The following is a 115,343-nucleotide window of genomic DNA, read 5'->3' as shown; positions in this document are numbered from 1 at the left end:
GTCCCCAACCAGCGCCTCGCTCGCCATCGTCTTCCCCGGCCAGGGTTCGCAGTCCGTCGGCATGCTCGCCGACCTGGCCGCTGCCCACCCCGAAGTCAAAGCCACCTTCGACGAGGCGTCGGAAGGGGCGGGTGTCGATCTCTGGGACATCAGCCAGAACGGCCCCGAAGAAAAACTCAACAGCACCGAGAACACGCAGCCGGCCCTGCTGGCCGCCAGCGTGGCCGTGTGGCGTGTGTACCTGAAGCAGGGCGGCCAGCGGCCGGCCTATCTGTCGGGTCACAGCCTGGGCGAATACAGTGCCCTCGTCGCCGCCGGCGCCATTTCCCTGAAGGATGCCGCCGGCCTCGTCGCCGAGCGCGGCCGCCTCATGCAGGCCGCCGTGCCGGCGGGCGTGGGTGCCATGGCCGCCATCCTTGGCGGTGACGACGCCCAGATCGCCCAGGTCTGCGAAGAAGTCGCCCAGGGCCAGATCGTGGCCCCGGCCAATTTCAATTCCCCCGGACAGCTCGTCATCGCCGGTCATGCCGAGGCCGTGGATCGCGCGCTGGCCCGCCTGGCCGAGCTGGGTGTGAAGAAGGCCGTGAAGCTTGCCGTGTCCGTGCCTTCGCATTCCATGCTCATGCGTGATGCTGCCGACCGCCTTGGCGAAAGGATGGCCGCCATCGAGTGGACGATGCCTTCGATCCCCGTCGTGCAGAATGCCGATGCGAAAGTGCATGCCTCGCTCGACGATATCCGTGGCGCCTTGCAGCGCCAGCTCTACCTGCCGGTGCGCTGGACCGAATGCGTGCAGGCCCTGGTTGCGAACGGCATCACCCAGGCGCTGGAATGCGGTCCGGGCAAGGTGCTCGCGGGCCTTATCAAGCGCATCGACAAGTCGGTCGAGGCGAAGGCGATCGGCGCCCCCGCCGAACTCGACGCCGCCGTGGCTGGCTGACCCCCTTTCATCCGCAAGGAAACTCCCATGACCCATTCCCTCAAGGGTGAAGTCGCCCTGGTCACCGGTGCGAGCCGCGGCATCGGTGCCGCGATCGCCGATCGCCTCGCTGCCCTCGGCGCCACCGTGTATGGCACTGCCACCAGCGAAAGCGGTGCGCAGGCCATCGGCGAGCGTCTTGCTCCGCACGGCGGACACGGGCGCATGCTGAACGTCACCGACGGCGCATCCATCGATGCACTGATCGATGCGATCGGCAAGGAATCCGGCGCCGTATCCATCCTCGTGAACAATGCGGGCATCACCCGCGACCAGCTCCTCATGCGCATGAAGGAAGAGGACTGGAGCGCCATCATGGATACCAACCTCACCTCGGTGTTTCGTGCATCGAAGGCCGTCATGCGCGGCATGATGAAGGCCCGCAAGGGTCGCATCATCAGCATCGCCTCGGTCGTCGGCATCACCGGCAATCCGGGACAGGCCAACTATGCCGCCGCCAAGGCCGGCATCATCGCCTTCTCGAAATCGCTGGCCCGTGAGATTGGTTCGCGCGGCATCACCGTGAACGTGGTGGCGCCCGGCTTCATCGACACCGACATGACCCGTGCCCTGCCCGAAGAGCAGCGCGAGGCGCTCCTGTCGGGTATCGCCCTGGGCCACCTGGGCCAGAGCGAGGACATCGCCGAGGCCGTGGCCTTCCTGGCGTCTCCGGCGGCGAAGTACATCACCGGTGAGACGCTGCACGTCAACGGTGGCATGTACATGCCCTGACGGGCACCCGCCCCACGGGGCGGCATGGGCCGGGGGTGTCGCCACCGGCCCATTTTTGAGAGACAATCGTCATTTCGCGTCCGGTGTCATCTTGGTCCGGGCGTTATCCACGTCACGGCGGCGTGTTGGCGGGCCGATGCCTCAGCCACTACAATGCCGCCGGATTTTCCCCTCGGGAGGTTAAGGCAACATGAGCACCATCGAAGAGCGCGTCAAGAAGATCGTCGTTGAACAGCTGGGCGTCAAGGAAGATGAAGTCACTGCGAACGCCTCGTTCGTGGACGATCTGGGCGCCGACTCGCTCGATACCGTCGAGCTCGTGATGGCCCTCGAAGAAGAATTCGAGTGCGAGATCCCGGACGAAGAAGCCGAGAAGATCACGACGGTCCAGCAGGCTGTCGATTACATCAAGGCTCACGTCAAGGCCTGATCGTACCAATGGTCGTCGATCGGAGGCATGGCCTCCCGTCGATCTCCGAGCGACACGGAAGCTGCGCCATCATGGCGCAGTTTTCGTTTCCGCATTTCGTAACCTGCGCTCGCGTATGGTTGCGCGGAAGCAACAAAGGATGAGAGCACATGAGTAAGCGACGTGTGGTAGTGACCGGCATGGGTATCCTGTCGCCGGTCGGCAACGATCTCGCCACCGCCTGGAAGAATGTCGTCGATGGTGTGAGCGGTATTGCACCCATCCAGCCCCTCGAGGGCGTCGACTGGAGCAAGTACGCCACGAACATCGCTGGCGAAGTTCGCGATTTCGATCCTGTGGAAGCCTATTTCGCAGGCACCGATGCGCCGGACGATGAAAGGCGCTCCATCGCCAAGGACTTCAAGCGGATGGATCCGTTCATCCACTACGGCATCGTCGCGGGCGTGCATGCGTTCCGTCAGTCGGGCCTGAAGGTCACCGACGAAAATGCCGGTCGCATCGGCATTGCAGCCGGCGCTGGTATCGGTGGCCTGCACACCATCGAAGCTACGTCCGTCGAACTGCGCGACAAGGGCCCCCGCAAGGTGTCCCCGTTCTTCGTGCCCAGCTCCATCATCAACATGGTGGCCGGCAACCTGTCGATCTACCTCGGCATGAAGGGCCCGAACATCGCTCTTGTGTCTGCATGCACCACGGCCGCGCACAACATCGGCATGGCCATGCGCCTCATCCAGTACGGCGATGCCGACGCGATGCTGGCAGGCGGTGCGGAATTCGCCACCACGCCGACCGCCATGGCGGGTTTCTGCTCGGCCAAGGCCATGTCCACGCGCAACGACGATCCGACGCACGCCAGCCGTCCGTGGGACACCGACCGCGACGGCTTCCTGCTGTCGAACGGCGCCGGCATGCTGATGCTCGAGGAATACGAATTCGCCAAGGCGCGCGGTGCCAACATCCTTGCCGAGATCGTCGGCTTCGGCATGAGCGGCGACGCGTACCACATCACCGCACCCAGCGGTGATGGCGCCGAACTGGCCATGCGCAACGCGCTGCACGATGCCGGCCTCAAGCCGGAAGACGTGCAGTACGTAAACGCGCACGGCACGTCCACGCCGGTGGGCGACCTTGGCGAAGCCAAGGCCATCCGCAACGTCTTCGGCGAACACGCCACGAAGAAGGGGCAGTTCGCGGTCAGCTCCACCAAGTCGGTGACCGGTCACCTGCTGGGTGCGGCCGGCGGCGTGGAAGCCATCTTCTCGATCCTGGCGCTTCGCGACGGCATCATCCCGCCGACGATGAACCTCGAAAACGTCGATCCGGAAGTCGCGGCGCTGGGCATGGACCTCGTGCCGAACAAGGCGGAAAAGGCCGACCTCCAGGTCGCCATGTCCAACTCCTTCGGTTTCGGCGGCACCAACGGTACGCTCGTCTTCCGTCGCGCCTGACGTTGGCTTTCGTTACGCGAACCCTGGCCGGCCGGCGCGATCTCCTCGCGCCGGCCGCGTCATATCCGAAGCGCTATCCAGCCCTGCTGGCCAGTGCCGTGACCGGTACGCCGCAGGCACGCTTCGACATCCTTTTTGCCGGCGGCGACGCTTCGCTGACGTTGCGCAACGATGGTTCGCTCGTGGATGAGCAGGGCCAGTCCGTCGACGGCAGTTTCCTTGCCGCGCTCGATGGCCGGTGGTCATCGCTGCATCGTCCGCGCGTGGATGACGGCCTGCCATTCCATGGTGGCTGGTTCGTCTATCTCGGTTACGAGGTGGTTGGCCAGATCGAGCCGTCGCTTGCATTGCCACGCAGTCGCGGTGAGGTGCCCGTGGCATGCGCCCTCCGCACACCCGCTGCGGCGATCGTCGATCATGTCGAAGGGCTCACCATCCTGATCGCCGAAGAAGGCGAAGAGGCATGGCTCGACCGGCTTGAGGCCGACATCGCCCAGTCCTTGCCCGACCTGCATCTTCCCTTGCCGGTCGTCGTGGACGAAGACGAGCCCGGACATTTCATCGATGGCGTGCTGCGCATCCACGAACACCTTCGTGCGGGCGACGTTTTCCAGGTAAACCTGTCGCGCCGCTGGGTGGCCCGTTTTGAAGAAGCGCCCAGGCCTGCGGCACTCATGCGCGCATTGCGCAGCGCGAATCCCGCGCCCTTTGCCGGCATGCTGCAACGTCCCGGCTGGGCCATCGTCAGTTCGTCACCGGAGCGTCTCGTGGAATCCCGCGATGGCGTACTCCAGACGCGACCTATTGCCGGTACGCGCCCGCGCCTTCCCGGCGACGATGATGCAGCGCGCATCCGCGAACTCACCGCGCATCCGAAGGAGCGCGCGGAGCACGTCATGCTCATCGACCTGGAGCGCAACGATCTCGGTCGCGTGAGCGTGCCGGGTAGCGTGAAGGTCGATGAACTGATGGTGGTGGAAAGCTACGCACACGTTCATCACATCGTGTCCAATGTGCGCGGTCGCGCGCGCGAAGGCGTGACACCGGGCGACGTCATCGCTGCAACCTTCCCCGGCGGCACCATCACGGGCTGCCCGAAAGTCCGTTGCATGCAGATCATCGGCGACATCGAGAACGAGCCTCGCGGTGCCTATACGGGAGCCTTCGGTTATCTCGACAACAACGGCGACATGGATCTGAACATCCTGATCCGAACGCTCACGGCGGAAGGCAAGACGGTATCCCTTCGCGCCGGTGCGGGCATCGTCACCGACTCGGTGCCAGAAAAAGAACTGGATGAAACCCGCGCCAAGGCGCGCGGCCTGCTGCGCATATTTGGTGTGGCATGACGATGCGTCGTTCGGTGAACTTCATCGACGCGGAGATGGTAAGTGCCACCGATCGCGGCTTCACCTATGGCGATGGCCTGTTCGAGACGGTTCGCGTCCATCATGGAAACGCACCGTTGTGGCACCGGCACCTGTCGCGCCTGCATGACGGGTGCGCACGTCTTCATCTGGCACATCCGGACGAAAAACGCCTGCACGCGGAAGTGATGCGGCTTTGCGACGGGCTCGATGATGCCGTCGTGCGGATCACCCTGAGTCGTGGCCCGGGCGAGCGTGGATACGCCTCGCCTGCCGAGCCCCGGCAGACAATCGTCGTGGCGTCGTCGCCCCTGGTGCTGGATAGGGCGGCGCATGAGCAGGGTATTGCGATCCGCCTTTGCGACACGCGCTACGGCGACCAGCCATTGCTGGCGGGCATGAAGCATCTCAATCGACTGGAGCAGGTGCTGGCGCGGGCCGAATGGTCCGATACGTCGCGCAGCGAAGGTCTGATGCGCGATCTCTTCGGCAATGTGATCAGCGCTACTGCTGCCAATCTGTTCGTCGTGCTGGACGGGCGCTTCGTGACGCCGCCTGTCGATCGCTGCGGCGTGGCTGGCGTAGCCCGGGCCGAAGTCATGGCGTGCCGTCAGGTGCGGGTGGAAGCGGTCTCGCTGGAACAACTGGTCAAGGCCGACGAGGTCTTCCTCACGTCGGCGGTTCGCGGCATCCTTCCCGTTCGGGCATTTGCCGGCCGCACCTGGTCGCCCGGTCCGCTGACCCGCGCCTTGCAGACGCACTGGCGCGGCCTCGGGCTGTCGTTGCCCTGGAATGAAGGATCTGACACGTGATCAAGGTTCGTGGACTCGTCGCCTGGCGGGTCGCCCTGCTGACAGTGCTCATCGCGGCCATCGCCGCCGGTGGCTGGCTCTGGTACGACTGGGCGCGTTTTGCGCGAAGCCCACTGGCCGTGCCCGGGCCGGGGCAGAGCATCGAGGTGGCCCGTGGCATGTCGTTCAAGGACATCGTGGGCGCGCTGCGCGAGCGTGGCATCACCCGCAACTCCGACCTGTACTGGCGCGCACTGGCATTCCAGATGCAGGCCTCGGGGCGACTGCATGCCGGCGAGTACGCGCTGCGTGCAGGCATGACGCCTCGGGATCTCATCGGCGACATGGCCAATGGCAAGGTCTTGCAGCGTTACTTCACCATCGTCGATGGCTGGAGCTTCGCCGACCTGCGTCGCGCGCTGGATGCCGTGCCCACCATCGATCACGACCTCGCTGACGTCGACACCACTGAACTGATGAAGCGCCTCGGCACCGAGGGTGAAGACCCGGAAGGACGCTTCCTGCCCGAAACCTACGCCTACGTGAAAGGCGACAAGGAGTCGGCCATCCTCAAGCGCGCCCGCGCGGCGATGGACAAGTTCCTGGATGGCGCATGGCCGGGCAGGGCGAAGGACCTGCCGCTGGCGTCGCCATACGAGGCGCTGATTCTCGCTTCCATCGTGGAGAAGGAGACGGGCAGGGCGGACGAGCGGCCGCGCATTGCCGGCGTCTTCGTGCGCCGGCTGGAACAGCGCATGCTGCTGCAGACCGATCCGTCGGTGATCTACGGCATGGGCGCCTCGTACACGGGCAACATCCACAAGAGCGACCTCACCACGGACACCCCGTACAATACGTACACCCGGGTCGGCCTGCCGCCGACGCCCATCGCCCTTCCGGGGCGACCGGCAATCCTGGCGGCGCTGCATCCGGCCGATGGCAAGGAGCTTTATTTCGTCGCCCGCGGCGATGGTAGCCACGTGTTCTCCGCTACCCTCGACGAACACAACCGGGCCGTGGCCTGCTACCAGCTGAAGCGATGCAAGTGACCGATACCCTGCGTGGCCGATTCTTTGTCCTCGACGCTGCCGATCCGGCAGGCCTGTCGATGGGAGCCGTCGCGTGATCGCACGTCCGTGGCATGCCGACGCCTGGGCGCGACTCCAGTCGCGCCGGCAGCGGGACGCCCTGCCGCATGCCTTGCTGCTGGCCGGGCCGGCCGGGCTGGGCAAGCGCGAATTCCTGGCCGCCTTCGTGAAGGGGCTGCTCTGCCAGCATCCCACGGAGGACGGTGAAGCCTGTGGCACCTGTCGCAGCTGCCAGCTGATCGCCGCGGGTACCCATCCCGACGTGATCTCCCTCTCCTTCGGCCTGCGCAAGGACGGCGCCACTCGTAGCGAGATCGTGGTCGACCAGATACGCGAGCTGTCCCAGCAGCTGGCCATGGTCAGCCAGTTTGGTGGCTGGCAGGTGGCCACCATCGATCCGGCCGATGCCATGAACGCCGCCGCCGCCAACGCGCTGCTCAAGACGCTGGAAGAACCCACGCCGGCCACCTTGCTGGTGCTGGTGGCCGACGAACCGGCGCGCCTGCCCGCCACGATCCGCAGTCGCTGCCAGCGCATCGACTTCATGGTGCCCACCCGCGAGCAATCCCTGGCCTGGCTGCGCTCGCTGAGCACCCCCGATCCGGTGGTGGCCCTGGACGCGGCCGGTGGCAATCCCGGCATGGCCCGCGCCTGGGCTACCGATGGTGCCCTGAAGCAGCGCACCGAGGTGCGCAACGACCTGAAGGCACTGGCCTCCGGTCGCGGCGATGCGATGGAAGTCATCAAGCGCTGGCAGGCCGCCGATCCGCAGCGCTACCTGTGGTTCGCTGCCCAGGCGGCCACCGACGAACTCCGTTCCCGGGCCTCCGGCTCGGCCGCTCCGCTGGAAAGCCGGCTGGACGACGAGACGCTGGACGCCTGGTACGGCAAGGCCAACCGGGCCCGCGAGGCCCTGCGTGGTCCCTTGCGGACCGACCTGGTCCTGCTCGAACTGATCGCCGCGTGGCGTTGACGTCTCCTTGACGTCGTTCCCGGCGCTATTCGGGCCTGCGCTTTCATGAAGGCCCTACCGTGACACCTGCTCCTGCCATCGATGCGCGGACCCGCCTGCTGGTGGTTGCGCCCCATCCCGATGACGAAACCCTCGGTGCCGGGGCGCTGATCCGGCATGTGCTTGCGCAGGGTGGTTCGGCCGATGTGCTGCTGCTTACCGACGGTGACAACAATCCCTGGCCCCAGCGCTGGGAAGAGCGCCGCGTATTCATCCGGGCGAAGGACAGGGCAAACTGGGGACGTCGCCGTCGGGGCGAGGTATTGGCCGCCATGGCCCGGCTGGGGCTGGGGCAGTCGCAACTGCATGCCCTTGGCTGGCCCGACATGGGGCTTACCGATGCGCTTCGTTTCCGGCACGGGCCGGCCGTCCATGCCGTCCGCGACGTGATCCTCCGGGTGAGGCCCGGCCTGGTGGTCATGCCCGACCTGGCGGACAGTCATCCCGACCATGGCGCAGCCCATGTGCTTGCCCGGCTGGCCCTCTGGGAAGCAGGCAGCCCTGCCCGAGTGCTGACCTACATGGTGCATGGCCGGAGCGATGGGGGGCACCGGATGACGTTCGACGAGCCGGGCGCCAGTGCCGGCAGCCGGGACATCCGCCTTGCGGCCATGCGCGAACACCGCTCCCAGCTCATCCTCAGCGAGCGCCGCATGCTGGCCATGGCCGGACGCCCCGAGTGCTTCGGTCCTGCGAAGCCCGCGACGGGCGGGGCTGCCCTGCGATTGCCGTGGCGCCCCGGCCATCTGGCCCGGATGCGCCTGCGCCTGTTGCTCGCGGACGGGGAGGGTAGCGTGGTCTGGCCCTGGCACAAGGCGCCACTGGCTCATCGGGAGGGCGCCTGGTGGCTGCCGTTGCGTCAGGTGCCCGGCCCTGCCTTCGTCAAGCTGACGGCCGATCTCGCAACTCCATGGATTCACGACCATTATGGCTGGGCGTGTCGCGATGACGCGGCTTCCGGGCTTGTGGCGCGGGAGCCGGCCTAGCTAGGATGCGGGCATTGGAAGGGGACCCCCTGATGAACGCCGCCGCGCCGCGCCAGGGCATCCTGTCGCTCAAGATCAAAGACGTGAACTCGCTGTACATCTCGTACATGCCGTTCCTGAAGAACGGCGGCCTGTTTGCGCCCACCGCCCAGCGTTACAACCTCGGCGACGAGGTGGCCCTGCTGGTCACCCTGATCGACGAGAGCGAGCGCCTGTCGGTCGCTGGCAAGGTGGTCTGGATCACCCCGGTGGGGGCTCAGGGAAATCGCACGGCCGGCGTGGGCATCCAGTTCAACGAGTCGCCCGAGAGCGAGGCGGCCCGGCAGCGGATCGAAGGCCTGCTCGCGGGCTCGCTCAATTCGGAACGTCCGACCCAGACCATGTGAGGCCCGGGCGCCCGGCCTGTCCGGATGTCTGAAGATCGCGATGGGAAGCACTCGCATTTGCACCAATTAGATGCAGGTTTTTCTCCCATTAAGACTTGTCGCCATACCTGCACGCACTGGTACAATAGATCGGTTCCCCAACGTGAGATTGAGGATCTCCGAAGTCGTTGGCGCGCTTGTCGCGTCGGCACGGACCGATCCATTTGGATCGATTCGAAAAAAGCTTCGGCGCCCCTAGCCGGACCGCTCGTCCCCGTCGACGGTCACTGATGCGCCCAGCGAGGCGCGGAGGTACGCAGCATCGTGCTTGCCCAATATTGGCCCGTCCTGTTGTTCATCGCCGTGGCCACCGGTCTCGGTATTGTCCTGATGGTGCTCGGCATGCTCGCCGGCCCCCGTCGTCCGGACGCCGCGAAGCTCTCGCCCTACGAGTGTGGCTTCGAGGCCTTCGAGGACGCGCGCATGAAGTTCGACGTGCGCTACTACCTGATCGCCATCCTCTTCATCATCTTCGACCTCGAAATCGCCTTCCTGTTTCCGTGGGCGGTGGTGTTCGACAAGATCGGCGCCATCGCGCTGATCGAGATGGCGCTGTTCCTCGCGCTGCTCGTGGTCGGTTTCGCTTACGTCTGGAAGAAGGGAGCGCTCGAATGGGAGTGATGACCACCATCGACCGGGTGATGCACAACCCGGCACCGCTCAACCTCGTCGACGACATCATCCGTCCGAACGGCGACGCCCCGCTGCCGCAGCGCGGTTTCGGCGTCACCAGCGTCGATGCGCTGATGAACTGGGCCCGCACGGGTTCCATGTGGCCGATGACCTTCGGCCTGGCCTGCTGCGCGGTGGAAATGATGCACGCCGGTGCGGCGCGCCTCGACCTCGACCGCTTCGGCGTCGTGTTCCGTCCCAGCCCCCGCCAGTCCGACGTGATGATCGTGGCCGGCACGCTGGTCAACAAGATGGCCCCCGCGCTGCGCAAGGTCTACGACCAGATGCCCGAGCCGAAGTGGGTCATCTCGATGGGCTCGTGCGCCAACGGCGGCGGCTACTACCACTATTCCTATTCGGTCGTGCGCGGCTGCGACCGCATCGTTCCGGTCGACATCTACGTGCCGGGTTGCCCGCCGACGGCCGAAGCGCTGATCCACGGCATCCTGCAGTTGCAGGCGAAGATCCGTCGCACCCACACGATCGCGCGCTAACAGGGCTGCCTCATGAGCGTTAACAACGAGACCTCGCTGGTCGAACGCCTCGCCGCGCGTTTTGGCGACATGCTTACCGTGAAGGTCGAGCGCAACGAAGTCACCGCCGAGGTCGCCCCGCGCGACCTCGTGTCCGTAGCCACCGCGCTGCGCGACGAGGCCGGCTTCCGTTTCACCGTCTACATCGACACCTGCGGCATCGACTACCTCAGCTACGGCCAGACCGAGTGGGATACCGACACCGCCCATGGCGAGAGCTTCTCGCGTGGCGTCGAAGGTGAAGCCGTGGGCCGCTTCACGTGGGCGGACCGTCCGCGCCACGTCGAGCAGCCGCGTCGCTTCGCCGCCGTGATCCACCTGCTGTCGATCGAGCTGAACCAGCGCATCCGCGTGCGCGTGTTCTGCGAAGACGACGCGTTCCCGGTGGTGCCGTCGGTCACGTCGATCTGGCCGGGCGCCGACTGGTTCGAGCGCGAAGCATTCGACCTGTACGGCATCATTTTCGAAGGCCACCCGGACCTTCGCCGCATCCTTACCGACTACGGTTTCGTCGGCCACCCGTTCCGCAAGGACTTCCCGCTCATCGGTAACGTCGAAGTCCGCTACGACGCCGAGCAGAAGCGCGTGGTCTACGAACCGGTCTCGATCGAGCCGCGCGTGCTTGTGCCGCGCACGATCCGCAACGATGCCGACCTCGATCAGGCCAGGGCGGAAGCCGCCGACCGCTGGCGGGAGAACTAAGCCGTGGAAGAAATCCGCAATTACACGATGAACTTCGGTCCGCAGCATCCTGCTGCGCACGGCGTGCTGCGCCTCGTGCTGGAAATGGACGGCGAGACCATCGTCCGTGCCGATCCGCACGTGGGCCTGCTGCACCGTGGTACCGAAAAGCTCGCCGAGTCCAAGCCGTTCAACCAGTCGATCGGTTACATGGACCGTCTCGACTACGTTTCGATGATGTGCAACGAGCACGCCTACGTGCGCGCCATCGAAAACCTGCTCGGCATCGAGGCCCCCATCCGTGCGCAGTACATCCGCACGATGTTCGACGAGATCACCCGCATCCTGAACCACCTCATGTGGGTGGGCTCCAATGCGCTCGATCTAGGCGCCATGGCGGTGTTCCTGTACGCCTTCCGTGAGCGCGAAGAGCTCATGGACGTCTACGAGGCGGTGTCGGGTGCGCGCATGCACGCCACCTACTACCGTCCGGGCGGCGTGTACCGCGACCTGCCGGAGCAGATGTCGAAGTATCGCGAGTCGCCGTGGCACAAGGGCAGCGACCTCAAGCGCCTGAACGCCTGGCGCGAAGGTTCGATGCTCGACTACCTCACCGAGTTCACGAACGACTTCCCCAAGCGCGTCGACGAATACGAACTGCTGCTCACCAACAACCGTATCTGGAAGCAGCGTACGGTGGGCATCGGCATCGTCGACCCCGAGAAGGCACAGGCCTGGGGCATGACCGGCGCCATGCTGCGCGGTTCGGGCATCGCATGGGATCTTCGCAAGAAGCAGCCCTACGCGGCCTACGACAAGATGGACTTCGACATCCCCGTCGGCGTCAATGGTGACTGCTACGACCGTTACCTGGTCCGCGTCGAAGAGATGCGCCAGGCCAACCGCATCATCCGCCAGTGCGTGGATTGGCTGAAGGCCAACCCGGGCCCGGTGATGGTGCAGAACTACAAGGTCGCCCCGCCCAGCCGTGTCGAGATGAAAAACGACATGGAAGCGCTGATCCACCACTTCAAGCTCTTCACCGAGGGCTATGGCGTTCCCGCCGGCGAAACCTACGCCGCCGTCGAAGCGCCGAAGGGTGAATTCGGCTGCTACCTCGTTTCCGACGGTGCCAACAAGCCGTTCCGCGTGCACCTGCGCGCGCCGGGCTTCGCGCACCTGTCCTCGATGGATGCTTTCGTACGGGGCCACATGCTCGCCGACGTCGTCGCGATGATCGGCACCTACGATCTCGTCTTCGGCGAAGTCGACCGCTAAGTCGACGGAGTAAAAGAATCATGAAAGCCACCGGTCATTTCGAGCAGGTGAAGGACGTCGATCCTCTCGTCGTGCTCAACGATCACACGCGCGCCCACGTCGATCATTGGGTGTCCAAGTTCCCGCCGGACCGCAAGCGTTCGGCACTGATCCAGTCGCTCATGGCGGCGCAGGAACAGAACCAGGGTTACCTCACGGACGAACTGATCACGGCGGTCGCGAAGTACCTCGACCTGCCGCCGATCTGGGCCTACGAAGTCGCGAGCTTCTACTCGATGTTCGAGACCTCGCCCGTCGGCCGCAACAACGTCGCCATCTGCACCAACATCTCGTGCTGGCTCAACGGCGCCGAAGGCCTCGTTCGCCACTGCGAGAAGAAGCTGGGCATCAAGACCGGCGAAAGCACCGCCGACGGCCGCATCTACCTCAAGCAGGAAGAGGAATGCCTGGCCGCGTGTGCGGGCGGTCCGATGATGGTCGTCAACGGTCATTACCACGAGAAGCTGACGGCCGAAAAGCTCGACGCGATCCTCGACGGTCTGAAGTGAGGTAAGGGCAATGGCTAGCACCACCGGTCCGGTCGGACCCGCTCCCAAGGAACACCAGGTCGTCTATACGACCCTGCATTTCGAGAAGCCCTGGTCGCTCGAAAGCTACGAAAAGGTCGACGGCTGGAAGGCGTGGAAGAAAATCCTCGCCGAGAAGCCCGATCCGGCCGACATCATCGAAGAAATCAAGAAGAGCTCGCTGCGTGGCCGCGGCGGCGCCGGCTTCCCCACCGGCCTGAAGTGGTCGTTCATGCCGCGCAACGCGCCGGGCCAGAAGTACATCCTCTGCAACTCGGACGAATCCGAGCCGGGCACCTGCAAGGACCGCGACATCCTGCGCTTCAACCCGCACTCCGTGCTGGAAGGCCTGGCGATCGCGTGCTACTGCACTGGCTCCACGGTTGCCTACAACTACATGCGTGGCGAGTTCCACCACGAGCCGTTTGAGCACATCGAGGAAGCCCTGAAGGAAGCCTACGCGGCCGGCCTGCTGGGCAAGAACGTCCTCGGCTCCGGCGTGGACGTGGACATCTACAACGCCCTCGGCGCTGGCGCCTACATCTGCGGCGAAGAAACCGCTCTGATGGAATCGCTCGAAGGCAAGAAGGGCCAGCCACGCTTCAAGCCGCCGTTCCCGGCCGGTTTCGGCCTGTACGGCCGCCCGACCACGATCAACAACACCGAAACCTACGCTTCGGTGCCGGCGATCCTGCGTAACGGCGCGGAGTGGTTCCTCAACATCGGCAAGCCCAACAACGGCGGCCCGAAGATCTTCTCGGTCTCCGGCCACGTGAACAACCCGGGCAACTTCGAGATCAAGCTCGGCACCTCGTTCGCCGACCTGCTGGAGATGGCGGGTGGCGTTCGCAACGGCCACACGCTGAAGGCGGTCATCCCGGGCGGCTCCTCGATGAAGGTGCTGCCGGCCGAGAAGATCATGGAATGCACCATGGACTACGACTCGCTGCAGAAGGCGGGTTCGGGTCTGGGTTCGGGCGCCGTGATCGTGATGGACGAGAAGACCTGCATGGTCCGCGCCTGCCACCGCATCTCGCGCTTCTACAAGGCGGAGTCGTGCGGCCAGTGCACCCCGTGCCGCGAAGGCACCGGCTGGATGTACCGCGTGCTGTCGCGCATCGTTGAAGGCAAGGGCACGCAGGATGACCTGCACCGCCTGAAGGCCGTGGCCGGTCAGATCGAAGGCCACACCATCTGTGCCTTCGGTGAAGCGGCCGCCTGGCCGGTGCAGGGCTTCCTGCACCACTTCTGGCACGAATTCGAATACTACGTGGAGCATGGCCGTTCGATCGTCGACGGTCCGGCTGACACGGTCACCACTGGAGTCGCTGCATGAGTGCGCAGCCCGTAGCCAATGCCGCGCCGGATCTCGTCAATGTCGAGATCGATGGCGTTCCGGTGCAGGTAGCCAAGGGGTCGATGATCATCCAGGCGGCCGACGCCGTCGGTATTGCCATCCCGCGCTTCTGCTACCACCGCAAGCTTCCGATCGCCGCCAACTGCCGCATGTGCCTGGTGGAAATCGAGAAGATGCCCAAGCCGGCGCCGGCCTGCGCCACGCCGGTGGGCGAGGGCATGAAGGTCTTCACGCGTTCGGACAAGGCGCTCAAGTCGCAGCGCAACGTGATGGAGTTCCTGCTCATCAACCACCCGCTCGACTGCCCCATCTGCGACCAGGGCGGCGAGTGCGAACTGCAGGACATCTCGCTCGGCTACGGTCGTTCGGTGTCCCGCTACGTCGAGCGCAAGCGCACGGTGGCCGACGAGAACCTCGGCCCCCTGATCGCCACCGAGATGACCCGCTGCATCCAGTGCACGCGCTGCGTCCGCTTCACCAGCGAGATCGCCGGCACGTACGAACTGGGTGGCATGAGCCGCGGTGAAAACCTCGAGATCGGCACCTACATCGGCAAGACGATCGAGAGCGAACTGTCGGGCAACATCATCGACGTCTGCCCGGTCGGCGCGCTCACCAACAAGCCGTTCCAGTTCCAGGCCCGCGCCTGGGAACTGATCGCGCGCCCGTCCGTCGCCTATCACGACGCGCTGGGCTCGAACCTGTGGATGCACACCCGCCGTGGCGAAGTGCTCCGCAACGTGCCGCGCGACAACGAAACCATCAACGAGTGCTGGCTGTCCGACCGTGACCGCTACAGCCACCAGGGCCTCTACGCGGCAGATCGCGTCAAGGCACCGATGGTCAAGCGCAACGGCCAGTGGGCCACCACGACCTGGGACGACGCCCTATCCGTCGCGAAGGAAGCGCTCAAGAGCGTGTCCGGCAGCGACCTCGGCGTGCTGGTTCACGGCGCCACGTCGAACGAGGAGGGCGAACTGCTCGTCCGTCTCGCCCGTGGCCTGGGCAGCGCCCACGTCGATCACCGCCTGCGTCAGCTCGACTTCGCGGACAACGCCTTCGCCAAGCCCTTTGCCTCGACGATCGCCTCGTTCGACAAGGTGAAGTCGGCGCTGCTGGTCGGTTCCGACCTGCGCCACGAAGTGCCGCTGCTCAACCACCGCATCCGCCAGGCGGTGAAGAAGGGCGCCAAGGTGTATGCCGTGAACCCGGCGCACTTCCGCTTCAACTATCCGCTGGCCGGTGAAGCCGTGGCCGCGCCGCATGCACTGGTCGACGAACTGCTGAAGCTGGCCAAGGCCGCCGCCGAAAACGGTGCGGCCCTGCCGGAATCGATCGTCGCTGCCGTCAACGGCGCCGAAACGAACGATGCTTACCGCGACGCCTTCAAGGGCATCGCGGGCGACGGCTCGGTGGTGATCCTCGGCCACGCTGCGGTCACCCATCCGGAAGCTTCCTGGCTGCGTGCCATTGCCCGCTTCATCGCGCAGGCGGCCGGTGCTGCCTTCAACGAGCTGCCGGTCGGTGCCAACGCCATCGGCCTGTCGTCGGTGGGCGTGTTGCCTTCCGCCGGTGGTCTCGATGCCCGCGCCATGCTGGCCCAGCCGCGCAAGGGCTACATCCTCTACAACGTGGAGCCGCCGCACGACTTCGCCGATGGCGCACTCGCGCAGCAGGCGATGCACTCGGCGCAGACCGTGGTGGCGTTCGCCGCCTACGCCAGCGACGCGCTCAAGGATTCGGCGGATGTCATCCTGCCGATCGCCCTGACGCCGGAACTGGACGGCACGCTGATCAACGTCGAAGGCACCGCCCAGGTGGTGGGTGCCGGCGCGAAGGCGCCGGGCGATGCGCGCCAGGGCTGGAAGGTCCTGCGTGCACTGGGCGGCCTGCTCGGTGTCTCCGGTTTCGAGTTCGACGATCTTGCCGGCCTGCGTGATGGCCTGACCGAGCGCGCTACGGAATCCCGTACGCAGGTTGCATCGCGCGCTTCCGGTGTGTCGTTCTCGCGCCTGGCCACCACGCCGATCTACCGCGGCGACGCGGTGCTGCGTCGCGCCGGTGCACTGAACTCGCACCCACTCAACCGCGCCGCCGCTGTCCGCATCAATGCGGAAGAGGCCGGCAAGCTCGGTCTGGCGGAGGGCGGCAACGCCCGCGTCGGCGACACGATCCTGCCGGTGGCCATCGATGCCTCGGTGCCTGCGGGCGCCGCGTGGATCGAAGCCGCGCATTCCGAAACCGCGATGCTGCCCCCGTACGGCGCGGCCATCACCCTGAGCAAGGCGTAAACCATGGCCGATCAACTCTTCGACCACATCTTGCTGCCGGTGCTCTTCATCCTGGCGATCGTGCTGCCGCTCGTTATCGGCGTGGCACTGTACGTCTGGTGGGAGCGCAAGGTGCTGGGCTGGATGCATGTCCGCATGGGACCCAACAAGGTCGGTCCCGCGGGCCTGCTCCAGGCTTTCGCCGACGTCGTGAAGCTGCTTCTGAAGGAAGTGGTGCTCCCGACCAACGCGAACAAGGCGCTCTACTACCTGGCTCCGCTGCTGGCCCTCGTGCCCGCGCTGGCGGCCTGGGCAGTGGTGCCCTTCAGCCCGGGCGTGGTGCTCGCCAACCTCAATGCGGGCGTGCTCTACCTGCTGGCCATGACCTCGATGGGCGTGTACGGCATCATCCTCGCCGGCTGGTCGTCCAACTCGCGTTACGCGATGCTTGGTGCGATGCGTGCGGCGGCGCAGGTAATCTCGTACGAACTGTCGATGGGCATGTCCATCGTCTGCGTGCTGGTGCTCACGGGTAGTCTCAATCTCTCGGCGATCGTCGAAGCACAGGCCGGCAGCGCCCTCAGCTGGTACTGGATTCCGCTGCTGCCGGTCTTCGTCATCTACTTCGTGTCGGGCGTGGCGGAAACCAACCGCGCCCCGTTCGACGTGGCAGAAGGCGAATCCGAAATCGTGGCCGGTTTCCACGTGGAATACTCCGGCTCGCCGTTCGCGCTGTTCTTCCTGGCCGAGTACGCCAACATGATCCTGGTCAGCTTCCTGACCTCGATCCTGTTCATGGGCGGCTGGCTGTCGCCGTTCCCGGAAAGCTGGGGCCTCATCGGCCACGGTGGCTTCCACTGGCTGTTCGCCAAGGTCTTCCTCTTCGCCTTCCTGTTCCTGTGGTTCCGCGCCAGCTTCCCGCGCTACCGCTACGACCAGATCATGCGCCTCGGTTGGAAGGTCTTCATTCCCATCACCATCGTCTGGGTCCTCGTTGCCGGCTGCATGAAGTACTTCGGCTGGGTCCACATCGGAACGGGAGCCTAAAGAGCCATGTCCCGCGTCATTCATTATTTCAAGAGCCTCCTGCTCCTTGAGCTGTTCAAGGGCATGGGCCTGACCATGCGTTACATGGTCAGCCCCAAGTACACGATGCGCTACCCGATGGAGCACATCCCCAAGTCGAACCGCTTTCGTGGCCTGCACGCCCTGCGTCGCTACGCCAACGGCGAAGAGCGCTGCATTGCCTGCAAGCTGTGCGAAGCGGTGTGCCCGGCACTGGCCATCACCATCGACTCGGCCCCGCGCCCGGAAGACGGCCAGCGTCGCACCACGCGCTACGACATCGACCTGTTCAAGTGCATCTTCTGCGGTTTCTGCGAAGAGAGCTGCCCGGTCGACTCCATCGTCGAGACGCACGTGCACGAGTATCACTTCGAACATCGTGGCGAGAACGTGGTGACCAAGGGCCAACTGCTGGCCATCGGTGACCGCTTCGAGCAGGACATCGCTGCCGCCCGCGCGCAGGACGCGGCTTACCGCTGAGCGCCCGGAGACCTATGCGATGAATACCGATCTGCTCCAACTCATCTGTTTCTACCTCTTCGGCGGCGTGGCGGTCATCGCCAGCCTGATGGTCATCTCGGTGCGCAACACGGTCCACGCCGTGCTGTCCCTGGTGCTAACCTTCTTCAGCATGGCCTGCGTCTGGCTGCTGGCCGAAGCGGAGTTCCTTGCCATCGCCCTCGTCGTCGTCTACGTCGGCGCGGTGATGGTGCTGTTCCTGTTCGTGGTCATGATGCTCGACATCAAGCAGGAGAACGTGCGCGAAGGCTTCATCCGGTACCTGCCGGTGGGCATCATCGTGGCGGGCGTCATGCTGGTGGAAATGCTGGCGATGATCGGCGTGAAGGCGATGCATGCCCACACGCTCGGCCCGAACCCGGCCGGCGACTCGAACGTGGCGTGGCTGGGCCGTGCCCTCTACACCGAGTTCCTGCTGCCGTTCGAAATCGCCGCGCTGATCCTCACCGTGGGTATCGTCGCCGCCGTGGCCCTGACCCTGCGTCAGCGCGTGGGCGTGCGTCACCAGTCCGCTTCGCAGCAGGTCATCGTCAAGGCCACCGATCGCGTCCGCGTGGTGAAGGTCGCCTCGACCCAGATGGCCTCGGTCGTACCGGCCCCGGCACCCGCCGAACCGACGCAGGAGAACGCCAAGTGATCACGCTTTCCCATTACATCGTGCTCGGCGCGGTCCTGTTCTGCATCGCCGTCGCGGGCCTGTTCATCAACCGCAAGAACGTGATCGTGCTGCTCATGGCGATCGAGCTGATGCTCCTCGCGGTGAACACCAACTTCGTGGCCTTCTCGCGCTTCTTTGGCGACGTGTCGGGCCAGGTGTTCGTGTTCTTCATCCTCACCGTGGCCGCGGCGGAATCCGCCATCGGCCTGGCGATCCTGGTCCTGCTGTTCCGTAACCGCAGCACGATCAACGTCGCCGAAATCGACAGCATGAAGGGTTGATCCGATGAGTCTCTCGCTTTCAATCCTCCTGACGATCGCACTCGCGCCCCTCGCGGGTTCGATCCTTGCCGGCCTTTTCGGCAAGGTGATCGGCCGGGCAGGGGCGCATACCGCCACCATCCTCGGTGTCGCGATCGCCTGCGGCCTGTCCTTCTACGTGCTCTACCAGCTGGTCTTCGCCGGGGCGCAGAACTTCAACCAGGACATCTACACCTGGTTCGAGATCGGCCGCTTCCACGCGTCGGTCGGCTTCATGATCGACCGTCTCACCGCCATGATGATGGTGGTGGTCACCTTCGTGTCGCTGCTGGTGCATCTGTACACCATCGGCTACATGGCGGAAGACCCGGGCTACCAGCGCTTCTTCAGCTACATCTCGCTCTTCACCTTCTCGATGCTGATGCTCGTCATGAGCAACAACTTCATGCAGCTGTTCTTCGGCTGGGAAGCGGTGGGCCTGGTGTCGTACCTGCTGATCGGCTTCTGGTACAAGCGCCCGACGGCGATCTTCGCCAACCTCAAGGCCTTCCTGGTCAACCGCGTGGGTGACTTCGGTTTCCTGCTGGGTATCTCGGCGATCCTGTTCTTCCTGGGCACGCTCGATTACCAGACCGCCTTCGACCATGCGCCGGAGCTGGTGGGCAAGACCCTGCAGATCACCCAGAACCACGCCTGGGACGCTGCCACCGTGATCGGCATCCTGCTGTTCATCGGTGCCATGGGCAAGTCGGCCCAGGTGCCGCTGCACGTGTGGCTGCCTGATTCGATGGAAGGCCCCACGCCCATCTCGGCGCTGATCCACGCGGCCACCATGGTGACCGCGGGTATCTTCATGGTCGCCCGCATGTCGCCGATCTTCGAGCTGAGCGACACCGCGCTGTCGTTCATCCTGGTCATCGGTTCCACCACGGCACTGTTTACCGGCCTCATCGGCATCGTGCAGAACGACATCAAGCGCGTCATCGCGTACTCCACGCTCTCGCAGCTGGGCTACATGACCGTCGCGCTCGGCGTGTCCGCCTATAGCGGCGCCGTGTTCCACCTGATGACCCACGCCTTCTTCAAGGCGCTGCTGTTCCTCGGCGCCGGCTCGGTCATCATGGGCATGCACCACGAGCAGGACATGCGCTACATGGGCGGCCTGCGCAAGTACATGCCGGTCACCTGGATCACGATGTGGATCGGTTCGCTGGCCCTGGCCGGCACCCCGTTCTTCTCGGGCTTCTACTCGAAGGATGCCATCATCGAGGCGGTGGGCGAGTCCCATCGCTGGGGCGCCAGCTACGCTTACTTCTGCGTGCTGGCCGGCGTGTTCGTCACCTCGTTCTACAGCTTCCGCCTGCTCTACATGACCTTCCATGGCAAGGAGCGCTTCACGGTAGAGCACAAGAAGCATGGCCACGGCCATGACGATCACCACGACGACGACCATGGTCACCACACCCCGGGTGTGCTGGAACATGCGCCGCATGAATCGCCGTGGGTCGTCACCGTTCCGCTGCTGCTGCTGTCGATCCCCTCCATCGTGATCGGCTGGTTCACCGTCAAGCCGATGCTGTACGACCACTGGTTCGGCAAGGCCATCCACGTCGACGAGAAGAACGACGTGCTGGGCGAACTGGCGCACGAGTTCCACGGCGCGCTGGAAGCCGGTATCCACGGCTTCACCGCGGCTCCGTTCTGGATCGCCTTCGCCGGCTTCGCCGTCGCCACGTACATCTACCTGTTCAACCCGAAGGTTGCGGACAAGGCGAAGACGGCCCTCAAGCCGATCTACGAACTGCTCAACCACAAGTACTGGATCGATGAACTCTACTTCGCGGTGTTCGCGAAGGGCGGCGTCAAGCTGGGCCAGGGCCTGTCGAAGGTGGGCGACACCGCCATCATCGACGGCGCCATGGTCAACGGCTCGGCGGGTCTGGTCCGCCGCATCGCCGGTGGCGTGCGCCACCTGCAGTCCGGATTCCTCTTCCATTACGCGTTCGCCATGATCCTCGGCCTCATCCTGCTCCTGGGCGGGTACTGGCTGATCGGGCAATAAGGGAAACGAGCTATATGTCGAATCACTTGCTCAGCCTGTTGATCTGGCTCCCGGTCGTCGGCGCCATCCCGGTGCTGCTGGCCGGCTCCGGTCGCCCAGGCCTCGCCCGCTGGATCTCGCTGCTGGTGGCGGTTGCCACGTTCGCCGCCAGTCTGGCCCTCCTGCCTGCCTACGATGCCGCCACCGGCACGCTTCAGCTCAGCGAATCGCTGAGCTGGATCCCGTCGCTGGGCATCAACTACTCGCTGGCCGTCGATGGCATCTCCGTCGCACTGATCATCCTGACCACCTTCACCCAGATCCTCGTGATCGTGGGTGCCTGGGAAGTCATCCAGAACAAGCCGCACCAGTACATGGCCGCGATGCTGATCCTGGAAGGCCTGATGATCGGCGTGTTCTGCGCGACGGACGCACTGCTGTTCTACGTGTTCTTCGAAGCCATGCTGATCCCGATGTTCATCATCATCGGTATCTGGGGTGGTCCGCGCCGTGTGTACGCGACGCTGAAGTTCTTCATCTACACGTTCTTCGGCTCGATCTTCATGCTGGTCGGCCTGCTGTACCTGTATCACAAGACCGGCGGCAGCTTCGCGCTGGCCGACATGGCCAACGTGCACCTGACGCTCACCGAGCAGAGCTGGCTGTTCTTCGCCTTCCTCATCGCCTTCGCGGTGAAGGTGCCGATGGTGCCGGTGCACACCTGGCTGCCAGACGCCCACGTGGAAGCGCCCACCGGTGGTTCGGTGGTGCTGGCGGCGGTGATGCTGAAGATCGGTGGCTACGGTTTCCTGCGTTTCAGCCTGCCGATCACGCCGGACGCCTCGCACCAGTTTGCCTGGCTGATCATCGTCCTGTCGCTCATCGCGGTGTGCTACATCGGCTACATCGCGCTGGTCCAGCAGGACATGAAGAAGCTGGTGGCCTACTCGTCGATCGCCCACATGGGCTTCGTCACGCTGGGTATCTTCATCGCGTTCATGCTGGTGCGTGAATCGAACAACCCGGATGCGGCCCGCCTGGGCATGCAGGGTGCGATGGTCCAGATGATCTCGCACGGCTTCATTTCCGGCGCGATGTTCAGCTGCATCGGCGTGCTCTACGACCGCCTGCACTCCCGCCAGATCAAGGACTACGGCGGCGTCATCAACGTGATGCCGATCTTCGCCCCGTTCTACGTGCTGTTCGCCATGGCCAACAGCGGCCTGCCGGGCACCAGCGGTTTCGTGGGCGAATTCATGGTGATCCTGGCCGCGTTCTCGGCCAATCCGTGGATCGCGCTGTTCGCTGCCTTCACCCTCATCATCGGCGCCGCCTACACCTTGTGGATGGTCAAGCGCGTGCTGTGGGGCGACATCACCAACCCGCACGTGAAGGAACTCACCGACGTCAACGGTCGTGAAATCTTCATGCTCTCCGCGTTCGCTGCCGGTGTGCTGCTGTTCGGCATCTGGCCGGAGCCGCTGGTCCATCTGATGGATGCGTCGGTCTCTCGCATTGTCGAGCAGCTGGCCATTTCGAAAGTCTGAGCGGGAATTACTCCATGCCTGGTATCAATGACATCGTAACCCTGCTCCCCGAGGTGTACCTCGTGGTCGCAGCCTGCGTACTGCTCCTGCTCGACGCCTTCCTGAAGCCGTCGCAGAAGGACGCGGTGCACTGGCTGTCGGTCCTCGTGCTCCTCGTTGGCGCCTATCTCGTGGTGAGCGGCCAGCCGGCCGGCGGCGCCACCGCCTTCAACGGCATGTTCATCCGTGATGGCGTGTCCGAGGTGCTGAAGCTGTTCTCGCTGCTGGTCACCGCGGTGATCTTCATCTACGCACGCCCCTACCTGAAGGACAGGGCGATTCCGTTCGGTGAGTTCTACACGCTCACGATCTTCGCTTCCGTCGGCATCATGTTCCTGGTGTCGGCCGGCAGCCTGGTCACCGTGTACCTGGGCCTCGAACTGCTGACCCTCTCGTCGTACGCCCTGGTCGCGCTGAACCGCGATTCGAGCCTGTCGTCGGAAGCGGCCATCAAGTACTTCGTGCTGGGTGCACTGGCCTCGGGCATGCTGCTGTACGGCATGTCGATGGTCTACGGCGCCACCCACAGCCTCGACCTGCACACGATCCACGCCGCCATCGTCGGTACGGAATGGAAGACCCTGCTGCTGTTCGGCCTGGTCTTCATGATCGTCGGCATCGGCTTCAAGCTGGGCGCCGCTCCGTTCCACATGTGGATTCCGGATGTCTACCAGGGCTCGCCGACCGCCGTCACCGTGTTCATCGGTTCGGCGCAGAAGCTCGCTGCGTTCGGCATGGCCTACCGCCTGCTGTCCACCGGCATGGGCGACATCGCCGGCGGCACCACGGGTCTTGCTCCGCAGTGGCAGCTGATGCTGGCCGTGCTGGCCGTGATCTCGCTGGCCATCGGTAACCTCGTCGCCCTGGTGCAGACCAACCTCAAGCGCGTGCTGGCTTATTCCACCATCTCGCACATGGGTTACCTGATGCTGGGCCTGGTCAACGCCGGTCCGGAAGGCTACTCGGCCTCGATGTTCTATGCCGTCAGCTACGCGCTCACCAGCGCCGCCGCGTTCGGCATGCTCATCATCCTGTCGCGCGCCGGTTTCGAGTGCGAAGAGGTCGACGACCTCAAGGGTCTGAACCAGCGTTCGCCGTGGTTCGCCTTCATGATGCTGCTGGTGATGTTCTCGCTGGCCGGCGTGCCGCCGCTGTTCGGGTTCTACGGCAAGCTGCTGGTACTGAAGGCCGCGGTGGATGCCGGCATGCTCTGGCTCGCCATCGTCGGTGCCGTGTTCGCGATCATCGGCCTCTACTACTACCTGCGCGTCGTAAAGGTGATGTACTTCGATGCACCGAACGAGGCCGTCGAAGTGCGCGCCACGCCGGACGTTGCATCGCGCTGGGTACTGTCGATCAATGCACTCGCGCTTCTGGTGCTCGGCTTCACCTGGGCACCGCTGTTCGCGTGGTGCCAGAGGGCATTCGCGGGCTGAGCCCGCGCATGTCCGAAGGGATATCGGTACTTTTTTTCACAAAGGTGTAAGAAAGTACTTGCAAGAAATCGGCCACATGGCTATACTTTTTGAATCTGATGCGGGGTGGAGCAGTCTGGCAGCTCGTCGGGCTCATAACCCGAAGGTCGTAGGTTCGAATCCTACCCCCGCTACCATTTTTGAACGGCGCAATCTCTGGATTGCGCCGTTTTTTTATGTCTGCAATCCGCAGGGCTTGTAGGGCATCACCTACAGACACGGGGCTTTCGGCGAGCTACGTTCGATAGGCCAGCGGGTCAGCTCCAGGGGTGACATCACAATCCTTACTACGGGGAGTACAGCGGGGCCGACACGTACGGCAAGTAATGTCATTTCATTCACAGAAGGAATTGCACATGAAGTACGTCACAAGCGCTTTCGCATTCGCACTCATGGTTGCCGGTATCGCAACCTCCACCCCGGCATCGGCGATGCAGCTCTGCTCAGGCTGCGTCGCTGCCTACGAAAAGTGTGTCGCGGCGGGTGGCTCCACTGCTAGTTGCTGGAAGTGTAATAACCCGACGTGTACGCCGTTCGGCGTGAAGGATTCCCTGGGCAGTGCCATCGACAAGCTCTCGTCGAAGAAGTCCAGGCAGATGAATCCGATGGACAAGCGTACGGCCCCGACGCTACTGGATAGCTGAGTCCCGGGCGCTGGACGGGCGGCAAGGGGAATAGGTTCGAATCCCGTTGCCGCCACCGGTTTTGCCGGGTCGCCCCGGGGCCAACCATTGGCACTTTGTCGCGCATCTTCGTCGGTCTAATGTATGGGCTGGTCCACAGGGAGCGGCTCATGAAAACGATCGGAAACCTCATCTGGTTCATCTTTGGCGGTTTGATCATGGGCCTGGGCTGGTGGCTGGCCGGCCTGGTGGCCCTCGTCACTATCGTGGGCATCCCCTGGGCGCGCTCCTGCTTCGTCATCGGCTCGTTCGCCTTCTTCCCGTTCGGCAAGGAGGCCATCGACCGGCGGGAACTCTCGGGGCAGGGCGACATCGGTACGAGTTCGCTCGGCACCCTCGGCAACATTATCTGGTTCGTGTTCGCCGGAATCTGGCTCGCAATCGGGCACGTCTGTTCGGCCGTGGCCTGTTGCGTGACGATCATCGGCATCCCGTTCGGCTGGCAGCATCTGAAACTCGCCGGCATCGCCCTGGCACCCATCGGCAAGACCGTGGTCAGTGTGGATGTGGCGGCGGCGTCGCGACGAATGAATGCCCAGGCCACGGTGACAAGGATGCGAGGCGCCTGACGCTTTCCCAGCGACTGAGCCACCTCGGCACTTATCGGGCGCCGGTCGCCTCTGGTAGCAGGCATGCCGGGTTGCTATACTCGTCGACCGGGGAAGAAGAGAGCGCACTCTTTGACCCCGGCTGGATGCGGGTAAACCCGCTGGCGATGGGGCAGGTAAAGGCCGAACTGTGCTCTTCGCCACCAGTACTAATCAGAAGCGCTGACCACGGTCAGCGCTTTTTTCTTGCCTGTGTTTTATGAAAAGAGGGATCCGCCGGTGCTTCAGGTCATTCTGGGGCCGCCCAGGCGTGGACCATCTGCCATGTCAGCCTTCCATATCCCTGGGCGTGCGACCAACGAGGATGCCGCTCACGGTCGAGCCATCTGTTGAGTTCAGGGTGACGAACCAATGGACGGGCGTCGGCGGAGCGGTTTCGCGCCCCGCAGGTTCAGAGGGGGGCGACCGGGCCAGGGTGCAGAGCATGGCGGAACGGATGCCGGCAGTCGCGGGGCGTGCGCCCTGGCAGGTAAATCCGCGGGCCTGGAGCGTCTTCACAGCGTCGGCAAGCGGCGTCGAGGCAGGAACCCAGTCGTCGAGCTGTTGCCTCGCGTCTTTTGCTGATTGCTGTGGCCTGAAAGTATCGGCAGCAAGGGCTGCGGTCGCGGCGTAACATCCTTGCGCTAAAAAGAAAGCTATAAGGGCAAGCAACGAGGGGCGAGTGGTCCTTGGCACTGGTCAAGCTCCTGGCGGGGCGTCCTGGTCAGATACACCATGATTTCCTGCCAGTGCAACCGGGAGGTGGCAAAGGGCCCGCGCTCTTTCAAGCTCGCGACTCCGCAATCAGGTACTGGCCGGGCGGCACGCCATGGGCTTGGCGGAAGGCCGCGGTGAAAGCGCTGGCACTGCTGTAGCCCAGGTCAAATGCGATGCGGGTGACCGACTGACCTTCGGCCAGCCGGGCAATGGCCGCCAGCAGGCAGGCCTGTTGGCGCCATGCCGCGAAACTCAGGCCGGTGTCTTCACGGAACCTGCGGGTGAACGCGCGGCGACTCATGCCGATTTCCCCGGCGACCTGGTCGATGATCATGGCGATGGATGGTTCAGCGAAGAGACGATGGCAGATTTGCGCAAGTCGCGCGTCCATGGGAAGCGGCACGCGCAGGGGCAAGGTAGGCATGGAAGCCATTTCTGCGATCAGCAAGGACATGATCTTGCCGGCGCGGCTATCCACCTCGTACAGCGCAGGCACATCGATGGCCGCTTCGATAAGTTGCCTGAGCAGCATCGAGACTTCGTAGATCTCGCAATGCCCTGGCATGCCGGCGGCATCCGCGTCGTCTTGCGCAACGAAGATATTGAGCATGGTCACGACGCCCGCCATGGTCATTTCATGCGCTACGCCCGACGGTATCCAGCATGCGCGCCCGGGCGGCACCAGCCATCGCTCGTGGGAGGTCGTCACGCTGATGCTGCCACGGGACGCATAGGCGAACTGGCCGCGTCGATGGGCGTGCATCGCGAAGGTGCTACCGGAAGCATGGTCGTTGGCGGTAGCTACGATGCTTCGCGGAGTATCTTCGTAGGGATCGAGCAGGATGTTACGCATGGCCCGAATTCTATAGTGAAAGGCCTGTTATCGATGGCAGGCCTGGGAGGCTTCGGCCACCATGAGCCACACCTTTCGCATCGGATCGATCATGGCTCCTGCTTTTCATCGTGTCGGCCACGGACCGCACCCCGTGCTCGTATTGAATGGCTGGTTCGGGGATGCCCGTTCCTTCGACGCCATGGAGCCGTGGCTGGCAACGGATCAATTCAGCTACGTGTTCATGGACTATCGAGGGTATGGCAAGCGCAAGGACGAAGCCGGGCAATACACCATCGACGAAATCGCCGGTGATGCCGTTGCACTTGCCGACGCGCTTTCATTGGCCCGCTTCAGCCTGATCGGGCACTCGATGGGAGGCATGGTGATCGAGAAGATCGCGATACGCGCGCCAGGTCGTGTGCGGTCATTGTTGCCCATTGCTCCCGTGCCCTGTGGCGGGGTGCGCTATGACGTCGCCACCCGGGCGTACCTTGAGGCCGCCGTCCACAGTGCAGCTCACCGGCGCAGCATCATCGACCGCAGCACGGGTGGTTGCCTACCCGCGACATGGCTGGACTGGAAGACGGAATACTCGCTGGCTACGTCATCACCAGCGGCTTTTTCAGGCTACTTCAACGCATGGGCCGATACGGATTTTTCCAGCCAGATCGAAGGCGTGCATCCCTTGAACGTGATCATTGGAGAGCGCGATCCCGTCTTCAACGCGGATCTCATGGCGAAAACCTATCTCAAGCGTTACCCGGGCAGCTCACTGTCGATCATGCCGGACGTGGGGCATTACCCCATGAATGAAGCGCCACTTGCACTGGTGTCGCTGATCGAGGCGTTCCTGCGAACGGTATAGGTCGCCCAATAGCCTGACTTCATCGGTGACGATGGCACCATCGTATGACCACAAGTGATGACGCTTCGCTATGCGCCGAACGTCGTCACCACGAAATCGATGAAGCTCCGCAGTTTCGGCGATCGGTGGTTCGGAAGATGTACGACATGCATCGGGCGGCTGGGTAACGTGTCATCGGCGAATAGCTGTACCAGGCGGCCGGCCCGCACATCATGCTGAAGCAGCACGGCGGGCTGCATCACGATGCCAAGACCATGCAGGGCCGCCTGACGCAAGGCCCCGCCGTGATTGACGCGCAGGCGGCCATCGATGGCGACGCGATGTTCTCCTTCGTCATCGGTGATGCGCCACGGCGAAGCGGCCGACCAGCTGAAGGACAGGCACTCGTGGTGACTCAGGTCTTCGGGCTTTGCAGGCGTGCCGTGCCGCGAGAGGTAATCGGGCGATGCGCAGATCATCATCCGGTAGGGAGCCAGGGCGCGCGCGACCAGTCCGGAGTCGGGCAGGGTGCCGATGCGTAACGCGGCGTCGAAGCCTTCGTCCACGAGGTCGGCCGTGCGGTCGGACAGCGAGAGATCGATGCGCACCAGGGGATAGGCGGAAAGATAGGTGGCAAGCGCAGGGACCAGCGCCTCGCTGCCGAACGATACGGGCGCCGTCACCCGCAACGTACCGGTAGGTGCCGCTTGCTGGTTCTGCGCCTGCATATCCGATTCGCCGACCATGCGCAGGATCTCCTGGCAGCGCAGGTAATAGTCCTGTCCGAAGCCGGTAAGGCTCTGCCGGCGTGTGGTGCGGTTGAGCAGCCGGGTGCCGGCACGCGCTTCGAGGGAGCGCAGGTGTTTGCCGGCCATGGTGGGCGAGATGCCGCTCGCCTCTGCGGCTGCCTGGAGGCTGCCCTTGTCGACGGTATGGACGAAGACCTGCATGGCGGCCAGGAGATCCATTGCGCACCCTTGGTTTCTTATGAATGAAATGATTGGCTGATTATCGCCTCATGGCGTTTAATCAAACTAGGCCATCTTTTCAATGAAGGCCTGTCCCATGTCCACCACGCATTTCCCCGCCCGCTTTGCCGGCCGCACCGCTCTCATCACCGGCGGCGGTACCGGCATGGGCCGGGCTGCCGCACTTCGCCTCGGCCTGGAAGGTGCCAACGTCGTCGTCGCCGGGCGTCGTCCGGCCGAACTGGATGCGGTTGTCCAGGAGATACAGTCGGCGGGCGGTACGGCGCTGGCGATTCGTGCGGACGTCACGGATGCCAGCCAGGTCGAGGCCATGGTGGCTCGCACCGTCGAAGCGTTTGGTGCCCTGCACATGGCGTGGAACAACGCAGGCATGCTGGGAGCCTTCGCACCGGTGCACGCGTCAGAGCTGGCCGATGTCGATGCGATCCTCGCCACCAACCTGCGCGGTGTCTACGCCTGCCTTAAACACGAGATCGCCGCGATGCTGTCCGCTGGAACGACGGGTGCCATCGTCAATACATCGTCTTGGACAGCGCATGGCGCCATGCCCGGTGTCGCCGCCTATGCAGCCAGCAAGGCAGGGATCGATGCCATCGCGCGCAGCGTGGCCTTGGAGGTGGGCGAGCAGGGCATCCGTATCAACAACGTCAGCCCCGGCGTCATCGTCACGCCGATGTCGCGCGATGCGCTGGGGAGTGCCGCTGCAATGAAGCCATTCGTCCAGCACGCGGCTTTGCGCCGGGTGGGACAGCCGGAAGACGTAGCCGACGCCGTGCTGTGGCTGCTCTCGGACGAGGCTCGTTTCGTCACCGGCCAGAGCCTGCTCGTGGATGGCGGTTTTACTGTTGGAGGCCTTCGTCCGTGGTTGAACGAAGCCGTATCGGCAGCGATTTGATATGCCCTGGCGGGATATCGAAACAACTCACGGCAAGAGCGTATTTACATGCGAACGTGTCAGCGCCGACGGATGGTCCGAATCATTCCTATAGACGTCCAGACGCGATAATCCGGATGCCTTCGTTTTGCGGGTTTCATCACGTTCGCATGGCATCCATATGAAGGTCGTCATTTGCCGAAAGATTCATGAAAGATTCGGCGCTCTTTGCTCGTCCGGGCACTGGGGAGGGAAGACGTAGAGGCAGGTGTGTCGCGATTTCCTGCGAGGGGACGCAGGGTCGCTTATCACCAGCGGGGCCAGGGAGGATTCCGCACAGCCTGAGCGTCATCGGTGCCAGCGCTTCCGTCATGCGGAAGCAACCACGGGCTAACGAAGGACCACACATGAAGATCGATGCTTTCGCTTTGGGGGTTACCCGCAAGACAGCACTGACGCTTGCCGTCGCGCTGGCGATGTCTTCACTTTCCGCACATGCCGATGACGCGTGGGTCTCCACGAACACGCACGCAGCCATTTCGCCGACGGTGAGCACGCAGGTGCAGGCCGCCAGCACTGCCGCCACGCCGGTGGCATCGGGTTATACGCTCAACGTGACGGGTGCGCCGCATATCGACGGCGCGGCCGTGACGGCGCTGGAAGCGGATCATCCGCTGCACGTCGTGGTGAACCTGAAGCTGCGCAACCAGGATGCCCTGCAGGCTTTCCTCTCTGCCGTGAACACCCCGGGCAATGCGCTGTTCGGGAAGTTCCTGACGCCGGATCAGTTCAAGGCACAGTTCGGTCCGACGCAGGCCCAGGTCGACGCCGTGGTGGCTCACCTGCAGCAGGCCGGCTTCACCAACATCCAGGTTACCCCCAACAACCTGCTCGTTTCCGCCGACGGTAACCCCGGTGCTGCGGCCAACGGCTTCCATACCTCGCTGAAGCGTTTCAGCGCCAACGGCCGCGAGTTCTTCGCCAACGATACGCCGGCCCTCGTGCCGGCCTCGCTGGGTGACTCGGTCAACGCCGTGCTCGGCCTGCAGAACGTGTCGGTGAAACACACGCTGCATCATGTCTACAAGCCCGAGAACGTGACGGTGCCCGGACCGGCATCGAGCACGCGCGCTGCTGCGGCCGTTGCTGCCCATCATCCCCAGGATTTCGCCACGATCTACGGTGGTTCCAGCCTGCCGGCCGCGACCAATACGGCCGTGGGCATCATTACCTGGGGCTCGATCACGCAGACCGTCACCGACCTCAATAGCTTCACGTCGAGCGCAGGCCTTGCAACCGTCAATTCGACGATCAAGAAGGTCGGCAGCGGCACCTTCGCCAACGATACGGATTCCAACGGCGAGTGGTCGCTGGACAGCCAGGACATCATCGGTATTTCCGGTGGCGTGAAGCAGCTGATTTTCTACACCTCGCCCAACGGCGATTCGAACTCGTCGGGCATTACCGATGCCGGTATTACCGCGACCTACAACCAGGCGGTGACCGACAACATCGCGAAGCTCATCAACGTGTCGCTCGGCGAAGATGAAACCGCCGCGCAGCAGAGCGGTACGCAGTCCGCCGATGACGCGATCTTCCAGCAGGCCGTGGCCCAGGGCCAGACCTTCTCGATCGCTGCCGGCGATGCGGGTGTCTACCAGTGGTCGCAGGATCCGCTGTCCGGTGCGCCGGGCTACGTCGCCAACTCGGCTGGCACGGTGAAGATCGACCTCACCCACTACTCGGTCAGCGAGCCGGCCAGTTCGCCTTACGTGATCCAGGTCGGTGGTACGCAGCTGTCCACCAGTGGCACCACGTGGTCGGGCGAAACGGTGTGGAACGAAGGCCTGTCGGCCGTGGCGCCCAGCCAGGGTGACAACAACCAGCGCCTCTGGGCGACCGGTGGCGGCACCAGCCTGTACGAGACCGCGCCGTCGTGGCAGTCGTCGGTATCCAGCTCCACCAAGCGCGTGGGTCCGGATATCTCCTTCGACGCGGCCTCGTCGTCCGGTGCGCTGATCATCGTCAACGGACAGACCGAGCAGGTCGGTGGTACCTCGCTGGCGTCGCCGCTGTTCGTCGGTGCCTTCGCTCGTATCGAATCGGCCGCGAACAACGGCATTGGCTTCCCGGCCTCGAAGTTCTACCAGGCCTTCCCGACGCAGACCTCGCTGCTGCATGACGTGACCTCGGGCAACAACGGCTACCAGGGCCACGGCTACAACGCGACCACGGGCTTCGACGAAGCCACCGGCTTCGGCAGCTTCGACATCGGCAAGCTCAACACCTACGCCCAGGCCAACTGGGTGACCGGCGGCAACACCGGCGGCGGTGGCGGAACCACCGGCAACGTGCTGCAGAATGGCGTGGCAGCCACTGGCCTCGCTGCGGCGAAGAACGGCCAGGTTGCCTACACCGTTGCGGTGCCGGCAGGCGCCACCAACCTGAAGATCGCCATCTCTGGCGGTACCGGCGATGCCGACCTGTACGTGAAGTTCGGTGCGACCCCGACGCTGTCCAGCTATGACTGCCGTCCGTACCTCACGGGCAACAACGAGTCGTGCAGCTTCTCGTCGGCACAGGGCGGCACGTACTACATCCTGCTCAATGGCTACGCCGCGTTCTCGGGCGTCTCGCTGAAAGCTACCTGGACCAACTGACCTTCGTCAGTGGCGATGGACCGCAACGCCCCTCTGCAAGGAGGGGCGTTTTTTCTTTTTTTGCAGGAGCGCGCCTCGCGCGCGACCGATGTTCGCGGCAGGCCCCGGGTCGCTCGCAAGGCGCGCTCCTGCAGTGGCAGCGCGTTACCATTCAGTTTTTCTTGACCGGAGCGACATCGTGCACATCCATGGCAGCTGTCACTGCGGCAACATCGTTTTCGACCTTGCGTGGCCAGGTGAACCACCGGTTCCCACGCGGGCGTGTACCTGTACTTTCTGCCGCAAGCATGGCGCGGCATGGACGGCGAATCCCTCGGCTTCGCTGGATATCCGCTTTCGGGACGCGTCGCGCGTCTCGCGGCATGAATTCGGAACGCGTACGGCGCAGTTCCATGTCTGCCAGGTCTGCGGGGTCGTTCCCGTGTGTACCAGCGATATCGAAGGGCGTCGCTATGCCGTGGTCAACGTCCGCACCTTCGATGGTGAGGTTCCTGTGGCGGATCCCGTGTCGGTCAGTTTCGACGGGGAGGGGGAGGATGACCGGCTGGCCCGCCGCGCGAGGGGCTGGATCGGCACGGTGACCATGGGGGCGTGAGCCGGGCTGCTTGTGTAGGAGCGCGCCTTGCGCGCGACCGGTTGTCGCGAAACCGTGGGTTCACTGCCATACCGGTCGCGCGCAAGGCGCGCTCCTACAGTGCCTCGTCTCAAATTTTGTTGAGACAGGGGCTGTCGGGCCTGCGTCCGGCCCGTCTCCGGGCATCTGGAACCCTTCACGCGGCAGGAGCTTACGAGGCTCGTTCTCCTTGCACGATGGAAGAAAAATGCGATAGAATTCGTGAATCTTAAAGCGCCGTTGACGAATATTCCGGCTTTCGTGTCCGCGGCGTTTCAGGAACTTTCTTTTTACAAGAAAGCCTCCTCGTGAGGCTTTTTTGTTGGGCGCATGGAAGCGTCCTGCGACACACTGTGAGCGCCGTCAGGGCATCGCGGAGGGCGCTGGAGGAGAGTGTCGGGATACATCGGCGACGAAAGGAATGGGCCGCTTGAGCCCTTTTTTTGTTTCTGGCGACCGGAAAACCGCAGGCATCGTGGACAACAACGCACTATCACAGCGCTTCTCCGACATCGTGGCCGAACTGGGCCTCGAAGTCCTGGGTATCGAATTTTCCCCGTCCGACGGGCAGAGCACGCTGCGCGTGTTCCTGGATGTCACGGCAGCCGAACGCGAGCGTCGCGAGGCCGCCGAGATTCCGCCGGAGGTGAACATCGAGGATTGCGAGGCCGCCAGCCGCGAGTTCTCCGCATGGCTCGACGTTGAAGATCCGATCCCCGGCAACTATGTACTGGAAGTCTCCTCTCCCGGCATCGACCGCCCGCTGTTCACGGCGGAGCAGTTCGCCCGGGTGTCCGGCCAGGAAGTAAAGGTGCTGCTGAAGGCCCCCATCGAGGGTCGCCGGCGCCTGAAAGGCAACGTCGTTGAAGTAAACGGCGAGCACATTGTGCTGGAAGGCGAGGCTGGCCGATTCGAATTCGAACATGCGGACGTCGAAAGCGCCCGCGTGGTACCCGACTGGGTGGCCCTCGGCTATGCGCCGCAGCCGAAGCCCAAGCCGGGCACCAAGAAGAAAACCAAATAACGAAACACGAAACGACGGGGTGCCCCAGTGGTGCCCTCATGGGAGTAGCGGCAATGAGCAAAGAAATTTTGCTGGTAGTCGACGCGGTCGCCAACGAGAAGGGCGTGCCGCGCGAAGTCATTTTCGAAGCCATGGAAGCGGCGCTGGCCTCGGCCGCCAAGAAGCGCTACCCCGATGAGGACCCGGACATCCGGGTCGTGATCGACCGCAACACGGGCGATTACGAGACCTTCCGGAGCTGGACGATCATCGCCAATGACGGCGAGATGGAAGACCCGTCCTACGAGATCCGTCTCATGGACGCCGAAGACGAAGCCGAAGGACAGGCGGTGGAAGTCGGTGGTTCGATCGAGCATCAGGTCGAAAACGCCGAATTCGGCCGCATCGCCGCACAGGCCGCCAAGCAGGTCATCGTGCAGCGCGTCCGCGAAGCCGAGCGCCAGCTGGTGGTCGACGCCTTCCAGGATCGCGTCGGCGAGCTAGTCACGGGCATCGTCAAGCGCGTCGAGCGCGGCAACATCTACCTCGACCTGGGCAGCAATGCCGAGGCCTTCATCCCGCGCGACAAGACGATTCCCCGTGAATCTCACCGCGTCGGCGACCGCGTGCGCGGTTACCTCTACGAGGTGAAGTCGGAAGTCCGTGGTCCGCAGCTGTTCGTCTCGCGCAGCGCCCCGGAATTCATGATCGAGCTGTTCAAGCTCGAAGTGCCCGAAGTGGGCCAGGGCCTGGTCGAGATCAAGGGCTGTGCCCGCGATCCGGGCGACCGCGCCAAGATCGCCGTGGTGGCTCACGACAGCCGCACCGATCCCATCGGCGCCTGCATCGGCATGCGCGGTTCGCGCGTGCAGGCCGTGTCCAACGAGCTCAACGGCGAGCGCGTGGACATCATCCTGTGGCACGAGAACCAGGCCCAGTACGTCATCAATGCGATGGCCCCGGCCGAAGTCCAGTCGATCATCATGGATGAAGAAAAGCACTCCATGGATATCGCGGTGGCCGAGGACAAGCTGTCCCAGGCCATCGGCCGCGGCGGCCAGAACGTGCGCCTGGCCAGCAAGCTCACGGCCTGGCAGCTCAATGTGATGACGCAGGACCAGGTCACCGCCAAGAGCGAAGCCGAGCAGCAGGCAGCACTCAGCCTGTTCATGGACAAGCTCGAGGTCGACGAGGAAATCGCCGGCATCCTGGTTTCCGAAGGTTTCTCCTCGGTCGAGGAAATCGCCTACGTGCCCAGCGCCGAGCTGCTCGCGGTCGAGGGCTTCGACGAGGACATCGTGGAAGAACTCCGCGCCCGTGCCCGCGACGCCCTGCTCAACGAAGCGCTGGCCGTGGAAGAAAACGTCGAAGGCCCGTCGCAGGAACTGCTCGATCTCGACGGCATGGACGAGGCCACGGCCTTCGCCCTGGTCGAGCGCAGCGTGAAGACCCTCGACGACCTGGGCGACCTGGCCGTCGACGAACTGATCGATATCGAAGGCATGACCGAGGAGCGCGCCAAGCAGCTGATCATGGCTGCCCGCGCACCGATGATCGCCCGTCTGGAGAAGGGTGGCTAAGCGCGGACCGGAAGCGCCCTGGAAGGGCGCCTCGAGGAGGGCTGAAATGCCCTCCACCAAGGATGGAGGCAGCCGTACGGGTCATCGAACGGCACGTAAGGTGGGTACGCGCGGGAACGGCGGAGAGTAAAGAACGATGTCGGACGTCACAATCAAACAACTGGCACAGGTCCTGGAAATGCCAGTCGAGAAGCTCCTTGGGCAGCTCGACAAGGCCGGGATGAAATTCAACAACGCGGATCAGGTCATCAGCAGCACCGAGAAGGTGAAACTGCTCGGATTCCTGCGCCGCACGCATGGCAAGAGCGACACCGCCGTCGAGGCCGAGGATTCGGCTCCGCGCCAGATCACGCTGAAGCGCCGCACGGTCGGCGAGCTGAAGGTGAACTCCGGTACGGGACGCAGTGCGGGTCCGGCCAAGACGGTCAACGTCGAGGTCCGTGCCAAGCGCACTTACGTCAAGCGCAGCGTCATCGCCGAGGACGCCGCTGTCGACGGCGACCGTGACGACGCCTCGCTGCAGCACGGCGAGTCGCACGACCAGCACGATCACGATGAAGCGCTGCTCCGCCAGGAAGCCGAGCGTCGCCAGGCCGAAGAGGCCGCGGCAGCACGCGAGGCCGCCGAAGCCGAAGCTCGTCGCAAGGAAGAAGAAGCCGCCGAAGCCCGTCGCAGGGCGGAAGCCGAGCAGCAGGCCGCGGCCGAGCGCGCTCGCGCCGATGCCGAGGCACGTGCTGCCGCAGAGGCTGCCGAAGCCGAAGCGCGCGCCAGCACCTCGCCGGCCGGCACCGCATCGGGTGACGATGCGCCGACCCATCAGGTTGCGAAGCTCGATACGCGCTCGCTGGGCATGATCCTTCCCCGTATCCATGAGCCGCGCAAGCGCGAGCGCGTGGTGTCCAAGCCTGCGCCGCCTCCGGCACCCGCTCCGGCCCCCGCACCCGTTGCCGCTGCGCCCGCTCCGGCAGCTGCCCGTCCGGCGGCACCGGCTGCCCGTCCGGCGCCGGGCGCCGCTGCGGCTGCCAGCGATGCGCGCGGCAACGCACGTCCGAAGCACGGTGGTGGCGGTGGTGGCGGTAACGCCGGCAACGGCGGCCGCAACGACCGCGAGTCGGGCGGCAAGCGTTTTGCCGGTGGCGAAATGCACCTGTCGGATGCCGACCGCGCCCGCCGCTCCAGCGGCAAGGGTGGTCGTGGCAAGCCGGGCAGGGGCGGTCGCATCGAACCTAACCGCGGCTCGGCCTCGTCGGGCGGTCCGCACGGCTTCACGCGTCCCACCGCTGCGGTGGTGCGCGAGGTTGTCATCGGCGACAACAACGTCGTGGCCGAGCTGGCACAGAAGATGGCCGTGAAGGGCGCCGAGGTCGTGAAGACGCTCTTCAAGATGGGCGTCATGGCGACCATCAACCAGACGATCGATCACGACACCGCCGCGCTGGTGGTGGAAGAACTCGGTCACACGCCGGTTCGTGCCACCGACAACGACGCGGAAGCGGCGCTGGCCTCGCATACGCAGAACGCGGAGCTGGACGGCGAGAAGATTTCCCGTCCGCCGGTCGTGACCATCATGGGTCACGTCGACCACGGCAAGACCTCGCTGCTCGACTACATCCGTCGTACCAAGGTCGCTTCGGGCGAAGCGGGCGGCATCACGCAGCACATCGGCGCTTACCACGTCGAAACCAGCCGTGGCGTCGTTACCTTCCTCGACACCCCGGGCCACGCGGCGTTCACCGCCATGCGTGCCCGCGGCGCGCAGTCCACGGATATCGTGGTGCTCGTGGTCGCTGCCGACGACGGCGTCATGCCGCAGACGCAGGAAGCCGTGAAGCATGCGCGTGCCGCCAAGGTGCCGCTGATCGTCGCGCTTACCAAGATGGACAAGTCCGACACCAATGTGGACCACGTCAAGCAGGGCCTCGCGAACCTCGAAGTCATCCCGGAAGACTGGGGCGGCGACACGCAGTTCGTGCCCGTCTCGGCCAAGACCGGCATGGGTATCGACGAACTGCTCGACGCCATCTCGATCCAGGCCGAAGTGATGGAGCTGAAGGCGGTTGCCGACGGTCGCGCTTCCGGTGTGGTCATCGAATCCAGCCTCGATCGCGGTCGTGGTCCGGTGGCGACGGTGCTCGTGCAGCAGGGCACGCTGAAGAAGGGCGACTTCGTCGTCTGCGGCGTGGAATACGGCCGCATGCGCGCCCTGATCGACGAAACGGGCAAGCAGGTTGCCGAAGCCGGCCCGTCCATCCCCGTGCAGGTGCTGGGTCTGTCCGGCGTGCCGGAGTCGGGTGACGACTTCGTGGCCGTCGAAGACGAGCGTCTCGCCCGCCAGGTGGCTGCCGAGCGTCAGCAGAAGCGCCGCGAAAACCGCCTGGTCACCAAGTCGAACCGTCTGGAAGACATCATGGCCCAGATGGGCCAGGGCGAAGGCCAGCAGACCCTCAACATCCTGGTCAAGGCCGATGTGCAGGGTTCGGTCGAAGCACTGCGCGACTCGCTCACCCAGATCGGCAACGACATGGTGAAGGTGAACGTCATCGCCTCCGGCGTGGGCGGCATCACCGAGTCGGAAGCCCAGCTGGCAGCGGCCTCGAAGGCGCTGATCATCGGCTTCAACGTCCGTGCCGACGCCTCGGCGCGCAAGGTGATCGATACCTCGGGCCTCGATGTCCGTTACTTCTCGATCATCTACGACGTCATCGACCAGGTGAAGCAGGCAGCGTCCGGTCTGCTCGGCGTGGAAATCCGCGAAGAGATCATCGGTGTTGCCCAGGTCCGCGACGTGTTCCGTTCGTCGAAGTTCGGCGCGGTGGCCGGTTGCATGGTCATCGAGGGCATCGTCAAGCGTTCCAAGCCGATCCGCGTGCTGCGCGACAACGTGGTGGTCTTCCAGGGTGAACTGGAATCGCTGCGCCGCTTCAAGGAGCTGGTGGACGAAGTCCGCAATGGCACCGAGTGCGGTATCGCCGTGAAGCAGTACAACGACGTGAAGGTCGGCGACCAGATCGAGTGCTTCGAGCGCATCGAAGTCGCCCGTACGCTCTAAATCGCAAGCCAACGCCTCCCCGGTACGCCGGGGAGGCTTTTATCGTTTATAGGAGGCGGATATGCCGTCCCGTGATTTCAAACGCACCGACCGCGTCTCCGCCGAACTCCGTCGCGAGATCGGCCTGCTGGTGCATGCCGCCGTGCGTGACCATGGCTTGCCTTCGGTGAGCGTTTCCGACGTGGAAACCACCAAGGATCTCGACGTCGCCACGGTGTGGGTCACCGCGTTGATGCCCGAGAAGTCAGTCGAGGCCGTCAAGGCGCTCAAGGATCTGGCCAAGGAATTCCGTCGCGAGCTCTCGCGCACGATGCGCCTGCGTCGCGTGCCCGAGCTGCGCTTCAAGTACGACGAATCGGTCGACCGCGGCGAACGCATCGAAACCCTGCTACGCGAAAACCCGGTCCCCCCGGCCCCGGCCGAAGACGAATAAAAACATGTAGGAGTGCGCCTTGCGTGCGACCGGTCATCGCGATAACCGTCCCGGTATTCGCCATTCCCGGTCGCGCGCAAGGCGCGCTCCTACAAAAGCTCATGTTTCTGGATTTATGAACCGCCGCACCTTCCGCGACATCCACGGCATCCTGCTGCTCGACAAGCCGCTCGGCCTCAGCTCCAACCAGGCCTTGCAGACGGCGCGCCGTCTCGTGGGCGCCGCCAAGGGCGGCCACACCGGCAGTCTCGACCCGCTGGCTAGCGGCCTGCTGCCGCTGTGCTTTGGCGAGGCCACCAAGATCGCCGGCTGGCTGCTTGGCTCGCGCAAGGCCTACGAGGCTGAAGTGCGACTGGGCGTCACCACCACCACCGCCGATCTCGAAGGCGATGTGGTCGAGACTAAGGCTGTGCCTGAGCTGGACGACGCCACCGTCGAGGCGGCGCTGGCGCCGCTGCGTGGCCATATCGTCCAGATTCCCCCGGCCTACTCGGCGATCAAGCAGGACGGCGTGCCGCTCTACGTCCGCGCCCGGCGCGGCGAGGCCGTGGACGTGCCGGCCCGCGAGGTCGATGTCTACCGCCTTGAGGTACTGGGCAGGGAAGGGGATACGGTTCGTCTCCTCGTGGAGTGCGGTTCGGGCACCTATGTGCGCAGCCTCGCCGTGGATTTCGGCGCGAACCTGGGCTGCGGTGCCCACCTGACCGGCCTTCGCCGGACCTGGGTCGAGCCGTTCATGGCGCCGGCGATGATCACCCTCGACCAGCTTCGGGAGGCCGCTGAAACCGGTCCCGATCCGCTCGATGCCTGCGTGCTGCCCGTCGAGGCGGGGCTGTCACATATTCCCCGGGTGGAACTTGACCCGGCCCAGAGTCGCGTGCTGGGCTTCGGCCAGCCGGTGCCGCTGACCGGCGTGGCCGCCGGGCGCTGCGGCGTCTGGGGTGCCGACGGACGCCTCATGGCACTGGGGGAAGTCGGGGAGAGTGGTATTCTGAAGGTTCTCAGGGGCTTCAATCTGCCCACGGAGTGACTGCACTTGTTGCCGCTACTCCCGGGACGTTACAATTACGTGCTCGTTTAACGGTTTTCATCAAAAGCGAGGCTTGCGCAACTTCATCGGGGGCCGTTGAGGTTGCTCAAGTCTCGCATCCGCTTTTAAGGAATCGATACACATGTCGCTCACTGTCGAACAGACCAGCCAGATCATCAAGGATTTCGGCCGCAAGGAAAACGACACCGGCTCGACCGAAGTCCAGGTCGCCCTGCTGTCCGCCAACATCACCGCGCTGCAGGATCACTTCCAGGCGCACAAGCAGGATCACCACTCGCGTCGTGGCCTGCTGAAGATGGTCAACAAGCGCAAGACGCTTCTTGCCTATCTGAAGAAGAGCGACTTCGCTCGCTATCAAACCCTCATCGAACGCCTCGGCCTGCGTCGCTAATCCAACGAAACAGGACGAGGAGAGATCTCAGTGGCGAAAGTAACCAAGTCATTCCAGTACGGTAGTCACGAAGTCACACTGGAGACGGGCGAAATCGCCCGGCAGGCCTCCGGTGCTGTCATGGTCAGCATGGGCGGCACCGTCGTCCTGGTGAGCGTGGTCGCAGCCCCCAAGGCGCGCGACGGTCAGGACTTCTTCCCCCTCACGGTCGACTACACGGAGAAGTTCTACTCCGCCGGTCGCATCCCGGGTGGCTTCTTCAAGCGCGAAGGCCGCCCGACCGAGAAGGAGACGCTGACCTCGCGTCTCATCGATCGCCCGCTTCGTCCGCTGTTCCCGGAAGAGTTCCGCAACGAAGTGCAGGTCATCGCACAGGTCGTGTCGCTGAACCCGGAAGTCGACGGTGACATCCCGGCGCTGCTTGGCGCCTCGGCTGCCATGGCCCTTGCCGGCGTGCCCTTCAAGGGCCCCATCGGCGCCGCCCGCGTCGGTTACGCCAACGGCCAGTACCTGCTGAACCCGACGGCCACCGAGCTGAAGACCTCCGACCTCGACCTCGTCGTGGCCGGCACGGCCAACGCCGTGCTGATGGTGGAATCCGAAGCCAAGCTGCTCAGCGAAGACGTCATGCTCGGCGCCGTGGTCCACGGCCACCAGCAGATGCAGGCGGCGATCAACGCGATCAACGCCTTCGTCGCCGAAGCTGGTGCCAAGACCTTCAAGTGGGAAGCCCCGGCTCCGAAGACCGCGCTGTACGACGCCGTCAAGGCTGCCGTCGGCAACCGTTTCGCCGAAGCCTTCCAGATCCGCGACAAGCTGGCCCGTCGTGATGTCATCGGCGCGCTGAAGACCGACGTCAAGGCTGCCATCGTCGCCGACGCCGAAGCCAATGGCTGGACCGACGCCGACATCGGCGCCGCCTTCGGTGAAGTCGAATACCGCACCCTGCGTGACGGCGTGCTCGCCACCAAGGTCCGTATCGACGGTCGCCAGCTCGACGACGTCCGCCCGATCTCCGTCCGCGTCGGCGTCCTGCCGCGCACCCACGGTTCGGCGCTGTTCACCCGCGGCGAAACCCAGGCGCTGGTCATCGCCACGCTGGGCACCACCCGTGATTCGCAGATCATCGACGCGCCGGAAGGTGAGTCGAAGGACACCTTCCTGTTCCACTACAACTTCCCTCCGTTCTCGGTGGGTGAGACGGGTCGCTTCGGCGCCCCGAAGCGTCGCGAGATCGGCCACGGCCGTCTCGCCAAGCGTGGTGTGCAGGCCGTCAAGCCGACGATCGAAGAATTCCCGTACGTGGTCCGCGTCGTCTCGGAAATCACCGAGTCGAACGGTTCCTCGTCGATGGCTTCGGTCTGCGGCTCGTCGCTCGCGATGATGGACGCCGGCGTGCCGCTCAAGGCGCCGGTGGCTGGTATCGCCATGGGCCTGGTGAAGGAAGGCAACGACTTCGTCGTGCTCTCCGACATCCTGGGTGACGAAGACCACCTCGGCGACATGGACTTCAAGGTGGCCGGTAGCGCCGATGGCGTGTCCGCGCTGCAGATGGACATCAAGATCGACGGCATCACCGAAGAGATCATGCGCACGGCGCTGGCCCAGGCCAAGCGTGGTCGCCTGCACATCCTCGGCGAGATGGCCAAGGTCATGAGCACGGCCCGCTCGGAAATGTCCGAGTACGCACCGCGCCTGCTCACCATCAAGATCCACCCGGACAAGATCCGCGAAGTCATCGGCAAGGGCGGCGCCACCATCCGCTCGATCACCGAAGAGACCGGCACCACCATCGACATCACCGACGACGGCAACGTCGTGATCGCTTCGGTCAATCGCGAAGCCGCCGAAGCGGCCCGCAAGCGCATCGAGCAGATCGTTTCGGACGTCGAGCCGGGTCGCATCTACGAGGGCAAGGTCGCCAAGCTGATGGACTTCGGCGCGTTCGTCACCATCATGCCGGGCAAGGACGGCCTCGTGCACGTCTCGCAGATCTCCAGCGAGCGCGTCGAGAAGGTCTCCGACAAGCTGAAGGAAGGCGACATCGTCAAGGTCAAGGTCCTCGAAGTCGACAAGCAGGGCCGCATCCGCCTGTCGATGAAGGCCGTCACCGAAGAAGAAGGCGCCGCGGGCTGATTGATCGGTCTGTGGTGTAAAAAGCCCGGCATCGCAAGATGCCGGGCTTTTTTATGCCCGCCATACCCGTCACGGATCCCAGTCGTTGTAGGAGCGCGCCTCGCGCGCGACCGGTTGAAATGGAGAACCGCATCGCCCTGACCGGTCGCGCGCAAGGCGCGCTCCTACAGGTTCAGGCTGACGATGGAGATCGTGAACGAAATGGCCTTGTGCCGGTCGCGCGCAAGGCGCGCTCCTACAAGAGCGGGGCTGGCGAGGTACGATTAGGGTATGTCCGAAAAGACCAATGATTTCATCGACCAGTACCAGGCCCTCGTCCGCGATGGTGTGGAAGCCTGGTCGCGCCAGTTCGATCCCAAGGCCGAGCCGGTGACGCCGCCGTCGCCCGATATCGTCGGCCGCCTGTTCTCCGGGCTGGACGGCTACGGCGACTGGCTCCGTTCCATGATGAACGGCATGGCTCCCCCGTCGCCCTTCGGTGGGGCCGTGCCTCCCTTTGGTCAGCCCGGCGCTGGCGGCGTGCCGCCGTTCGGCCCAACGGGCTCCGCCGGAACACCCTTCGACTTCGGTTTCGGCCCGCCGCCTGGCGCCCGACCGGGCACCGAACGCTTCGACGACTGGGCTCGCGTAGCCCGCGAAGTGTTGTCCCTGCCAGCCTTCGGCATCACCCGCGAACAGCAGGAAGAACAACAGGCCCTGTTGCGCGCCTGGATCGACTACGCCGAACAATACGGCCGCTACCAGACCCTGCTCCAGGGCGTACACGACCGCGCTTCCGAAGCACTGCGTCGCCAGCAGGCGCCGACGGATGCCGAGTCCATGCGCTCGCTGTACGACCGCTGGGTGAATCTCGCGGAAGAAACCTACGCCGAAGCTGCGCTATCGGCGGAATTTCGCGAAGTCTATGCCGCGCTGGTGAACGCCCAGATGCGCCTGAAGCTGCTTCAGCAGCGACAGATCGAGCGTTTCTCCGCGCAGGCAGGCATGCCCACCCGCAAGGAAGTGGACAGCCTCGGCGAGCGTCTTCAGGCCATGCGTCGCGAGCTGCGCCACATGCAGGGTCTGGCTGCGGAAGTCCAGTCGCTGAAGGCGGAAATCGCCACGCTGAAGGGCGCACCGAAGAAAACCACCCGGTCCCGCTCCCGATGACGGACTCGCCGTTCCATATCGATCCGGAGCGCGCCCGTGCCGAAATGGACGCCTTCCGCCGCAAGCTCGAAGCCGGCATGGAAACGCTGCGGCATGTCGGGCCGGTGGAGCTGGGCACGACACCACGCGAAGCCGTCTATCGCGAAGACAAGCTCACTCTCTGGCACTTCAAGGGCGCCGACAAGCCGACCGCGAAGGTGCCGCTGCTGATCTGCTATGCGCTGGTCAACACGCCGTGGATGGTCGACCTGCAGGAAGACCGTTCGATGGTGCGCAACCTGCTGGCGCAGGGCGAAGACGTCTACCTCATCGACTGGGGCTATCCGGATGGCGCCGACCGCTGGCTGACCCTGGAAGACTATATCGATGGTTATCTCGATCGCTGCGTGGACGAAGTGGCCCGTCGCCACGGCGTCGATGCCGTGAACCTGCTCGGCATCTGCCAGGGCGGCGTGTTCTCACTGTGCTACTCGGCACTGCATCCGCAAAAGGTACGCAATCTCGTCACCATGGTGACGCCGGTGGACTTCCATACGCCGGACAACATGCTGTCGCACTGGGCCCGCAACGTCGACATCGATCTTTTCGTCGACACCGTGGGCAATGTGCCTGCCGACCTGATGAACTTCGCGTACCTCACGTTGAAGCCGCTACGCCTGAACCAGCAGAAATACGTCGGGCTGGTCGACATTCTCGACAACCCGAAGGAGCTGGAAAACTTCCTGCGCATGGAAAAGTGGATCTTCGACTCACCCGACCAGGCCGGCGAGACATTCCGTCAGTTCGCGCGCGATTTCTTCCAGAAGAACCTGCTGATGCAGGGTAGGGTGCAGATCGGCAGCCACACGGTGGACCTGCGCAAGGTGACCCAGCCGGTGCTGAACGTCTACGCCGAGCAGGATCACCTGGTGCCACCGGCCGCTTCCACGCCGATGCGCGACGTCATCGGCAGCAAGGATTACACCGCGCTGGCCTTTCCAGGCGGTCATATCGGCATCTATGTGTCCGGGCGCGCGCAGAAACTGGTGCCCCCGGCCATCCACGAATGGCTGGACAAAAGGTAAGGGCAGCATGGTCGTACGTTGGTCCAAACTGGCGATGGTGCTCGCACTTGCAGCCTTCGCCCTGGTCGTCGCTTTCGACAACCTGATCGACTACGGCTCCAACTTCGCCTTCGTGCAGCATGTGCTGTCCATGGACACCACGTTCCCCGGCAATGCGCTGATGAGGCGTGCGATCACCTTGCCGCTGGCCTGGCATGCGGGCTACATCGCGATCATCGCCGGCGAGGCGCTCACGGCCGGCCTGCTGGTGCTCGGTGCCATCGAGCTGTTCCTCGCACGCCACCAGTCGGCCACCATGTTCCAGCGCGCCAAGCGCTTCGTGGTGGCGGGCTGCACCGTGGGCTTCCTCGTGTGGTTTTTCGGCTTCATGGTCGTCGGCGGCGAATGGTTCGCCATGTGGCAGTCGAAGACATGGAACGGCCAGGAAGGCGCCTTCCGTTTCTACATGGCCCTGCTGGGCGTCCTGGTCTTCGTCAACCAGCCCGACCAGGATCAAAACCTCCTGTAGGAGCGCGCCTCGCGCGCGACCGGGCCGTGTCGCCCCACTCACGATTCCAAACCCCCTGTAGGAGCGCGCCTCGCGCGCGACCGGACCGGCGCGCGCCGCTCACGATTCCACTCCCCCTGTAGGAGCGCGCCTTGCGCGCGACCTGACCGCCGCGTCCCGCTCACGATTCCACACCGGTCGCGCGCAAGGCGCGCTCCTACAGGGTAGGTGGAGGCATGCGATAATGGGCTGATGAACAACCACGCCTCCCACGACTCCATTCGCGCCGTGCAGTGGCACGGCGACCGCCTGCGCCTGCTCGACCAGCGCCGCCTCCCCGCCGAGGAACTCTGGTTCGACTGCCTGACCTACGACGACGTCACCCGCGCCATCCGTGACCTCGCCGTGCGCGGCGCGCCGGCCATCGGCATTGCGGCAGCATGGGGCGTGGTGCTCGCAGCGAAAGCGGGCGACGACCTCGTGAAGGCACTTGCCGTCCTGCGTGCCGCACGGCCCACGGCGGTGAACCTGATGTGGGCGCTGGATCGCATGAAGTCGCGCATCGAGGCCGGTGCCGACGCAGACGCGCTGGAGCGTGAGGCGCAGGCCATCCAGGACGAAGACCTTGCTGCCAACCGTCATATGGGCGAACTGGGCGCGGCGCTGATCGAAGCGGGTTCGCACGTCATGACCCACTGCAATACCGGTTCGCTTGCCACCGCGGGCTATGGCACCGCACTGGGCGTGATCCGCGCCGGTGTCGAGGCGGGCCGCATCGAACACGTTTATGCCGGCGAAACGCGCCCCTGGCAGCAGGGTGCCCGCCTCACCATGTGGGAGCTGGTCCGCGACGGCATTCCCGCGAAGCTCATCGCCGATTCCGCCGCCTCGCACCTCATGAAGGACGGCAAGGTGAAGTGGGTCATCGTCGGTGCCGACCGCATTGCCGCCAACGGCGACACGGCCAACAAGATCGGCACCTACCAGCTCGCCATTGCTGCCCGCCATCACGGCGTAAAGTTCATGGTGGTGGCGCCGTCCACCACCGTGGACATGGCCACCGCGAACGGCGACGACATCGAGATCGAACTGCGCGACGCCACCGAACTGCTCTCCGTAGGCGGCACGCGCACGGTCATCGAAGGCGCCGATGCGTGGAACCCCGTGTTCGACGTAACCCCGGCCGAGCTGATCGACGCCATCGTCACCGAGCGCGGCGTGATCCTGAAGCCCGACGAAGAACAGATGCGGATCATGTTCCCGTGACAGCGCTCCGTCGCGAGCTGGCCCTTTTCGCCGTCGGTGGCGTGCTGGGTTTCGCGATCGATGGCGGCATCGCCCAGTCGCTCGTGCGGCTGGCCGACTGGAACGTCTACAGCGCCCGGGTCGTTTCCTTCCTGGCTGCCGCTACCTTCACCTGGTGGTGGAGCCGTCACCAGACCTTCGCGGATCGCGAATCCGGGCGTGACCAGCGCTCGGAATGGCTGCACTGGATGGGCCTGATGCTCGTCGGCGCAGCGATCAACAACGGCACCTACGTGCTTGCGATCTACCTCTTTCCCGTGCTGCACGCATGGCCGATCGTGGCCGTGGCGGCAGGTTCGGTTGCAGGCGCGGCAGCCAACTTCGTGCTCGCCCGCGCGCTGCTTTTCAATGCCCCCAAGACAGAAGTTTAAGTTGCTGATTTTACGGGGTTTTTAGCTGTCTTTTTGACGGCTTCTATGGTATGATCGTTGGGTTGGGTCGACCGCGCCGCGACACCGTGGCTGCATGCGGTCGGCGGGGGCATTTTCACGGATTTTCCAGGAAGCCGATTGATGGCAGAACTCGCCAAAGAAGTCATCCGCGTCAACATCGAAGACGAGATGCGTCAGAGCTATCTCGACTACGCGATGAGCGTCATCGTCGGGCGTGCGCTGCCCGATGTCCGTGACGGCCTGAAGCCGGTGCACCGACGCGTACTGTTCGCGATGAACGAGCTGGGCAATGCCTGGAACAAGCCGTACAAGAAGTCGGCGCGCGTGGTCGGTGACGTCATCGGTAAATACCACCCGCACGGCGATGCCTCGGTCTACGACACCATCGTCCGCATGGCCCAGCCGTTCTCGCTGCGCTACATGCTGGTCGACGGCCAGGGCAACTTTGGTTCGGTAGACGGCGACAACGCCGCGGCCATGCGATACACCGAGGTGCGCATGGCGCGCCTTACGCATGAGCTGCTGGCGGATATCGACAAGGAAACCGTCGATTTCGGCCCCAACTACGACGAAAGCGAAAGCGAGCCGCTGGTGCTTCCCACCCGCGTGCCGAACCTGCTCGTCAACGGTTCGGCCGGTATCGCGGTGGGCATGGCGACGAACATCCCGCCGCACAACATGACCGAGGTCATCAACGCCACGCTGGCGCTCATCGAAGATCCTTCGCTGAGCATCGACGACCTCATGACCCACATCCCGGGTCCGGATTTCCCCACCGCCGGCATCATCAACGGCTCGTCGGGCATCATCGAGGCCTACCGCACCGGTCGTGGCCGCATCCTCGTGCGCGCGCGCACCGAGATCGAAACCGAAGCCAACGGCCGCGAGACGATCCTCGTCCACGAGCTGCCCTACCAGGTGAACAAGGCGCGTCTGATCGAGAAGATCGCCGAGCTGGTGAAGGAAAAGAAACTCGAAGGCATCAGCGAACTGCGCGACGAGTCCGACAAGGACGGCATGCGTGTGGTCATCGAGATCCGCCGCGATGCCATGGCCGACGTGGTGCTCAACAACCTGTTCCAGCAGACCCAGCTGCAGGTCACCTTCGGCATCAACATGGTGGCGCTGCTCGATGGCCAGCCGAAGCTGCTGAACCTCAAGGACATCCTCGAGGCGTTCATCCGCCATCGTCGCGAGGTGGTCACTCGTCGCACCATCTTCGAACTGCGCAAGGCCCGCCAGCGTGCGCATATCCTCGAAGGCCTCACGGTGGCGCTCGCCAACATCGACGAGATGATCGAGCTGATCCGCACGTCGAAGTCGTCGCAGGAAGCGCGCGAGCGCATGGTCGCCCGCAAGTGGGAGCCGGGCCTGGTCCGCTCCCTGCTGGCCGCCTCGGGTGCCGAATCCTCGCGTCCGGAAGACATGGACCCGCGTGACGGCCTCAGCGAGGCCGGCTACCAGCTCTCCGAAGCCCAGGCCACCGAAATCCTGCAGATGCGCCTGCATCGCCTGACCGGCCTGGAGCAGGAAAAACTCTCCGACGAATACCGCGAGATCCTCAAGGTCATCGGCGAGCTCATCGAGATCCTCGAAAATCCTACCCGCCTGCTCGAAGTCATTCGCGAAGAGCTCGAACAGATCCGCACCGACTACGGCGATGTGCGTCGCACCGAGATCCAGCACTCGCAGGAAGACCTCAACGTCCTCGACCTGATCGCGCCGGAAGACGTGGTGGTCACGCTGTCGCACACGGGTTACGTGAAGCGCCAGCCGGCCAGCCTGTATCGTGCGCAGCGTCGTGGCGGCAAGGGCCGTTCGGCTTCGGCACTGAAGGACGAAGATGTCGTGCAGCAGCTTTGGGTGGTGAACACTCACGACACGCTGCTCACCTTCACCAGCACCGGTCGCGTGTACTGGCTCAAGGTGTACCAGATGCCGGAAGCGGGTCCGGGCGCGCGCGGCAAGCCCATCGTCAACCTCCTGCCGCTGGGCGAGGGCGAGAAGGTGCAGGCCTTGCTGCCGGTGCGTGAATACGATCCGGAGCACTTCGTGTTCTTCGCCACCCGCAACGGCACGGTGAAGAAGACGCCGCTCACGGAGTTCGCGTTCCAGCTGCAGAAGGGCAAGGCCGCCATCAACCTCGACGAGGGCGATGCGCTGGTGAATGTCGCCATGACCGACGGCAACAGCGATGTGCTGCTGTTTGCATCCAACGGCAAGTCGGTGCGCTTCGATGAAGACACCGTGCGCTCGATGGGTCGTACGGCCACCGGTGTGCGCGGCATGCGTCTTTCCGACGACGCCGAAGTGGTGTCGCTCATCGTCGCCAGGGGTGAGGGCGATATCCTCACTGCCACCGAGCGTGGCTACGGCAAGCGCACGGTGCTCGACGAGTTCCCGAAGAAGGGCCGCGGCACGCAGGGCGTCATTGCCATCCAGTGCTCCGAGCGCAACGGCAAGCTCGTGGCGGCCACCCAGGTCACCGAAACCCAGCAGCTGATGCTGATTTCCGACCAGGGCACGCTGGTGCGCACCCGCGTATCGGAAGTGGCCCAGGTGGGTCGCAACACGCAGGGCGTCACGCTGATCAAGCTGCCCAAGGACGAAACCCTCATCGGTGTCGTTCGCCTGGAAGCCGAGGAAGAGATCGAGGACGGCGACATCGAAACGCCGGTCGGTGATGTCCCCGCCGACCTGCCGCCGACGGAATCCGGCCCGGTCGATGGCGACACGGAATCCCCGGAAGCCTGATAAAAAACCCGCCGAAAGGCGGGTTTTTTTCATGTAGGAGCGCGCCTCGTGCGCGACCGGTCTGGAACGGTGAACACATCGCTTCGCACCGGTCGCGCGCAAGGCGCGCTCCTACAGGTTGGCGGGTGCCTTGCTCAGGCGTCGACGGCTTCCAGCATGGCCTCGGCCGCGCTCACCCGGAACTCGCCCGGCGCCTCGACGTTCAGCACTTTCACCACGCCATCGACGATATACATGGCAAAGCGCTTCGCACGAATGCCCATGCCGTTCTTCGTGCCATCCAGCTCCAGGCCCAGCGCACGCGTGAAGTCCGCATTGCCATCGGCAAGCAGATGCATGGCCTCGGGAATGCCACGCTCCTTGCCCCATGCATGCATCACGAATGCATCGTTGACCGACAGGCAGTAAACCTTCACGCCGCGCTGGGTGAAGTCATCCATGTGCTGCACATAGCCCGGAAGGTGCTTGTTCGAACACGTGGGCGTGAACGCCCCCGGCACCGCAAACAACACAACCTTGCCCTTGCCGAGTTCCTCGGTGCTGGACACATCCTGCGGGGCGTCTTTGTAGACTTTCATCGTGGCTTCGGGAATGCGGTCACCAACGGCGATGGTCATGACGATGCTCTCGTGGGGGAAACCGCGGAGTGTACGGGAGGGCCGTTAAGCTGAAGCGATGGCAACCGGATCGATAGCCCCCTTGAATCGCCGTCCGTCGCTCATATCTTTCTGCCCAGACGGCCGCGGGGCCGGAAAACTTCTTTGGAGTCAAACAGATGAACCAGCTTCGTCATGTCGCTTTCCGTCGTTCGCCGGCCGTGGGTGCAGACCTTCGTCATGTGTTCGATCACTTCTTCGGCAGCGATGCCGCCGCACCGGTGACCGCTACGGAATCCGCCTGGGCGCCGCGTATCGACATTCGTGAAGAGGCCGGGCGCTTCCTGATCCTGGCCGACGTACCGGGCGTGGACCTCGCCGACATCGAGATCCAGATGGACAAGAACGTGCTCAGCATCAAGGGCGAACGCAAGGCCTATACGAGCGAGACCGAAGGCAAGTACGCTCGCGTGGAGCGCGTGGCTGGCGCCTTCAAGCGCAGCTTCACGCTGCCGGACAGCGCCGATGCCGAAGGCATCACCGCATCGGGTCGCAATGGCGTGCTTGAAATCGCCATTCCGAAGAAGGCCGAAAGCGCGCCGCGTCGCATTGCGATCAACGCCGCGGGCTGATTCGGTCTAAGCTTGCACCCCTGGCCCGCGGTGGATTGGTCCACCGCGGGTCTTTCGTTTTTGGTTTTTCGACACAAGCCCGGGAGAGCCTGTGGAGTTCAAGGATTATTACGAGACCCTCGGGGTCAAGCCCGACGCCAGCGACGCCGACATCAAGGCGGCGTATCGCAAGCTTGCCCGCAAATACCATCCGGACAAGAACAAGGAGCCGGGTGCGGAAGAGAAGTTCAAGGCCATCAACGAGGCCAACGAAGCGCTGAAAGACCCTGAAAAGCGGCGCGCCTACGACCAGTTCCGCGCTGGCGGCTATCGACAGGGCGAGCAGTTCCGTCCGCCGCCGGGATGGGGGCAGGGTGGTGGCTTCGACTTCGGCGACATGGGTGGCCGTGGCAACGGCGATTTCAGCGACTTCTTCGAAAGCCTGTTCGGTGGCGGCGGCCGTGGTCGCGGCCAGCAGCAGACGCAGGCGCGGCGTGGCCGCGACATCCAGGCGAAGATCGAAACCGACTTGCAGACGGCCTACAACGGCGGCAAGACGCGCGTGGTGCTCAACGATTCGTCGGGTGGCGAGCGCGTGCTGGAGGTGAAGATCCCTGCCGGCATCGCTTCGGGACAGACCATCCGTTTGAGCGGCCAGGGTCATCCGGGAGCCGGCGGTGGCCCATCGGGCGACCTGCTGCTGGAAATCGCCATCCGCGACGACGCACGCTTCCGGTTGGAAGGCCGCACGGTGACGCACATCCTGCCGATTTCCCCCTGGGAAGCCGCGCTGGGCGCCACGGTGCCCGTGCCGACGCTGGGCGGGCATGTGGACCTGCGCATTCCGGCAGGCTCGCAGTCAGGCCGCAAGCTGCGCCTGAAGGGCCGTGGCCTGCCGGGTTCGGAGCCGGGCGACCAGATCGTGGTGCTGGAGATCCGCGTGCCGGTGCCGGAGACACATGAGGAACAGGCCGCGTACGCGGAGTTCCAGGATGCGTTCAAGGGCTTCGACCCGCGGCGCTAACCGAGCCGCGCTATGCGCGGATCGCCTATGCGATCGACTGCACGGACGGCCATGCTCTTGTAGGAGCGCGCCTTGCGCGCGACCGGTTTTCGCGAAAAACAACATTTACGCCAACACCGGTCGCGCGCAAGGCGCGCTCCTACAGGGGGTGTCAGCCCGCAAGGCGCATGGCGCCCGGTATCACGCCGGCAGGTGCGCCTTCAGCGCAGCCACCAGCTCTTCCTCGCGGATCGGCTTGGTCACATAGGCCTTGGCGCCCTGGCGCAGGCCCCAGACCTTGTCGGTGTCCTGGTCCTTCGTGGTGACCAGGATGATGGGGATGTGCTTGGTGGTGTCTTCCTTGGCGATGGTGCGGGTCGCCTGGAAACCATTGAGGTTGGGCATGACCACGTCCATCAGGATGAGGTCGGGCAGCTCGCGCTTGGCGACCTCGACGCCTTGCGCGCCGTCTTCCGCCGTGATGGCCTCATGGCCCAGCTTTTCAACGATGCGCTTGATGCCCAGCAACTGCGACGGCGAATCGTCGACGATCAGGATACGAGCCATTCACTTTCCCCCGGGCCTGCTGCCCGATGTGTTCTTGTCTTTGGGCGCCGCGACGAAAACCCGTCACGTGATGCGCTTTCGGCGAGGCCATTCTACCGGCCACGGCCCGGGCCGCAATGTCGAAAATCTCCTAAGGGGCGATCCGCACGACGGTGCGGCCAAACGACCCGCCTGCCAGCATGCCCTCGAAAACGCTCGTAACCTGATCCAGAGCCACTTCCCGGGTGCAGATGGTGTCCAGGTGGCGGGGGCGCCATTCGCCTGCAAGGCGCTGCCAGACGTTCTCACGCACATCGCGGGGGCTCCCGGCCGAGGCGATCCCCAGCAGGCTCACACCGCGCAGGATGAAGGGCAGGACGGTGGTAGCCAGTTCCGGGCCGCCCGCGTTACCGCAAATGGCGGCGTTGCCGTAAGGCGCGATGAGCGGCAGCAGGCCGGCGAGTGTCTTGCCACCGACGTTGTCGAGCAGGCCGCCATAGCGCGCCGAATCAAGTGGCTTGCCACTGAAGGCCAGCGCATGACGATCCAGGCAGGTGGTGGCACCGAGCTGGCGCAGGGTATCGAAGCGATCGTGCTTGCCGCTGATGGCATGCACTTCGTAACCGGCGCGGCTGAAGATATCGATGCCGAGCATGCCGACGCCACCCGTGGCGCCCGTAATGGCGATGGGGCCTTTTGCGGGCGTCTGGCGGTTGTCGGTCATGCGCAGCAGCGCCAGCGCAGCCGTATAGCCTGCCGTGCCGATGATCATGGCTTCGCGCGTGGTCAGCGAACCGGGCAGCGCAACCACGGCGGAGGCGGGCAGGCGCACGTACTCCGCATAGCCGCCATCCAGGGTTTCGGAGATGCCGCAGCCGGTGGCCAGCACCTTGTCGCCTTCGCGAAACGCGGGTGACGTGGATGCTGCCACGACACCCGCCACATCGATGCCACCGTTGAGCGGAAAGCGGCGGAGGATCTTCCCCTTGCCCGTACCGGCCAGCGCATCCTTGTAGTTCACCGACGACCACTGGGCCTGGATGACCACGTCGCCCGGCGTAAGCGCATCGAGCGTCATCGTCTCGATGCCGGCGCGATGGCCGGCGTCGTCGTTATGGATACGGAAGGCGCGGAACGATGGCATGGGAGACCTCACGACTGGCTGTCGATGCTGCTCGGCGTGATCCACTTGGGCGTGTACGTGGACTCGTAGTGCTTCATCCAGTCGAACAAGGCATCCATGCTTTCGCCGAACCACACCTGGTCGCGCTGGATCTTCCGCACGAAGCCTTCGTCCACCATGTGGTCCATGGCGGCGGCGAGGTGGCTGTAGAAGCCGCGTACGTCGAGATAGGCGCAAGGGTAGGTGTGCAGGCCGAGCTGCGCCCAGGTCAGCATCTCGAACATCTCATCCATGGTGCCGAAGCCGCCGGGCAGGGCGACGAAGGCTTCCGAGAGTTCATACATGCGCGTCTTGCGCTGGTGCATGGTCTCGACGACATGGATCTCGGTAAGGCCCGGGTGCGCCACTTCCTTCTCGACCAGCTGGCGCGGGATCACGCCGATGACACGGCCGCCGGCCGCGAGCACGGCATCGGCCACGGTGCCCATCAGGCCGACCTTGCCGCCACCGTAGACCAGGGCGATGCCTTCCTTCGCCAGGCGCGTGCCGAAGGCCGTCGCGACCTCCGTGTACTCCGGATGCGCGCCGCTGCTGGAGCCGCAGTAGACGCAGAGGGATTGGATGTTGCGCATAAACCCACCTCACGATGTTTGTGTAGGAGCGCGCCCTGCGCGCGACTGGTTTTCGCGAGAAACAACATGGACGCGAAAACCAGTCGCGCGCAGGGCGCGCTCCTACAGAAACGCCGCTGCGTACCGTAGAAACGACAAAGCCCGCCCATGCTTGCGCATGGACGGGCTTTTGCCAACAGGGCGATCAGTTGCCCTTGTGGATGGCGCGCTTGTCGACCGCGAGGGCCGCTTCGTGCACCACTTCCGACAGGGCCGGGTGAGCGTGGACGATGCGGGCGAGGTCTTCCGACGAGCCCTTGAACTCCATCGCCACCACGCACTCGTGGATCAGCTCGGAGACGACCGGGCCGACCATGTGCACGCCCAGCAGGCGGTCGGTTTCGGCGTGGGCAATCACCTTCACCAGGCCGATGCCTTCGTTCATCGCCACGGCGCGGCCGTTGACGGAGAACGGGAAGGAGCCGGTCTTGTAGGGGATGCCTTCTTCCTTGAGCTGTTCTTCGGTCTTGCCGACCCAGGAGATTTCCGGCTCGGTGTAGATGACCCAGGGCACGGTGTCGAGGTTGATATGGCCCGGCTTGCCGGCGATGAGCTCGGCCACCATGACGCCTTCCTCGGAACCCTTGTGGGCGAGCATCGGGCCGCGCACGGCGTCGCCCACGGCCCACACACCGTTCACGCCGGTGTAGTTGTGCTCGTCGACCACGATGCGGCCGCGCTCGTCGAGCTTCACGCCGGTGTCGTCGGCCAGCAGGCCGTCGGTGTAGGCGCGGCGGCCCACGGCCACCAGCAGCTTGTCGACCACCAGGCTCTGCTCGGCGCCGTCCTTGTCGGTGTACGACAGGTGCACTTCGTCGCCCTTGACCTCGGCCTTGGTGACCTTGGCGTTGACCTTGATATCCAGGCCCTGCTTGGCGAACTCGCGCGCGGCGGCCTTGGCGATGTCCTGGTCGGCCACCTGGAGGAACTTCGGCAGGGCTTCGAGGATGGTGACCTCGGCGCCGAGGCGCTTCCACACGCTGCCCAGCTCCAGGCCGATGACGCCGGCGCCGATCACGCCCAGGCGCTTCGGCACCTCGGTGAGGTCGAGCGCGCCGGTGTTGTCGATGATGTGCTTGCCATCGAACCTGGCGAACGGCAGCTCGATGGGCACCGAGCCCGAGGCGAGGATGACGTTGGTGGCCGAGATGGTCTGCTTGCTGCCGTCGTTGCCGGTGACTTCGACGTCATTGCCCTTCAGCAGCTTGCCCTTGCCGAAGAACGAGGTGATCTTGTTCGCCTTGAACAGCTGGGCCACGCCGCCCGTGAACTGCTTGACGATTTTGTCCTTGCGGCCGATGAAGGTCGCGATGTCGATCTTCGGGTTCTCGGCGGTGATGCCGTGATCCTTGAAGTTATGCGTGAGGTTGTGGAACTGCTTGGAGGAGTCCAGCAGCGCCTTGGAGGGGATGCAGCCCACGTTGAGGCAGGTGCCGCCCGGCGCGAACTTGCCGTCCTTGCCGACGAAGGCGTCGATGATGGCGGTCTTCAGGCCCAGCTGCGCGGCGCGGATCGCGGCCACATAGCCCGCGGGGCCTGCACCGATGACGATGACGTCGAACTTCTCGCTCATTAGCTTGCTCCGATCAAACGGCGGTAGGGACTACCGCTAAATATGGGGGCGGAACATGAAAACGGGAGTCTTTCGACTCCCGCCTTCACATAGGCCTTCAGGCGGCCATTACAGGCCGAGCAGCATGCGCTGCGGGTTTTCGAGCTGGTTCTTGATGTCGACCAGGAACAGCACGGCGTCGCGGCCGTCGATGATCCGGTGGTCGTACGACAGGGCCAGGTACATCATCGGAGCGGCGATCACCTGGCCGTTCTCGACGATCGGGCGCTCCTTGATCGTGTGCATGCCGAGGATGGCGCTCTGCGGCGGGTTCACGATGGGCGTGGAGAGCAGCGAACCGAAGGTGCCGCCATTGGTGATGGTGAAGGTGCCGCCCTGGAGGTCGTCCAGGCCGAGCTTGCCGTCACGGGCCTTCTTGGCATAACCGAGGATGCCCTTCTCGACGTCGGCGAACGACATGTCCTGCACGTCGCGCAGCACCGGCGTGACCAGGCCCTTGTCGGTGGACACGGCGATCGAGATGTCCTGGTAGCCGTGATAGATGATGTCGCTGCCATCGACCGAGGCGTTGATCACGGGGTAGCGCTTGAGCGCTTCGGTGGCGGCCTTCACGAAGAAGCTCATGAAGCCCAGCTTCACGCCGTTGGCCTTTTCGAACTGCTCGCCCAGGCTCTTGCGCAGCTTCACCACCTCGGCGAGGTTCACTTCGTTGAACGAGGTGAGCATCGCGATGGAGTTCTTCGACTGCATCAGGCGCTCGGCGATGCGGGTGCGGATGCGGGTCATCGGCACGCGCTCTTCCGGACGCGAACCCGGGGTGGGCCTGGCGGCGGGCGCGGCGGCAGCCGGGGCGGAACCACCCTTGGCGGCGTTGACCAGGTCTTCCTTGGTCACGCGGCCGTCGCGGCCGGTGCCGGCGACCTTGGACGGATCGATGTTTTCTTCCACGGCGACGCGACGGCCGGCCGGGGAGAGTTCGTCGACGCCCTTCGGGGCTTCCTTGGAGGCTTCGGCCTTCGGGGCTTCGGCAGCGGCCGGAGCGGCGGCCGGGGCCGGCGCAGCAGCGGCAGCGGCGCCTTCCTCGATCACGGCAATGACCTGGCTGCTGGTGACGGTGGAGCCTTCTTCGAACTTGATTTCCTTCAGCACGCCGTCGACCGGGGAGGGCACTTCGAGGACGACCTTGTCGGTTTCCAGATCGAGGAGGTTTTCGTCGCGCTTGACGGCGTCACCGGCCTTCTTGTGCCAGGTGGCGATGAGCGCGTCGGAGACCGACTCGGGCAGGACCGGTACTTTGACTTCGATGGACATGCTTGTCTTACTCCGCTGCGTGATCGGTGCCGACCGGCGCGACGAGCGCCTGTTCGACGAGCGCCGTCTGTTCGGCGATATGGGTGTTGAGATGGCCCGCTGCCGGCGACGGCGAACGGTTGCGGCCAGCGTACGAGAGGCTCTGCTTCGAGTTGATGCAGGCCTGCAGATGGTGGCGGATCTGGAACCAGGCACCCTGGTTCATGGGTTCTTCCTGGCACCACACCACTTCCTTCGCGGCGGGGTACTTTTCGAGCTCGGCGGTGACTTCCGGACGCGGGAACGGGTAGAGCTGTTCCACGCGCACGATGGCCACGTCGTTGAGGCCACGCTTCTCGGCGTCTTCGAGCAGGTCGTAGTAGACCTTGCCCGAGCACAGCACGACGCGCTTGACCTTCTTGGCCGCCACGTCGCGGTGCTCGCCGATCACCAGCTGGAACTTGCCATTGGCCAGCTCGTCGAGCGTGGACACGGCCAGCTTGTGGCGCAGCAGCGACTTCGGCGTCATCACGATCAGCGGCTTGCGCACCGGGCGCACCTGCTGGCGGCGGATCATGTGGAAGGCCTGGGCCGGCGTGGTGGGCACGCAGACCTGCATGTTGTCGAGCGCGCACAGCTGCAGGAAGCGTTCGAGGCGGGCGGAGGAGTGCTCCGGACCCTGGCCTTCGTAGCCGTGCGGCAGGAAGAGCGAGAGGCCGCAGAGGCGGTCCCACTTGGCTTCGCCGGAGCTGATGAACTGGTCGATCACCACCTGGGCGCCGTTGGCGAAGTCGCCGAACTGGCCTTCCCAGATCGTGAGCTGGTCGGGCGACGTGGTGGCTTCGCCGTATTCGAAGGCCATGACGGCTTCTTCGGACAGCAGCGAGTCGATGACGTCGACGCGCGCGCCCTCGCGGACCTTCTGCAGCGGCATGTAGGTGTCGTCGCTGTTCTGGTCGTGCAGCACCGCGTGGCGATGGAAGAACGTGCCACGGCCGGCATCCTGGCCCACGACGCGCAGGTCGTTGCCTTCGGCGATGAGCGTGCCGTAGGCGAGGTTCTCGGCAAAGCCCCAGTCGCCCGGCAGCTCGCCCGAGGCCATCTTGCGACGGTCGTCGTAGATCTTGGCGACGCGCGCGTGCAGGGTGACGTTGGACGGGATGTCCAGCAGGGTGTCGAGCACCTTGCCCATCACTTCGCGGGACACGCCCGTGTTCACTTCCATCGACAGCTTGTTGCCCTGGAAGCGGGCCCAGTCGACGGCGATGTCACGCTGCGGGTTCGGATCGATGGCGATCAGCGAGGCGCCCTTTTCGAGGCGGCTGCGGTAATCGTCGAGCATCTTCTGGCCGTCGTCGGTACCGATGGTGGAATCCTTGACCAGCGCCTGCGCGTAGAGGTCGCGCGTGGTGGGGCGCTTGCGGATCACCTGGTACATGAGCGGCTGGGTGGCTGCCGGCTCGTCGGCCTCGTTGTGGCCGTGGCGACGGTAGCAGACGAGGTCGATGACGACGTCCTTCTTGAACTGCTTGCGGAATTCGTAGGCCAGGCGGGTGACCTGGATCACGGCTTCCGGATCGTCGCCGTTCACGTGGAAGACCGGCGCGTTGACCATCTTGGCCAGGTCGGTGCAGTACAGCGTGGAACGGGAGTCTTCGCGCTTGGACGTGGTGAAGCCCACCTGGTTGTTGACCACCAGGTGCAGCGTGCCGCCGATGGCGAAGCCACGGGCCTGCGACATCTGCAGGAGCTCCATGTTGACGCCCTGGCCCGCGAAGGCGGCGTCGCCGTGGATCAGCACGGCCAGCGACTTCTCGCGGGCGGTGTCGCGGCGACGGCACTGGCGCGCATGCACCGAGCCGGCCACCACGGGGTTCACGATTTCCAGGTGCGACGGGTTGAAGGCCAGCGCCACGTGCACGCCGCCGTTCGGCGTCTTGACGTCGGCGGAGAAGCCCATGTGGTACTTCACGTCGCCGGTGTGGATCGGGCTGTCGTCGTGCTCGAACTTGCCCTCGAACTCGTTGAAGAGCTGCGCGGGAGCCTTGCCGAGGATGTTGACCAGCACGTTGAGGCGGCCACGGTGGGCCATGCCGATCACGACTTCCTTGACGCCGTTGTCGCCGGCGGCGCGGACGACGTCGTCGACCATCGGGATGAGGCTGTCGCCGCCTTCGAGCGAGAAGCGCTTCTGGCCGACGTACTTGGTGTGCAGGTAGCGCTCGAGGCCTTCGGCCGCGGTGAGCGCTTCGAGAACGCGCACCTTCTCGCTCTTCTGCAGGCCGGGATTACCCGCGGCCTTTTCCAGGCGCGAGTAGATCCACGAGCGCTGCTCGTAGTCGGAGATGTACATGAACTCGGCACCGACGGTGCCGGCGTAGACCTTCTTGAGCGTGGCGAGCAGGTCGCGCAGCTTCACGCGCTTGCCGCCGCCGGCGAAGGTGCCTGCGTCGAACTCGGTGTCGAGGTCGGCGTCGGACAGGCCGTGGAAGGCGAGGCCGAGGTCCGGGGCGTCGAGATCCGGCTTGGTCAGGCCAAGCGGATCGAGCTGGGCGCCGAGGTGGCCGCGCGAGCGGTAAGCGGTGAGCAGGCGGAGCACGCCGGCCTGCTTTCGCGCGTAGGCGTCGTCGACCGGACCGGCCACGGCACCGCCGCTGCCACGGCGCTGTTTCTGCGCGGCCTCGATGCGGGCAATGGCGTCGGAGTGCGGAACATCGCCCGCCTCACGGCCCTTGAAGGACTTGAAATAGGCATCCCATTCGGCCGGGACAGAGCCGGAATCGGCCAGCCAGGCTTCGTAGACTTGCTCTACGTAATCGGCGTTGCCGCCGGCGAGTTGGGAGGATTCGGAAAACTCGCGGATCAGGTTTGCGCTCACGTCACCACCGGCACACGGAGAAGGGCGGGGTGTCGCGGAGGCATGTGGGGACGGCCCCCGCGGCACTAAGAATCCGTTAATTATAGCCCCGCCCTGCTGCGCCGCGCCAACCTATTTGCGGTAATTCGACGAAGGTCAAATACCGAGTGGTCTTATCTCCCACGCCGGCTCGGCCCGCTCCCAGACTTCGTCGAAATACGCCGTCAGGCGAGAGGTCTCACCGGGTCGGGCCAGGTCGCCCTCGGCATCGAAACGGGCGGCCACGCTCCTGAACAGATACGCACTGGCCTCATCGGTGACGAAGGCCGAGGCATAGCGAAGATGAGTTTCGTCGGAGGGGACGCGGATGCTCACGGCGGTGGGCAGTCGCTGGGCGAGGGCGATCAGGCGATGGCCCTCGCGATGGGCGCGATTGGCCTCGTGGGTGATCAGGCGGATGCGGGCGTGCCGGCCGCTGGTGGCGATGCGGCGTAGCCCGGCCAATGCGGCCTCGCTTTCGAACAGGCCGGCATCCACCACCGGCAGGTAGATGCAGACCCGGTAGCGGGCCGCGGCGAGCAGGCTGACATGCGCGGCTTCCAGCCCGGTGCGGTCCAGGGCCAGCAGGCGCGTGTCAGCCTGCCCGGTCACCGGCGACGGCCTTTGCGTACGGCGAGATGGCCGTCATTGATCAGGGCCAGCAGGGTGGTGCGGGCGGCCGCGGAAGGCAGGGCGTCGAAGGCCAGTTCGCGCTCGCCCGACAGGCGTTCGGCCAGATCGACCGGGCATTCGTAGGCATGGCCGCTCACGTAGAGGGTGGCGTCCTTCTTGCCGCGTACCCAGGCGATCCGGGCGTAGGGGTGGCGGACGAGGCCCGAGCCAGCTTCCAGGGCTTTGTCCAGCGCGGCGGCCGTGGTGGCCTTCGGCGGGGCGACGGCATCCTGGGCGTTGCGGTAGCGGGTAATGAAGCGGCCGAACCAGTCGGAGAGCAGGTCGCGGTCGAGGGCGCTGGCGAACGGCACGGCCTGGCGAACCCGGTTGAGGGCGGCCGTATCGATCTCGCCGGCCCGCTTGGCGGGGGCCAGGTCGGGGTCGGTGTAGCGCAGTTCCTCGGGCATGCGCTCGGCGAGAAAGTCAGCGAGGTCGCCGGTCAGCTCCGCCTGCGAGGGTGCGCGCATGCCGACCGAGATGGTCATGCAGTCGCCGATGGCCACGCCGTCGTGGGGCACGCCCGGGGGCAGGTACAGCATGTCGCCCGGTTCCAGCAGCCATTCGTGGGTGGGTTCGAAGGTCTTGAGCTGCTTCAGTTCCACGTCGTCGCGGAAGTCGAGCGGGGCGTCGGGGTCGTCGCTGATCGCCCAGTGACGCTGGCCGACGCCCTGGAGCAGGAAGACGTCGTACTGGTCGACATGCGCGCCCACGCCACCGCCGTCCTCGGCGTAGGAGATCATGATGTCGTCCAGGCGCCAGGAGGGCAGGAAGGCGAAGGTGTCGAGCAGGGCGGCCACGTCGGCGTCCCATTTATCGACGTCCTGCACCAGCAGGGTCCAGTCGCGCTTGGGGGTCTTGCCGAAGGTGGCCTCGTCGAAGGGGCCGTTCTTCACCGTCCAGCGATCGCGCTTCTCGTCATGGACGATGAGGCGGGCAAGCACGCCGTCCTCGCAGGCCAGGCCGGCGAGATCGTTGGGTTCGATCGGGCTTTCGAAGTCGGGGAAGGCGTTGCGGATGAGCAACGGGCGCTTCTGCCAGTAATCGCGCAGGAACTGCGTGGCGCTCATGCCAAGCGGCTGGCTGGCGCTGCCGCGCACTTCGATGGGGAGGGCTTTACGGGAGGGATTCTGGATGGCCATACCCGAATTGTAGCCGCACCCCTGTAGGAGCGCGCCTCGCGCGCGACAGGCCCGGGCGAAATGCCGCGGCTCGCGACACCGGTCGCGCGCAGGCGCGCTCCTACAGGGGTGTCGGTGCCTTGTAGGAGCGCGCCTCGCGCGCGACCGGCCCGGGCGAAATGCGGCGGTTCGCGACAGCGGTCGCGCGCAGGCACGCTCCTACAGGAGTGTCGGTGCCTTGTAGGAGCGCGCCTTGCGCGCGACAGGCCCGGGCGAAATGCGGCGGCTCGCGACGCCGGTCGCGCGCAGGCGCGCTCCTACAGGGTGGCTTGTTCTGCCGTGAGGGGTTCTTCGGGGGGCGTGATCTCCGACTTGCGGCGCACGCCGTGACCGGCTTCCAGCGCGTGCAGGTCGATTTCGCTCACCGGCACCGGGCGGTAATCCTCGCCGAAGGCCACGTCGCCCAGCTTCCAGCCTGACTTGCAGGTCACCGCGCCCCAGAACCGGCGGAAGGCGGCCCAGTGCAGGCCTACCAGGCCCTTGTCGTTGTCGGCATCCACCATGGGATCGCCCACGCCCGTCGGGCGGATCGGCTCGTTGTAAAGCGCCGTGCCGAAAATAACGTCCCAGAGGGAGAACACCTGGCCGAAATTGCAGTTGTGCAGGTTAGGGCGGTCCGGGTCCACCAGCATGTGATGCAGGCGGTGGAACTTCGGCGACACCAGCAGGCGGTCGAACAGTGGCCCGAAGCGCACGCGCACATTGGCATGCGAGAAATTCTGCACCAGCTCGCCCAGAAGCATCAGCCACGCGAACTCCGTGGGCGCCACGCCGATGATGAGGCCCACGCCGGCCAGCACCATCGACTGCAGGAAACCATCCACCAGACTGCCGCGATCGTTCGTCCAGCAGCTCATCTGCCGCGTGCTGTGATGCATGCTGTGCAGCGCCCACCACCACGGCAGCGCATGCTGGAGGCGATGCATCCAGTAATAGACGAGATCGTAGATCGCGTAGTAGACGACGAAGAGGGCCAATGGATGGTCCTTCAGCGCCGGAATCAGGTGCACGATGCCCAGCAACGACTCATCGCCCGGCGTGTTGTCGGCACCGCCGAAATAATTGCTGATCGGCGTGAGCACGAGGTAACTGAACATCGGAAAGATGCCCAGCAACATCATCAACGTGTACTGCCAGTCCACGTTGGTCAGCTTGCGATCGGTCCACTTCTCCGCCGGCGCCAGGGTTTCCAGCGGACGGAACAGGAACGCGATGATGCCGACCTGCAACAGCGAGATGAGGATGGCTTCCGCGATCTCACGCGGATCGCCCGCAAGACCATTGAGGTGCAGCAGGCTGAGGAAGGGGACGATGGCGTGGGCGCTCGTCCAGTCGACCAGATGGGACCATGGCGCGAACATGCGATAAACCTTTGTGTTTCGAAGGGACCCGGCGGGGGGATGCGCGGGTCCAATGGCAACATTTAAGCTTCACGCCTCTTTCGTTGGGCTTTCCGCCATGCGACACACTCCCGGGATCGCCATCGGCGTCCATGTGGGCGACGCCATTTTGCCGGTGATCAAGGAGCTTGCTGCACTGCGTATCGCGGTGTTCCGCGACTGGCCATACCTCTACGAAGGCGACATCGGCTACGAACAAGAATACCTCGCCGCGTACGCCGGTTCACCCCGCAGTGTCTGCGTGGTGGCCCGCAACGAGGCGGGCGAGGCCGTGGGGGCCTCCACGGGCATCCCGCTGGCCGACGATGGCGAGGCCTTCCACCAGCCGTTCCTGGCGCGCGGCATGGCGCTGGACGAGGTTTTCTACTTCGGTGAATCCGTGCTGCTGCCGCCCTGGCGTGGCCGGGGCGTGGGTCATGCGTTCTTCGACGCCCGTGAAGCCCACGCTACCGGCGCAGGGGACTTCCGCTGGACGGCGTTCTGTTCGGTACGCCGTGATCCGGCCGATCCGCGTGCCCCGCAGGGCTATCGCCCCAACGATGCCTTCTGGCGCACGCGCGGCTATGCACCCGTGCCCGGCATGGCCTGCACCCTCTCCTGGAGGGAGCGCGACGACGTGCTCCCTCGTGAACACTCCCTCGATTTCTGGATGCGCGCGATCGATCGCGCCAAGGACCCCGCATGACCACCCGCACCCTCGCCGAATGGCTTTCCTATCAGGAAGGCGTCCACACCGTCGGCATCGATCTCGGCCTCGACCGTGTCAGCGCCGTATGGCGCGCCATGGGCTCGCCACGTCCGGCGCCCGTCGTGATCACGGTGGGCGGCACCAATGGCAAGGGTTCCACGGTGGCCTTGCTGGAAGCGATGCTGCGCGAGGCGGGTTATCGGGTGGGCTGCTATACCTCCCCGCATCTCATTCACTATAACGAGCGCATCCGCCTCGACGGCGAGGACGCATCGGATGAGGCGCTGGTGGCCTCGTTCGAGCGCATCGAAGCCGCGCGCGGCGCCATTGCGCAGACCTATTTCGAATTCGGCACGCTGGCTGCCATCGACCTGATGGCCCGCGCCTCGCTCGATGTGGCGATCCTCGAAGTGGGTCTCGGTGGCCGCCTCGACGCGGTGAACATCATCGATGCCGACATCGCGGTGGTCACCACCATCGATCTCGATCACCAGGACTGGCTCGGTAACGATCGCGACAGTATCGGTCGCGAAAAGGCGGGTATCGCCCGCGCAGGACGTACCGCCATCATCGGCGAAACGAATCCGCCCGATGGTCTTATCGACGCATTGCAAGGCATTGGCGCATCGGTCCAGCGGGCAGGACAGGACTTCTCGACGCACATCCAGGGCGAAGGCTGGCGCTGGACGCATCGCGACGGCAGCGCATTCGACTTGCCGCGCCCGGCACTCGATGCGCCGGTGCAGTTCGCCAACGCCGCTGCCGCCATCGCCACGCTGCATGCGCTGGCCGACCGCCTCACCGTCCCGGCGCAGGCCCTTGCCCGTGCGCTGCGCATCGTGCGCGTGTCGGGCCGCCTGCAACGCATCGGCGAGCGCCCGCTCACCCTGGTGGACGTGGGTCATAACCCGCAGGCCGCGCGTGCGCTGGCTGAGTGGATCGATGCCGAACGGCCGCAGGGCAGGGTGCTCGCCGTCTATGGCGCACTTTCGGATAAGGACACCGGCGGCGTGATCGCCGCGCTCGGCGATCGCGTGGCCCACTGGTACCTCGCCGCACTCGACCGGGACACGCCGCGCGGCCTCAGCGACACGGCCATCGTGGCAAGCCTTGCGGCGACCCTGCCGGGTGCGTCGTCCGACGCCTTCCCAAGCGTTACCGCTGCCTGGAGCGCCGCGCGTTCCGCCGCAGGCGAGGATGACGTGGTGCTGGTGTTCGGCTCGTTCTTCGTGGCGAGCGCCGCCTTGTCGGCCGCGATGTGAACGCCTGCGACCGACAGGGCGTCGAGGGGCTCCATTGACGGTTATAATCGCGCCGATTCGCATTGCGCCGGTCGTATGGAGCTTTCCTTGAAAACACGCCTGTTGGGTGCCGCCGTCCTGATCGCCCTGTTGGTCCTGTTCGTGCCAATGCTTTTTTCCAACGCCCCGCCGAAGGGCGATGCCGAGCAGACGGTGAGCCTGGAGATTCCCCCGGCACCCGATCGTGAATTGCAGGCCCGCACGCTGGACGTCTCGCCCAACGGCACCGGTGCGGTCTCCGCGCCGCAGCCGGTGGCAGCTGCGAACGCGCCGGGCAACACCCCGGCCAATGCGCCGGCACAACCGGTGGCCGCCACGCCATCGGCGACGCGTCCCACGCCGGCCGCCGGTGGCGATCGCCTGGCGTCGGTGAGCATCACCTCGCGCAAGCCGCCCGATGCCCTGCCGGAAGACTTCGCCAACCAGCCGCAGGCGCCCGCCAAGGGCACCACGGCGGCAACGAAGCCCGCCAGGCCGGCCCCGGCCAGTGTTCCGGCCACGCCTGTCGCCACGGCTACGCCGCCCGCATCCGCGCCGGCCCAGGCGCCCGGCACGGCCGGTCGTGGCAGCTTCTCCATCAACCTCAGCGCTTATGCCGACCGTTCCAAGGCCGACGCCCTGGTGCAGGAGGTGCGTGCGCTGGGTTACCCGGTCACGGCCGTGGGCGTGAACCAGGGCGGCAAGGCACTCACGCGCGTGCATGCCGGTCCGTTCGAGACCCATGCCGCCGCCGAGGCGGCCCGCCTGAAGATCGTCGCGGCGGTACCGGGCGTTCCGGCGTCGCTGTCGTCCAAGGCTGAAACCGTCACGGCCGATGCACCGGCCCCCGCCAAGCCGGCCGCGGCGGCACCCGCGCCGGCAGTACCAGCGGCCGCCGCCGTGCCTGCCGCCGCGCCGCGTGCCGGCGGCTTTGCCGTACAGGTGGCCGCCGTCAGCAGCGAGGCTGAGGCCACCCGCCTGCGCGACAAGCTCCGCGCCGCCGGCATCCCGGGCTACACCGACAGCATCGCTTCCAGCAGCGGCGCCAAGCTCTGGCGCGTGCGCGCCGGTCCGCAGACGCAACGCGATGACGCGGTACGCCTCAAGGATCAGATCAAGGCCAAGGTCGGCCTCGACGGTGTCGTGGTGACGGCGCCCTGAGCGCCGGCACCACGATTGACACAGGGAGGGGGCGTTCATGAACTGGGCCGATTACACGATCCTGGCCGTGCTGTTCATCTCGGTCTTGATCGGCCTCGCGCGTGGCCTCATCTCCGAGGTGCTGTCCCTGGTGATCTGGGTGGTGGCCTTCGGGGTGGCCTGGGCGTTCGGCCCCACCCTGGCCGATTATTTCGCGGGCACCATTTCGGTGCCGACAGCCCGCGCCGCCATCGGCTACGGGCTTTGCTTCATCAGTGTGCTGCTGTGTGGCGCGGTCGTCCGGTTCATGATCTCGCGACTCATCTCCAGCACCGGCCTCGGCGGCACGGATCGCCTCTGCGGCATGATTTTCGGCCTGGCGCGCGGCGTGCTGATCGTCAGCCTCGTGGTGTTCATCCTCGGCTTCACGCCGTTGCCGAACGACCCCTGGTGGCGTCAGTCCACCATGCTCGGCCAGTTCGCGGCTCCGGCCGCATGGATCGGCCAGCAGATCCCGTCCAACGTCCGTCAGTACCTGCATCCGCCAGAAGCGCTGCAAAACGTTAAAATGCCTGACGTCCAGCTCCCCAGCCGCGACGATCTCATGAAACTGCGCGACCTGACGCTCCCCGGTCAGGCCCCGCGACAAGACCACGCTCAACCTGCCGCATCGTCCACAGCGGCTACTCCTTAGGAAGGCAACTCCCATGTGCGGAATCATCGGCATCGTCGGTACCACGGAAGTGGCATCGGCCCTGTATGACGGCCTGACCGTCCTGCAACACCGCGGGCAGGATGCCGCCGGCATCGCCACCGTGGACGGCGCCCGACTGCGTCTGCACAAGGGCAATGGCCTGGTGCGTGACGTCTTCAACTCGGCAGGCGTGAGCAAGCTGCGCGGCCGCATCGGCATCGGCCATTGCCGTTATCCCACGGCTGGTTCCGAGGGCATGGAAGAGGCCCAACCCTTCTACGTGAACTCGCCCTACGGCATCGCCTTCGCGCATAACGGCAACCTTGTGAACACCGAGACCCTGCGTCGCGAGATGTTCGAGGACGACCGTCGCCACATCGATACCGACTCCGACTCCGAAGTGCTGCTCAACGTGCTGGCGCACGAGCTGCAGGTGGATGATCGCGGCGACCTCACGCCGGAGCACGTGTTCAAGGCGGTGTCGCGCGTGCATGCCCGTGCCCAGGGCGGCTATGCCTGCCTCGCGCTGGTGCTGGGCTACGGCCTTATCGCCTTCCGCGACCCCAACGGCATCCGTCCGCTGGTGCTCGGCGAGCGCGTCACGGCCGAAGGCCGTGAATACGCCATCGCGTCGGAATCCGTTGCCCTCGACGTGCTGGGCTTCAAGCGCGTGCGCGACATCGCGCCGGGCGAAGCCGTGATCGTCACCGATGGTGGCGAGCTGCATGCGAAGCATTGCGCCGAAGGCGCGCTGCACACCCCGTGCATCTTCGAATACGTGTACCTCGCGCGTCCTGATTCCATGATGGAAGACGTCTCGGTCTACAAGGCCCGCCTGCGCATGGGCGAGAAGCTGGCCGAGAAGATCCTCCGTGAGCGCGGCCCGGACCACGGCATCGACGCCGTCATCCCCATCCCCGACACCTCGCGCACCGCCGCCAGCTCGCTGGCGCAGGCGCTGGGCGTGCCCATGCGCGAAGGCCTGGTGAAGAACCGCTACATCGGTCGCACCTTCATCATGCCGGGGCAGGGCGAGCGCGTGAAATCCGTGCGTCGCAAGCTCAACGCCATCGACCTGGAATTCCGCAAGAAGAACGTGCTGCTGGTGGACGACTCCATCGTCCGCGGTACCACGTCGCGCCAGATCATCCAGATGGCTCGCGACGCGGGTGCGAAGAACGTTTACTTCGCTTCCGCCGCGCCGCCGGTGCGTTACCCCAACGTCTACGGTATCGACATGCCGGCCACGTCGGAACTCGTCGCTGCCGGTCGCACGGTGGAAGAAGTGGAGAAGGCGCTCGGTGCCGACTGGCTGATCTACCAGGATCTCGAAGACCTGATCTGGGCCGTGTCCGATGGCAACGATGACCTGAAGCGTTTCGATACCTCGTGCTTCTCGGGCGAGTACGTCACGGGCGTGGACAAGAACTTCCTCCAGCAGCAGGAAGCCCAGCGTTCGGATTCCGCCAAGACCGAACGCCGCAGCGCCTGAGGATGAGGCGGCGCGTTCGTCGCGCCGCCGTTGCACGATGCATGATCTTCACGCCGCCGCCCGCCGCTGCCTCGATGCGTCCGATCCGGCCGAGAAGGTCCGGCTGAGCTTCGCTACGTGGGATGCACTGTGTCGGGGCGAACTGCGTCCCGACGAGGCCTCGCCAGCGCCGCTGCCCATCGCCCTGCCGGGGCGTCCCGAGCGTCCCCGGCTGATATCGCCACGCCAGCTGTCGCAGCGTGGACTGGGTTCGGCGGAAGGGCGGGCCGCGCTGGTGCATGCCATCGCGCATATCGAATTCAATGCCATCGACCTGGCCTGGGACGCGGTCTACCGCTTCCGTGGCAAGCCGATGCAGTACTACCTCGACTGGGCGTCATGCGCCAATGACGAAGCGCGGCACTACACGATGTTGTCGGGGCGCCTGGCCGAACTGGGCCATGCCTACGGCGATTTCGATGCGCATAACGGCCTGTGGGACATGGCCGAGAAAACCGCGCATAGCGATACCGCCCGCATGGCGCTGGTACCGCGCGTGCTGGAAGCGCGTGGTCTCGACGTCACGCCGGGCATGATGGATCGCCTGCGCAAGCAGGGCGACGATCGCACCGTGGCGATTCTCGAGGTGATCCTGCGCGAGGAAGTGGCGCACGTCGCCGCCGGCACGCGCTGGTTCCACCACTGCTGCGAACGCGACGGCATCGAGCCGGAAGCCACGTTCGCCAGGCTGCTCGACGACTACATGCACGGCTCGTTGCGCGGCCCTTTCAATCTTGAAGCCCGCCGCGAAGCCGGCTTCTCGGAATCCGAACTCGCCTGGCTCCACACCCTCTGATGTAGGAGCGCGCCTGCGCGCGACAGGGTATTTGCAGCGAGGTAAGGTTTTCGCGAAAACCGGTCGCGCGCGAGGCGCGCTCCTACAGGGCCCTGTATAGCTGATGGCCTCACCGTTGTAGGAGCGCGCCTGCGCGCGACAGGGTATTTGCAGCGAGGTAAGGTTTTCGCGAAAACCGGTCGCGCGCAAGGCGCGCTCCTACAGGGCCCTGTGCAGCTGATGGCCTCACCGTTGCAGGAGCGCGCCTGCGCGCGACAGGGGTCAGATGACCAGAGGTTCGGGGTCTAGCGTGACGCCGAACTTGGCCTGTACCCCTGCGATAACTTTCTGTGCGAAGGCCCATAGCTGCGGGCCGGTAGCCTTGCCATGGTTCACCAGCACCAGCGCGTGTCGGTTGGAAATGCCTGCATCGCCCTCGCGCTCGCCCTTGAAGCCAGCGGACTCGATGAGCCACGCGGCCGAGATTTTCGCCGTGCCACCGACATGCGGCCACACCGGCAACCCAGGATGAGCCAGTGCCAATGCATCGGCCTTGGCCTTGGGAATCACGGGATTCTTGAAGAAACTACCCGCATTGCCGATTACCGCTGGATCGGGCAACTTGCGCGAACGCAACCGCACCACCGCTTCGGCCACGTGATATGGCGTGGGCCGCTCGATGCCCATCTTGGCGATTTCCTCGCGGATACCCGCGTAATCGAGCGACAACGGCCGCTCACGCGGTAGCGCAAACGTCACGGCGACGACGATCCAGCGGCCGGCCTGCTGCTTGAAACTGGAATGCCGGTACGAGAACGCACAGGCGGCTTTATCCAGAACGACAAAGGCATTGGCGTGGGTGTCCCATGCCTCAACCGTATCGATGAACTCGGCCACTTCCACGCCGTACGCACCGATATTCTGAATCGGCGCCGCACCCACCGTGCCCGGAATAAGGATCAGGTTTTCCAGTCCTGCATAACCCTGTCCCAGCGACCAGCGCACGAAATCGTCCCAGCGCTCGCCCGCCGCCACGCGAATCAGCACACGGTCGTCACGCTGGAACGTTTCCACGCCACGATTGGCCATGGCCACCACAGTGCCGTCGATATCGCCTTTGATGAGCAGGTTGCTGCCTTCACCAAGCACCAGCACCGGCCCGCTTTTCACGGCGGGATAGGCCAGCAGCTCAGGAATTTTCACCGGATCATGCACTTCGGCGAGCAGCTTCGCGCGCGCATCCACGCGCAGCGTGTTGCGGCCGCCCAGCGGCGCATCCGAGGCAAGGGTAAAGCCGCCCATATCGACCGGGGCGTTGTTCATGGTCATGCGAGGATCCCACGACGACGGATCTCCGCCACCGCTTCATTGATAAGCTTCGGCCCGCGATACACGAGGCCGGAATACACCTGCACGAGCGACGCGCCGGCTTCGAGTTTTTCGGCGGCGTTGTCGCCGTCGAGGATGCCACCTACGCCCACGATGGACAGGCGCTCGCCTACGCGCGCCTTCATGCCGCGCAATACGGCGGTGGACCTGGCGAACAGGGGGCGACCCGAAAGACCACCCATTTCCTTCGCATGCACCGAGCCGGCCACGGTGTCGCGGTCGATGGTGGTGTTGGTGCAGATCACGCCGTCGATGCCCGAGGCCAGCAACACCTCGGCGATGGCATCGAGCTCGGCCTCGGTAAGGTCGGGAGCGATCTTCAACAGCATCGGCTTGCGCTTGCCATGCTGGCCGGCAAGCCGTTCCTGTGCCTCACGCATCGTGCCGATGAAGCGGCGCAGCGTTTCCTCTTCCTGCAAGTCTCTCAGGCCCTGCGTATTGGGCGAGGAAATATTCACCGTGATGTAGCTGGCCAGCGGATACGCACGCTCAAGGCACACCAGGTAATCATCGGTGGCACGCTCGTTCGGCGTGTCCTTGTTCTTGCCGATGTTGATGCCCAGCACGCCACGGAACGTGGCCTTCTCCACATTGCGCACGAGTGCGTCGATACCGCCATTGTTGAAGCCCAGGCGATTGATCACGGCCTCGTGCTCAGGCAGGCGGAACATGCGCGGCTTGTCATTGCCAGCCTGCGGGCGCGGCGTGACCGTGCCGATCTCCACGAAACCGAACCCCATGGCGGCGAGGCCGTCGAGGTGTTCGCCGTTCTTGTCCAGGCCGGCGGCAAGGCCGACCGGATTCGGGAAATCGATGCCGAAGGCTTTCACCGGAAGATCGGCGGGCGGCGTGTTCACCCACTTCGACAACCCGCTGCGCTGGGCGACGTCGGAGGCGTAGAGGGTGAGGCCGTGCGCGGTTTCGGCGTCGAGCTTGAAGAGCAGGGGGCGGATCAGGTCGTACATCAGGCGTCCGGGCGACCCAGGAAGATCCGGGTGTCGTAGTCGAAATCAATGGTGCCGCCGTCCTGCGTGGCGTCGAACAGCGAGCGCAGGGCGTACAGCATGGGTTCGTGGTTGATATGGCCGGCCTTGGGTACGTAGGACGACGACATGAGTCGTCCTTCCAGGGCCGCGTAATCGAGCTTCTGGCTATGGGGAAACGATGCCATGCCGACGTAACCGGCGCCGTACCATCGTTGCATGGTGTCGTCATCGGTATAGCGCTCGGCTACGCCGACATAATCGATACCGTACTCGTGCAGCAGGCGCTCATAGCCTTCGAGAAACGGTGTGCCGACGAGGCGGCGCGAGTTCCAGAACACGGACACGAGCCCGCGCGGCGAAAGATTGCGCCGGAATTCCGTGCGTACCTTTTCCCTGTCGAACCAGTGAAACGCCTGCGCGGCGATGATGAGATCCACCGAGCCATCGGGCAGCCCGGTGGCCTCGGCGGTGCCGTCCACGGCGGTGAAACCCGCGTGATCCGCAAGCCACCGCGTGGCGGCCGCACGCATCGCCGCATTGGGCTCCACGGCGGTGACCCGGTGACCGGCATCGAGGAACATCTTCGCCGAGATGCCCGTGCCGGCACCGATATCGGCCACCGACCAGTCGGCGCCTACGCCGTGGTGATGCAGCCAGCCGACCAGCGCCCGTGGGTAATCCGGCCGGTAGCGGACATAGTCCTCGACGCGGTCGGAGAAACGTTCCGTGGAGCGCAGGTCGGTCATGGCATCACCCGTTGCTTAAAACTCGAACTTGATGCCCTGCGCCAGCGGCAGCGAATCGGAGTAGTTGATGGTGTTGGTCTGGCGGCGCATATACACCTTCCAGGCGTCCGAGCCCGACTCGCGACCGCCGCCGGTTTCCTTCTCGCCACCGAAGGCGCCACCGATTTCCGCGCCCGAGGTGCCGATATTCACATTGGCGATGCCGCAATCGGAGCCCGATGCCGACAGATACTGCTCGGCGGACTTGAGATCCTGCGTGAAGATGGCCGATGACAGGCCCTGCGGCACGCCGTTCTGCATGGCAATGGCCTCGTCGAGGGTGTCGAACGGCATCACGTAGAGGATCGGGGCGAAGGTTTCGGTCTGCACCACCTCGGCGTCGTTGGTGAGGCCCGTGACGATGGTGGGCAGCACGAAGTTGCCCTTGCGGTCGGTGAGCGCCTTGCCACCCGTGCGCACGGTGCCGCCCGATGCCTTGGCCTTGGCCACCGCGTCCACATAGGCCTGCACGGCCTCCGGGCTGTTCAGCGGGCCCATGAGGGTGGTGGCGAGGGTGGGGTCGCCGATTTTCTGTTCGACCTGGCCATAGGCCTTCACGAGGGTATCGACCACGGCATCGTGGATGGACGAGTGGACGATCAGGCGGCGCGTGGTGGTGCAGCGCTGGCCGGCGGTGCCGACGGCACCGAACACGATGCCCGGGATCGCCAGCTTCAGGTCGGCCGACTTGTCGAGGATGATGGCATTGTTGCCGCCCAGCTCCAGCAGGCTGCGGCCCATGCGCCGGGCCACGCGCTCGCCCACCATGCGGCCGATCTTCGTGGAGCCCGTGAAGCTGACGAGCGGGATGCGCTTGTCGTCGACGAAGGTCTGGGCCAGCTCGGTGCCGGCGTCGTTGAACAGGAAGAAGATGTCCGGGAAGCCGGCGTCCTTCAGCGCCTCGTTGCAGATCTTCATGGTGGCGATGGCCGAGAGCGGGGTCTTCGGCGACGGCTTCCAGATGCAGATATCGCCACAGATGGCCGCCAGGAAGGCGTTCCAGCTCCACACCGCCACGGGGAAGTTGAACGCGCTGACGATGCCCACCAGGCCCACCGGATGCCACTGCTCGTACATGCGGTGGCCCGGGCGCTCCGAATGCATGGTGTTGCCATAGAGCATGCGGCTCTGGCCCACCGCGAAGTCGGCGATGTCGATCATCTCCTGCACTTCGCCGTCACCTTCGGGCTTGATCTTGCCCATTTCCAGGGCCACCAGCGAGCCAAGGGCATCCTTGTGCTTGCGCAGGGCCTCACCACACAGGCGCACGGCCTCGCCACGGCGCGGGGCCGGGGTGTTGCGCCACACCGTGAAGGCTTCCTGGGCGCGCTGGACGATGGTCTCGTAGTCCGCCGCGCTGGAGGCCTGCACCGTGGCGATCACTTCCCCCGTGGCCGGATTGGTGGGGGACAGCGTGCCGGCACCGCTGGTGGCGGCCCATTCGCCGCGGCCGAGGTAGGTACCGGATTCGGTGGACTTCAGGCCGAGCGCTTCGAGGATCTTGACGGACATGGCAACTCCTTTGGCGACGCGCCGGCAGGATGCCGGCGTGCGAGGGAAAACCGGGATTCTAGCAAACACCCCCTTCACGACCTGTTGTGCGGCGCGGGACGGATGTGGGGGAAACGTTAGTGACGGGCAGGGTTAAAACGACCCTGCGATGACGCGCGCAACCGCATGCTTTGCCTCAAGTTGTACTTGAGGACACTGCAGCCATGACCCGCGTCTACGAGATTCCGTTCCATCCCGGCGAGGACACCCGCTGGCCGGTGAGGGTCGACGGGGTAGTCGTCGAGTCGTTTCCCTCGCGCTACGAGGCCCTGCGGGCCGCCCTGAACCGGGCCGTGTCCGATGGCGGCGACGCCAGCATCGGCATCGAAGGGGCCGATGGGGTATGGCGGCCCTTTGGAAGCGACGCGAAGCGGCCTTCCCGGGTGCCACCGTTGCCGCAGCGGCATCTCTCGCTGGTGCGGTGAAGGATTATCATGGCGCCTCCCCACCCGGAAGGTCCGCCATGCTTCCCGACATCACCGAGGCGCGCGCCGCCTGTCACTGCGGTACCGTTCGTTTCACCGTCAAGTTCACCGATGGCCTGCGCACCGCGCGCCGCTGCAACTGCTCGTATTGCCGGATGCGTGGTGCCGTGGCCGTTTCGGCCGACCTGGGCGGCATCACCATCGAGCAAGGCCAGGATGCGCTCACCGAATACCAGTTCAACACGGGCACGGCGAAGCATTTCTTCTGCTCTAAGTGCGGCATCTACACCTTTCACCAGCGCCGTTCCAATCCGAACCAGTACGGCGTGAACGCGGCCTGCATCGAGGGCGTGAGCCCGTTCGATTTCGCCGAAGTGCAGGTGCTCGACGGCGCGCACCATCCGAAGGACGGTGGCGGCGGCGTGGTGGGATACCTGCGTTATGTCGAGGCCTGAACGCCTGCTCGCGGTGTTCGTCGTGGCTCTGGCGACGACAGGGTTGGGCGCATGCCATCGCCTCATTCCCGACGGTCACTTCAAATCGGCCGTGCACAAGCGCGTACGCATCGGTGACCCGCGAGCGGACGTGGAAGAGCGCCTGTCAGGCATCCGTTTCAGCTGCCATGCGTTGTCGAACGATGCGGCAGGCCAGTGGATTACCTGTACGCGATTACAGGAGGGGCTGCTGGCATCGTGCATCGACAGGGCAAATCTTCGCGTATCGCTGGATCAGCACATCGAAGCCATCGACTTGCGCAAGCCGACCTGCACGGGGTTCGGATCATGAAGGTGATCTTATAGGGCCTTTTTGGAGACTGCCGCCAGGGAAGAGCCTGGCCTGGCGGCCTGCCATTGATCGCCATCCATGACCTTCGTCGGTTGGCGTCCCCTGTGTCAGGTCGCTAGAGTCGGCTGATCGAAGGGGAGGTGGCGATGAGCGACGACAACGTAAACGGGACCACCGGTCATGAGGATGCCACGGCCAGGCTTCCGGTTACCCTGCCATCGGCGGAAACCGTGATGGCCTACGAAAGAACGGTGCCCGGTGCCTCCGAGCGCATCCTGAACATGACCGAGCGCGCCTTCGAGCACACCATTCGCATGGCGGAGGAGGAGGGTGCCCATCGCCGCACGCTGGAGCGCCGGCGTCACGTGCGCGGCATGTTTGCCCTGGTGTTCGGCTTTATCGTCGCCCTGCTGGCGGTGCTCTTCGGTTGCTGCATCGCTTACCTCCAGGATCCGCTGATAGGCACCATCATCACGCTGGGTGTGCCGGCCATCCTGATTGCCGGCTGGGTTCTCGCCAGCCCTAAAGCGGCAGCGACGGCGCGCGGAAATCACTGAAGGCCGTTCAACCCTTCTTTTCGCCGGGGCCGGTAGGGTATGCTTCGCGGCCGGGGCCCCGTAGCTCAGCTGGATAGAGCGTCCCCCTCCTAAGGGGAAGGTCGCCCGTTCGAATCGGGCCGGGGTCACCATCGACAGGGACCCACGCATGCCCCGTTCGTTCGATGCCATCATCGTCGGTGCCGGCCAGGCCGGTCCCGCGCTTGCCGGGCGGCTCACTGCCTCGGGCCGCTCCGTCGCCCTGATCGAGCGCCATCTGGTCGGCGGCACCTGCGTCAACACCGGATGCAAACCCACCAAGACCCTCGTTGCCAGCGCCTACGCCGCGCACCTGGCGCGACGTGGTGCGGAATACGGGGTTATCACGGGGCCCGTCGAGATCGATATGCCCACAGTGGCGGCGCGGGCGCGCAAGGTCATCCTGGACTCACGCAAGGGCAATGAAGACTGGCTTGCCGGGATGCCGGGACTGGAACTCATCCGGGGGCATGCACGTTTTACCGGGCCGCGCGTGATCGAGGTCAATGGCGAGGCGCTGACGGCGCCGTGGATCTTCCTCAACGTAGGTGGTCGCGCGAACGTTCCCGATTTCCCGGGCATTGATGAGGTGGACTACCTCACCAACAGCACGATCATCCCGCTGGAAACCGTGCCTGAGCATCTTGTCGTAGTGGGTGGCAGCTACATCGGACTGGAGTTCGCGCAGATGTACCGGCGCTTCGGGGCGCAGGTGACGGTGGTGGAGCAGGGTGCCCGCCTGATCGCCCGTGAAGACGAGGCTGTTTCAGAGGCCGTACGCGGGATCCTGGTGTCTGAAGGAATCGCCGTGCGTACCGATGCATGCTGTATCCGCCTGGGGCGTCATGCCGATGGCGTGGTCGTTGGCGTGGATTGTCGCGAAGGTCATCCGGAGGTGGTGGGATCGCATGTGCTGCTTGCCGTGGGCCGCAGGCCGAACACGGATGATCTCGGTCTCGAATGTGCGGGTGTAGCCGTGGACGAGCGGGGTTATATCGTCGTCAACGATGCGCTGGAGACGCGTGTGGAGGGTGTCTGGGCGCTTGGCGACTGCAACGGCAAAGGAGCGTTTACGCATACGGCGTGGAACGATTACGAGATTGTCGCAGCGAATCTTCTCGACGGTGGCTCGCGCAAGGTTAGCGAGCGTATTCCCGGGTATGCGCTGTATGTCGATCCGCCGCTTGGGCGCGTGGGCATGACGGAGGCGCAGGCGCGTGCCACGGGGCGCCCTTTGCTGGTGGCGAAGCGGCCGATGACACGCGTGGGGCGCGCAGTGGAAAAGGGCGAAACACAAGGGTTCATGTCGATGGTGGCCGATGCCGAAACGCGGCTGATCCTGGGTGCGGCGATTCTCGGCACAGGAGGCGACGAGGCGATTCATGGCGTACTGGACATGATGAATGCCGGTGCCACGATCGACACGCTGCAATGGGCGGTGCCCATTCATCCGACAGTGTCGGAGCTGATACCCACGCTCGTTGGTGAGCTGCAATCGATGGTGTAGGAGCGCGCCTTGCGCGCGACCCCTGACTGCGATCACGACCAGGCTTGCGGGTTCCTTCGTCGTTGCCGTGTTCAGGGGTCGCGCACAGGGGCGCTCCTACAGGAGGTCTGGGCCGGGAGTGGGGTGGCGGAAATCTTCGACGGGCGTCAGTTTGTCGGTGAGGCGGAAGACGCCTTCGGCTACGCGGCGAGACAGCACCACATCGATGATGGTGGTTTCATGGGGGCGCATGTTAGTGAGCAGATCGCTGTTTTGCGCCGTGCTCGCGACTACATGACGGATGAGTCCGCTGATGTCCGCAGGCTGGATGCGCGCGCCGTAGGGCGAATGCGCCACGAGCGGGCCACGCAGGGTTTTCGAGGTATCGCGCGGATCGGGCACGGCCGCATCACCCGCAAGAATGGCATGGTTGAGAAACAGCGCCCACGTCGCTGCGTCGCGATCATTCGCCTGCCGGTCGATCATGAAGCCGGGCGGTAGTTGATCCGGCGAGGCTTCAGGGCCGGCGGTGAGCTGGAATTGCGCGTTTACCGGGGCTTCGCCACGATCATCGCGCAGCCGCACGATAAGCAGGCTGCGTGGATCATGGATATGCACGCGTGGCGCAAAGATGCCAGCTGGCTCCAGCTCCACCTTGTTTGCATCACGCTGCGCGTTTTCGGCGACGAAGGCATCGCACAGTGCGGCATACGATGCGGCCGAATTCACCGCGAGGCAGCGCAGGATGGTTTCCACCGTGATCGACGGTGGTGGCTGCGCGGCCATGATGCCTTGCGTGGCGCCGGAATGTGCAAGGCCCGGCAGCAGACGGAACGCGCTGCGTGGTGCGCGCGCCGTGGTGGCGGTGAGCAACGGGCCGCCGGCCTGCTGGGTGAGTGTCAGATGCGTGGCGTTGAGGTTGGCAGCCGCCAGACGCACGACGCCATCGGAGCCATCTTCACCGGTATAGGCGTTGATGACGTCGTAGAGCTTGCGGTCGGGGCGGTCGCCGATGAGGTTGAACAGATATGTGCCTTGCGTTGACAGATCGGCGCCATGCACGACACCGAGATTGAGCGCCAGCGATTCGGGGCTGCCCAGTTCCAGCCAGTCGAGGATGCGCTGGCCCGGTTCGATACCGTTGAACCACGCCTTGAGGCGACCGAGCACGCCCTTGCCGAGTTTCGCCAGAGCGGACCCGAAGTGAGCAGGTGCAAGCATGATGACGTGACGTGCTTTCACGTTCGCATAAGCCTTGGGCATCATCCGTTGCGCACGTAGCCACGCCATGACCACCGGCCCACCCGTGGAATGCGTTACGCAATCGAACTGGGCATCGGGGATATCCAGCCCACGCAGCGCATGATCGAAGCCACGCACGATGTCGTCCATCGTCACGGCATCGTCGAAGGTCACGTATTCAGACAGGCGGATGTCGAGCACCCGAAGGGTGGAGCCGGCCTGCGCGGCGCGCTGCACGAGCGTGGCCGGCAGGGTGCCGTAGGTGGATGTATCGGTAACGCTCCAGCCGTGCACGAAGACCAGGGTGGACACGTGTCGCTTCCGTCGGGAGGAAGCGACAGCGTAGCTGGGCTAGTGTGCAGTCTTCGTGTCAGGCGTCACGAATGACCATCAGGCGCAGGTCGGTCATGTCCTCGATGGCATAGCGCACGCCTTCACGGCCGATGCCCGATGACTTGGCACCGCCGTAGGGCATGTTGTCCACGCGGAAGCTGGGTACGTCGTTGACGATGACGCCGCCCTGTTCCAAATCGTCCCATGCGCGCATGGCGTGGCGGATGTTGTCCGTGAACACGCCGGCCTGCAGGCCGAAGTCGGAGTCGTTGACGATGCCGATGGCCTCGTCGAAGGTCATGAAGCGTTGCAGCAGCGCTACGGGGCCGAAGGCCTCCATGCGTTGCAGCTTTGCATCGTGCGGCACGTTTTCCAGCAGGGTGGCTTCCAGCATCGCACCCTTGCGGTTGCCACCGCACAGTACCTTGGCGCCGGCTTTTTTCGCTTCGGCCACCCAGCCTTCGAGGCGGGTGGCGGCCGCCTCGTCGATCATGGGGCCGAGGAAGGTGTTTTTCTTCTTCGGGTCGCCGGCCTTCAGGGTTTTGACCTTCGCCACGAGCTTGCGTCGAAGCGCGTCGTAGACGTCATCGTGGACGAGGATACGCTGCACGCTGATGCAGCTCTGGCCCGACTGGTAGAAGGCGCCGAAGACGAGGCGATCCACCACGGCATCCAGGTGCGGGCCCTGGTCGGCGTCGATGATGCAGGCGGCATTGCCGCCCAGTTCCAGTGTGACCTTCTTGTGGCCGGCCTTGGCTTTCAGGTCCCAGCCGATCAGGCCGCCGGTGAAGGAGAGCAGTTTCAGGCGCGGATCGGTCACCAGCGCCTCGGCATCGCGGCCTTCCATCGGCAGCACCGAGAACGCGCCCTTGGGCAGGTTCGTCTCGGCGAGGATCTCGCCAATGATCAGCGCACCCAGCGGCGTGCGCTCGGCGGGCTTCAGCACGAAGGGGCAACCGGCGGCGATGGCGGGCGCCACCTTGTGCGCCACGAGATTCAGCGGGAAGTTGAACGGGGTGATGAAGGACACCGGGCCCAGTGGCACGCGGCGGGTGTAGCCGTAGTAGCCGGCGCTGCGCTGGGAGATTTCCAGATTGATCGTTTCGCCGTTGAGGCGCACGGCTTCTTCGGCCGCGATCTTGAAGGTTTCGATGAGGCGGGTGACTTCGCCGGTGGCGTCTTTGATGGGTTTGCCGGCCTCGACGCAGAGCGCGTAGGCCAGTTCGTCCTGGCGTTCGCGGAAGCGCTTCACGCAGTGTTCGAGCACGGCCTGGCGTTCGTAGGGCTTGAAGCGCTTCATGGCCGGAGCGGCGGCCGTGGCGGCAGCGATGGCCTGTTCGAGCGCCTCGGCATCGGGCAGGGCCACGCGCGTGGCGACCTTGCCGGTGTACTTGTCGGTGACGTCGAGTTTCGCCTTGGCTTTGACGGGCTTGTTGGCGAGGTAGTAGGGGTAGCTCTTCGCGAGCATGGGCATGGCCCTCTTTGACACGATATCCGACATGATGGTGCCGGAGGCGTTCAGGTGTCGTGAGGCGTTTCGCCGCTGGGAGGCTTGGCGTTGGACCGGTCGCGCGCGAGGCGCGCTCCTACAGAGGGATTCGCATGATGGATCCATGGCCCTGTAGGAGCGCGCCTCGCGCGCGACCGGCCCAGGGCGAACGAAATCAATCCTCGCGACGCAACCTCAACTCCCCCTCACCCAGCATCACCCGCACCCGCTCACCCACGGCCACATCGGCGGCCCGGCGCACGATGGCGTCGCGCTCGTCGAAGACGATGGCATAACCACGCTCCAGCGTCGCCAGCGGGCTCACGGCGTGCAGCGTGCGCCCCTGCTGGGCCACGCGGGCACGCTCGCGCTCCAGCCTGCGGCCGATGGCGCTGCTCATCCGCTGGCGCAGCTCAGCCAGCCGGGCGCGCGATGGGTCCAGTCGCAACCGGGGATGACGCGCGGCGAGGCGCGCCTGAAGGCGCTCGAGCCGGGCACGGCGCAGGGCGTTGGCCTGTCCGATGCTCATATGCAGGCGACGACGCAGGGCTTCCAGTCGCTGCGCATCCCGGGCCAGCCGGGCCTGCGGGCGCTGGGTGTTGAGCCTCGCCTGCCAGTGATCGGCCCGCTGGGCGGCTGCCTGCAGGCGGCGTGCCATCAGCGTGGCCATGCGCTGGCGCAGGCGGTCCAGGCGGCGTTCCAGGTCGGCGCCGTCTGGTACCAGCAGCTCGGCTGCCGCGGACGGGGTGGCGGCGCGCAGATCGGCGACGAAATCGGCGATGGTGAAATCCACCTCGTGGCCCACGGCGGAGACCACGGGTACGTCGCTGGCGTGGATGGCCCGCGCCACGCTCCCGTCGTTGAACGCCCACAGGTCTTCCAGCGAGCCACCGCCACGGGTGACCAGCAGTACGTCGTAATGGCCACTGGCGGACGCGCTGCGCAGCATCGCGGCGATGGCGGGCGGTGCTTCGCGGCCCTGTACGGGCACGGGAAGTACGTCAACCTCGGCCAGTGGGAAGCGCCGGCCCATGACGCTGAGCACGTCGCGCACGGCCGCGCCGGAAGGGGAGGTGATGACGCCGATCCGTTTCGGGAAATCAGGCAGAGGACGCTTGCGTTCGGGATCGAACAGGCCTTCGGCGCCGAGGCGGGCCTTGAGCTGCTCGAACTCGCGCTGGAGCGCGCCTTCGCCGGCCGGCTCCATGTGGTCGGCCACGAGCTGGAATTCGCCCCTGGCTTCGTACAGGCCCACCTTGGCCCGCATCAGCACGTGCATGCCGTCCGCGGGACGGAAGCGCAGGCGCGATGCGGCCATGCGGAACATGGCGCAACGCACCTGGGCGTTGGCGTCTTTCAGCGTGAAATAGATGTGACCGGAGGCGGGGCGCGATACGTTCGACAGCTCGCCTTCGATCCACACGCCCATGGGCAGGGCGTCTTCCAGCAGATCACGCACCAGCCGGTTCAGGCCGGAGGGCGTGAAGACGTGGGGGGCGTTGCGGTCAAGGTCGGACATGGACCGGCGAGGTTATCACGCTGGCAGGGAATGTCGATGGCCCAGTGACTTACCCACCATTCCTCAGTTCATCTGTAGGAGCGCGCCTGCGCGCGACCGTGCGGAGCGGTGGGCTCAAGGCCCTGTACCGGTCGCGCGCAAGGCGCGCTCCTACAGGGCAAGGTTGTGTAGGAGCGCGCCTGCGCGCGACCGTGCGGAGCGATGGGCTCAAGGCCCTGTACCGGTCGCGCGCGAGGCGCGCTCCTACAGGGCAAGGTTGTGTAGGAGCGGGCCTGCGCGCGACCGTGCGGAGCGGTGGGCTCAAGGCCCTGTACCGGTCGCGCGCGAGGCGCGCTCCTGCAGGAGGTTACATGCGGAAGACGCCGAAGCGGCCTTGTTCGATGGGGGCGTTCATCGATGCCGAGATCGCCAGGCCCAGCACGCGGCGCGTGTCGGCCGGATCGATGATGCCGTCGTCCCACAGGCGAGCGCTCGCGTAATACGGATGCCCCTGGCGCTCGTACTGCTCGCGTACCGGCGCCTTGAAGGTTTCTTCTTCCTCCGCGCTCCACGTGCCGCCACCCGCCTCGATGCCATCGCGACGCACGGTCGCCAGCACCGACGCCGCCTGTTCGCCACCCATCACGCTGATGCGCGAGTTCGGCCACATCCACAGGAAACGGGCGCCATAGGCGCGGCCGCACATGGCGTAGTTGCCGGCACCGAAGCTGCCGCCGATCACCACGGTGAACTTGGGCACGTGTGAACAGGCCACAGCCGTGACCATCTTCGCGCCATCCTTCGCGATGCCGCCGTTTTCGTACTTGCGGCCCACCATGAAGCCGGTGATGTTCTGCAGGAACACCAGCGGCACGTTGCGCTGGTTGCACAGTTCGATGAAGTGCGCGCCTTTCTGCGCGGATTCGCCGAAGAGGATGCCGTTGTTGGCGACGATGCCCACGGGGTAGCCGTGGATATGCGCGAAGCCGGTGACCAGGGTCTTGCCGTAGCGCGCCTTGAATTCGTGGAAATCGGAATCGTCGACGATGCGTGCGATCACTTCGCGGATATCGAATGGACGACGGGTATCTTCCGGAATCACGCCGTAAAGCTCTTCGGCGGAAAAACGCGGCTCGATGGGCGCACGCAATGCCAGCGGCACCTGCTTCACGCGATTGAGCGAACCGACGATGTCACGCGCGATGGACAGCGCATGGGCGTCGTTTTCCGCGAAATGATCGGCCACGCCCGAGACGGAGGTGTGCACGTCGGCACCGCCGAGTGCTTCGGCATCCACGACCTCGCCCGTGGCGGCCTTCACCAGCGGCGGACCACCAAGGAAGATCGTGCCCTGCTCACGCACGATGATGGTTTCATCGCTCATGGCTGGCACGTAGGCGCCGCCTGCCGTACACGACCCCATCACCACGGCAATCTGCGGAATGCCCTGCGCGCTCATGCGCGCCTGGTTGTAGAAAATGCGGCCGAAGTGCTCGCGATCGGGGAACACTTCGTCCTGCAAGGGAAGGAAGGCGCCACCGGAATCCACCAGGTAGATGCAGGGCAGGCGGTTTTCCATCGCCACTTCCTGCGCACGCAGGTGTTTTTTCACCGTCATGGGGAAGTACGTGCCGCCTTTTACCGTGGCGTCGTTGGCGAGCACCACCACTTCCTGGCCCATCACGCGACCGATGCCGGCGATGACGCCGGCTGCGGGTGCGGCGTCGTCGTACATGCCGTGCGCGGCGAGCGGGGCGATTTCGAGGAAGGGCGAGCCGGGATCGAGCAGGGCGCGGATCCGCTCACGCGGCAGCAGCTTGCCCCGCGCCACGTGTTTCTCGCGGGCCTTGGCGCCGCCGCCCTCGGCGGTGCGCTTGAGCGTATCGCGCAGGTCGTCGGTGAGCGCGCGCAGGCGCAGGCTGGAAGCCTGGAAATCGGCGGAGCGGGTGTCGATCTGCGAGGTGAGGATGGGCATGGGGGACGTTCGCGACGGACGAAACGGCCATCATAGCGGGCTGGCTGGGCCTGCGAACGCTGCGTTGCGGTATCCCGTGATGCGCCTTGATCTGTTGCGATTCCCCCGTGACCTGTAGGAGCGCGCCTTGCGCGCGACCCCGCAAGGATACGTATGGCGAATGATGCGTTGAGATGATCGGGCAGGCGGTGGGGCGGGGGTGTGAACGCTGCCCGATCATTGTCTGCATTGCCCTTTTATGAATCGCGTTCAGGGGTCGCGCGCAAGGCGCGCTCCTACACAAATAAGCGAAAGCGGCGCGGGGGGCTGCGTGCGGGCCAAAAAAAAACGGCCGCCCGGAGGCAGCCGTTTTCAGCGGGACAGTGCCCCGATTACTTCTTGTCGTCCTTCGCGCTGTTGGCGTTGGACGCAGCGTCCTTGGCCTGGTCAGCCGATTTGTCGGCCTGGTCGGCAGCGTTGGAGGCGGCATCCTTGGCGGCGCCGGTGGAGGACGAGGCGGCGGCCTGGGCCTGGGATGCAGCGTCCTTGGCCTGGTCGGCGGACTGCTGGGCCTGGTCGGCGGCCTGCGAGGTCGCGGCGTTCTGCGACTGGTCGGCGGCCTGCTGGGCCTTGTCAGCCTGCTGCTGGGCATCCGCAGCGGACTTCTGGGCATCCTGCGCGGAATCCTGCGCGCCGTTGCTGCATGCTGCCAGCAGCGCGACGAGCGCAGAGGCGAGAAGGGTACGCGTCAAATTCATTGTGTTTCTCCTTAGCCGTGGAATGCCGTTAGGCGGGCGTATTAATAGCTTAGTTGCTCAGGCATGGCTACCGAATGCCGGTGTGTGCTTCAGGGGGTATTAAAACCCATGTACATCGCGTGATTTTTTCGAGATGACCGCCTGAAATTTCGACACCGGGTTCACATCAGTTCGATAGCGACCGCCGTTGCCTCGCCGCCGCCAATGCAAAGCGCCGCGACGCCCCTTTTTGCCCCACGGGCTGTCAACGCATTGAGAAGAGTGACCACGATACGGGCACCGCTGGCACCGATCGGATGACCCAGCGCACAAGCGCCACCGTTGACGTTCATCTTCTCGTGCGAGACGCCAAGCTCGTGCATGACGGCCATCGGCACCACGGCAAACGCCTCGTTCACTTCGAACAGATCGACGTCGGATGCTTTCCAGCCGGCCTTTTCGAGCACTTTCTGGATGGCGCCCACCGGTGCGGTGGTGAACCACTCGGGTTCCTGCGAGTGCGTGGCATGGGCCACGACACGGGCCAGCGGGGTCACGCCGCGCTTCTTCGCTTCATCGGCCGAGAGCACGATCATCGCGGCGGCGCCGTCGGAAATGCTGGACGAGCTGGCGGCGGTGATGGTGCCGTTTTCCTTGCGGAATGCCGCGCGCAGGGTGGGAATCTTGGCGATATCGGAACGGCCGGGCTGTTCGTCTTCGGCGAAATCCTGCGCACCCTTGCGGCCCTGCACGGTCACCGGAACGATTTCATTCGCGAACGCGCCCGACTTCTGCGCCGCCTGCGCGCGCTCGACCGAGGCGATGGCGTAGGCGTCCTGCGCTTCGCGCGTGAAGTGGTACTTGTCGGCGCACTGCTCGCCGAACACGCCCATGGCCTTGCCGTCGTACGGATTGGTGAGGCCGTCCCAGGCCATGTGGTCCACCAGCTGGCCGTCGCCGTAGCGGATGCCGGTGCGGGCGTTGACCATGTGCGGGGCATTCGTCATCGACTCCATGCCGCCGGCCACTACCACGCTGGCCGAACCGGCCTTGATGAGGTCGTGGGCGAGCATGAGCGCCTTCATGCCGGAACCGCACACCTTGTTGATGGTGGTGCAGCCGGCCGAGGTCGGCAGGCCGGCCTTGAGCGAAGCCTGGCGGGCCGGGGCCTGGCCGAGATTGCCCGGCAGCACGCAACCCATGATCACTTCGCTCACGTCCGCCGCGGCAATGCCGGACTGCTCCAGGGCGGCCTTGATGGCGATGGAGCCCAGTTCGGGGGAGGGCACGCCGGTGAACTGGCCGAGGAAGGAACCGATGGCGGTGCGCTTGGCACCTGCGATGACGATGTCGGACATGGGAACTCCGTAATGCTCGGATGGCCGCCCTTGGGGGCGGAAAACCCGTCGAGTATCGCAGTGGCGCCCGGTGAGGGGCAATCTGCGCTGCGTCAGGCGCGCAAGGCCTTGCGCAAAATCTCAATGATTTGGCAACATCCTGCGCCATGTGGCCAGGATCAGGCCTCACGACATTGACGTCCATTCGGGGGAACAACGAGATGCATTGGAACCTGCTCCGCCAGCGCGAGCTTGCGCTGGCTGTTTGCGTGAGTCTGGGCGTAACCGCGTGCGGCGGCGGTGGAGGCGGGAGCAATAGCCGTCCCTCCTATAACATCCCGCCCCCGGTGCAGCCGGCGACACCGCCTTCCACGCCGTCGGCTCCGGCGCCGCCGTCGGATATCCAGCTCACGGCCACCAATGCAAAAGCGGCACAGGCGGCAGGTGCCAAGGGTGCCGGCACCATCATCGGTATCGTCGATTCGGGGGTGATCGCGACGAATCCCACCCTCAACGGCAAGGTGTTGCAGAGCTTCAGCTACGTGGACCCGGTGGTGAACAACACCAGCGTGGGCGACGTGGTGGGCCATGGCACGGCCGTGGCCGAAGTGGCGGTGGGCACGACACAGGGTCTGTTCGGTGGCGGCATCGCACCGTCCGCCAGCATCGTCACGGCCCGGATCATTGCCGACAAGACGCCGACCGACGACGGCAGCGGCCAGGGGAACAAGGTCACGTCGGCCGATCCGCTGGGCAAGATCAACAGCGACCTGATCGGTGCCAAGGCCACGATCATCAACAATTCGTGGGGTGGCCTTTACTGGGATGCATCCAGCGCGTCCACCACGCAGAGTTTCCGTGACGCGTATTCGGCCGCCCGGTTCGGGGCGCTGTTCGTTTTTGCCGCGGGTAATAGTGGCCAGGCAAATCCGTCGGATGTCGCCGCACTACCCAATCGCGCGCCCGAGCTTGAGCGTGGCTGGCTGACGGTAGTAGCGCTTGACAGCGCCAACCCCACCAGCATTGCCTCCTACTCCAACCGGTGCGGCATCGCGCAGAACTATTGCCTGGCGGCGCCGGGCTCCGTCGTGACGCTGGCGGCCAATGCGACGGCGGCCAATCCTTCGTATGAGGTCTGGAGCGGCACCTCCTTTGCCGCGCCACAGGTGGCCGCCGGCGCTGCGGTTGTATCTGGCGTGTTTCCTACGTTGTCGAAGGACGCAGTGCGCCAGATCATCCTTGGCACCGCCGATGATCTGGGCGCGCCGGGCCCCGACCCGGTATACGGCTACGGTCGCCTCAACGTGGGCCGTGCCATCGGTGGGCCCGGCACGCTCGACTGGGGTCCGCTGACGATCAATCTCGTTGCGGGCAGCGACGTCACCTTCAGCAACGACATCAGCGGCACGGGTGGACTTACCACCAGCGGCAATGCACGGCTCGTGCTGACGAGCAAAAACAACAGCTACAGCGGCGGCAGCATCGTCGGCGAAGGCACCACGCTCGAATCCATGGGCCGATTGCCCGGTGCGGTCACGATTCTCCCTGCCCAGCCTGGATCGTCGGCGGGGCAGGTGATTGCGCACGGTGACATCGGCGGCAACGTGCTCAACCAGGGCCGGTTACAGACGACGGATGCGGGTACGACGATCACGGGCAATTTCGTCCAGGGCAGCACGGGTACGCTGGCGCAGGTGCTGGGTGCACCACTGATCGTCAACGGCACCGCATCGTTGAATGGTCAGTTCTATATTTCGGGCGTCAAGGACAAGTATGTGCCGGTATCGCACCAGCAGGTGCTGACGGCTTCGTCCGTGAGCGGGCAGTTTGCCGGCCTGAGTACAGCACCGGGCATCTATCTGCAGACCACGTTGCAGTATGCGCCGACGGAAGTCTGGGTGGACACGTCGCACATCAGCGTGGTGAAGGTGGCGCAGGCGTCCATGCCTGCATCGCTGGCGGCGCAGTCGTCCGCCACACGCGTCGATGCGGCTTTTGCCCAGATCGATCAGTCGCTGGCTTCATCGGCAGGTAATGTCGTCGCCAATGGCACTTTGTCCGCAGCGGGCGGCATCCAGCAGTCGCGCAGCACGGCCCAGGCGCAGGCTTCGCTGGAATCGCTTTCCGGCCAGCTTTACGCTGCCGGTACGGCGGTGACGCTGGCCGGCATCGATGCAGGTAACGATGCGCTGATGTCGCATCTGGATGCAGGTACCACCCGGGGTTCGTGGGCGCAGTCGCTCAACGACCAGGGTGGCATGAGTCGCGCTGGTTTCGGCAACGTCGGCTTCAACCTCTCGGGTGGCATGATCGGCCAGGACGTGCGCATCGGCAGCAACGGCTTTGCCGGTGTGACGGTAGCTACCATGCGCAGCACCGGCCAGCTCTCCGGCAACTTCGACCGCCAGCGCAACCGCTCCACCGAAGGCTCGTTCTATGCCGGAACGCAAGGGGCCAACTGGTACGGCGTGGGGCGCGTAGGCTACGGCAGCTTCCGTGGCGATACGCGTCGCCTCCTGCGTTTCGGCGATCAGGCAGCGACCTTTGCCGGTGGCGATATCAACGGCAGCTACAACTCCGCCTATGGCGAACTGGGTTATCGCACGCAGGTGGGAGCGTTCTCGCTGACGCCGTTTGCCAACGTGCAATACGCCAGCATTCATCGCTCGGGTTTCCAGGAAATAGGCGGCGATGGCTTCGGCCTGACGGCCAACGATCACACCACGTCGCGCTGGCAGGCTGGCGTGGGCGTACGTGCGGGGGCTTCCTGGTTCACGTCGTACGGCAAGTTGCGCCTGGACATGAAGCTGGGCTGGCAGAACGCGTTCGCCACGCGGGGCGAGGTGTTTGCCGCACGCTACACGGGCTTCTCGCAGTGGGCACCGGTAGAGGGTATCGGCCTGTCGCGCAGTGCGGCCACGGCGGGGTTGCAGCTGGGCTGGGATATGAACGAGCGGACGCAGCTGGCGTTCGGCATGGATCAGCGCTTTGCCGACCGGGATCATTCGCGTTCGGCGTCGGCGAGTGTGCGCGTGGCCTGGTAATGAAACGCCGCCGCTTCCGTGTGCCGGAAGCGGCGGCGTTGATCAGGTCGCTATGGGTGTGACACGCCGCTTGCAGTGACGTGACCGGGGAGGCACCTGGTTAAGACTTTCCGTGGAACAGTTCGCGACCGATAAGCATCCGGCGAATTTCGTTCGTGCCCGCGCCGATCTCGTAGAGCTTCGCATCGCGCAGCAGCCGCCCCGCCGGGAACTCGTTGATATAACCATTACCACCTAGCGCCTGGATGGCTTCCAGCGCCACCATCACGGCGTTGGTCGATGCATTGAGCAGGCACGCGGCAGGATCGATACGCGATTTCACTCCGTTGTCGAACTGCTGCGCCACCATATAGGCGAAGCCGCGCGAGGATTGCAGCGCCGTATACATGTCGGCCACCTTGCCCTGCATGAGGCCGAAGGTGCCGATGGGGGCGTTGAACTGCTTGCGCTCGCGCACATAGGGCAGCACGAGGTCTACCGCGGCCTGCATGATGCCGATGGGGCCGCCGGAGAGCACGAGGCGCTCGGTATCGAGGCCGCTCATGAGCACACGCACGCCTTCGTTCACTTCGCCGACGATGTTTTCGGCCGGAATCTCGCAGTTTTCGAACACCAGTTCGCAGGTGTTGGAGCCGCGCATGCCAAGCTTGTCGAGCTTCTGCGCAGTGGAGAAGCCCTTCATGCCCTTCTCGACGATGAAGGCAGTCATGCAACGGCTGCCCGCCGCACGCGGCGCGGTGCGCATGTAGACCAGCAGCACGTCGGCATCGGGGCCGTTGGTGATCCACATCTTCGAGCCGTTGGCGACCCAGGTGTCGCCGACCAGTTCGGCCTTGCAGCTCATCGAACCGACCACGTCGGAGCCGGCACCGGGCTCGCTCATGGCCAGCGCGCCCACCCACTCACCGCTGGCGAGCCTGGGCAGGTACTTGCGGCGCTGGGCATCGTTGCCGTTGTGGTAGATGTTCTGCACGCACAGATTGGAGTGCGCGCCGTACGACAGGCCTACCGACGCCGACGCGCGGGAGATTTCTTCCATGGCGACCATATGGGCGAGAAAGCCCATTTCGGAGCCACCGAGATCGCCGGGCAGGGTGATACCCAGCAGGCCCATGTCGCCCAGCTTGGCCCAGATATCGTCGGGAAACTGGTTTTCGCGGTCGATACGGTCGGCGCGCGGGGCGATTTCCTTTTCGGCGAAGGCGCGGACGCTGTCGCGCAGGAGGTCGATATCGTCACCGAGGGAAAACGGGCGCATGGTGCAACTCCGATGGGGGCGGGGGAAAAGCTACCCATCGTAGCGTGGCGGCACCGTCAAGCCACGGCGCGTCGCAACAATCAGGCGGGTGGAAGGGCGCCGATGTGGTCGTGGACACGCGCCAGCAGCAGGCATTGACGGTCGAGCATGCGCAGGGTCTCGTCCGCCGTGGTATCGATGGGCACGGGGGGCATGGCCAGCGGAGACGCCTGCGTACCCATGCGCACATGCTCAGCAAGAGTGTCGAAACCATGGGCCAGGTGGGTGGCCAGCTCGACCAGCGCCCGGGCCTCCCCCGGGGGCAGTAACTGCCGATGCGCCCCCAGCGTTGAAAGGTGGGACAAGGCAGCCTGAAGGTCGGTGAGCAGACGCAGGGCGCGTTCGCCTCGTTCGCGGGGATGTCCGGGCTCGGCGAGCAATTCCACGACGTTGCCGGCCACCGCGGCCTGCGCCGCATGGGCGTCACGACGGGCGATGCGATAAGGCAGGTCGTCGTGCTTGCCCGTGGCGTACTGCGTGGCAATGCGCTCCAGGTAGCGCCCATAAGCCAGCAGGGCATCGGCCACGACGTCATCCAGCCGGCGCACGCGCCAGTCGGGCAGCACGAAGCGGATGGCCGTGGCGGCGACGCAGACGCCCAGCAGCGTATCGAGCAGGCGCGGGCCGATGGCGTCGTAACCGGCACCAACGCGGTCGAAGCACAGCAGCACGAAAAGCGTGATGACGCCCGTGGCGAGGGCGTAACGGCGAAGCCGGAAAGCGAAGAACGCCGCGCCGCTGGCGACCAGCACGGGCAGGCGCCAGTCGCCGCCCGGCAGCAGCTGAAGCATGGCCCAGCCCGTGACCAGGCCCGCCAGGGTGCCGGTCACGCGCTGCGTGAGCCGTCGGCGTGTGCCGCCATAGCTCGGCTGGCAGACGAACAAGGTGGTGAGGAGGATCCAGTACCCATGGCTGGGGTGCAGCGCGAGCATCACCAGATAGCCGGCCAGCATGCCGGCGGACAACCGGACGGCATGGCGAAAATGCACCGAGCGCCGGTTGAGTCGCAGGCGGATACGGACGAGCGCCTCACGCAGGCTCGGGGGATCATCGCCTTGCAGGGCCATGTCATCGTCATCGCGCGGAGCACCGTCCCCCGCGATGACAACCTGCAATTGCTCGACGTTGCGCAGCAGGGCGGCCAGTGCATCATCTACTGCCAGGTTTGCAGGCAGGTGCTGCTGCCGGTAGGCCAGGGCTTCGCGTACGTCATCGAGCGCATGGGCAGGCATGGTGAGAGGCTGCATGGGTGCGATGCGGCGGATGGCGTCGGCCCGTTCGCGACACCCCTGGGCCTGCAAGCGGATCAGGCGACCAAAACGAAACATGAGGTCGCTGTGGTACAGCTCGGCGGCAAGCTCGTCGTAAGGGTAGTGCGACGAGCTGATGCGTTCGTGGATATCCTGCGCAACGAAGAACAGGCCCAGCCGCGAGGCGATACGTCCGCGCGGCTGGCGCCGGCCAATGCGGTCCAGCAAGGCAGCGCGTGCGGCGGCAAGGGCATCTACCGTGCGCAGGTTGCTTCGCGAGAACGCCACCTCCAATGCGTGGCGATCGAGGTCGCGAACGGGTTCGAACAGGGCTGCCTTGGCCTCCATCTGACCCGCCAGGGCTTCAAAAAGACGGGCCAGTGCGTGGCGAACAGCACGTTGCGGAGCGAAGGCACTCCACGCCAGAGACAGTACGCCGTACCACGCGGCACCCGCGAGGATGGCCAGCGTTCCTTGCGCGCCGCTGCCACCCGGGGCGTCGGAGGCGATCATCGTGTAGACGGAAAGGATCAACGTGCCAGTCGCGATGGTGGCGTAGCGGCCGCTGGCGGCGCCGAGCATCACGAGCAGGAAGGTGCCCACGGCAAGCAACGGGCCAAACAGCAGCGGGGTGCCGATGCTGGCCTTCACGGCGGAGGCAGCCAGCGCAAAGCACACAAGCGTCACCAGCAATCCGCGCAGCCGTCCACGCCAGGCATCGTCGGTCTCCGACAGCGCGCAGGCAATGGCGCCCAGCAGGGCAGGCACGATGGCGTCGGCCGGTCCTTTCAGGGTGCACCACGCGGTGACGCCGGTCAGTGCCACGAAGACGCGGACAACGTCCGCGAAACGATCGGATTCGACGAGATATCGGAGGGCACGCATGGGTTTAGCTTAGCGCGTCGCTCCAGCACATTCTTGCTGCCTCACCCCACATCAGGCTCCTGTAGGAGCGCGCCTCGCGCGCGACAGGACCTTGCCACGAAGCAGGTCGCGCGCGAGGCACGCTCCTACAGGAGGCGCTCAGCAAAGGCCGCCATTGACCGAAAGCACCTGGCGGGTGATGTAGCCGGCTTCCGGGCTCACCAGAAAGCGCACGGCAGCGGCCACTTCGTCAGAGGTGCCACTGCGCTCCATCGGAATGGCCTTGAGGATATGTTCCACGGGCACCCCCGGATCCAGCATGTCGGTATCGATCAAGCCGGGCGCGACGCAGTTGACGGTGATCTTCCGCTTGGCGAGTTCCAGGGCCAGCGCCTTCGCAGCACCGATCACACCGGCTTTCGACGCGCTGTAATTGACCTGCCCACGATTGCCGATGAGGCCGGAAACGGACGTGATGCAGACAATGCGACCTGCGGCACGACGACGGATCATCGGCATCACCAGTGGATGGAGCACGTTGTAGAAACCGTCGAGATTGGTGCGCAGCACGGTATCCCAGTCATCCTCGCTGAGTGCGGGAAAGGCACCATCGCGGGTGAGGCCCGCATTGCACACCACGCCGTAATAAGCGCCATGTTCCGTGACGTCGGCTTCCAGTGCCGCGGCCGTGGCCGCACGATCGGCGATGTCGAACGACAGCAGGCGTGCACGACGACCCTTGCCAAGGATCTCGTTCGTCACCGCTTCGGCTTCGTCGCGACGCGAACGGCAGTGCACCACGATGTCGTAGCCGGCGTCGGCGAGGTTCAGCGCGATGGCGCGGCCGATGCCACGGCTGGAGCCGGTGACGAGGATGGTGTCGGTCATGGATGCGTTCCGATGAGGGTATTGTCGATGCGACGGCGCAGGCGGCGTCGGCAGAGCCATTCCACGGCGATCAGCGCACCCATGGCGACGTAGGCGATGACGCCGTTATAGAGCGTCCACCACGACAGCGGCCCCCATGCGGCCAGCAGGGCGGAGCAGCTGCCATTGAGGGCAAAGAAAGCAATCCACACCCAGGTAACCTTGCGCGTGTAGACGACGGCGGCAGGCGGCAGGTCGGGATCGCTCACGCGGGCGATCCGCTCGACGATGGGTGGCCCGTAGCGCAGGCTCAGCGCGAAGATGGCGAGCAGCAGCAGGCAGATAAGGCTGGGGTACCAGCGCAGCAGGGCATCGTTGTTACCCAGGCCCAGGACGGCGCAATAACCAAGGGCCAGCACCAGCATCCAGCGGCCACCCGGCTGGCGCAGCAGCGCCGGCGCACGAAGCAGCCACAGGGTCCCCAGCACCAGACCCAGCACCCATGGGGAAGCGCGCTCGCCTCCGAAATACACGACAAAGGGGTAGGCCACGCCGACCAGCACGAAAACGAAGGTGGCGAGCTTGCGCATGGATGGCGGCGATGGCGGAAAGAGCGCCCATGATGGCAGTTCGCGGGCCACCGTTCAAAAGGCGCCATCTGACCGGCGACAAAAGAAAACCACCGCATTGCTGCGGTGGCTCCTTTGTAACCCTGTCCTAAACGCTTACTGACCGCGCATGCGACCCTGGAAGCGCGGAGCGCCGTTGCCCATGTGGGGCAGGCGGATCTTGCCGATGGCGGAGATGCGCTCTTCGGCCATGCGATCGGCGGCCTTGTAGGTCGCGATGTTGTCGCGGGCGGAGATCTCGAAGATGCGACCGACGTTGTAGTAGATCGTGCGCATCATGCGCATGGCGCGCTCGCGGTTGTAGCCGTCGATTTCCAGCGAGACGTTCATCACGCCGCCGGCATTCACGGCGTAGTCCGGGGCGTAGAGCACGCCACGACGCGACAGCTCGTCGCCGATGGCGTCGGTGGCCAGCTGGTTGTTGGCCGCGCCGCAGATGATCTTCGCCTTGATGCGGTCGATGGTCTGCTCGTTGACCGTGCCGCCCAGGGCGCACGGGCTGTAGACATCGGCGTCGACGTCGTAGATTTCGTCCAGGCCCACGGCTTCGCAGCCGAGTTCGTCGACGCAGCGCTGCACGGCATCCTTGTTGATGTCGGTGACGAACACCTTGGCGCCCTGCTCGCGCAGCAGCTTTATGAACTCGCTGCCCACGTGGCCGCAGCCCTGCACGGCGTAGCTGTACTTGCCCACGTCTTCGTTGCCGTGCTTGGTCTGCAGTGCGGCCATCAGGCCCTGCAACGTACCGAACGCGGTGAACGGCGACGGGTCGCCCGAACCGCCGTGCACCTGGTGCACGCCGGTGACGTATTCGGTTTCACGGAACACGTATTCCATGTCGTTGACGTCGATGCCGACGTCCTCAGCCGTGATGTAGCGGCCGTTGAGCGAGTTGACGAAGCGGCCGAAGGCGCGGAACAGCGCTTCGGACTTGTCCTTGGAGGGATCGCCGATGATTACGGCCTTGCCGCCGCCAAGGTTCAGGCCGGCCACCGCGTTCTTGTACGTCATGCCGCGCGACAGGCGCAGCACGTCGTTGATGGCGTCCTGCTCGGTCTTGTAGGGCCACATGCGCAGGCCGCCGAGGGAGGGGCCGAGCACGGTGTTGTGGATCGCGATGATGGCCTTCAGGCCGGCGTCTTTGTTATGGCAGAAGACGACTTCTTCGTGGCCCGTGTTGGCGATGGTTTCGAAAATCATCGAACGCAAACTCCAGTTTCCAGCGGCAGCAGCACCGCTTTAGAGGTGGATTCCGGCGACCTCGGTCGTCGGGGATGGTAACCGTCCAAAAAAATCGCCCCGGCCTGTGGGCGGGGGCGATGATGTCCTGTCTGCCGGCTAGTTTAACCCCTATGGGGGAGCTGTGTAGGTGCGGCGCAGCAAGCTACATTTTTTTAACGATGCCAGCGCGGATCGCGTACCCAGGTCTCGCGCTGGATGCGCCAGCCGCCGCCGTAGGGGCGCCATACCGGCGGGCGATAGACATAGCCCGGACGACCGCCGTACCAGTGGCCGCCCACCCATACATAGCGACCGCCGTACCAGTTCCAGTAACCCGGCGCCCAGACATAGCCCACGCGTGGGCCGGGCACCACTTCATAGCGCGGCGGTGGCGGGGCGACGCGCACGGTGGTGACGATGACTTCCCGCGCGGCGGCGGGCGGGGCGAAGCTCGCGGCGCCGACGGCCAGGCCCAGGGCGGCGGCGACGGCCAGGGAGCGGGTGAGGCGTTTCATCGTGCGGTCTCCTCAAGATGTCCGCATTGGCGGACCCGGGCGCTAGAACGGACCTCGTGTGGGCCGGGTTGACCCGACAGGGATGACAGTGTTCAGCTAGCCGAAAGCGGGAACGCCGGGAACCTCAGGCCGGGTGTCGCGCTCCAACCCCTGGCATGCCGACTTTCGATCACGCGACCTCCATGAAAGCACCCCGCCGCATCGGCGTCCGCACCGTCGCGACCATCCTCGGCCTCCGTTGCGCCTGGCGCGTGGGCAGTTACCTGGCGCCGCGGCGCACGGCCGCGCATGCGGCGCGTATCTTCCAGACACCGCTGCCCAGTACCCGCACGCGTGCGGCGTATGCGCAGACGAAAATGACGGCCCGTCGCGAAACCGTGCGCGTGGGCGATCAGGACATCGCAACCTATGTATGGGGCGATCCGTCGACGCAACCTTACGTGCTGCTGGTGCACGGATGGTCGAGCATGGGACTGCGCTGGGAAAGCTGGGCGCCGTTCCTGCTGGAAAAGGGCTGGGCCGCCGTGGCGTTCGACCAGCCGGCGCATGGCCACAGTGATGGCGACCTGTGCACGCTGCCCGACTTCATGCGCGCGTTGTCGGGCGTGGCCCGGCATTACGGCGATCCGCTGGGCGTAGTGGCGCATTCACTGGGTTGCGCCGCCACCACGATCGCACTCGACGATGGCTGGACGGCGAAGCGCGTCGTACTCATTGCCCCGCCCGCCGATCCGCAGGCGGTGACGCGGCAGTTCGCCCGGTTCATGCGCCTGGCCGAGCACCTTCGACCCTCGATGCACGATGCGCTGGCGGCACGCACCGGTTACGCCATCGATGACCTGCATATCCGGCATCACGCGCCCCTGCGCACCCAGCCGCTGCTCGTGGTGCATGATTGTTTCGACAAGCAGGTGCCGCTGGAGCATGGCGAGTTGTATGCGCAGCTCTGGCCCGGCGCCACGTTGCTGAAGACGCGCCGCCTGGGCCATCGCAAGGTGGTGGACGACGAATGCGTGCGTACCGCAGCCCTGGCCTTCCTCTCCGGCACGGACCTGTAAGAGCGCGCCAGCCTTATGTAGGAGCGCGCCTTGCGCGCGACCGGTTGTCACGAAGATGTTCATGATTTTCGCTTCGCCCGGTCGCGCGCAAGGCGCGTTCCTACAAAAAAGCCACTTCGTGGCGCAATCTTTTGCGCCGTGTTTTGCCACATGCATGCCCCAGCCTTGAACCAACCGGGGCGTTCGTAGTCCCATGGGGGTTGGTTTCACCGGAGTAGCAGCGTTGAGCAATCAGTCGTCGGGTTCGAAGTGGATAGCGGGTGTACTGGTCGTGGCGATCGCCGCCGTGATCGCGGTATTCGTGTATCGAGAGAAGCAGGCTCGCGAAGCAGCAGGCGCGCCGCCATTCGCCTCTGCGTCCTCATCGGCCTCACCGCCGACCCAGGTCCATGACCAGCCATTGCCGCAACATCCCATCGACGGACCGGCCGGCGCTTCCACGGCAGCGCTGCCTTCGCTCGACCAGAGCGACGATGCGGTGCTCGCGGGGCTGCTGGCGCTTTCGGGTGACGGTGCGCTGAAGTCGCTGCTGCGACCGGAAGCGATCATTTCGCGCATGGTCTCCACCATCGACGCGTTGCCGAAGCAATCCATCGGCATGAATGTGCTACCGCTGCGCACGCCCACAGGCACCTTCCAGGTACAGTCGGCCGATGGCATGTTCGTCGCGGCGAAGAAAAATGCGGATCGCTATGCCACGTATATGTACGTGGCAGATCGTATCCAGCCGCAGGCGGCCGCTGCCTGGTACAAGCGCAATTATCCGTTGTTCCAGCAGGCTTATCGGGATCTGGGCACCAACGGGTATTTCAATGATCGCCTCGTGGAAGTGATCGACCACCTGCTGGATGCGCCGGAGCCGAAAGGCAGCCTGCAGTTGCTGCCTGAGAAGCAGGGGTATGTGTATTCCAACCCCACCTATGAGCAGCTTTCCGCCGGGCAGAAGTTCATGGTTCGCGTCGGTGCGGAGAACGAGGCGAAGCTGAAGAACAAGCTGCGTGCATTGCGTGATGCCATCGTGGCGACGCCCGGTACTTGATAGTCACGGCATTCACGACTTAAATCTGCTGCGCCAACGGCTGGCGACCCCCATGTCCCTGTAGGAGCGCGCCTTGCGCGCGACCGGGTTGTCGCGATAACCATGGGTATGTTCGCGAAAACTGGTCGCGCGCAAGGCGCGCTCCTACAGGTGAATGCCTGCGTTATCGAACAATGCACGTAACGCGTCGTCGTTCGAATCCATGACAAAACGCAATAGCTGCATATGATCGTCCCTTCTTTGTGTATCGATCTTCCAGCGCGGCACGTCATCCAGTACGGCCACGACCACCAGAGCCCGCCACCGGTCCTCTGGTCGGAACGACAACGTGAGAGGGTGCCCATCGGCAAGGTGCAACTCGGCCGGCGCGCGACCGGCGTCATGATCGACACCTGGGACGATAGCCGGGTCATGGGGCAACCTGCCGGCGCCTTCTCGCAGGATCATGTCCCGGGACGCCATAGCCCCTGCCGCATGCATGCCATGCGCACGTCGGGTCACGAAGTCTTCGATCTCGTCGGGATCGTAGCCATACATGTAGCCACGAAATCGCTGGTCATCCAGTAGATCAAACGCGTTGTTCCCGCTGCCATGGAGGAAGTCGTGCGCGACATAGCGAGCCATCACCCGCATGCGCCAGGCTTCGTCGGGCCGTGCAAAATAGTGAGTGATGGCTTGCGGTGGCTTTACCGGCGCAGCCTGATATACGAGTTTTCCCGAGGCCAGGGCTTCGTCGAAACCTGCGGGAATCACACGGTTCCGTGGCATGCCTTCTTCCTGCGTGAAACCCGCCAGCGGTTTGCTGCCGTGGAGCATCAGCTCCAGTTCCTTGTCATGGTGCGATGCCATTGCCGGGCTCCTTTGCGTATCGTCGACTGTCCGTTGCGCCACGGTCTCCGCAGATCGCCGCGAGCGACGCCCCCCTCCACCGTGGCATGCCTGCATGCAGCTTGTGCCCCCGCCGCCACCGGCTCGAGGGCCACCACCGCCCATGCTGCCGCCGGCGTTCTTCGGGCCACCGGGCCCGGGTATCCAGGCGCCGAAGCGGTCGCTCCACGTAGGGCTGTTGCCCACACAGTCCTTGCAGAGCGTATTTCCCTGGCTATCGGCGTATGCGCCCCCTGTCGGGGCGCCGCAATCGTGGCCCGTGCATTGGTACTGGGCCGGCGTTGCCGGTGACCACAGGGCGCTGCACAGGGCTGCAATGAGCAGTGCCGTCGCGAGTGCGCGACGGATGACGGCGTTCTTGAACACGGTGACTCGCATCCTTTCGTGAGGGCAGGTTGCCCCTGGGAAGGATGACGATCAGAGTCGTCGGGAGAGATCGGCCCTCATCCCGCCGAGTGGGATGCGCGGACTGGTCTGCTGGCAGGAATGTGCCGATCCCTTGTAGGAGCGCGCCTTGCGCGCGACCGAATTGTCGCGATAACCATGGGTATGTTTGCGAAAACCGGTCGCGCGCAAGGCGCGCTCCTACAGGGGGAGGGTGTCGTGGTTCAGGGTTTTTTCGACGGATCGCGCACGGGCACGTTGATATTGCACAGGTCGATCTTGCCCGCCGGGCGGGTGTAGAAGTCGTCCTTGCGATTGCGCTTGGCCTCGATCACCGCGGCAAAGGTCTTGCTCTCCGTGCGCAGCACCTGGATGGGCGTGCGCTTCGCTTCGGGTACGTCGGCCGCGAGGCGTACGCTCTTGATGGTCACGCGCTGCTCAGGTTTTTCATAGAAACCCATCGGCTCGCCGCCACGCGGGTAGGCGGAGAGAATCTCCATGCCCTTGAGTACCTTGCCGGCCACGGCCAGATTGCGGTCGAGGTTGCGCGGGGCCTGGCCGATGATCGCGTACAGCGAGCTGCCGTTGCCTGTTTCCGCGCCGACATCGCGCGCCACGCCTACCGTGCCGTAGCAGTGGGTGATCCACGCTTCGCCGGCTTTCGCGTCGCGCGCCACCGGAAAACCGTCGGAGAAGCCGACTTCGGGTGCATAGACGTCACCATCCGGCAACCGGGTGAAAGGATACTTGCCACCCTTGCGGGTGAATTCCGCCGGCAGGCTTTCCTTTGCCGTGCCGAGGGACTTTGCCTTGGCCTTGTCGTCGCCATCGGCGTCGCCCCACTGGGTGACGAAGTTGTCCTGTACGCGGATGACCTGGGTGCCGTCGAAATAGTGCTCGCGGATCAGCGTGCGGATGTTGGCGGCGTGTGCCGGTGTCCAGTCCTGGGCCAGCTCGATGATCACCCGGCCTTGCGGCAGGTCCATGTACACCAGGTTGGCCGGATCGGGCGTGCGCCATTCGTCTGGCGTGGACTTTGCCAGAAGATCCTTGGCCGAGGGTGTTTTCTTCGCATCGTCGGCGGCATGGACGGGCAGGGCAAGGACGAGGGCGAGCGCAAGGCAGGTACGGGCGAGCATGGTTTCCCCTGGGTGGCTATGTCGGGCGACGTTAGCAGAGCCGGTTGAGATGTGCGCGGGTATCCCTCAGATCATAGGTGGGCAGGCAAAGGAAACGGCATGGACACCTCCTTACTCGATAACCCGTTATGGCATTCCCTGCGCGGAGGCCACGCAGACCTTGCGCGTCATGCGGGCGAGGCATTGTGGTACGGCGCGTCTTACGCGCCTTTCATGGCCGTGGCGCGGCCAGATGCGAAGGTCCTTGATGACGCACGCCTCAAGGGACGTTGGTATTTCCTTGGTACGGCGCCGGAGCATATGCCCGAACGCTGGCAGCGCGTGCCGGTGACTGCGTACCATGCGGTTCCGGAAACGCTGCAATTGTTGCGCCCTGCGGATGCCGGTGAGCTGACCACGCGCGAGAAGGTGGTGGTGTTGGGGCCCGAGCATCGCGAACGCATGCGGGCGCTCACGCAGCTGGTGTATCCAGAGTTCTTTCGTGAGCACACGGCGGAGCTGGGAGCCTATGTCGGCATTCTTCAGGAAAATCGCCTCGTTGCGATGGCAGGTGAGCGGATGATCGTTCCCGGTGCACGCGAAATCAGCGCGGTATGCACGCATCCGGATTTCACGGGTCGTGGGCTGGCGCGAGCACTGCTCGTCTCGCTGGTAAACAACCATCGGGAACAGGGGCTGGCGTCGTTCCTGCACGTGTCGGCGGGTAACGATGGGGCGACGCGGCTCTATGAAAACCTGGGATTCCGGCGTCGCGCGAAGCTGACGCTGACGGCGATCGACATCAACGAACCCCTGTAGGAGCGCGCCTTGCGCGCGACCGGTCATCGCGAAACCTTGAAACACATACGCTACACCGGTCGCGCGCAAGGCGCTCTCCTACAGGGGGTGTTCGCGGATGAAGTCGATCAGGGCGCGAAGGGGTGAAGGCACGTGGCGGCGGCCTGGATAGTAGAGGCACAGGCGATCGAAGGGGGGTGTCCAGTCGTCGAGGACGCGCTCCAGAGAACCATCGCCGAGGCCTTCTTCCACGTCGTACTCGCTGAGATAGACCAGCCCGAGCCCGGCTTTCGCCGCGCTCACCATCAACTTCGGCTCGTTCAGGGTGACACTGCCATCGACCGGTACGGTCACCGTTTCGCCGTGCCGCTCGAACTCCCACTGGTAGATATGGCCACTGCTCATGCGCGCGCGGATGCAGCGGTGGCGTGCGAGTTCGTCCGGCGTGTGCGGGCGACCATGGCGTGCGAAATACGCCGGCGATCCGACAACGGCGAAGCGAATGGGCGAGCCGAAGGGCACGGCGATCATGTCGCCCGGTACGACGTCCTGCGTGCGGAAACCGGCATCGAATCCTTCGCGGACGATGTCGATCAGTCTTCCGTCGGTGACCACCTCGACATGCACGGCGGGATAGCGCTGCATGTACGGGATGAGTAGCGGCTGCATGAGCCGGTGTGCCGCGCCGGCGGCCATATTGAGCCGGAGTGACCCTGCCGGGGCTTCGTCGCCGTCCCGGGCCCGGTCCATGGCGACGCGGATGCCCTGCATGGCCGGAGCAAGCTCGGTAACGAAGCGTTCGCCGGCTTCGGTGAGGCGAACGCTTCGGGTGGTGCGATGGAACAGGCGGGCGCCCAGCCGGGCCTCCAGAGTGGCGACAGCCTGGCTGACCGCCGAGGTGGACAGGTCGAGCTCGCCTGCCGCGGCCCGGAAGCTGCCCAGGCGGGCCACGGCGAGAACGGCTTCCAGTTCGGTGAGTCCGCTGCGCATTGTCCGTTCTGGCTTAATGGGTTGTTTGCCTTTGTGCAGCTTATCAGGCTAATGGGGAGGCTACATCCTTGGAGGCGTCAATCCCACAGGAGCCTCCCATGATCTCCATCGACACTGTTTACATCGACGGTGCCTTCGTCACCCCGCACGGTACCGAACGCTTCGATCTGTTCAACCCGGCAACGGAGGAAGTGATCGGGAGCGTGCGGCTGGCGGACGCGGACGATGTGCGTCTTGCCATTGCTGCTGCCAAGCGCGCGTTTCCCGCGTTCTCCCGCACGACGGTGGCCGAGCGCATCGCCTTGCTTCGGCGCATGCACGATGCCGTGATGGCGCGTGCGGACGACCTGCTGGAAGCGGTGGTGACGGAATATGGCGCTCCGTTCGCCCGGGCACACTGGATGACAGCCCACGCAGCCGACGTATTCACAGGTGCGATCGATGCGCTGGAACACTACGAATTCACCCGGCGTATGGGCACGGCGACCGTGACGATGCAACCAGTGGGTGTCACGGGCCTTATCACGCCATGGAACAGCAACGCGGGGTTTATCTGCGGCAAGCTGGCGATGGCCATTGCCGCTGGTTGCACCGCGGTGATCAAACCCAGCGAGATGAGCGCGTGGCAGACCCGGATCGTGACCGAAGCACTGCATGAAGCAGGTGCGCCGGCTGGCGTGTTCAATATCGTGACCGGACGCGGCGATGTCGTGGGAGCCGGGATCGTCGGTAGTCCTGACGTGGCGAAGATTTCCTTCACCGGGTCCACCATCGTCGGCAAGGGCATCGTGCGTGCCGCGGCGGACACGCTCAAGCGCGTGACGCTGGAGCTGGGCGGCAAATCGCCTACCGTGATTCTCGATGACGCAGATTTCGACAGCGCGGTGCCGATGGCTCTTGCGGCGGGCTTCATGAATAGCGGGCAGGCCTGTATCGCGGGCACGCGCATCCTTGTGCCGCGTGCGCGCCTGGCGGAGTTCGAAACGAAGGCGGCTGCGCTGGTTGAAGCGGCCGTCTCGGGTGATCCGTTGCGGGCGGATACCACCATTGGTCCGATGGTGAGCCGGCGTCAGTGGGAGCGCGTGCAGGGTTATATCGGCAAGGGTATTGCCGAGGGAGCGCGGTTGCTTGCCGGTGGCGAGGGCCGGCCCGATGGCTATGAGCGTGGCTGGCTGGTGAAGCCCACGCTGTTTACCGATGTGCGCAATGACATGTCCATCGCCCGGGAGGAAATCTTCGGGCCTGTGCTGTCGATCATTGCGTACGAAGATGAAGAGCAGGCCATCGCCATTGCCAACGACACGCCGTATGGCTTGCAGGCGTATGTCATATCCGCCGATACGCAGCGCGCACTTCGGGTGGCATCGCGGATCGATGCAGGGCGTGTCGCTATCAATGGAATGTCGCACGAGCCAAAGGCACCGTTTGGTGGATTCAAGCAGTCGGGTCTGGGTCGCGAGTACGGCGTGATGGGCCTGGAAGCTTACCTGGAAGCCAAGGCTGTACTCAGTTCCCCCGAAGCCGTCGAGTAGGAGGTAGCGGTAGTCCCTCCCCGAAGCCGTCGAATAAGGAGGTAGTGGTCGTCCTCCCCCGAAGCCGTCGTTCCAGCGAAAGCTGGAACCTAGCACGGTGCAGTCGGTTGTCGCGAGGACGCTTCCTACGCCAACGCCGATGTAGCGCCCACGCTGTGCTGGTGAACCGGGGCGCTGGGTTCCCTGTTTTCACAGGAACGACGGGTAGGGGAGGTGGCGACAGCCCCACCCGAAGCCGTCGTTCCAGCGAAAGCTGGAACCTAGCGCGAGGCAGTCGGTTGTCGCGATAAAGCTCCCTACGCTAGAGCCGATGTAGCGCCTTCGCCGTGCTGGTGAATCGGGGCGCTGGGTTCCTGTTTTCACAGGAACGACGGGTAGGGGAGGTGACGACAACCCCACCCGAAGCCGTCGTTCCAGAGAAAGCTGGAACCTGGCGCGATGCAATCGGTTGTCGCGATAAAGCTCCCTACGCTAGAGCCGATGTAGCGCCTTCGCCGTGCTGGTGAATCGGGGCGCTGGGTTCCTGTTTTCACAGGAACGACGGGTAGGGGAGGTGGCGACAGCCCCACCCGAAGCCGTCGTTCCAGCGAAAGCTGGAACCCAGCGCGGTGCAGCCGGTTGTCGCGATAACACCCCCTACGCCAGAGCCGATGCAACGCCCTCGCTGTGCTGGTGAACCGGGGCGCTGGGTTCCTGTTTTCACAGGAACGACAGTTTCGAGGTTCATAGGTCGATAGTCATGGGTAACCCTTTTGAGTAATGGCGCATCTATTCCCCCGAGCTGTCGGGTCTGGGGAACTTCATGCGTCATCGCTTCACCTTGTTCGTCTTGCTGTGCCTGGCGTCGGCGTCTGCCGCCGCGGAGGTGAAGATCGATGGTCATATCGATCCCACGGAATGGGCCGGGGCCCAGCACATCACGGATTTCCATGTGACCCAGCCATGGACGGGTACGGCAGCCAGCCAGCCGGTGGAGGCCTGGGTCCTATCCACGCCCAAAGGGCTCGCGGTGGCGGTAAGGGTGACCCAGCCCGCGGGTATTCCCCGTTCGAAGCAACAGGCTCGTCGTGATGAGGATGCCCTCGTCGATCGCATCAATGTCATGGTGGATTTCGACGCGGACGGCCGCGTGGGTTACGACTTCGAGGTGAAGTCACAGGGCGGCATCGCCGACGAAGTAATCACCAACGAGAACGATTTCAGCTACGACTGGGACGGTATCTGGGAACACGCCACGAGCGAGGATGCGGAAGGCTATTCCGTGGAAATCCTCATCCCCTGGTATATCGCGCCGATGCGCAAGGCTTCGGGTGATACGCGCACCATCGGCCTGTACATCGACCGCATCATCGCCGCTACCGGCGAACGCGCTGCATGGCCCACCATCGCCTTCGACCGCGGCCGGTTTCTCTCCAGCTTCCAGAAAATCGACGTGCCGGCGTATTCCCAGTCGCTGTTCGCCGTGACGCCGTACCTGGTGGCGCGTACGGACCGCGCCCACGGCGGCACCTCGTTCCAGGAAGGTGCCGACATCCTGTGGAAGCCTAACGGCCAGACCCAGCTCACCGCCACGATCAACCCGGACTTCGGCCAGGTGGAAAGCGATGACCTGGTGGTGAACTTCTCGCCGCAGGAAACCTTCTTCACCGACAAGCGCCCATTCTTTACCGAAAACCAGGGCATCTTCGATTTCAGCCTGCTCGATGACGACTCACAGCTGGTCTACACCCGGCGCGTGGGCGGTGCATCGGATGACGGCAGCGGCCCGGCGGATATCGCAGCGGCGGTGAAAGTGAACGGCAGCGTGGGTTCGACCAGCTACGGCATCCTCACGGCACAGGAAAAAGGTGACGCGGGTCGTTCGTTCGGCGCGCTTCGGCTGGTGCAGAACCTGGGCACACAGACGCTGGGCCTGCTGGCCACGCATGTCGACCACCCCTACCTGGATCGCGACGCCAACGTGCTCGGCATCGACCATCGCTGGCAGCCGAACGCCTCGTTCACCATCACGAGCAACGTGGTCGGCAGCAAGATCGACCAGCCGCAGGCGAAGAGCTCGGGCCTCGGCGCCACCAGCATCGCCTACTGGGAAATGAACGACCGCTGGAGCCAGCAGTGGCTGGGCATGTACTTCGGCAAGCGCCTGGATATCAACGATTTCGGCTACCTGCCGCGCAACGACATGGAATACCTGCACTGGGAGGTGCGGTATCGCGATACGGCCACCGCAGCGGATTCGGCCTATGCGTCCCATCTGTGGCGGTTCCGCGTCTCCCAGCAGGACAACACCGAGGGACGTCTCATCCGCCGCCGCTTTCGCATCATGCGCGACAGCCAGCGTCGCGACGGTGGCGCGGAATGGTGGCGCCTGGACATGTTCACCGCTGCGTATGACGACCTGCTGACCCGTGGAGGCAACCCGCTGCGCACGCCACCCACGATGCGTCTTCGCTGGCAGCGCGAGCAGCCCCGCGTGGGTCGCTGGAGCTGGACCACGGAGGGCACCCTCTCGGGCAACCAGCTCACGGGTTATCACCGCCTTGGCTACTACTTCAAGTTCACCCCGACGTACTTCATCACCGACGGTTTCAGCGTCTTCGCCGGAGCCAGCTACGAATGGGACCCGAACTGGCTCATCTGGCAGCACGACAACCTGGTAGGCAGTTTCGACGGGCGCACCATCGGCATCGACAGCGGCCTGAACTGGAACTTCGGCAATCGCCACGAGCTGCGGGTGAAGCTGCAGACTCTCGCCGTAGCGGCCCGCCTGCGCCAGGCCTACGAGCTGTCGCCCTCTGGCCGTGCGGTGCCCAGCAACGAAGCGGTGGATAATCTTGGCGTCGCCAACCTGGGCTTCCAGATCCGCTACCGCTACGAAATCGCACCCTTGTCCAACCTCTACATCGTGTACAACCGGGGTGGATATCGTGAAGACACCAAGGACGATCTCGACGGCCAGTTTCGTCAGGGTTTCGGCCTGAAGGACGTGAACGAAGGCCTGGTGAAGATCGCCTACCGCATGGAGTTCTGAAGCGCCCTCGGCACCCCCTTCACATGACGCATGGCATTCGTAGGCTCATCGTCCCCACGGCGGAGAGCCGCGTGTCGAAACGCGAAAATCCCATGCCCGGCCGGCAGATCGGCGAACACGGCATTGTCGGTAACCTCGATACCGCGGCCCTGGTCGCAAGCGATGGCTGCATCGATTACCTGTGCTGGCCCCACCTGGATAGCCCGACGATCTTCGCGGCATTGCTCGATCCGGACACCGGTGGCGAATTCTCGGTAGAACCCTCGCTCGATAACCCACGCCGCATGCAGTTGTATGTGCCGGAGACCAATATCCTGATCACCCGCTGGATGGCGGAAGAGGGCAGCGTCGAGCTGACGGATTTCATGCCACATCCCGAAGCGGCCGCACGCGTACCCAGAAGTCTCGTGCGCCGCATCCGCGTGCTTCGCGGCAAGGTGGACCTGCATGTGCGTTGCCGTCCACGGCTGGACTATGCGCGCCTCGTGCCCGAGGTCGAAGCATATGGGGAGACGGTGGTCTTCCATGCGGGCAAGCAATCGGTTCGCCTGGGGGCCAGCGTGCCACTGCGGATCGGGCAGGGCGACGCCGAGGCGCGGTTCTCGCTGGAAGCCGGACACGACGCCTGGTTCGTGCTTTGCGACGAGGCATTCGATCCACTGGATAGCGGGGAATGCCTGGCGTTGCAGGAAGCCACGGCGGACGCGTGGCGGCGCTGGATGCGTCGTTCGTCGTACAAGGGACGCTGGCGCGAGCGGGTGGATCGTTCGGCCCTCGTGCTGAAGCTGCTCACCTCCCATCGCCATGGTTCCATCGCGGCGGCGGCCACGTTCGGGCTTCCCGAGGCGACGGGCGCGGAGCGCAACTGGGACTATCGTGCCACCTGGATTCGCGACGCGTCGTTCACCGTCTATGCCTTCATGCGTTTGGGATACGTGGAGGAAGCCGAGCATTTCCGCCGCTGGGCCGAAGACCGCGTGATGGCGCTGGGCAAGCACTCGGCGCTGCACATCATGTATGCGCTCGATGGCGGGGAAGCGAAGCAGGAATCCACACTGGATCATCTCGCGGGCTACGCGCATTCGAAGCCCGTACGCGTGGGCAATGCCGCACGCACCCAGACCCAGCTCGATATCTTCGGCGAGCTGATGGACAGCATCTACCTCTCCAACAAGTACGGCACGGCGATCAGCCACGAAAGCTGGCGACATGTGCGGCGCATGGTGGATCACGTGTCGCGGCACTGGGGCGACGCTGACGAAGGTATCTGGGAAATCCGCGACAAGCCACGACATTTCCTGCACTCAAGGCTCATGTGCTGGGTGGCGCTGGATCGCACGGTACGGCTCGCCGGCAAGCGCTCGTTACCCGGGCCGGTGGTGGAATGGGCGGCCGAGCGCGATCGTATCGCCGAGGATATCTGGGCGAACTTCCGTCATCCGGAGCACGGTTACTTCGTGCAGACCCGCGGTGGTACCGACCTGGATGCGGCCTTGCTGATGATGCCGCTGGTGCGGTTCGTTTCGGCCACCGATCCGGTATGGCTTGCCACACTGGACGCCATCCGTGAGCAGCTCACCGACGATGGCCTGGTATTCCGTTACCGCAATGCGGATGGCCTGGAAGGCGGGGAGGGTGCGTTCACCACCTGCACCTTCTGGTACGTGGAATGCCTGGCGCGGGCGGGGCGCCTTCACGAAGCGCGCGAGATCATGGCGCGCGGGGTGCTGTACTCGAATCATCTTGGCCTGTTTTCCGAGGAACTGAGCCATCGCGGCGAGCCGCTGGGCAACTTCCCACAAGCGCTGACCCACCTGGCCTTCATCAGCGCCGCGTACTACCTCGACCGCCAGCTCTCCCACCCGGAAGGCCAGATCTGGCAACCCTGACAGGCCACCCTGTAGGAGCGCGCCTTGCGCGCGACAGCTTTTCGAAAAGCGTTCAATAAAGCTGTCGCGCGCGAGGCGCGCTCCTACAGGGGGCTTGGCTATACCAGCGAGAGGTCGCGGGGGCGGGCGCCGGGGAAGACCTTGGCGAGGTCGGCTTGCGAGAGGCCGTACATGCGTTGCATGAGGCCACCCAGAACATCGCGGTAGTTGTTGAGCACGGGGTAGTCGCGGTTCTGCAGCAGGTTGGCGGCGTTTACCGCTACCTGCTGGCCGGCGATGCGGCCGCCGTGGACCTTTCCGCCCAGCACCCAGTAGGTGGTGCCATGGCCGTGGTCAGTGCCCTTGTTGCCGTTTTCGCGGAAGGTGCGGCCGAACTCGGACACCACCACGACCACGGTGTTGTTCCATTCGGTATCACCCAGTCCGTCGGCGAATGCGGCCAGGCCCTGGCCCAGGTTGTCGAGGTTGCTGGCGAGCTGGCCTTCGGCACCGCCCTGGTTCACGTGGGTATCCCAGCCACCCACGTCGACGAAACCCAGGCGGAAACGGTCGCGCATCAGGGTTGCCATGCGCTGGCCCTGCTGCGCGAAACCGCGCGCGTTCACCGCGCCGCGGCTGGCGGCGACCATTTCGTTCTGGAGATCCATGGCCACCTGCTGGCGCAGTTGCAGGCCTTCCGTGGCGGCCGCATGCAACGGCGTGCCCGTATACATGTCGGCGAGAATCTTCGACTGGCGGTCGTCGAACACCGCCTTGCCGCCGTTTTTCAGCGAGACATTGGGCACGTCGCTGGCCCCACGGAACGACAGCGGGAGCGCATCGGTGAAAGCGATGGGCGTGGAGCCGCGAAGGACATCGGCAAGCCGTCCCATGAATCCCGATGCATAACTGCGCGCATCGCCCGTTTCGCCGGATTCGATGTTGTCCTGGGTTTCGAAGTGGCTGCGTGACAGATCGTCGGTGCCGGCGAAGGGTACGAAGGCGAGCTGGCGCTTGTCCCATAGCGGTCCCATCGATCCGGTCAGCACGGGCGCCATGCCCCAGTTGGCATCCAGGGCGCGTACGGACTTCGGATTGGCGGGGTCTGGCCTGGCCAGCGCGATGCTGGGCCGCGATTCGTAGTAGAAATCGCTCGAATACGGCACCAGCAGGTTGTTCGAATCGTAGCCGCCGCGCAGGAACACAAGCAGGAAGCGTGGGGTGTTCGCCGGTGCGGCGAACACCTTGCCGCCAAGGGTGAGGGCAGGGACGGTGGCGGCGAGCGTCAGGAGGAACTGGCGGCGGTCCATGGCGAACCTCAGCGGTTGTTGAATTCGGGGGAGGAGAGCAGGAATGTGTTCCATTCCTGCTGCGAGGTGGCCTGCGAAAGCGCATCACGCGTCTTTGGGCCGAGATAGGGATCGATGACGGCGTAATACGTGGGCGTGGTGAGCTGCGGGAAACCGCCGCGCTGGCGCTTGCCTTCTTCGTCCAGGTCGAACAGGTGGTTCGCACCACTGCCGATGGCGCGCGCGATCTCAAAGCGCTTCGCCAGCTGCCCCGAACTGGACCATTCTGCATCGGCAACGGGCCAGCCATCGGGTGTGATGCGTCCGAAGGGGGCCTGGCCGAGCTGGTTGATCCAGTTCACCAGCGGGCGGGGATTCGGCACGGGTTTGCCGTCGTAGGCCAGGCGCATCGTGGACACGAGGAACTGCGTCGGGTCCTTGTAGCGCTGGCCCAGCGAGGCGGTGAATTCCTTCGAGGTGAGCATGGTTTTCATCACCTCGGCGATATCGCCGTCGCTGCGCCGGAAGGTCTTCGCCATGGCCTTGATGAGCGAGGGCGGCGGATTATCGGAAACGAAATACTTTGCCAGCTTGGTCGAGATGAAGTTCGCGCAGGCCGGCTGGCTGACGATGAGATCGACGGCCTTCTCCACCTCGTCGAAGCCGCCACCGGAGATGTTCTTGCCCAGCAACACCTGGTCACCGAAATCGTGCCGGTTCGGGTTGAACTCGAACACGCCTTCCTGCACGTAGTAGCGCTGCATGTCAGGACGGAACTTGCGCGGCTGCCCGTCGAAATTCACGCCCACGCCGGTGAGGATATGCGCGAGGCTTTGCACGTCGGCCTGCGTGTAACCGCTGTTGACGCCCAGCGTATGCAGCTCCATCAGCTCGCGGGCGTAGTTCTCGTTGATCTTGTCGCGGGCGTTCTGTGCGTTGTCGAGGTACTCCAGCATCGCCGGGCTTTTCAGCGTGGCCATCACCAGGTCGCGGAACTTGCCCAGTGCATGCGGCCGGATGGTGTTCTGTGCGTAGTCGGCAACGAGCCAGCGCACGCGGCCCTTGTCCTTGAACACGCTGAAGTGATTCATCCAGAACCAGACAAGCTGCTCGCGCAGCTGGTTTTCGTCGTAGATGGCATGCAGCAGTTCGGCGGACTGGGCTTCCTGTGCGTAATCGTTGCCTTGTTTCTGCAAGGCCTTGCGTGCTTCCTGCTTGGCATCGCCGTCGGGCATCTGGTTGATGTCGCGATACTGGTCGCGCATCTGCGCCATCATCGTGGCGGGTGGCGTCTTCATCACGTCGAAGCCGGCGATCTGCTGGGCGACCTCGGCGGGCAGGGCGTCGTCACGCGGATGCAACTGGTGATCCAGGAAGCGGCGCCTGCCCAGGTCGCGGAAGCTGGCGACGGTGGCCGTATCGATACCAAAGGTCACCCGGTCGAGCCAGGCGGCGTCCTCCTTCGACAGGGGTTCGTCCGCAGCGATCGCGGGCAGGGGAAGCAGGGCGATCAGTAGGGCGGCGGCGAGCGGGCGCATGGGACCTCCGTTGAAGGCGCGTCACTACCTTAAACGGAGTCAGGGGCCGCTGTTTTACTTCCGGCTGACCGCCGGAACTTGCGAATGCAAACACCTGTAGGAGCGCGCCTCGCGCGCGACCGGGAGGCGGTATGGCATATCCGGTCGCGCGCGAGGCGCGCTCCTACAGGGAGAGGGTTAGTTCTGGAATTCGTCTTCGTCGACGAATTCGATCGTTGCCTCGCGCGAGCCGGCGGCTTCCTCGGCGATTTCACGCACGCGCTCCAGGCGATTCTTTGGCGCCTCCACTTCCACCGTATAGGCGCGCGAACTCATGTCGTCCGACAGGTTCTGCGAACTGGAATCGTCGCGGAAGTCGCTCATGAAATCGTCGATCTCCTCGACACGCTCCACGTTGTCGATACCGTGGATGGCGTTGACCACGTCGTCGAAGATGTCACGGTCACCGGTAATGCGCAGGCGGATGAGGGGCATGGGGGTCTCCTTGCATCGATACCGCACGATGCTGCGACCGGACATGTATGCCCGAGGTGTAGGCCCCGCTAACATGGGCGTTTTCCAAGGGCGGCACGACATGTCCAAGACCTACGACCAGGCCTATTTCGACAAGTGGTACCGCAGCACGGAGCATGCCGTGCGCTCACCGGCCGAATTGCGCCGCAAGGTGGCGATGGTGGTGGGGCAGGCCGAGTTCTACCTGGGCCATCCGGTGCGCAACGTGCTCGATATCGGCTGCGGCGAGGCACCCTGGCGTGCCGAGCTGCGCCGCCTGCGCCCCGGCATCGCCTACCGGGGCCTGGAGGCCAGCGAATACGCCGTGGCCCGCTACGGGCGCAGCCGCAACATCGGTTACGCCCGTTTCGGCCAGCTCGCCGAACTGCGTTTCGATACCCGGTTCGACCTGATCGTGTGCACCGACGTGCTGCATTACCTGAAACCGGCCGAGATCCGCGCCGGGCTCACCGGCATCGGCGAGATGCTGGAAGGCGTGGCCTTTCTTGAGGCGTATACCCGTGAAGACGACCCCGGCGGCGATCGGGAGGGCTTCCATGCGCGTCCGGCGAAGTTCTATCGCGCCGCGTTCTCGGAGGTGGGCCTGCTGCCAGTGGGCTCGCAGTGCTACGCCGGCCCGCGGCTGGCCCGGCAGGTGGCGGCACTGGAAACCTTCTAGCGGATGAACCAGCCGACCGTGGCCAGCGAGTTGTTCACCGCATGCACCACGAAAGCCGGCCAGATCGAACGGCTGCGCACTCGCAGCCAGGCGCAGAAGACACCCACCAGGACCAGATTGGGCACGGCGTACCAGAGCCAGGCGAGGTCGGGCAGGTGTACAAGGCCGAATATGAGTGATGAAAGCGCGATGGCCCAGCCATCGCCCAGCCGTGTTCTCAACGCAGAGAGCAGGGCACCCCGGAACAGCACCTCCTCCACCAGGGGCCCCACGAGCACCACGACGGGCAGTAGCGCGATACGCATGCCCAGGTGTGCCTTCCCGGCGATATCGGCCACCGACTGGGTGACCTCGTGGTTGCCGGCGAGAAACTGGGTGAGCAGGCCCCCGAGCAGAGGCGCGGCCAGCCCCAGGATGGTGGCCGTGGCGATGTGCCTGCCCTGGGGGTGGGTGAAGCCCAGGCCGCCGGCACCTCCCTCGGCGCGCGCCGCGCCCCACCGTCGCATGAGGAAGGCCACCGTGATGGTGGCCGCACAGCACAGGGTGAGCATCACCACCACGATGATCCGGTCCGGATAGGCCGGCACGCCGTCGGGGAAGGCCCTGGTAAGCAGCTGGGAAATCATGCCGAAGATGCCGCCGAAGCCGAACTGCAGTACGAAGTAGGCGAGGATGCAGGCCAGGGTTTCCGGCAACCCGGGTGTACGCGCAGGCATCGGGCGGGAGAGGTCGCTGGTGGGGGCGTCGAGGGGCACGGTATCGTGAGGCATGCGGCACCGTAGCCGACCGCGCATCGGGCTTGCAATGGCGCTTGTGGCACAGACCGTCACGCAGGCCCTGTATAGTGTTTCGTCCCTTCTGGAGGAAAACGGGCGCCGACGCGCCGACCCATGTTCGCATTCGACTGGCTAGCCGACCCATCCGCCTGGGCGGGACTCCTCACGCTGATCGTGCTGGAGATCGTCCTCGGTATCGACAACCTCGTCTTCGTCGCGATCCTCGCCGACAAGCTCCCCGCCCGCCAGCGCGACCACGCGCGCCTCGTGGGCCTCGGCCTCGCGCTGCTCATGCGCCTGGGCCTGCTGGCCGCCATGTCCTGGCTGGTCACCCTCACCAAGCCGCTGTTCGACTGGAACGGCTTCGACATGTCCTGGCGCGACGTGATCCTCGTGATCGGCGGCGCCTTCCTGTTGTTCAAGGCCACGCTGGAACTGCACGAGCGGCTTGAGGCCAGTGACGATCACGAGGGCAAGGGCGCCCGCAAGGGCAGCTTCTGGCTCACGGTGATGCAGATCGTGATCCTCGATGCGGTGTTCTCGCTCGACTCCGTGATCACCGCCGTGGGCATGGTCGATCACCTGTCGATCATGATGATCGGCGTCGTGATCGCCATGGGCCTCATGATCACGGCCAGCAAGCCGCTCACCAGCTTCGTCAACGCGCGGCCCACCGTGGTCATCCTGTGCCTGTCGTTCCTGCTGATGATCGGCTTCAGCCTCATTGCCGAAGGCTTCGGGTTCCATATTCCCAAGGGCTATCTCTACGCCGCGATTGGCTTCTCGATCATGATCGAGGCCTTCAACCAGACCATGCGCCGCAATCGCCGCCGCTCGCTGCTGGTGGGTGGCCGCCTCATGCGCGACCGCACGGCCAAGGCCGTGCTGCGCCTCCTGGGTGGCACGCCGGATGACGAAGGCGAGAGCAACGGCAAGGCCAGCACGCCGGCCGAGTCCACCGAGATGGCCGTGTTCGGCAAGGACGAACTGGAAATGGTGCAGGGCGTACTCGACCTGTCACAGCGCCATGTGCGCTCCATCATGACCCCTCGTACCGAAATCGTCTGGATCGATCCGTCCGACGATATCGGCAACCTGCTCGAAGAAGCCCGCGAATCGCCCCATCACTGGATGCTGGTGGCCGACGGCGACCTGGACGACCTAGTGGGCCTGGTGTCCTCCCGCGACCTGCTCGCCAGCCTCAGCGACCACGGCCGCCTGCACGAGACGGTGGTGCGCAAGCCCATCACGGTGCTGGAGTCCCTGAGCGTGCTGCGCCTCATCGACGAGTTCCGCCGGGCACCGTTGCAGGTGGCGCTGGTGGTGGATGAATACGGCAGCATCCTCGGCCTGGTCACCCCGGCCGACGTACTGGAAACCATCGCAGGCGAATTCCCCGACGAGAATCACGATGGCGACCCGTCAGCGGTGAGCGAAGCGGACGGCGCCTGGCTACTGGATGCGAGCCTCGACGCTCGCCGCGCGGAACACCTGCTGGGCCGTCGCCTGCCGGGCGCGGCCGAAGGCAACTTCTCCACGCTGGCCGGCTTCGTCCTTCAGCGACTCGGCCGCCTGCCGGGCGTGGGCGATCGTTTCGAGACCGACAACCTCTCGTTCGAGGTCACGGCGATGGACGGTGCACGCATCCAGCGCGTACGCGTGCTGGCGCTGCCTTCGGACGAAGATTGAGGTCGGGCACCGGCTTCCATTTGCCCCCCTTCCTCGCGATAACCGGTCGCGCGCAGGCGCGCTCCTACAGGGCAGCTGCATGTAGGAGCGCGCCTTGCGCGCGACCGATCAGGGCGATGCGTTGCCTGCTACGCAACACCCCAACGGAATACGCCTACTCGCCCTGCGCCCCATCATCGGCCTGCGCCGCATTGGCCGAATTGTTTTCCATGATCGCCATGCCGATCCCGCCGGCAGCCATCAGCATCAGCGCGCCCCAGGCCACCATGGAAACGAGATACCCCGGCCCGCGACGGGTCGCATCGCGCAGATAGGCCAGGGCATACCACAGGCGCCCGGCCAGCCAGATCATGCCCGCGATACCCGCCCACAGCGGATCCACATACTGCGCGGCCAGCCATAGCGCCGGAATGAACATCACGGCGTTCTCCA

101 protein-coding genes and 2 tRNA genes (2 of these 103 only partly in view) are annotated in these 115,343 nt (G+C 64.9%); 67 read left to right on the top strand and 36 right to left on the bottom strand.

Annotated elements, in window-relative coordinates; genetic code table 11:
• From fabD to HBF25_RS06060, 27 genes are all read left to right on the top strand, one after another.
• Nucleotides 1–940, top strand: partial view of an ACP S-malonyltransferase gene (gene fabD / locus HBF25_RS06190; RefSeq protein WP_166947087.1) — the 3' portion only. It extends 2 nt beyond the left edge of the window; the window shows 940 of its 942 coding nt (coding positions 3–942); only part of the start codon is in view: it crosses the left edge, with 1 base visible at nt 1; it ends in the stop codon at nt 938–940.
• Between the two features lie 27 nt (nt 941–967).
• Nucleotides 968–1,711, top strand: coding sequence for a 3-oxoacyl-ACP reductase FabG (gene fabG, locus HBF25_RS06185; protein WP_166947086.1), 744 nt, complete (start codon nt 968–970; stop codon nt 1,709–1,711).
• Between the two features lie 190 nt (nt 1,712–1,901).
• The gene (gene acpP, locus HBF25_RS06180) at nt 1,902–2,141 is read left to right on the top strand and encodes an acyl carrier protein (RefSeq protein ID WP_045827801.1); all 240 of its coding nucleotides are present in this window, start codon (nt 1,902–1,904) and stop codon (nt 2,139–2,141) included.
• A 149-nt stretch (nt 2,142–2,290) separates the two neighbouring features.
• Nucleotides 2,291–3,589: a beta-ketoacyl-ACP synthase II gene (fabF, locus tag HBF25_RS06175; RefSeq protein WP_166947085.1), complete on the top strand. Its 1,299-nt coding sequence runs from the start codon at nt 2,291–2,293 to the stop codon at nt 3,587–3,589.
• Nucleotides 3,590–3,591: 2 nt separating this feature from the next.
• Nucleotides 3,592–4,938 (top strand): aminodeoxychorismate synthase component I, encoded by a 1,347-nt coding sequence (locus HBF25_RS06170; RefSeq protein WP_243853097.1) that lies wholly within the window; start codon nt 3,592–3,594, stop codon nt 4,936–4,938.
• Complete coding sequence (gene pabC, locus HBF25_RS06165; protein WP_166947084.1) at nt 4,935–5,768, top strand: aminodeoxychorismate lyase; 834 nt, start codon at nt 4,935–4,937, stop codon at nt 5,766–5,768. The genes HBF25_RS06170 and pabC overlap by 4 nt, the downstream gene beginning before the upstream one ends.
• A complete protein-coding gene (gene mltG / locus HBF25_RS06160) occupies nt 5,765–6,796 on the top strand; it encodes an endolytic transglycosylase MltG (protein WP_166947083.1) in 1,032 nt (343 codons plus the stop codon). Before pabC ends, mltG begins: the two co-directional genes overlap by 4 nt.
• Nucleotides 6,797–6,869: 73 nt before the next feature.
• A complete protein-coding gene (gene holB, locus HBF25_RS06155) occupies nt 6,870–7,808 on the top strand; it encodes a DNA polymerase III subunit delta' (RefSeq protein WP_166947082.1) in 939 nt (312 codons plus the stop codon).
• 59 nt (nt 7,809–7,867) lie between these two features.
• On the top strand, nt 7,868–8,833 hold the full coding sequence (locus HBF25_RS06150) for a PIG-L deacetylase family protein (protein WP_341778047.1): 966 nt from the start codon (nt 7,868–7,870) through the stop codon (nt 8,831–8,833).
• Between the two features lie 32 nt (nt 8,834–8,865).
• On the top strand, nt 8,866–9,219 hold the full coding sequence (locus HBF25_RS06145) for a PilZ domain-containing protein (RefSeq protein WP_166947081.1): 354 nt from the start codon (nt 8,866–8,868) through the stop codon (nt 9,217–9,219).
• Between the two features lie 303 nt (nt 9,220–9,522).
• Nucleotides 9,523–9,879, top strand: coding sequence for an NADH-quinone oxidoreductase subunit A (locus tag HBF25_RS06140; RefSeq protein WP_166947080.1), 357 nt, complete (start codon nt 9,523–9,525; stop codon nt 9,877–9,879).
• The gene (locus tag HBF25_RS06135; protein WP_166947079.1) at nt 9,870–10,424 is read left to right on the top strand and encodes a NuoB/complex I 20 kDa subunit family protein; all 555 of its coding nucleotides are present in this window, start codon (nt 9,870–9,872) and stop codon (nt 10,422–10,424) included. Before HBF25_RS06140 ends, HBF25_RS06135 begins: the two co-directional genes overlap by 10 nt.
• Before the next feature lie 12 nt (nt 10,425–10,436).
• On the top strand, nt 10,437–11,165 hold the full coding sequence (locus HBF25_RS06130; protein ID WP_166947078.1) for an NADH-quinone oxidoreductase subunit C: 729 nt from the start codon (nt 10,437–10,439) through the stop codon (nt 11,163–11,165).
• A gap of 27 nt (nt 11,166–11,192) precedes the next feature.
• Entirely contained in the window at nt 11,193–12,422 is a 1,230-nt protein-coding gene (locus tag HBF25_RS06125; protein WP_208392470.1) for an NADH-quinone oxidoreductase subunit D, read from the top strand.
• 20 nt (nt 12,423–12,442) lie between these two features.
• On the top strand, nt 12,443–12,970 hold the full coding sequence (gene nuoE / locus HBF25_RS06120; RefSeq protein WP_166947076.1) for an NADH-quinone oxidoreductase subunit NuoE: 528 nt from the start codon (nt 12,443–12,445) through the stop codon (nt 12,968–12,970).
• Nucleotides 12,971–12,980: 10 nt separating this feature from the next.
• Nucleotides 12,981–14,324, top strand: a complete 1,344-nt coding sequence (gene nuoF, locus HBF25_RS06115) for an NADH-quinone oxidoreductase subunit NuoF (protein ID WP_166947075.1) — start codon at nt 12,981–12,983, stop codon at nt 14,322–14,324.
• Nucleotides 14,321–16,636, top strand: coding sequence for an NADH-quinone oxidoreductase subunit NuoG (nuoG, locus tag HBF25_RS06110; protein ID WP_166947074.1), 2,316 nt, complete (start codon nt 14,321–14,323; stop codon nt 16,634–16,636). Before nuoF ends, nuoG begins: the two co-directional genes overlap by 4 nt.
• Nucleotides 16,637–16,639: 3 nt before the next feature.
• Nucleotides 16,640–17,662, top strand: a complete 1,023-nt coding sequence (gene nuoH / locus HBF25_RS06105) for an NADH-quinone oxidoreductase subunit NuoH (RefSeq protein ID WP_166947073.1) — start codon at nt 16,640–16,642, stop codon at nt 17,660–17,662.
• Between the two features lie 6 nt (nt 17,663–17,668).
• Nucleotides 17,669–18,160 carry an NADH-quinone oxidoreductase subunit NuoI gene (nuoI, locus tag HBF25_RS06100; protein WP_166947072.1) on the top strand — a complete coding sequence of 164 codons (492 nt, stop codon included), beginning with the start codon at nt 17,669–17,671 and terminating at the stop codon, nt 18,158–18,160.
• 19 nt (nt 18,161–18,179) lie between these two features.
• Entirely contained in the window at nt 18,180–18,836 is a 657-nt protein-coding gene (locus HBF25_RS06095; RefSeq protein ID WP_166947071.1) for an NADH-quinone oxidoreductase subunit J, read from the top strand.
• Nucleotides 18,833–19,138, top strand: coding sequence for an NADH-quinone oxidoreductase subunit NuoK (nuoK, locus tag HBF25_RS06090; protein WP_166947070.1), 306 nt, complete (start codon nt 18,833–18,835; stop codon nt 19,136–19,138). Before HBF25_RS06095 ends, nuoK begins: the two co-directional genes overlap by 4 nt.
• 4 nt (nt 19,139–19,142) lie before the next feature.
• The gene (gene nuoL / locus HBF25_RS06085; RefSeq protein WP_166947069.1) at nt 19,143–21,179 is read left to right on the top strand and encodes an NADH-quinone oxidoreductase subunit L; all 2,037 of its coding nucleotides are present in this window, start codon (nt 19,143–19,145) and stop codon (nt 21,177–21,179) included.
• Between the two features lie 14 nt (nt 21,180–21,193).
• Entirely contained in the window at nt 21,194–22,705 is a 1,512-nt protein-coding gene (locus HBF25_RS06080) for an NADH-quinone oxidoreductase subunit M (protein ID WP_166947068.1), read from the top strand.
• A 14-nt stretch (nt 22,706–22,719) separates the two neighbouring features.
• Nucleotides 22,720–24,180: an NADH-quinone oxidoreductase subunit NuoN gene (gene nuoN / locus HBF25_RS06075; RefSeq protein ID WP_166947067.1), complete on the top strand. Its 1,461-nt coding sequence runs from the start codon at nt 22,720–22,722 to the stop codon at nt 24,178–24,180.
• A 99-nt stretch (nt 24,181–24,279) separates the two neighbouring features.
• A tRNA-Met gene (locus HBF25_RS06070) sits at nt 24,280–24,356 on the top strand.
• 219 nt (nt 24,357–24,575) lie between these two features.
• A complete protein-coding gene (locus tag HBF25_RS06065; protein ID WP_166947066.1) occupies nt 24,576–24,863 on the top strand; it encodes a hypothetical protein in 288 nt (95 codons plus the stop codon).
• 149 nt (nt 24,864–25,012) lie between these two features.
• Nucleotides 25,013–25,471 (top strand): YccF domain-containing protein, encoded by a 459-nt coding sequence (locus HBF25_RS06060; RefSeq protein ID WP_166947065.1) that lies wholly within the window; start codon nt 25,013–25,015, stop codon nt 25,469–25,471.
• 802 nt (nt 25,472–26,273) lie between these two features.
• On the opposite strand, the gene HBF25_RS06055 is transcribed toward HBF25_RS06060, so the two are convergent.
• On the bottom strand, nt 26,274–27,059 hold the full coding sequence (locus tag HBF25_RS06055; RefSeq protein ID WP_166947064.1) for an AraC family transcriptional regulator: 786 nt from the start codon (nt 27,057–27,059) through the stop codon (nt 26,274–26,276).
• A gap of 61 nt (nt 27,060–27,120) precedes the next feature.
• On the opposite strand from HBF25_RS06055, the gene HBF25_RS06050 reads away from it, so the two are divergent.
• The gene (locus HBF25_RS06050) at nt 27,121–27,906 is read left to right on the top strand and encodes an alpha/beta fold hydrolase (RefSeq protein WP_243853096.1); all 786 of its coding nucleotides are present in this window, start codon (nt 27,121–27,123) and stop codon (nt 27,904–27,906) included.
• Nucleotides 27,907–27,974: 68 nt separating this feature from the next.
• On the opposite strand, the gene HBF25_RS06045 is transcribed toward HBF25_RS06050, so the two are convergent.
• Nucleotides 27,975–28,853 carry a LysR family transcriptional regulator gene (locus HBF25_RS06045; RefSeq protein ID WP_166947063.1) on the bottom strand — a complete coding sequence of 293 codons (879 nt, stop codon included), beginning with the start codon at nt 28,851–28,853 and terminating at the stop codon, nt 27,975–27,977.
• 97 nt (nt 28,854–28,950) lie between these two features.
• Here HBF25_RS06045 and HBF25_RS06040 point away from each other — a divergent pair, with 97 nt between their 5' ends.
• The 16 genes from HBF25_RS06040 (at nt 28,951) to gyrA (ending at nt 49,815) form a co-directional block, all read left to right on the top strand.
• Nucleotides 28,951–29,769: an SDR family NAD(P)-dependent oxidoreductase gene (locus HBF25_RS06040; protein ID WP_166947062.1), complete on the top strand. Its 819-nt coding sequence runs from the start codon at nt 28,951–28,953 to the stop codon at nt 29,767–29,769.
• Between the two features lie 386 nt (nt 29,770–30,155).
• Entirely contained in the window at nt 30,156–32,408 is a 2,253-nt protein-coding gene (locus HBF25_RS06035; protein ID WP_166947061.1) for a protease pro-enzyme activation domain-containing protein, read from the top strand.
• Between the two features lie 133 nt (nt 32,409–32,541).
• Complete coding sequence (locus tag HBF25_RS06030; protein ID WP_208392447.1) at nt 32,542–33,003, top strand: GFA family protein; 462 nt, start codon at nt 32,542–32,544, stop codon at nt 33,001–33,003.
• A 493-nt stretch (nt 33,004–33,496) separates the two neighbouring features.
• On the top strand, nt 33,497–34,045 hold the full coding sequence (locus tag HBF25_RS06025; protein WP_166947325.1) for a ribosome maturation factor RimP: 549 nt from the start codon (nt 33,497–33,499) through the stop codon (nt 34,043–34,045).
• A 53-nt stretch (nt 34,046–34,098) separates the two neighbouring features.
• Nucleotides 34,099–35,604 carry a transcription termination factor NusA gene (nusA, locus tag HBF25_RS06020; protein ID WP_166947060.1) on the top strand — a complete coding sequence of 502 codons (1,506 nt, stop codon included), beginning with the start codon at nt 34,099–34,101 and terminating at the stop codon, nt 35,602–35,604.
• A gap of 136 nt (nt 35,605–35,740) precedes the next feature.
• Entirely contained in the window at nt 35,741–38,653 is a 2,913-nt protein-coding gene (gene infB / locus HBF25_RS06015) for a translation initiation factor IF-2 (protein WP_166947059.1), read from the top strand.
• Nucleotides 38,654–38,714: 61 nt separating this feature from the next.
• On the top strand, nt 38,715–39,086 hold the full coding sequence (rbfA, locus tag HBF25_RS06010; RefSeq protein ID WP_166947058.1) for a 30S ribosome-binding factor RbfA: 372 nt from the start codon (nt 38,715–38,717) through the stop codon (nt 39,084–39,086).
• A gap of 115 nt (nt 39,087–39,201) precedes the next feature.
• Nucleotides 39,202–40,116, top strand: coding sequence for a tRNA pseudouridine(55) synthase TruB (truB, locus tag HBF25_RS06005; protein WP_166947057.1), 915 nt, complete (start codon nt 39,202–39,204; stop codon nt 40,114–40,116).
• A gap of 142 nt (nt 40,117–40,258) precedes the next feature.
• Complete coding sequence (gene rpsO / locus HBF25_RS06000; protein ID WP_166947056.1) at nt 40,259–40,528, top strand: 30S ribosomal protein S15; 270 nt, start codon at nt 40,259–40,261, stop codon at nt 40,526–40,528.
• Between the two features lie 30 nt (nt 40,529–40,558).
• Complete coding sequence (gene pnp / locus HBF25_RS05995) at nt 40,559–42,664, top strand: polyribonucleotide nucleotidyltransferase (RefSeq protein WP_166947055.1); 2,106 nt, start codon at nt 40,559–40,561, stop codon at nt 42,662–42,664.
• Between the two features lie 270 nt (nt 42,665–42,934).
• On the top strand, nt 42,935–43,813 hold the full coding sequence (locus HBF25_RS05990; RefSeq protein WP_166947054.1) for a poly(R)-hydroxyalkanoic acid synthase subunit PhaE: 879 nt from the start codon (nt 42,935–42,937) through the stop codon (nt 43,811–43,813).
• Complete coding sequence (locus HBF25_RS05985; protein ID WP_166947053.1) at nt 43,810–44,877, top strand: class III poly(R)-hydroxyalkanoic acid synthase subunit PhaC; 1,068 nt, start codon at nt 43,810–43,812, stop codon at nt 44,875–44,877. The genes HBF25_RS05990 and HBF25_RS05985 overlap by 4 nt, the downstream gene beginning before the upstream one ends.
• Nucleotides 44,878–44,884: 7 nt before the next feature.
• Nucleotides 44,885–45,385 carry a DUF2165 family protein gene (locus HBF25_RS05980; protein WP_166947052.1) on the top strand — a complete coding sequence of 167 codons (501 nt, stop codon included), beginning with the start codon at nt 44,885–44,887 and terminating at the stop codon, nt 45,383–45,385.
• A 231-nt stretch (nt 45,386–45,616) separates the two neighbouring features.
• Nucleotides 45,617–46,630, top strand: coding sequence for an S-methyl-5-thioribose-1-phosphate isomerase (gene mtnA / locus HBF25_RS05975; RefSeq protein ID WP_166947051.1), 1,014 nt, complete (start codon nt 45,617–45,619; stop codon nt 46,628–46,630).
• Nucleotides 46,627–47,040 (top strand): GtrA family protein, encoded by a 414-nt coding sequence (locus HBF25_RS05970; protein WP_166947050.1) that lies wholly within the window; start codon nt 46,627–46,629, stop codon nt 47,038–47,040. Before mtnA ends, HBF25_RS05970 begins: the two co-directional genes overlap by 4 nt.
• A gap of 141 nt (nt 47,041–47,181) precedes the next feature.
• Nucleotides 47,182–49,815 (top strand): DNA gyrase subunit A, encoded by a 2,634-nt coding sequence (gene gyrA, locus HBF25_RS05965; RefSeq protein ID WP_166947049.1) that lies wholly within the window; start codon nt 47,182–47,184, stop codon nt 49,813–49,815.
• Between the two features lie 134 nt (nt 49,816–49,949).
• Here gyrA and HBF25_RS05960 read toward each other — a convergent pair whose 3' ends face one another.
• Nucleotides 49,950–50,432 carry a peroxiredoxin gene (locus HBF25_RS05960; RefSeq protein WP_166947048.1) on the bottom strand — a complete coding sequence of 161 codons (483 nt, stop codon included), beginning with the start codon at nt 50,430–50,432 and terminating at the stop codon, nt 49,950–49,952.
• Nucleotides 50,433–50,590: 158 nt separating this feature from the next.
• On the opposite strand from HBF25_RS05960, the gene HBF25_RS05955 reads away from it, so the two are divergent.
• A complete protein-coding gene (locus HBF25_RS05955; protein ID WP_166947047.1) occupies nt 50,591–51,043 on the top strand; it encodes an Hsp20/alpha crystallin family protein in 453 nt (150 codons plus the stop codon).
• 91 nt (nt 51,044–51,134) lie between these two features.
• Nucleotides 51,135–52,046: a DnaJ C-terminal domain-containing protein gene (locus HBF25_RS05950; protein WP_166947046.1), complete on the top strand. Its 912-nt coding sequence runs from the start codon at nt 51,135–51,137 to the stop codon at nt 52,044–52,046.
• A gap of 180 nt (nt 52,047–52,226) precedes the next feature.
• Here the strand turns inward: HBF25_RS05950 and pilH are convergent, their stop codons facing one another.
• From pilH to HBF25_RS05905, 9 genes are all read right to left on the bottom strand, one after another.
• Nucleotides 52,227–52,592, bottom strand: a complete 366-nt coding sequence (gene pilH, locus HBF25_RS05945; RefSeq protein ID WP_166947045.1) for a twitching motility response regulator PilH — start codon at nt 52,590–52,592, stop codon at nt 52,227–52,229.
• 130 nt (nt 52,593–52,722) lie between these two features.
• On the bottom strand, nt 52,723–53,715 hold the full coding sequence (locus HBF25_RS05940) for a YhdH/YhfP family quinone oxidoreductase (protein ID WP_166947044.1): 993 nt from the start codon (nt 53,713–53,715) through the stop codon (nt 52,723–52,725).
• Between the two features lie 8 nt (nt 53,716–53,723).
• Nucleotides 53,724–54,326 carry an LOG family protein gene (locus tag HBF25_RS05935; protein ID WP_166947043.1) on the bottom strand — a complete coding sequence of 201 codons (603 nt, stop codon included), beginning with the start codon at nt 54,324–54,326 and terminating at the stop codon, nt 53,724–53,726.
• A gap of 184 nt (nt 54,327–54,510) precedes the next feature.
• Nucleotides 54,511–55,938 (bottom strand): dihydrolipoyl dehydrogenase, encoded by a 1,428-nt coding sequence (lpdA, locus tag HBF25_RS05930; protein WP_166947042.1) that lies wholly within the window; start codon nt 55,936–55,938, stop codon nt 54,511–54,513.
• 108 nt (nt 55,939–56,046) lie between these two features.
• Nucleotides 56,047–57,249, bottom strand: a complete 1,203-nt coding sequence (gene odhB / locus HBF25_RS05925) for a 2-oxoglutarate dehydrogenase complex dihydrolipoyllysine-residue succinyltransferase (RefSeq protein ID WP_166947041.1) — start codon at nt 57,247–57,249, stop codon at nt 56,047–56,049.
• 7 nt (nt 57,250–57,256) lie between these two features.
• Nucleotides 57,257–60,106 (bottom strand): 2-oxoglutarate dehydrogenase E1 component, encoded by a 2,850-nt coding sequence (locus HBF25_RS05920; protein ID WP_166947040.1) that lies wholly within the window; start codon nt 60,104–60,106, stop codon nt 57,257–57,259.
• Nucleotides 60,107–60,241: 135 nt separating this feature from the next.
• Nucleotides 60,242–60,736, bottom strand: a complete 495-nt coding sequence (locus HBF25_RS05915; RefSeq protein ID WP_166947039.1) for a DUF7931 domain-containing protein — start codon at nt 60,734–60,736, stop codon at nt 60,242–60,244.
• Nucleotides 60,733–61,935 carry a cupin domain-containing protein gene (locus HBF25_RS05910; RefSeq protein WP_166947038.1) on the bottom strand — a complete coding sequence of 401 codons (1,203 nt, stop codon included), beginning with the start codon at nt 61,933–61,935 and terminating at the stop codon, nt 60,733–60,735. The genes HBF25_RS05915 and HBF25_RS05910 overlap by 4 nt, the downstream gene beginning before the upstream one ends.
• Before the next feature lie 296 nt (nt 61,936–62,231).
• Nucleotides 62,232–63,335, bottom strand: coding sequence for a sterol desaturase family protein (locus tag HBF25_RS05905; protein ID WP_166947037.1), 1,104 nt, complete (start codon nt 63,333–63,335; stop codon nt 62,232–62,234).
• Between the two features lie 97 nt (nt 63,336–63,432).
• On the opposite strand from HBF25_RS05905, the gene HBF25_RS05900 reads away from it, so the two are divergent.
• The 6 genes from HBF25_RS05900 to HBF25_RS05875 all read left to right on the top strand — a co-directional run bounded on the left by HBF25_RS05900 (nt 63,433) and on the right by HBF25_RS05875 (nt 69,503).
• Nucleotides 63,433–64,059 (top strand): GNAT family N-acetyltransferase, encoded by a 627-nt coding sequence (locus tag HBF25_RS05900; protein ID WP_166947036.1) that lies wholly within the window; start codon nt 63,433–63,435, stop codon nt 64,057–64,059.
• Nucleotides 64,056–65,324: a bifunctional tetrahydrofolate synthase/dihydrofolate synthase gene (folC, locus tag HBF25_RS05895; protein ID WP_166947035.1), complete on the top strand. Its 1,269-nt coding sequence runs from the start codon at nt 64,056–64,058 to the stop codon at nt 65,322–65,324. Before HBF25_RS05900 ends, folC begins: the two co-directional genes overlap by 4 nt.
• Nucleotides 65,325–65,411: 87 nt before the next feature.
• A complete protein-coding gene (locus tag HBF25_RS05890) occupies nt 65,412–66,503 on the top strand; it encodes an SPOR domain-containing protein (protein WP_166947034.1) in 1,092 nt (363 codons plus the stop codon).
• Nucleotides 66,504–66,540: 37 nt separating this feature from the next.
• Nucleotides 66,541–67,176: a CvpA family protein gene (locus tag HBF25_RS05885; RefSeq protein ID WP_166947033.1), complete on the top strand. Its 636-nt coding sequence runs from the start codon at nt 66,541–66,543 to the stop codon at nt 67,174–67,176.
• Nucleotides 67,177–67,189: 13 nt separating this feature from the next.
• Nucleotides 67,190–68,668 (top strand): amidophosphoribosyltransferase, encoded by a 1,479-nt coding sequence (purF, locus tag HBF25_RS05880; protein ID WP_166947032.1) that lies wholly within the window; start codon nt 67,190–67,192, stop codon nt 68,666–68,668.
• A gap of 37 nt (nt 68,669–68,705) precedes the next feature.
• Nucleotides 68,706–69,503 (top strand): ferritin-like domain-containing protein, encoded by a 798-nt coding sequence (locus tag HBF25_RS05875; RefSeq protein ID WP_166947031.1) that lies wholly within the window; start codon nt 68,706–68,708, stop codon nt 69,501–69,503.
• Between the two features lie 261 nt (nt 69,504–69,764).
• Here HBF25_RS05875 and murB read toward each other — a convergent pair whose 3' ends face one another.
• The 4 genes from murB to amaB are packed head-to-tail and all read right to left on the bottom strand — an operon-like array spanning nt 69,765 to nt 74,154.
• Nucleotides 69,765–70,784, bottom strand: coding sequence for a UDP-N-acetylmuramate dehydrogenase (murB, locus tag HBF25_RS05870; RefSeq protein WP_166947324.1), 1,020 nt, complete (start codon nt 70,782–70,784; stop codon nt 69,765–69,767).
• Between the two features lie 23 nt (nt 70,785–70,807).
• A complete protein-coding gene (locus HBF25_RS05865) occupies nt 70,808–71,836 on the bottom strand; it encodes a quinone-dependent dihydroorotate dehydrogenase (protein ID WP_166947030.1) in 1,029 nt (342 codons plus the stop codon).
• The gene (locus tag HBF25_RS05860) at nt 71,836–72,603 is read right to left on the bottom strand and encodes a class I SAM-dependent methyltransferase (protein ID WP_166947029.1); all 768 of its coding nucleotides are present in this window, start codon (nt 72,601–72,603) and stop codon (nt 71,836–71,838) included. Before HBF25_RS05860 ends, HBF25_RS05865 begins: the two co-directional genes overlap by 1 nt.
• Nucleotides 72,604–72,618: 15 nt before the next feature.
• Nucleotides 72,619–74,154 carry an L-piperidine-6-carboxylate dehydrogenase gene (amaB, locus tag HBF25_RS05855; protein ID WP_166947028.1) on the bottom strand — a complete coding sequence of 512 codons (1,536 nt, stop codon included), beginning with the start codon at nt 74,152–74,154 and terminating at the stop codon, nt 72,619–72,621.
• Nucleotides 74,155–74,357: 203 nt separating this feature from the next.
• Between amaB and HBF25_RS05850 the strand changes: the two genes are divergently transcribed.
• The 6 genes from HBF25_RS05850 (at nt 74,358) to HBF25_RS05825 (ending at nt 77,486) form a co-directional block, all read left to right on the top strand.
• Nucleotides 74,358–74,618, top strand: coding sequence for a DUF2188 domain-containing protein (locus HBF25_RS05850; RefSeq protein WP_166947027.1), 261 nt, complete (start codon nt 74,358–74,360; stop codon nt 74,616–74,618).
• Between the two features lie 38 nt (nt 74,619–74,656).
• Nucleotides 74,657–75,073, top strand: coding sequence for a GFA family protein (locus tag HBF25_RS05845; protein WP_166947026.1), 417 nt, complete (start codon nt 74,657–74,659; stop codon nt 75,071–75,073).
• On the top strand, nt 75,060–75,404 hold the full coding sequence (locus tag HBF25_RS05840; RefSeq protein ID WP_166947025.1) for a hypothetical protein: 345 nt from the start codon (nt 75,060–75,062) through the stop codon (nt 75,402–75,404). The genes HBF25_RS05845 and HBF25_RS05840 overlap by 14 nt, the downstream gene beginning before the upstream one ends.
• A 146-nt stretch (nt 75,405–75,550) precedes the next feature.
• A complete protein-coding gene (locus tag HBF25_RS05835) occupies nt 75,551–75,961 on the top strand; it encodes a DUF2335 domain-containing protein (protein WP_166947024.1) in 411 nt (136 codons plus the stop codon).
• A gap of 54 nt (nt 75,962–76,015) precedes the next feature.
• Nucleotides 76,016–76,092, top strand: a tRNA-Arg gene (locus tag HBF25_RS05830).
• 17 nt (nt 76,093–76,109) lie between these two features.
• The gene (locus HBF25_RS05825; RefSeq protein ID WP_166947023.1) at nt 76,110–77,486 is read left to right on the top strand and encodes an FAD-containing oxidoreductase; all 1,377 of its coding nucleotides are present in this window, start codon (nt 76,110–76,112) and stop codon (nt 77,484–77,486) included.
• Between the two features lie 96 nt (nt 77,487–77,582).
• Here HBF25_RS05825 and HBF25_RS05820 read toward each other — a convergent pair whose 3' ends face one another.
• From HBF25_RS05820 to HBF25_RS05795, 6 genes are all read right to left on the bottom strand, one after another.
• Nucleotides 77,583–79,019, bottom strand: a complete 1,437-nt coding sequence (locus tag HBF25_RS05820) for a lipase family protein (RefSeq protein ID WP_166947022.1) — start codon at nt 79,017–79,019, stop codon at nt 77,583–77,585.
• A 58-nt stretch (nt 79,020–79,077) separates the two neighbouring features.
• Nucleotides 79,078–80,508: an aldehyde dehydrogenase family protein gene (locus HBF25_RS05815; RefSeq protein ID WP_166947323.1), complete on the bottom strand. Its 1,431-nt coding sequence runs from the start codon at nt 80,506–80,508 to the stop codon at nt 79,078–79,080.
• Between the two features lie 196 nt (nt 80,509–80,704).
• A complete protein-coding gene (gene xseA, locus HBF25_RS05810; RefSeq protein WP_166947021.1) occupies nt 80,705–82,048 on the bottom strand; it encodes an exodeoxyribonuclease VII large subunit in 1,344 nt (447 codons plus the stop codon).
• Nucleotides 82,049–82,394: 346 nt separating this feature from the next.
• Nucleotides 82,395–84,002 (bottom strand): carboxyl transferase domain-containing protein, encoded by a 1,608-nt coding sequence (locus HBF25_RS05805; protein WP_166947020.1) that lies wholly within the window; start codon nt 84,000–84,002, stop codon nt 82,395–82,397.
• A 371-nt stretch (nt 84,003–84,373) separates the two neighbouring features.
• On the bottom strand, nt 84,374–84,739 hold the full coding sequence (locus HBF25_RS05800) for a hypothetical protein (protein WP_166947019.1): 366 nt from the start codon (nt 84,737–84,739) through the stop codon (nt 84,374–84,376).
• Nucleotides 84,740–84,900: 161 nt separating this feature from the next.
• A complete protein-coding gene (locus HBF25_RS05795; RefSeq protein WP_166947018.1) occupies nt 84,901–86,076 on the bottom strand; it encodes a thiolase family protein in 1,176 nt (391 codons plus the stop codon).
• A 200-nt stretch (nt 86,077–86,276) separates the two neighbouring features.
• Here HBF25_RS05795 and HBF25_RS05790 point away from each other — a divergent pair, with 200 nt between their 5' ends.
• A complete protein-coding gene (locus tag HBF25_RS05790; RefSeq protein WP_166947017.1) occupies nt 86,277–89,099 on the top strand; it encodes an autotransporter serine protease in 2,823 nt (940 codons plus the stop codon).
• Between the two features lie 100 nt (nt 89,100–89,199).
• Here the strand turns inward: HBF25_RS05790 and HBF25_RS05785 are convergent, their stop codons facing one another.
• The 6 genes from HBF25_RS05785 to HBF25_RS05760 form a co-directional block, all read right to left on the bottom strand.
• Complete coding sequence (locus tag HBF25_RS05785; protein ID WP_166947016.1) at nt 89,200–90,357, bottom strand: isovaleryl-CoA dehydrogenase; 1,158 nt, start codon at nt 90,355–90,357, stop codon at nt 89,200–89,202.
• A gap of 80 nt (nt 90,358–90,437) precedes the next feature.
• Nucleotides 90,438–92,531: a YccS family putative transporter gene (yccS, locus tag HBF25_RS05780; RefSeq protein WP_166947015.1), complete on the bottom strand. Its 2,094-nt coding sequence runs from the start codon at nt 92,529–92,531 to the stop codon at nt 90,438–90,440.
• Nucleotides 92,532–92,669: 138 nt separating this feature from the next.
• Nucleotides 92,670–93,398 (bottom strand): 3-oxoacyl-ACP reductase FabG, encoded by a 729-nt coding sequence (gene fabG / locus HBF25_RS05775; protein ID WP_166947014.1) that lies wholly within the window; start codon nt 93,396–93,398, stop codon nt 92,670–92,672.
• Nucleotides 93,395–93,967 (bottom strand): COG4648 family protein, encoded by a 573-nt coding sequence (locus tag HBF25_RS05770; protein WP_166947013.1) that lies wholly within the window; start codon nt 93,965–93,967, stop codon nt 93,395–93,397. Before HBF25_RS05770 ends, fabG (HBF25_RS05775) begins: the two co-directional genes overlap by 4 nt.
• Before the next feature lie 135 nt (nt 93,968–94,102).
• A complete protein-coding gene (locus HBF25_RS05765) occupies nt 94,103–95,206 on the bottom strand; it encodes a Glu/Leu/Phe/Val dehydrogenase (RefSeq protein ID WP_166947012.1) in 1,104 nt (367 codons plus the stop codon).
• Between the two features lie 194 nt (nt 95,207–95,400).
• Complete coding sequence (locus HBF25_RS05760; RefSeq protein WP_166947011.1) at nt 95,401–95,742, bottom strand: YXWGXW repeat-containing protein; 342 nt, start codon at nt 95,740–95,742, stop codon at nt 95,401–95,403.
• Nucleotides 95,743–95,924: 182 nt separating this feature from the next.
• Between HBF25_RS05760 and HBF25_RS05755 the strand changes: the two genes are divergently transcribed.
• Together HBF25_RS05755 and HBF25_RS05750 are read left to right on the top strand one after the other, a co-directional pair.
• Complete coding sequence (locus HBF25_RS05755; protein WP_166947010.1) at nt 95,925–96,800, top strand: alpha/beta hydrolase; 876 nt, start codon at nt 95,925–95,927, stop codon at nt 96,798–96,800.
• Nucleotides 96,801–97,023: 223 nt separating this feature from the next.
• Nucleotides 97,024–97,839 (top strand): DUF3014 domain-containing protein, encoded by an 816-nt coding sequence (locus tag HBF25_RS05750; RefSeq protein WP_166947009.1) that lies wholly within the window; start codon nt 97,024–97,026, stop codon nt 97,837–97,839.
• Between the two features lie 144 nt (nt 97,840–97,983).
• On the opposite strand, the gene HBF25_RS05745 is transcribed toward HBF25_RS05750, so the two are convergent.
• Entirely contained in the window at nt 97,984–98,688 is a 705-nt protein-coding gene (locus HBF25_RS05745; RefSeq protein ID WP_166947008.1) for a hypothetical protein, read from the bottom strand.
• A gap of 647 nt (nt 98,689–99,335) precedes the next feature.
• Nucleotides 99,336–100,250, bottom strand: coding sequence for a peptidylprolyl isomerase (locus tag HBF25_RS05740; protein ID WP_166947007.1), 915 nt, complete (start codon nt 100,248–100,250; stop codon nt 99,336–99,338).
• Nucleotides 100,251–100,349: 99 nt separating this feature from the next.
• Between HBF25_RS05740 and HBF25_RS05735 the strand changes: the two genes are divergently transcribed.
• A complete protein-coding gene (locus tag HBF25_RS05735) occupies nt 100,350–101,048 on the top strand; it encodes a GNAT family N-acetyltransferase (RefSeq protein ID WP_166947006.1) in 699 nt (232 codons plus the stop codon).
• Between the two features lie 78 nt (nt 101,049–101,126).
• On the opposite strand, the gene HBF25_RS05730 is transcribed toward HBF25_RS05735, so the two are convergent.
• Nucleotides 101,127–102,017 carry a LysR family transcriptional regulator gene (locus HBF25_RS05730; protein ID WP_166947005.1) on the bottom strand — a complete coding sequence of 297 codons (891 nt, stop codon included), beginning with the start codon at nt 102,015–102,017 and terminating at the stop codon, nt 101,127–101,129.
• Between the two features lie 98 nt (nt 102,018–102,115).
• Here HBF25_RS05730 and HBF25_RS05725 point away from each other — a divergent pair, with 98 nt between their 5' ends.
• From HBF25_RS05725 to HBF25_RS05715, 3 genes are all read left to right on the top strand, one after another.
• Complete coding sequence (locus HBF25_RS05725; RefSeq protein ID WP_166947004.1) at nt 102,116–103,549, top strand: aldehyde dehydrogenase family protein; 1,434 nt, start codon at nt 102,116–102,118, stop codon at nt 103,547–103,549.
• 802 nt (nt 103,550–104,351) lie between these two features.
• Nucleotides 104,352–106,580, top strand: coding sequence for a DUF5916 domain-containing protein (locus HBF25_RS05720; RefSeq protein ID WP_166947003.1), 2,229 nt, complete (start codon nt 104,352–104,354; stop codon nt 106,578–106,580).
• 71 nt (nt 106,581–106,651) lie between these two features.
• On the top strand, nt 106,652–108,469 hold the full coding sequence (locus HBF25_RS05715; RefSeq protein WP_208392444.1) for a glycoside hydrolase family 15 protein: 1,818 nt from the start codon (nt 106,652–106,654) through the stop codon (nt 108,467–108,469).
• A 98-nt stretch (nt 108,470–108,567) separates the two neighbouring features.
• On the opposite strand, the gene HBF25_RS05710 is transcribed toward HBF25_RS05715, so the two are convergent.
• The 3 genes from HBF25_RS05710 to HBF25_RS05700 form a co-directional block, all read right to left on the bottom strand.
• Nucleotides 108,568–109,758, bottom strand: a complete 1,191-nt coding sequence (locus HBF25_RS05710) for a DUF1501 domain-containing protein (RefSeq protein ID WP_166947001.1) — start codon at nt 109,756–109,758, stop codon at nt 108,568–108,570.
• Between the two features lie 8 nt (nt 109,759–109,766).
• Nucleotides 109,767–111,275 (bottom strand): DUF1800 domain-containing protein, encoded by a 1,509-nt coding sequence (locus HBF25_RS05705; RefSeq protein WP_166947000.1) that lies wholly within the window; start codon nt 111,273–111,275, stop codon nt 109,767–109,769.
• A gap of 177 nt (nt 111,276–111,452) precedes the next feature.
• Nucleotides 111,453–111,749: a hypothetical protein gene (locus tag HBF25_RS05700; protein ID WP_208392443.1), complete on the bottom strand. Its 297-nt coding sequence runs from the start codon at nt 111,747–111,749 to the stop codon at nt 111,453–111,455.
• A gap of 100 nt (nt 111,750–111,849) precedes the next feature.
• Here HBF25_RS05700 and HBF25_RS05695 point away from each other — a divergent pair, with 100 nt between their 5' ends.
• Nucleotides 111,850–112,446 carry a class I SAM-dependent DNA methyltransferase gene (locus HBF25_RS05695; protein WP_166946999.1) on the top strand — a complete coding sequence of 199 codons (597 nt, stop codon included), beginning with the start codon at nt 111,850–111,852 and terminating at the stop codon, nt 112,444–112,446.
• On the opposite strand, the gene HBF25_RS05690 is transcribed toward HBF25_RS05695, so the two are convergent.
• Nucleotides 112,443–113,216 (bottom strand): CPBP family intramembrane glutamic endopeptidase, encoded by a 774-nt coding sequence (locus HBF25_RS05690; RefSeq protein WP_166946998.1) that lies wholly within the window; start codon nt 113,214–113,216, stop codon nt 112,443–112,445. The genes HBF25_RS05695 and HBF25_RS05690 overlap by 4 nt on opposite strands.
• Before the next feature lie 120 nt (nt 113,217–113,336).
• On the opposite strand from HBF25_RS05690, the gene HBF25_RS05685 reads away from it, so the two are divergent.
• Nucleotides 113,337–114,911: a TerC family protein gene (locus tag HBF25_RS05685; RefSeq protein WP_166946997.1), complete on the top strand. Its 1,575-nt coding sequence runs from the start codon at nt 113,337–113,339 to the stop codon at nt 114,909–114,911.
• 154 nt (nt 114,912–115,065) lie between these two features.
• Here HBF25_RS05685 and HBF25_RS05680 read toward each other — a convergent pair whose 3' ends face one another.
• On the bottom strand, nt 115,066–115,343 hold the 3' portion of the coding sequence (locus HBF25_RS05680; RefSeq protein WP_166946996.1) for an MAPEG family protein. The gene runs 163 nt beyond the window's last position; the window shows 278 of its 441 coding nt (coding positions 164–441); its start codon lies off the right edge, out of view; it ends in the stop codon at nt 115,066–115,068.

This window comes from Luteibacter anthropi (assembly GCF_011759365.1).
Classification (GTDB): Bacteria; Pseudomonadota; Gammaproteobacteria; order Xanthomonadales; family Rhodanobacteraceae; genus Luteibacter; species Luteibacter anthropi.
Note: the sequence above shows the minus strand (reverse complement) of the source record. Positions and strands in the feature narration are given on the sequence as shown.

What these genes read in the sequence shown, in the direction of transcription:
- fabG (WP_166947086.1), top strand. Translation starts at nt 968, where the DNA reads ATGACCCATTCCCTCAAGGGTGAAGTCGCCCTGGTCACCGGTGCGAGC.
- acpP (WP_045827801.1), top strand. Translation starts at nt 1,902, where the DNA reads ATGAGCACCATCGAAGAGCGCGTCAAGAAGATCGTCGTTGAACAGCTG.
- fabF (WP_166947085.1), top strand. Translation starts at nt 2,291, where the DNA reads ATGAGTAAGCGACGTGTGGTAGTGACCGGCATGGGTATCCTGTCGCCG.
- pabC (WP_166947084.1), top strand. Translation starts at nt 4,935, where the DNA reads ATGACGATGCGTCGTTCGGTGAACTTCATCGACGCGGAGATGGTAAGT.
- HBF25_RS06145 (WP_166947081.1), top strand. Translation starts at nt 8,866, where the DNA reads ATGAACGCCGCCGCGCCGCGCCAGGGCATCCTGTCGCTCAAGATCAAA.
- HBF25_RS06135 (WP_166947079.1), top strand. Translation starts at nt 9,870, where the DNA reads ATGGGAGTGATGACCACCATCGACCGGGTGATGCACAACCCGGCACCG.
- HBF25_RS06130 (WP_166947078.1), top strand. Translation starts at nt 10,437, where the DNA reads ATGAGCGTTAACAACGAGACCTCGCTGGTCGAACGCCTCGCCGCGCGT.
- HBF25_RS06125 (WP_208392470.1), top strand. Translation starts at nt 11,193, where the DNA reads ATGAACTTCGGTCCGCAGCATCCTGCTGCGCACGGCGTGCTGCGCCTC.
- nuoE (WP_166947076.1), top strand. Translation starts at nt 12,443, where the DNA reads ATGAAAGCCACCGGTCATTTCGAGCAGGTGAAGGACGTCGATCCTCTC.
- nuoF (WP_166947075.1), top strand. Translation starts at nt 12,981, where the DNA reads ATGGCTAGCACCACCGGTCCGGTCGGACCCGCTCCCAAGGAACACCAG.
- nuoG (WP_166947074.1), top strand. Translation starts at nt 14,321, where the DNA reads ATGAGTGCGCAGCCCGTAGCCAATGCCGCGCCGGATCTCGTCAATGTC.
- nuoH (WP_166947073.1), top strand. Translation starts at nt 16,640, where the DNA reads ATGGCCGATCAACTCTTCGACCACATCTTGCTGCCGGTGCTCTTCATC.
- nuoI (WP_166947072.1), top strand. Translation starts at nt 17,669, where the DNA reads ATGTCCCGCGTCATTCATTATTTCAAGAGCCTCCTGCTCCTTGAGCTG.
- HBF25_RS06095 (WP_166947071.1), top strand. Translation starts at nt 18,180, where the DNA reads ATGAATACCGATCTGCTCCAACTCATCTGTTTCTACCTCTTCGGCGGC.
- nuoL (WP_166947069.1), top strand. Translation starts at nt 19,143, where the DNA reads ATGAGTCTCTCGCTTTCAATCCTCCTGACGATCGCACTCGCGCCCCTC.
- HBF25_RS06080 (WP_166947068.1), top strand. Translation starts at nt 21,194, where the DNA reads ATGTCGAATCACTTGCTCAGCCTGTTGATCTGGCTCCCGGTCGTCGGC.
- nuoN (WP_166947067.1), top strand. Translation starts at nt 22,720, where the DNA reads ATGCCTGGTATCAATGACATCGTAACCCTGCTCCCCGAGGTGTACCTC.
- HBF25_RS06065 (WP_166947066.1), top strand. Translation starts at nt 24,576, where the DNA reads ATGAAGTACGTCACAAGCGCTTTCGCATTCGCACTCATGGTTGCCGGT.
- HBF25_RS06060 (WP_166947065.1), top strand. Translation starts at nt 25,013, where the DNA reads ATGAAAACGATCGGAAACCTCATCTGGTTCATCTTTGGCGGTTTGATC.
- HBF25_RS06055 (WP_166947064.1), bottom strand. Translation starts at nt 27,059, where the DNA reads ATGCGTAACATCCTGCTCGATCCCTACGAAGATACTCCGCGAAGCATC.
- HBF25_RS06050 (WP_243853096.1), top strand. Translation starts at nt 27,121, where the DNA reads ATGAGCCACACCTTTCGCATCGGATCGATCATGGCTCCTGCTTTTCAT.
- HBF25_RS06045 (WP_166947063.1), bottom strand. Translation starts at nt 28,853, where the DNA reads ATGGATCTCCTGGCCGCCATGCAGGTCTTCGTCCATACCGTCGACAAG.
- HBF25_RS06040 (WP_166947062.1), top strand. Translation starts at nt 28,951, where the DNA reads ATGTCCACCACGCATTTCCCCGCCCGCTTTGCCGGCCGCACCGCTCTC.
- HBF25_RS06035 (WP_166947061.1), top strand. Translation starts at nt 30,156, where the DNA reads ATGAAGATCGATGCTTTCGCTTTGGGGGTTACCCGCAAGACAGCACTG.
- nusA (WP_166947060.1), top strand. Translation starts at nt 34,099, where the DNA reads ATGAGCAAAGAAATTTTGCTGGTAGTCGACGCGGTCGCCAACGAGAAG.
- infB (WP_166947059.1), top strand. Translation starts at nt 35,741, where the DNA reads ATGTCGGACGTCACAATCAAACAACTGGCACAGGTCCTGGAAATGCCA.
- rbfA (WP_166947058.1), top strand. Translation starts at nt 38,715, where the DNA reads ATGCCGTCCCGTGATTTCAAACGCACCGACCGCGTCTCCGCCGAACTC.
- truB (WP_166947057.1), top strand. Translation starts at nt 39,202, where the DNA reads ATGAACCGCCGCACCTTCCGCGACATCCACGGCATCCTGCTGCTCGAC.
- rpsO (WP_166947056.1), top strand. Translation starts at nt 40,259, where the DNA reads ATGTCGCTCACTGTCGAACAGACCAGCCAGATCATCAAGGATTTCGGC.
- HBF25_RS05990 (WP_166947054.1), top strand. Translation starts at nt 42,935, where the DNA reads ATGTCCGAAAAGACCAATGATTTCATCGACCAGTACCAGGCCCTCGTC.
- HBF25_RS05985 (WP_166947053.1), top strand. Translation starts at nt 43,810, where the DNA reads ATGACGGACTCGCCGTTCCATATCGATCCGGAGCGCGCCCGTGCCGAA.
- HBF25_RS05980 (WP_166947052.1), top strand. Translation starts at nt 44,885, where the DNA reads ATGGTCGTACGTTGGTCCAAACTGGCGATGGTGCTCGCACTTGCAGCC.
- mtnA (WP_166947051.1), top strand. Translation starts at nt 45,617, where the DNA reads ATGAACAACCACGCCTCCCACGACTCCATTCGCGCCGTGCAGTGGCAC.
- gyrA (WP_166947049.1), top strand. Translation starts at nt 47,182, where the DNA reads ATGGCAGAACTCGCCAAAGAAGTCATCCGCGTCAACATCGAAGACGAG.
- HBF25_RS05960 (WP_166947048.1), bottom strand. Translation starts at nt 50,432, where the DNA reads ATGACCATCGCCGTTGGTGACCGCATTCCCGAAGCCACGATGAAAGTC.
- HBF25_RS05955 (WP_166947047.1), top strand. Translation starts at nt 50,591, where the DNA reads ATGAACCAGCTTCGTCATGTCGCTTTCCGTCGTTCGCCGGCCGTGGGT.
- pilH (WP_166947045.1), bottom strand. Translation starts at nt 52,592, where the DNA reads ATGGCTCGTATCCTGATCGTCGACGATTCGCCGTCGCAGTTGCTGGGC.
- HBF25_RS05940 (WP_166947044.1), bottom strand. Translation starts at nt 53,715, where the DNA reads ATGCCATCGTTCCGCGCCTTCCGTATCCATAACGACGACGCCGGCCAT.
- HBF25_RS05935 (WP_166947043.1), bottom strand. Translation starts at nt 54,326, where the DNA reads ATGCGCAACATCCAATCCCTCTGCGTCTACTGCGGCTCCAGCAGCGGC.
- lpdA (WP_166947042.1), bottom strand. Translation starts at nt 55,938, where the DNA reads ATGAGCGAGAAGTTCGACGTCATCGTCATCGGTGCAGGCCCCGCGGGC.
- odhB (WP_166947041.1), bottom strand. Translation starts at nt 57,249, where the DNA reads ATGTCCATCGAAGTCAAAGTACCGGTCCTGCCCGAGTCGGTCTCCGAC.
- HBF25_RS05910 (WP_166947038.1), bottom strand. Translation starts at nt 61,935, where the DNA reads ATGGCCATCCAGAATCCCTCCCGTAAAGCCCTCCCCATCGAAGTGCGC.
- HBF25_RS05905 (WP_166947037.1), bottom strand. Translation starts at nt 63,335, where the DNA reads ATGTTCGCGCCATGGTCCCATCTGGTCGACTGGACGAGCGCCCACGCC.
- HBF25_RS05900 (WP_166947036.1), top strand. Translation starts at nt 63,433, where the DNA reads ATGCGACACACTCCCGGGATCGCCATCGGCGTCCATGTGGGCGACGCC.
- folC (WP_166947035.1), top strand. Translation starts at nt 64,056, where the DNA reads ATGACCACCCGCACCCTCGCCGAATGGCTTTCCTATCAGGAAGGCGTC.
- HBF25_RS05885 (WP_166947033.1), top strand. Translation starts at nt 66,541, where the DNA reads ATGAACTGGGCCGATTACACGATCCTGGCCGTGCTGTTCATCTCGGTC.
- purF (WP_166947032.1), top strand. Translation starts at nt 67,190, where the DNA reads ATGTGCGGAATCATCGGCATCGTCGGTACCACGGAAGTGGCATCGGCC.
- HBF25_RS05875 (WP_166947031.1), top strand. Translation starts at nt 68,706, where the DNA reads ATGCATGATCTTCACGCCGCCGCCCGCCGCTGCCTCGATGCGTCCGAT.
- murB (WP_166947324.1), bottom strand. Translation starts at nt 70,784, where the DNA reads ATGGGCGGCTTTACCCTTGCCTCGGATGCGCCGCTGGGCGGCCGCAAC.
- HBF25_RS05865 (WP_166947030.1), bottom strand. Translation starts at nt 71,836, where the DNA reads ATGTACGACCTGATCCGCCCCCTGCTCTTCAAGCTCGACGCCGAAACC.
- HBF25_RS05860 (WP_166947029.1), bottom strand. Translation starts at nt 72,603, where the DNA reads ATGACCGACCTGCGCTCCACGGAACGTTTCTCCGACCGCGTCGAGGAC.
- amaB (WP_166947028.1), bottom strand. Translation starts at nt 74,154, where the DNA reads ATGTCCGTCAAGATCCTCGAAGCGCTCGGCCTGAAGTCCACCGAATCC.
- HBF25_RS05850 (WP_166947027.1), top strand. Translation starts at nt 74,358, where the DNA reads ATGACCCGCGTCTACGAGATTCCGTTCCATCCCGGCGAGGACACCCGC.
- HBF25_RS05845 (WP_166947026.1), top strand. Translation starts at nt 74,657, where the DNA reads ATGCTTCCCGACATCACCGAGGCGCGCGCCGCCTGTCACTGCGGTACC.
- HBF25_RS05840 (WP_166947025.1), top strand. Translation starts at nt 75,060, where the DNA reads ATGTCGAGGCCTGAACGCCTGCTCGCGGTGTTCGTCGTGGCTCTGGCG.
- HBF25_RS05835 (WP_166947024.1), top strand. Translation starts at nt 75,551, where the DNA reads ATGAGCGACGACAACGTAAACGGGACCACCGGTCATGAGGATGCCACG.
- HBF25_RS05825 (WP_166947023.1), top strand. Translation starts at nt 76,110, where the DNA reads ATGCCCCGTTCGTTCGATGCCATCATCGTCGGTGCCGGCCAGGCCGGT.
- HBF25_RS05815 (WP_166947323.1), bottom strand. Translation starts at nt 80,508, where the DNA reads ATGCTCGCGAAGAGCTACCCCTACTACCTCGCCAACAAGCCCGTCAAA.
- xseA (WP_166947021.1), bottom strand. Translation starts at nt 82,048, where the DNA reads ATGTCCGACCTTGACCGCAACGCCCCCCACGTCTTCACGCCCTCCGGC.
- HBF25_RS05805 (WP_166947020.1), bottom strand. Translation starts at nt 84,002, where the DNA reads ATGCCCATCCTCACCTCGCAGATCGACACCCGCTCCGCCGATTTCCAG.
- HBF25_RS05800 (WP_166947019.1), bottom strand. Translation starts at nt 84,739, where the DNA reads ATGAATTTGACGCGTACCCTTCTCGCCTCTGCGCTCGTCGCGCTGCTG.
- HBF25_RS05795 (WP_166947018.1), bottom strand. Translation starts at nt 86,076, where the DNA reads ATGTCCGACATCGTCATCGCAGGTGCCAAGCGCACCGCCATCGGTTCC.
- HBF25_RS05790 (WP_166947017.1), top strand. Translation starts at nt 86,277, where the DNA reads ATGCATTGGAACCTGCTCCGCCAGCGCGAGCTTGCGCTGGCTGTTTGC.
- HBF25_RS05785 (WP_166947016.1), bottom strand. Translation starts at nt 90,357, where the DNA reads ATGCGCCCGTTTTCCCTCGGTGACGATATCGACCTCCTGCGCGACAGC.
- yccS (WP_166947015.1), bottom strand. Translation starts at nt 92,531, where the DNA reads ATGCGTGCCCTCCGATATCTCGTCGAATCCGATCGTTTCGCGGACGTT.
- fabG (WP_166947014.1), bottom strand. Translation starts at nt 93,398, where the DNA reads ATGACCGACACCATCCTCGTCACCGGCTCCAGCCGTGGCATCGGCCGC.
- HBF25_RS05770 (WP_166947013.1), bottom strand. Translation starts at nt 93,967, where the DNA reads ATGCGCAAGCTCGCCACCTTCGTTTTCGTGCTGGTCGGCGTGGCCTAC.
- HBF25_RS05765 (WP_166947012.1), bottom strand. Translation starts at nt 95,206, where the DNA reads ATGATTTTCGAAACCATCGCCAACACGGGCCACGAAGAAGTCGTCTTC.
- HBF25_RS05760 (WP_166947011.1), bottom strand. Translation starts at nt 95,742, where the DNA reads ATGAAACGCCTCACCCGCTCCCTGGCCGTCGCCGCCGCCCTGGGCCTG.
- HBF25_RS05755 (WP_166947010.1), top strand. Translation starts at nt 95,925, where the DNA reads ATGAAAGCACCCCGCCGCATCGGCGTCCGCACCGTCGCGACCATCCTC.
- HBF25_RS05745 (WP_166947008.1), bottom strand. Translation starts at nt 98,688, where the DNA reads ATGGCATCGCACCATGACAAGGAACTGGAGCTGATGCTCCACGGCAGC.
- HBF25_RS05740 (WP_166947007.1), bottom strand. Translation starts at nt 100,250, where the DNA reads ATGCTCGCCCGTACCTGCCTTGCGCTCGCCCTCGTCCTTGCCCTGCCC.
- HBF25_RS05735 (WP_166947006.1), top strand. Translation starts at nt 100,350, where the DNA reads ATGGACACCTCCTTACTCGATAACCCGTTATGGCATTCCCTGCGCGGA.
- HBF25_RS05730 (WP_166947005.1), bottom strand. Translation starts at nt 102,017, where the DNA reads ATGCGCAGCGGACTCACCGAACTGGAAGCCGTTCTCGCCGTGGCCCGC.
- HBF25_RS05725 (WP_166947004.1), top strand. Translation starts at nt 102,116, where the DNA reads ATGATCTCCATCGACACTGTTTACATCGACGGTGCCTTCGTCACCCCG.
- HBF25_RS05720 (WP_166947003.1), top strand. Translation starts at nt 104,352, where the DNA reads ATGCGTCATCGCTTCACCTTGTTCGTCTTGCTGTGCCTGGCGTCGGCG.
- HBF25_RS05710 (WP_166947001.1), bottom strand. Translation starts at nt 109,758, where the DNA reads ATGGACCGCCGCCAGTTCCTCCTGACGCTCGCCGCCACCGTCCCTGCC.
- HBF25_RS05705 (WP_166947000.1), bottom strand. Translation starts at nt 111,275, where the DNA reads ATGCGCCCGCTCGCCGCCGCCCTACTGATCGCCCTGCTTCCCCTGCCC.
- HBF25_RS05700 (WP_208392443.1), bottom strand. Translation starts at nt 111,749, where the DNA reads ATGCCCCTCATCCGCCTGCGCATTACCGGTGACCGTGACATCTTCGAC.
- HBF25_RS05695 (WP_166946999.1), top strand. Translation starts at nt 111,850, where the DNA reads ATGTCCAAGACCTACGACCAGGCCTATTTCGACAAGTGGTACCGCAGC.
- HBF25_RS05690 (WP_166946998.1), bottom strand. Translation starts at nt 113,216, where the DNA reads ATGCCTCACGATACCGTGCCCCTCGACGCCCCCACCAGCGACCTCTCC.
- HBF25_RS05685 (WP_166946997.1), top strand. Translation starts at nt 113,337, where the DNA reads ATGTTCGCATTCGACTGGCTAGCCGACCCATCCGCCTGGGCGGGACTC.